Genomic DNA, 95995 nt, shown 5'->3' on the forward strand with positions numbered 1-95995 from the left:
CCGGCCGGTCGCGCCCTCGCCGGGCGCCGGCCACGGCCTGCTCGGCATGCGCGAGCGCACCGCGATGCTCGGCGGTGAACTCGCCGCCGGAGCCACCCCCGACGGCGGCTACGAAGTGATCGCCACCCTGCCCGTACTCTTCGCCGCCCCAGGCGCCCACCCCGTCGAGGACACCGCATGACCGCCATCCGCGTGCTGATCGCCGACGACCAGATGATGGTCCGTCAGGGCTTTACGGTCCTGCTCAACGCCGAACCCGGCATCGAGGTCGTCGGTCAGGCCGTGGACGGCGAGGACGCCGTCGCCAAGGTCGCCGAACTCGCCCCGGACGTCGTCCTGATGGACATCCGCATGCCCCGGCTCGGCGGCATCGACGCCACGCGCCGCATCACCGCGCCCGCAGGCGCCACCGTCAAGGTCCTGGTCCTGACCACTTTCGACCTCGACGAGTACGTCTACGAGGCGCTGCGCGCGGGCGCGTCCGGGTTCCTGCTGAAGGACGCCTCGGCCGACGAGCTCGCCCACGCCGTCCGCGTGGTGGCGGGCGGTGAAGCCCTGCTCTCCCCGAACCTCACCAAGCGCCTCATCGCCGAGTTCTCCCGCACGACCGGCGCCCCCCGCGCCCCGCTCAGGGAACGCGTCGGCGACCTGACGGAACGCGAGACCGAGGTCCTGTCCCTGATCGCCCAGGGCCTGTCCAACGCGGAGATCGCCGCACGCCTGGTGCTCGCGGAGCAGACCGTGAAGACCCACGTGAGCCGGATCCTGGTCAAACTGGGCCTGCGCGACCGGACCCAGGCCGCCGTCTTCGCCTACGAGACGGGCCTGGTGCGCCCGGCCGGATACTGACGCCTCCGCCGGGGCGGGAGTGATCATGGGGAGATGACTGATGATCCCTTTGCCGCGCCGCCGGCCGTGGTGCGGCTCGCGCAGTACACGAAGACCGACCAGAGCGAGATCCTGGGTGACGCCGCGGACCCCTTCGGAGTCGCGGACACCGGCCTGACGTGGCGCCCCAAGGACGAGCACTTCGGCATCAGGCGTGCGGGCCGGCTCGTCGCGCACACCGGCCTGGTGAGGCTGCCGCTCTCGGTCGGCGGGGCGGCCACCGAGGCGGTGGGCGTCGGCGGGGTGGCCGTCGCCGCCGACACCCGGGGCCAGGGCCTGGCCCGGCTGGTCATGGCGGCGGCCCTGGACCACGCCCGCACCATGGGCCCCCGCCACGCCCTCCTCTTCTGCCGGCCGCCCCTCGTCGCCCTCTACCGCCGGCTGGGGTGGCGGGTGCTCGAGGGGGACATCCACGTCGAACAGCCCACGGGCCCCGTGGTCATGCCGCTGTGCACCATGTGGACGCCCCTGCACGAGGACGCGCCATGGCCCGAGGGCCCGGTGAGGCTGCATTGCCTCCCCATGTGACCGCGTGGCCTGGCTAGCGCAGGCCCAGCGCCGGGGCGACCGTGCTCACCTTGGTGAAGACCGAGACCGGGTACTGGGCGTCGCAGTACTTGTTGCCCGTCGACACGATGCCGATCAGGACCCCGTCGGCGACGAGCGGACCGCCCGAGTCGCCCGGACAGATGCTGTCGCCCTTGCCCTTCGCGGAGGTGCCGCAGACCTTCAGCGTCGTGTCGGTGGTGTCGGAGTACGGCTCGCACGCCGCGAGCGGAGAGAGGGTCAGGGTGGCCTTCTTCAGGACGCGGCCCTGGGTGGCGCCGTCGGTGAGGCCCCAGCCGTAGACGGTGGCGGTGCGCCCGGTGGCGTACAGCGCGGCGTCCTTGTCCGTCGCGACGCGCAGCGGCTTGTACGGAAGCGGCTTGTCCAGGGTGAGGACGGCCGCGTCGTGCACGAGGTCGCTCGTGTACTGCGGGTCCAGCTCGACGGCGGTGACGCGCCGTTCCTGGCCCGCCGCCGAGAGCCGGTCGGTGCGCCCGCCGACCACGGTCATCGACAGGGGGCGGGGCGCGTTCGTCACGCAGTGGGCGGCCGTGAGCACCTTGTCGGGGGCGACGAGGGTGCCGCCGCACCACGCGCTGTCCGCGCCCGCCGGCGCGTCCGGGTTCTTGAGCATCACGGTGAACGGCGCCGCCTGGCTCGTGGTGGCCGAGCCGCCGCGGACGGCGGCGGCCGGAGTGGCGCCGACGCCGGCGACCGCCGTCAGGCCGGCGGCGGTCAGGAGGGCGGCGGTGAGGCGTCGGCCGTGCTGGGACATGTGGGATTCCCCGTTGTCTGTCGGTGCGGTGCCGGTCGGCCCGGCGGGTCTGGCCCCGAGCCTGGCCCGTGGGCCGTCCCCACCGCCAGAGGTGGCCGCCGATATGGGACGCCGGGACGTTGTACGGCCTCTGACCTGCGCGAACGGGCGAAGGTGGAACGGCGGGGTGGAACGGTCAGGCGGCGCGGCAGAGCTCTGCGGGGCCGGCCGGGGCCGAGGCGCGGGCCACGGTCGCGTGCACGGGGAGGGCGGTGGTCACGGCCTGCGAGCGGCCGCGCGCGAAGACGACGAGGCGCAGCACCGCGAACCGCGCGACCCCGGCGAGTGCGGAGGCGGACAGATAGACGACCTGCTCGAGCACCGCACCGGGCGCCGCCACCAGCTGCTGCAGGACGACCATCGCCCCGCAGGTCACCGCGTACGCGGCCGCCGCGGACCCGGCCGACTGCGCGTGCTGGCGCCAGGTCGCGCGTTCGCCGGCGCCGAAGGTGAAGCGGGCGTGCAGCTCGGTGGCGAGGAGCGTGGAGACCACGGTGATCAGGGCGTTGGCCAGGAACCAGGGAACCCAGGAGGCAAGGGCCACCACGGCGAAGCTGGAGGCGAGCCCCACCCCGCCGCCGCAGAGCACGAAGCGGGCGAAGGCGGCGAAGGCCCCCGGTGCCGCCTGCTGCCGGCTCTGTGCTGTCTCCATGATCCGTCCCCCTTTTGATGGCCCACCCCCGCGAGCGCGCTCGTGGTGTCATCATGGCGCATGGATGGCGCCATGGCGAGCCATTAATGGCGCCAAGCGTGGCGCCACGGTCTGCGCGGCCTGATTTGGCCCATAAAGAAGGCATTCGAAAAGAGGGCATTGCATAAAACTGCAGCCATCCGTATAGTCATGCTCGATACGGAGGAGGAACGACCGATGGCGATACGTGCCGCAGTGGCCGGGGCGAGTGGATACGCGGGCGGGGAGATACTGCGCCTGCTGCTCGGGCACCCCGAGGTGCGCATCGGCGCCGTGACCGGGAACTCCAACGCCGGTCAGCCGCTGGGCGTCCTCCAGCCGCACCTGCCGCAGCTCGCCGCGCGGGTGCTCGAGCCGACCACGGCCGAGGTGCTCGCCGGACACGACGTCGTCTTCCTCGCCCTGCCGCACGGGCAGTCCGCCGCCGTCGCGGCGGAGCTCGGCGACGAGGTGCTGGTCGTCGACTGCGGCGCGGACTTCCGGCTGCGGGACGCGGGGCAGTGGGAGCGCTTCTACGGCTCGCCCCACGCCGGCACCTGGCCGTACGGGCTGCCCGAGCTGCCCGGCGCCCGGCAGGCGCTGCGGGGGACGAAGCGGGTCGCCGTGCCCGGCTGCTTCCCCACCGCCGTCTCGCTCGCGCTCTTCCCCGCCTACGCCGCCGCCCTGGCCGGGCCCGAGGCCGTGATCGTCGCCGCCTCCGGCACGTCCGGCGCCGGCAAGGCCGCCAGGCCCCACCTGCTCGGCAGCGAGGTCATGGGCTCGATGAGCCCGTACGGCGTCGGCGGCGGGCACCGGCACACCCCCGAGATGAGCCAGAACCTCTCCGCCGTCGCGGGGGAGACGGTCAGCGTCTCCTTCACCCCCACCCTGGCGCCCATGTCGCGCGGCATCCTCGCCACGTGCAGCGCCAAGGCCGCGCCGGGCACCACCGCGCAGTCCCTGCGGGCCGCGTACGAGAAGGCGTTCCAGGACGAGCCGTTCGCCCGCCTCCTGCCCGAGGGGCAGTGGCCGGCCACGGCGTCCGTGTACGGCTCCAATACCGCGCTCGTTCAGGTCGCCCTCGACGAGGCGGCCGGCCGCATCGTCGCCGTCAGCGCCATCGACAACCTCACCAAGGGCACCGCCGGCGGCGCGGTCCAGAGCATGAACCTCGCCCTCGGGCTCCCCGAGGAGCTGGGGCTGCCGGCCACCGGGGTGGCGCCGTGAGCGTCCGCCGGATGATCGCGACCGTACTGGCACGGCTGGTGCCGTGCGACCCCCAGAACACCACGAGCACGACCGACGAGGAGATGCAGTGAGCGTCACCGCAGCAAAGGGCTTCACGGCCGCGGGCATCGCCGCCGGGATCAAGGAGAGCGGCGGGCCCGACCTGGCCCTCGTGGTCAACCAGGGCCCGCGCCTGGCCGCCGCCGGCGTGTTCACCGCCAACCGCGTCAAGGCCGCACCCGTCCTGTGGTCCCAGCAGGTCCTCAAGGGCGGTCAGGTCTCCGCCGTCGTCCTCAACTCCGGCGGCGCCAACGCCTGCACCGGCCCCGAGGGCTTCCAGGACACCCACGCCACCGCGGAGAAGGCCGCCGAGGTGCTGGGCCACAGCGCCGGTGAGATCGCCGTCGCCTCCACCGGCCTCATCGGCGTCCGGCTGCCCATGGACAAGCTGCTGCCCGGCATCGACAAGGCCGCCGCCGAACTCTCCGCGCACGGCGGCGAGAAGGCCGCCATCGCCATCAAGACCACCGACACCGTCCACAAGACCGCCGTCGCCCAGGGCGAGGGCTGGACGGTGGGCGGCATGGCCAAGGGCGCGGGCATGCTCGCCCCGGGCCTCGCCACCATGCTCGTCGTCCTCACCACCGACGCCGACGTGGACGCCGAAGGCCTCGACGCGACCCTGCGGTCCGCCACGCGGCAGACCTTCGACCGCGTCGACTCCGACGGCTGCATGTCCACCAACGACACCGTGCTGCTGCTCGCCTCCGGCGCCTCCGGCATCACCCCGGACGCGGCCGCCTTCGCCGAGGCCGTCCGCACCGTCTGCGACGACCTCGCCCGCCAGCTCATCGGCGACGCCGAGGGCGCCAGCAAGGACATCCGCATCGAGGTCGTCGGCGCGGCCACCGAGGACGACGCCGTGGAGGTGGGCCGCTCCATCGCCCGCAACAACCTCCTCAAGTGCGCCATCCACGGCGAGGACCCCAACTGGGGCCGGGTGCTCTCCGCCATCGGCACCACCTCCGTCGCCTTCGACCCCGACAAGCTCAACGTCGCCATCAACGGCGTCTGGGTCTGCCGGAACGGCTCCGTCGGCGAGGACCGCGACCTCGTCGACATGCGCTACCGGGAGGTCAGCATCACCGCCGACCTGGCCGAGGGCACCGAGACCGCCGTCATCTGGGCCAACGACCTGACCGCCGACTACGTCCACGAGAACAGCGCGTACAGCTCATGAGTACCCGCAAGCACACCGCCCTGCCCAAGGCCCGCACCCTCGTCGAGGCGCTGCCCTGGCTGACGCGCCATCACGGCAAGACCGTCGTCATCAAGTTCGGCGGCAACGCCATGATCGACGACGAGCTGAAGGCCGCCTTCGCCCAGGACGTCGTCTTCCTCCACCACGCAGGACTGCGCCCGGTCGTCGTGCACGGCGGCGGCCCGCAGATCAGCGCCCAGCTGGACCGGATGGGCCTGCAGTCGGAGTTCAAGGCCGGGCTGCGGGTCACCACGCCCGAGGCCATGGACGTCGTCCGCATGGTGCTGGCCGGCCAGGTCCAGCGCGAGCTCGTCGGGCTCCTCAACCGGCACGGCCCCCTCGCCGTCGGCCTCACCGGCGAGGACGCCCACCTGATGACGGCCACCCAGCACTTCGCCGAGATCGACGGCGAGCGGGTGGACATCGGCCGCGTCGGCGAGATCACCGACATCGACCCGAGCGCGGTGCGCGCACTGCTGGACGACGGCCGCATCCCCGTCATCTCCTCCATCGCCCGCAGCGCCGACGACGACCACGTCTACAACGTCAACGCCGACACCGCCGCCGCCGCGCTCGCCGCCGCACTGGGCGCCGAGACCCTGATGGTCCTCACCGACGTCGAGGGCCTCTACGCCGACTGGCCCCACAGCGACGACGTCATCAGCCAGCTCACCGCCAGCGAGCTGGAGCGGCTGCTGCCCGAGCTGGCCAGCGGCATGGTCCCCAAGATGGAGGGCTGCCTGCACGCCGTCCGCAACGGCGTCACCACCGCCCGCGTCATCGACGGACGGGTCCAGCACGCCATCCTGCTGGAGATCTTCACGGACGAGGGCATCGGCACGATGGTCGTCCCGGACCCCGAGGGGACGTCATGACCAACGCGGATCTCACCCGGCGCTGGCAGGGCGCCCTCATGGACAACTACGGCACCCCCCGCATCCCGCTGGTGCGCGGCGAGGGCAGCACGGTCTGGGACGCCGACGGCAACGCCTACCTGGACTTCGTCGGCGGCATCGCGGTCAACGCCCTCGGACACGCGCACCCCGCGATCGTCCGCGCGGTCTCCGACCAGATCGCCACGCTGGGCCACGTCTCCAACCTCTTCACCGCCGAGCCCACCGTCCAGTTGGCGGAGCGGCTGCTGAGTCTGGCCGGCCGGCCGGGGCGGGTGTACTTCTCCAACTCCGGCGCGGAGGCGGTCGAAGCCGCCTTCAAGATCGGCCGGCGCACGGGCCGCACCCACATGGTGGCCGCCGCCGGCGGCTTCCACGGCCGTACCATGGGGGCCCTCGCCCTCACCGGCCAGCCCACGAAGCAGGAACCGTTCCTTCCGCTGCCCGGGGACGTCACCCACGTCCCGTACGGGGACGTCGAGGCCCTGCGCGCGGCGGTCACCACCGACACCGCGCTGGTGGTGCTGGAGCCGGTCCAGGGCGAGAACGGCGTGGTCGTACCGCCCGAGGGCTATCTGGCCGCCGCCCGCGAGATCACCCGGGCCACCGGGACGCTGCTGGTACTGGACGAGATCCAGACAGGTATCGGCCGCACCGGGGACTGGTTCGCGCACACGTCCGAGGGCATCGAGCCCGACGTCGTCACCCTCGCCAAGGGCCTCGGCGGCGGCCTGCCCATCGGGGCCACCCTGGCCTTCGGACCCGCCGCCGACCTGCTGACACCCGGTCAGCACGGCTCCACCTTCGGCGGCAACCCCGTCTCCTGCGCGGCCGCCCTCGCCGTCCTCGACACCCTCGCGGCCGGGGACGCCCTCGCCCACGTCCGGCGCGCGGGCGCCCTCCTGCGTGACGGGATCGCTGCGCTGAAGCACCCGCTCGTCGGCCACGTCCGTGGTGCGGGCCTGCTCCTGGGTATTGTCCTTGACGAGCCCCTCGCACCAAAGGTGCAGCAGGCGGCCCAGGAAGCCGGTCTCCTGGTGAACGCGGTCGCACCCCACGTGGTGCGGCTGGCCCCTCCACTGATCATCACCGAGGATGAGGTGGAGACGTTCCTCCAGGCGCTGCCCGGCGTCCTGGACGCCGCCGCCGGCGGGGCACACGGGGAACGACGATCCGGAGACTGACGACAACGATGACCGAGGCGCAGGAGACCGAGCCGGGCCACGGCGGCCAGGCCGTGCCGCAGACCCGCACCGCACGCCACCGCCGGATCGTGGACATCCTCAGCCGGCAAGCCGTCAGGTCGCAGAGCCAGCTGGCCAAGCTGCTCGCGGACGACGGCCTGTCCGTCACGCAGGCGACGCTCTCCCGGGATCTCGACGAGCTGGGCGCGGTGAAGATCCGCAACACCGGCGGCGAGCTCATCTACGCGGTCCCCTCCGAGGGCGGCGACCGCACCCCCCGGGCCCCCCTCGGCGAGTCCGCCACGGAGGCCCGCATGGGCCGCCTGGCCGCCGAACTGCTGATCTCGGCCGAGGCCTCGGCCAACCTCGTGGTCCTGCGCACCCCGCCGGGCGCCGCGCAGTTCTTCGCCTCGGCCATCGACCAGGCGGGCGTCCACGAGATCATCGGCACCATCGCCGGCGACGACACCCTCCTCCTGATCAGCCGCGACCCGGCCGGCGGCCAGGCCCTGGCGGACCACCTGCTGAGGCTGGCGCAGAAGGAACGCTGAGGCCCGTCCCCGCCGCCCCCGCCGTCACGGCCGGGCGGCGGGGCAGGCCTTGGTGGGCGTGATCGAGGTACCCGCCCCCACCGGCAGGACGCGCAGTTCACGCCGGCCCTCCGCCGTGACCCACAGGCTCACCCCTTCAGACCCCGCCGCGTGGAGCTCACCGCACACGGTGGCCGACGGCGTGCGGACCTGTACGAGGCCAGCCGCCGGGCCGCCCGCCGTGGACCAGGCGGTGGCCACGGCGGCGAAGACCAGGACGACGCCCAGCACGCAGCACACGGCCGAGGCCTTCACGAACCGACTGATGCGCACCACCTCGCGCTCGGTCCACCGGCGCAGGGCCTGGCCACCGAGGATGATCTCGTCCCCGGGCCGCCCGTGCGACGCCCGCACGGCCAGCAGCGAACCCACGACGAGCACGAGGAAGGCGCTGCCGAGGAGACACGTGGCGGCCAGCCGGGCCGCCGCGGGCAGGTCCGCCAGGTTGTCCCGCCCCTTGAGCACCGCCAGCACCGTGACGAGCGCCGTCAGCCCGGTCAGTCCCGTCCGCCACCCCTCGGCCTGGCGGCGCAGCTCCGGCAGCTGGTTGAACTCCAGCTCCCGTGCCAGCTCCGCCCACCGTCGTTCCGTACGGGCACTGCTCATCGGCGGCCGCCGCCGTCCGCCGGCGCGACGGCACGCCAGCTGGCCCCGCACCCCATGAACGACACGTCGGCGGGCTGCTGCGGATGGGCGTAGCCGCACTCGCAGAAGAAGACCTCCGAGGAGAGGACTTCCGCGGCCGGATCGGGCGCACCGCCGCGGCGCTCGCGCCCGGAGAGGCGGGAGAGCACGCCCTTCGTGGCCCCGCGGCCGCCCGGGACACCACGGGGGAGCTCGGACACCGTCCGGCCCTGACAGCGGGGACAGTGCCCCTCGACGATCACCCGCCGGCCATCGGCCGAGGTACGGGCGGTGAACGGCGCGGACGCCTCCAGGGGCGGCGTCTCGACGTAGGGGACGTCGAAGTCGTGGCCGCCCACGGCCCGGTTCTCACTCGTGGGGACGTTCATCAAGCTCCAGTCCGAACAGATCTGCGTACAACTCCAGCCGCTGCCATACCCATGCTGCGCTCTCGCCCACCTCCCGTGCGGCGAAGCTCACGTGAGCCGCGGACACGCTGCCGCTGAGGGCGGGCAGGAGGCCGTCGAGATGGACGGAGAGGAGGGCGAGGTCCTGCCAGAGGGGGGTGACGTGAGGGATGTGCGGTGGGGAGAGCTGGGGGGTCGGCTGCAGGGGCAGGTAGGGCTCGATGCGCTGCCAGGTGTCGGTGACGGGTTCACCCAGACGGCCGGCCATGCTCACGAGGTCGAGCGGGGTGAGGGGTGCGCCGGGGGAGGAGACCCGGTGGTCGTCCTCCAGCGCGATGAGGTCGTGTGCGGTGGGGACGGCATCGGGGAGGCCGGCCAGTGCGTCCGGGGTGAGCTCGGGGATCAGGGCGCCGATCTCGCGGAGCGGGGCCAGACGGTCGTAGGAGCGGGCAGGGGTCAGATCCCGGTTGTGGGCGTAGCGGGCGAGGGAACCGGCGGTCAGGGGGCGCCAGCGGAGGGGTTCGAAGTACTTGCCGGAGTCGTATTCGTCGTCCAACGTTCCGCCTGACACCAGAATCCGCAGTTCCTGCCACGTGGGCGTGAAGCCTGCGAGCGCATCAGGCAGGAGAGGGGCGCTGAGCCCGAAGCGCGGGGCCTCGCGCCGGGCCACTTCCCACATGTCGCCAAGGGATTCGCCCAGTTGCATGCTCGCGGTGAAGAGTACTGCCGCAGTGGGCGCGACGGGAAAGTCGTTGCCATCCTCGCTGGGGTCGTCTCCCGAAAATGCATACCGCGTACGGGTGGGGAGGCGGTCCCACTGGTGGATGAGGTCCAGGTTGTCCGGGACGGAGATTCCCGCAGCACGGAGGTCGTCAACAGCTGCGGAGAAATCTTCCTCGTCCAGCCCGTACGGCTGCGCCAGCGCCAGGTCTTCCAGCGTGAGCCCGTCCTCGACCCGCTTTCCGCGCCGGTGAGCATCGAGCACGATGGCCGCTGTCTCTTCCGACGGAACGACCTCGCCCCGGGCATCGTCGGAGACGAAGCGCTTCTCATAGATGAACCCGAGCCGTGCCGCGCAGCCCGCCAGCCTGTCCTCGGCTTCCTGCAGAGTGGTCTCCCACCAATCCTCCCAATCGTCCGCGTCCTCCGGATCTTCTTCCTCGTCCCGCTCCGGCTTGAGCCCCTGCTCCGCGGCGGCAATGGTGGCTGCCCAGGGCAGGACCGGACGGCCATCGGGCTCGACGATGAGGTACTCCCGAAGGACTCCGAGGACCTCGATGTCGTCCCGGGTCCACGCGAGGACCTCGTGTTCGGCGGGGGGAGTCCAGCCGAGCCAGCGGAACTGCGAGAGGTGTTTCAAGACGTCCCGCGGGTCCATGGACTGTTCCCGGGCCACTGCCCAGATGTCCCAGGACCATCGTGTGCGCCGCGTCGAACGCGTATTTCCCTCCCCCTCCGTGACGTAGAGCAACGAGAGGTCCTTGCCGGTGCACACGTAGTTCTGGTGAGGTTCGGGAGCCTCGGGGACCGGCGAACGCAGCAGCGGCGCGTAGCGCACGCACGCGCGGGCCAATTCACCCAGTGTCCTGTGATGGATCTGCGATGCCCAGACCAAGGCGCCCAGGTCGTCCGGTTCCGTGGTGGCGACCTTCCGCCGCTTCTGCGTGACCAAGCCGCCGCTCAATGCCTCGGCCAACCAAGCGTCCAGTGAGTTCGGTTTCCAGTCGAGTGCTCCGTCGCGGACAGGCGGCGGTGCGACGGAGGGGTGGATGATTCTCAGCCTTCGCATGGATCGCAGCACATCGGCGACCGCGGTGCTCCGGCCGGCCGCCTGATGTACGGCGTTGCGCCAGTCCTGGCCGACCTTGTCGCAAGTGGCAGCATCTCCCGGGCCAGGTACGGGGAAGCCGGTCAATGACAGGGGAGCGGATTCCGAGGCCGGTGTATACCGCCTCCCGAGCACTGACGCACGCCACGGCCGTGCGTTCAATGTGATGCCGTGACCGCCGGCCGGCATCGCCTGATCCACCTGCTGGTCCGGCCGGAACCATCCAACCGCGTCCAAGGAGTGCTGCGATTCCCACTCGCGCGTGCGTGACGGGACCTGTATTCCTTGGCCGCGCAATACATCCCAGATCACCTGGGCAGTGGGCAGACTCTTTTCTTCCAGTGCCCAGAGCCACTCCATGGTGAGCCACGGCCACTCGGGAAGACGGCCGGCGCCCTCACGCCAGTTGTGCTTCGCCCAGCTCTCGTCGTACTCCTGCAGCTCATTGCGGTTCACGCTGAGCTTTCCGGCATGCCGGCCGGTGAGATTGAGGACGTAGCCGTAGGGCGTCTTGTTCGTCGCGATGCCGTCGCACAGGATGGCGCCCTGACCGTTCACCCACCACAGCACGCCCGGCACCGCCTCGTGCCCAGTGCGCTTCTCGCTGCTCTGGTAGAGCACCCCAGGCTCCCAGTGCTCAGCCGAAAGCGATCCGTCGTCGACCCTCAACACGAACTCGCTCACGCACACCAGATTCCGGAGCGTGTCCGCGCACGACACGGTGACCCCGCTGCGCAGATAGAGCCGTACGCGCGTGCCTCCCGCCAGCAGCCCGTCCCCGTCCTGGCTGTCGTCGTGCCGCCGGATGCGGAACAGGCTGCCGCTGCTGGGGATGTCGACCCGCAGCGCGTGGTCGGCCGGGATGCCGTCCGGGCTCACTTCCCGGGTCACGATCGACATCTCGTCGGCGAGCATGAAGTAGCTGAAGACGCCGATGCCGAACCGGCTGTTCGGGTAGAGCTGCAGGGAGGGGTCCAGCCGGAGCCAGCTCGCCTGCTCGCGCTGGAACGTCCGCGAGCGTTCGAAGCGGCTGCCGGCCCGGGTGAAGGTGTTCATGAGCTGTTCCTTGCTCATGCCGACACCGTTGTCCCGGCACTCGACGTACCGCCCGCGCTCGTCCTCGCCCTGGACGATGGTGATCTCACCGGCCCAGTCCAGCGTCTGCCGCCCCTTGAGCCGCAGGTACTTGCCGCGCATGGCGCGGTACCGGCAGGCGTCCATCGCGTTCTGGTAGAGCTCGCGCACGGCCAGCGCCCGGTCCCCGTACAGCTGGGTGCCCATCAGGAGGTCGCGTACCTCCGTCTGCGCCAGGTGGAAGCGCAGCAGCGGTATCTCGTACGCCGCACGTCCGTCCTGCAGCTGCGAGGGACGCAGGCCGCGCGCCGTGATGCGGGAGGGAACCGCGGTCAGGAGGTCTTCCTCGCTGCGGGGGAGGTCTTCGGCCGCCCTCCGTGCGAGGGAGGCGAGCCGGTCCGCTCGTTCGGCCGTCTCGGCCATGGCGGCGTGGAGCGCGTGGTGCCGGCAGGGCATGTCCATGTGCAGTTGGTCGCCGTCAGGCGTCCAGCGCAGGGAGTGCTGGGCCGCCCGGACGACGGCCTCGGGCCGCAGCGGGTCCGATACCGCCAGATGTTCGGCGACGATCTCGGGCAGGGTGCGCACGTCGGTCGCCAGGGCCGCCGCCAGCCGTAGCAGCGCGGCCAGCGGCCGGACCCGCAGCCGCTGCGGCCTTCGTCCCCCGGGAAGACGCACCATGAGGGGGGCCATGTCCTGGACGTCGTCCAGCGGCGCGTGCGCGGTGACCGCCGCCGCGAGCCCACGCAGCGCGACCGAGAGCTCGTCGCTCCGCGCCCCTTCGCTCTCGTGCGCGCCCAACACGGCGCGGGCCAAGGCATCCGCGCGCCCGGCGGGCACCGGCTGCTCGTCCGTCTCGAAGCGCTCGGCGATCCAGCGGTGCACCAGCCACAGGGAGACGGCCTGCGTGTCGTCCTCACGGTCCTGCAGCCAGCAGGAATCCAGCTTCCTCGTGGCCTGCGCGTGGTGATCCCAGACCTGCTCCAGATGCCTGCGGTGCGGACCGGCATCGGGGTCGCGTCGCATCCACGTCGGATCGATCTCCGCCGCCTGGCTCAGCCGCTCGGCCCACGCGGCCTCGTGCAGGAAGGGCGCGGCCAGGACCGCCGAGACCTCCGCGAGGGAGAGCTCGGCGCCCTCCGGCAGCAGGTCGACGAGGCCGCGCTGGAGCAGGCGTACGGGAAAGTCGTCGTCGGCCCACGGGTCCGGTAACCGCTTGCGGGCGTGGTGGACCGTACGCGCGCATTCCCCGACCAGCGAGACCAGGCACTCCTGCAGGTGGGACACGTCCTCGTGCGAGGCGACCCCCGCCGTGGCGAGCTTCCACAGCCGTTCGTCGAGTACCGCGGCTCGCCACTCCTCCAGCATGTGGCGCCCCTGGCAGATCTCCGTATCCCGTGTCTCGCGGTCGAGCTCGGTGCCGCAGCGCATCCACGCCTTCTGCGTCAGGCCCTGTCCTCTGGCGGCCTTGAAGGCGTGGGCCTTGGTGGCCGCGAACACCTCGTCCACGGTTCTCGGTGCCGACAGGGAACCGAGAGCCTCGGCCAGTCCCCGGGTGAAGAAGCTGCCGTCCGCCGTGAAACCGGAACGCTCTCCGGCCGAGCAGCCCGCCATGACGGCGAAACGTCCCGCGGGCGGGCCCTGCACGATGTGGCTGCCGAACGCCTCCCGCGTTCCGGACAGCTCGTCGCGGCAGGCATCCATGATCCACAGCACGGTTCCCGCCGCACTGGCGCGCAGGTAGGGGCTGATGTCGGCACGGAGAAGGGAGTCGAGGTAGGGCTGCTGCCAGTCGCCGTCCCGCGGTGCCCGGGCGTCCGCCGGCACCAGGTAGTCCACGCCGTTCAAGCGCACGCCGTGGCCGGTGAAGTAGAGGAGCAGCGTGCCACCGGCCGGAATCCGCAGGGCGGCCTCGTGAATGCCGGTGCCGATGGCCGCGCGCTCGGCCCCCGCCAGCGTGTCCACCTCGTACCCGGACTCCTCGAGGGCGGATCGCATGGCCGCGAGGTCCGCGTCGACCGCTTCGTCCAAGGGCTCGAACGCATCCAGCGCTCCGGGCGCCTGTCGGACACCGATCAGCAGTGCCCTTCGGGCGACGTCTTCCATTGGTCCCTCCCCAGTGCGGAGGAATCATGATGTCACCGGGGAGGCGGCCGTACGGGTGCACCAAAACAGGTCGGCCGCCCGAGGAAACCCTCGGGCGGCCGACCTTTACTTCACCGTCGGGACGGCGGGATTTGAACCCACGACCCCTTGACCCCCAGTCAAGTGCGCTACCAAGCTGCGCCACGTCCCGGTGCGACGTTCCCTCCGGGCTTTTCTTCCCGGTGAGGCGTGCAGGAAGAAAATATCCTGTTCCGCGATTTGATCCAAATCGGGGGTCCGGTGAGCGGTCAGCTGCGGAGCTTGAACGTGTGTGTGGGGATCTCGATGGTGTCGCCAGTCGCCAGCTGGAAGGTGATGGTGTCGCCGTACTTGTACTCCGCGCAGGAGGCGTACGAGTCATCGCCCGGCTCGGTGAGCAGGCTGCACTGGCCGCGGAAGGGGTCAATGATCAAGTAGATGGGTACGCGGAAGCGGGCGTACTGCTGCACCTTGATCGCGTAGTCGTTCCTGTCGTACTTCGAGGAGACGATCTCGATGGCGGCCATCAGGTCCTCGTAGGTGTACGTACCGCCGGCGCCCTCTTCGACGATCGCCACATCCGGGCATCGCGGAGGCTCTCCCGGGAACTGGATCAGCACGTCCGACAGGATGCGTTCCTCGGAGATGCCGCAGGCGTCGATGGCGTTCTGGACGCGACGGATCGTCCAGCTCTGGACGCTGCTCTGTGGCGTCATGATGATCCGGTCCCCCACCACTTCGATCTTGAAGCCCTCGATCACCGACGCTGCACGCTCGACAGCTTCTCGGATGAAGTCGTCCTGCACAGTCATGGCGAAACCTCCCCTGGTTGGGCACCCGGATAGTTGCATCGTAGAACGCTGTGCCGCCGCTTACTCGGCAACGATTCACCCCCGCGAGCTATTGACGAAACATACGGCGCACTGCATAGTTATGCCTACCAGTACATGCAGCACCGTAAGGAGGAACCGTGACCGAGCGCGTCGTACTCGCCTATTCCGGCGGCCTTGACACCTCCGTCGCCATCGGCTGGATCGCCGAGGAGACGGGCGCCGAGGTCATCGCCGTCGCCGTGGACGTCGGCCAGGGCGGCGAGGACCTGGACGTCATTCGCAAGCGCGCGCTCGCCTGCGGTGCGGTGGAGGCGGAGGTCGCCGACGCCAAGGACGAGTTCGCCGAGGAGTACTGCCTCCCGGCGATCAAGGCCAACGCCCTCTACATGGACCGGTACCCGCTGGTCTCCGCCCTCTCGCGGCCCACGATCGTCAAGCACCTCGTGGCCGCCGCCAGGAAGCACGGCGCGACCACCGTCGCCCACGGCTGCACCGGCAAGGGCAACGACCAGGTGCGGTTCGAGGCGGGCATCTCCTCGCTCGCCCCCGAGCTGAAGTGCATCGCGCCCGTCCGGGACTACGCCATGACCCGGGACAAGGCCATCGCCTTCTGCGAGGCCAAGGGCCTGCCGATCGCGACGACCAAGAAGTCGCCGTACTCCATCGACCAGAACGTCTTCGGGCGGGCCGTGGAGACCGGCTTCCTCGAGGACATCTGGAACGCGCCGATCGAGGACGTCTACGACTACACCGCCAACCCGGCCACCCCCCGGGAGGCCGACGAGGTGGTCATCACCTTCGAGCAGGGCGTCCCGGTGGCCCTCGACGGCAGGCCCGTCAGTGTCCTGCAGGCCATTCAGCAGCTCAACGAGCGGGCCGGCGCCCAGGGCGTCGGGCGGCTGGACATGGTCGAGGACCGGCTGGTCGGCATCAAGTCCCGGGAGATCTACGAGGCGCCCGGCGCCATCGCGCTGATCACCGCCCACCAGGAGCTGGAGGCCGTCACCGTCGAGCGCGAGCTCGCCCGGTACAAGCGGGGCGTCGAGCAGCGGTGGACCGAGCTGGTCTACGACGGCCTGTGGTTCTCCCCGCTCAAGCGGGCCCTGGACGGTTTCATCGCCGAGGCCAACGAGCACGTCTCCGGTGACATCCGGATGACCCTGCACGGCGGCCGGGCGGTCGTGACGGGCCGGAAGTCCGAGCAGTCGCTCTACGACTTCAACCTCGCCACCTACGACACCGGCGACACCTTCGACCAGTCCATGTCCAAGGGCTTCATCGAGATCTTCGGCCTGTCCTCGAAGATCGCCGCCAAGCGGGACCTCGCATGAGCGGGCAGCAGCAGGACGTACGCCTGTGGGGCGGCCGGTTCGCGGACGGACCCGCCGAGGCCCTCGCCAAGCTCTCGGCCTCCGTCCACTTCGACTGGCGGCTCGCCCCCTACGACATCGCCGGCTCCCGGGCCCACGCGCGCGTGCTGCACAAGGCCGGGCTGCTGACGGACGACGAGCTCACGCGCATGATCGAGGGCCTCGGGCTGCTCGAGGCCGACGTCGCGGCCGGCACGTTCACCGGCACCGTCGCCGACGAGGACGTGCACACCGCCCTCGAGCGGGGGCTGCTGGAGCGGCTCGGCCCCGACCTCGGCGGCAAGCTGCGCGCCGGGCGGTCCCGCAACGACCAGGTCGCCACGCTCTTCCGGATGTACCTGCGCGACCACGCACGGATCATCGGCGGCCTGATCGCCGACCTCCAGGAGGCGCTCGTCGGCCTCGCCGAGGCCCACCCGGACGTGGCCATGCCCGGGCGTACGCACCTGCAGCACGCCCAGCCCGTCCTCTTCGCCCACCATGTGCTCGCCCACGTCCAGGCGCTGTCCCGGGACGCGGAGCGGCTGCGGCAGTGGGACGAGCGCACGGCGGTCTCGCCGTACGGCTCGGGGGCGCTCGCCGGGTCCTCCCTGGGGCTGGACCCGGAGGCGGTCGCCGCCGACCTCGGCTTCGAGCGGGGCTCGGCGGGCAACTCCATCGACGGCACGGCCTCGCGCGACTTCGTCGCGGAGTTCGCCTTCATCACGGCGATGATCGGCGTCGACCTGTCGCGCATCGCCGAGGAGGTCATCATCTGGAACACGAAGGAGTTCTCCTTCGTGACCCTCCACGACGCCTTCTCCACCGGCTCCTCGATCATGCCGCAGAAGAAGAACCCCGACATCGCCGAGCTGGCACGCGGCAAGTCGGGCCGGCTGATCGGCAACCTCACCGGGCTGATGGCCACGCTCAAGGCCCTGCCGCTGGCGTACAACCGCGATCTGCAGGAGGACAAGGAGCCGGTCTTCGACTCCTGCGACCAGCTGGAGGTCCTGCTGCCGGCCTTCACCGGGATGATGGCGACCCTCACGGTCCACCGTGAGCGGATGGAGGAGCTGGCCCCCGCCGGCTTCTCGCTGGCCACCGACATCGCCGAGTGGCTGGTCAAGCAGGGCGTGCCCTTCCGGGTGGCGCACGAGGTCGCCGGCGAGTGCGTCAAGGAGTGCGAGACGCGGGGCATCGAGCTGGACGAGCTGACCGACGAGCAGTTCGAGGCGATCTCCGCCCATCTGACCCCCGAGGTCCGCACGGTCCTCAGCGTGCCGGGCGCGCTCGCCTCCCGTAGCGGCCGGGGCGGTACGGCCCCCTCCGCCGTGGCGGTGCAGCTGCAGGAGGTCAAGGCGGACCTGGCCCTCCAGCGGGAGTGGTCCGACCGGCGGCGCGGCTGACGACGACCCGCCGTGAGTGATACGGCGACGACCCGAATGAGACATCGACGTCTCATTCGGGTTATCGTCGTCTCATGAGCCTCGATCGTGAACGTGTCCTGAGAGCAGCCGCGGCCCTGCTCACCCGCAAGTCGACCGCCTCGATGGATGAGATCGCCAAGGCCGCCGGCATCAGCCGCGCCACCCTCCACCGCCACTTCGCCGGGCGTGACGCGCTCGTGCGCGCCCTGGAGGACCTCGGCATCGAGCTCTTCGGGCGCGCTCTGGACGCGGCGCGGGTGGACGAGGGCGACGCCTCCGAGGCCGTGCGCCGGCTGGTCGCCGAGGCCGAGCCCATCGCCGCGATGCTCGCCTTCCTCTTCTCCGAGAACCAGCTCTACGAGGGCGGGACCAACGAGGGCTGGAACCGGCTCGACGCCCGTGTCCACGCCCTGTTCCTCCGGGGCCAGGAGGAAGGCGCCTTCCGGATCGATCTGTCACCCGCCTGGCTCACCGAGGCCCTGTACGGGCTGATCGGCACCGGGGCCTGGGCCGTGCACGACGGCCGGGTGGCCGCCAAGGACATCAGCCGCATGGTCGCCGAGCTGCTGCTCGGCGGCGCACAGCGGAGGATGGAGCGGTGAGCAGCGAGATGACCGCCCCCCGGCCGGGCGAGCGGGAAGAGCTCCAGCCGCCGCGTCCGGGGCGCTGGCTCGCGCTGTCCGTGCTCGCGCTGGCCGTGCTGCTCGTCGCCGTCGACGCCACCGTGCTGGGTCTGGCGACGCCGTTCCTCAGCGAGGACCTGCAGCCGACCGGCACCCAGCTGCTGTGGATCGGCGACGTCTACTCCTTCGTCATCGCCGGTCTGCTCGTCTCCATGGGCAGCCTCGGCGACCGCATCGGCCGCAAGAAGCTGCTGCTGACCGGCGCGGTGGCGTTCGGCGCGGTCTCGGTGCTCAACGCCTATGCGACCAGCCCCGAGATGATGATCGCCGCCCGGGCGCTGCTGGGCGTGGCGGGCGCGACGCTGATGCCGTCCACCCTCGCCCTCATCCGCAACATCTTCCACGACCCCAGGGAGCGCAGCCTGGCCATCGGCATCTGGGGTGCCATGGCCTCCGCCGGTGCGGCCGTGGGCCCGGTCGTGGGCGGGTTCCTGCTGGAGAAGTTCTGGTGGGGGTCGGTCTTCCTGATCAACCTGCCGGTCATGGCCGTGCTCGTCCTCGTCGGCATCAAGCTGCTGCCCGAGTCCCGCGACCCCGCGCCGGGGCCCTGGGACCTGCTCAGCGTGGTGCTGTCGATGGTGGGCATCATCGCCGTCGTCTACGCGATCAAGGAAGGTGCCACGCACGGCCCGACCTGGCAGATCGCCCTGGTGGCCGCGGTGGGCGCGGGGGCGCTGACGTGGTTCGTGCGGCGTCAGCTCACCCTGGACTCGCCGCTGCTGAACATGCGGCTCTTCCATCACCGGGGCTTCTCGGGCGCGGTCATGGCGGACCTGCTGACCGTGCTGGGCCTGTCCGGGATGGTCTTCTTCCTGTCCCAGTTCCTCCAGCTGGTGCAGGACCGCAGCCCCCTGGAGGCGGGGCTCGCGGAGCTGCCCGCGGCGATCGGCGCGGTGACGGCCGGTCTGCTGGCGGGGCAGGCCGCCCGGCGCTGGTCGGTGCGGTCGGTGGTGGCCGGCGGGCTGGCGGCGATCGGCCTGGCGCTGGCGGTCCTCGTCGGGCTGGAGACCGACACCTCCTACCCCGTGCTCGGCACGGTGCTGCTGGTCGTCGGCGTGGGGGCGGGCTTCTCGTTCACCGTCACCGCCGACGTGATCCTCTCCAGCGTGCCCAAGGAACAGGCGGGCTCGGCCTCGGCGGTCTCCGAGACGGCCTACGAGCTCGGTGCCGCGCTCGGCATCGCACTGCTGGGCTCGATCGTCACCGGCGTCTACCGCGACTTCGCCGTTCCCCCGGGGGTCCCGGCGGAGCAGGCGGCCCAGGCCCAGGAGTCCCTGGGCGGCGCGGTCGAGTCGGCGGGCACCCTGCCGGCGGACACCGGTGGGGCGCTGCTGGCCTCGGCCCAGGACGCGTTCGTCGAGGGGATGCGGATCGCCTCCGGCGTCGGGGCCGTGGTGCTGCTGGTCACGGCGGTGGCGGCCTGGCGCCTGCTGCGCGGCCAACGGCTGGAGGAAGGGTACGGCGGCTGAGCCGGGCGCGGCTCGAATGAGCAGCAAACCGCACAGGGCCCGGGGCTGGCAAGCCCCGGGCCCTGTGAATTTTACCGGCGAGTAACTCTCTTGACGCGCTCCTGACGCACCGGAGAACATCCTGCCACCGGTCGACATTGTCGAACGTGGTTCGGACGAGGGCGTCCGTGGTCGGACGCCGTGTTCAAAGGAATCCCCACACCATGCGTCTGCGCACCACTGCACGGTTCCTGGTCGCCGCCGCGGCCACCGCCGCCCTGAGCCTCATGGGGCTCAACGCCTCCCCGGCCTCCGCCTCGCCCCTGGACATCCCGCCCAAGGGCGCCAACGACTGGTCCTGCAAGCCGGATTCGGCGCATCCGCAGCCGGTCGTGCTGGTCAACGGCACGTTCAAGCTGATGGTCGAGAACTGGGCCAAGCTCTCCCCGAAGCTCAAGGAGGAGGGCTACTGCGTCTTCGCCTTCAACTACGGGAAGATGGAGACCGCCCCCATCCCGCAGGGCGCCGCCGAACTCAAGGACTTCGTCGAGGCCGTGCGCGGCGCGACGGGCGCGGAGAAGGTCGACATCGTCGGCCACAGCCAGGGCGGCATGCTGCCGCGCTACTACGTGAAGTTCCTCGGGGGCGCGGACAAGGTCGACGACCTCGTGGGCATCGTCCCCTCCAACCACGGCACGAAGAACCCGCTCGCCATCCCGGCGGGCTGGACCTTCTGCCCCTCGTGCGTGGACCAGCAGGTCGGCTCCGACCTGCTGAAGAAGCTCAACGAGGGCGACGAGACGCCCGCCGGCCCGGACTACACGGTCGTCACCACCCGGTACGACGAGGTGGTCATCCCCTACACCAGCGCCCTGCTCACCGGACCGGCCGAGCGCCTGACCAACATCGTCCTGCAGGACAAGTGCCCGCTCGACCTCTACATGCACGACCAGGCCACCAAGGACCCGGTCGTCGCGCAGTGGGTGCTCAACGCACTGGGCCGCAAGGGCCCGGCCGACCCGGCGTTCCAGCCCCGCTGCCTCGGCGGGGCCTGAGCCTCCCGAAGCGGTGCGAGCCCTGTCAGGCCGCCTTGGCCTTGGTGGCGTACATGTCCACGTACTCCTGGCCCGACAGGCGCATCACGTCGCTCATCACCTCGTCGGTGACGGCGCGCAGCACATAGCGGTCGCGGTCCATGCCCTCGTAGCGGGAGAAGTCCAGCGGCTCACCGAAGCGCACCGTCACCGGCGCGATGCGGGGCAGGCCCTTGCCGCTCGGCTGGACCTTCTCGGTGCCGATCATGGCGAACGGCACCACCGGCGCGCCCGTCATCAGCGTCAGGCGGGCGATGCCGGTGCGGCCGCGGTAGAGCCGGCCGTCGGGGGAGCGGGTGCCCTCCGGGTAGATGCCGAAGATCTTGCCCTCCTCCAGCACCCGGCGGCCCGTCATCAGCGCGGCCACGCCGCCGTTGCCGCCGTCGCGGTCGACCGGGATCATGCCCGAGGAGCTGAAGAACCACGCCATCAGCCGGCCCTTGACGCCCTTGCCCGTGACGTACTCGTCCTTGCCGATGAAGAACACCTGCCGCTTGACGACCAGGGCCAGGAACAGCGAGTCGATGAACGTGGTGTGGTTTCCGGCCAGGATCACGGGCCCGCTGCCGGCGATGTGCTCGGCTCCCTGGACCGTCGGGCGGTACAGGACGCGCATGAGCAATCCGAGGAACGCCTTGAGCAAGATGCGGGACAACGGACCCTCCGGTCGTGGTGTTCGGTCAGGCGCGCAGGGCGCGGTCGTGACGATACTCGCGGGTACCCACCCCGTGCACATGGGGTTGACCGACTCGAAACAGAGTGTTGACGTGACTTTTCACTCCGTTCCGTTTCCGTTCTTCAACCGGGCAGTCGTACATGCATACGATCGCCCGGCCAGCGCAACACAATGCAACGAGGAGAGTTCATGCAGCAGGAGCAGCGGCCGGGCAGGCGCACGGTGCTGGGGGCCGCGGCGGCCCTCGGCGCGGGAGCGGCCGTCCTCGGCGGCGGGGCGGCACCGGCGATGGCGGCAGGGACGACGACGGAGCGCGGCGGCCGGGGAGGTTCGTACAAGGACCTGCCGGTGCCGACCGTCATAGGCCACCGCGGCTGCAGCGGCTCCCGGCCCGAGCACACCCTCGGCTCCTACCAGTTCGCCCTGGACAACGGCGCGGACGTCATCGAGCAGGACCTCGTGCCCACCAAGGACGGACACCTGGTGTGCCGTCACGAGAACGACATCACCGGCACCACCGACGTCGCCTCCCGCCCGGAGTTCGCCTCCCGCAAGACGACCAGGACCGTCGACGGCGAGGCCCACACCGGCTGGTTCACCGAGGACTTCACCCTCGCCGAGCTCAGGACGCTCCGCGCCAAGGAGCGCATCCCCGCCACCCGCCAGCACAACACCCTCTACGACGGCCGCTGGCAGGTGCCCACCTTCGAAGAGGTCCTCAAGTGGGCCGAGGAGCAGGGCCGCAAGCGCGGACGCCGCATCTGGCTGCACGTCGAGACCAAGCACCCCACCTACTTCCGCAAGGCCGGCCTCGGCCTGGAGGAGCGCCTGGCCAAGCTGCTGCGCCGCTACGGGCGCTCCGGCCGCAACGGCTACACCTTCGTACAGTCCTTCGAGCCCAGCAGCCTCCAGCGGCTGAACAAGCTCGGCGTCGACTGCCCCAAGGTCCTGCTGCTGGACGACCTCACCACCCGGCCCTGGGACTTCACCGAGGCGAAGGACCCGCGCACGGTCGCCGACCTGATCACGCCCAAGGGCCTGAAGTGGGTCTCCGGCTTCGCCCAGGGCATCGGCCCGTGGCTGAACCTGATCATCCCCCGGGACAAGAACGACAAGCTCACCAAGCCGACCGCGCTGGTGCGCGACGCGCACGCCGCCGGGCTGATCCTGCACCCGTACACGATGCGCAACGAGAACAGCTTCCTGCCGGCCGACTTCCGGCGCGGCAGCGACCCGAACGCCTACGGTGACGCGTTCGGCGCGTTCAACACGTACTTCGCGACCGGCATCGACGGCATCTTCTCGGACAACCCCGACACGGCGGCGCTCGCGCGGGACGCCTACCTCAAGCGCTGACGCACGGCGTCCTCGCTGCATGGGGCGGGCCGGCCGTGGCCCGCCCCGTACGGGTGATTGCCGGGTGAGGGGGAAACCGGCGGGGGAAGGGGCGACGTCCCCGACCTCATGACGCACAGCGATCTCCTGACGCGGCTCGGCCCCCTGCTCGAGGCCGAGTGCGCCGCCGAGGCGGCCGCGGCCGGCGGGCTCGACGCCGCCGATCTCGAACAGTCCGTCTGGCTGCGGCTGCTGAGCGACGGCCGTACCGCCGTCTCCGCCGCCCGGTTACGGGCCACCGTGCGCGCCGAGGCCCGCGCCGCCCGCCGCCGGGCGCGCCGGGAGGTGCCGTACGACCCGACCGCACAGCCGCCGGCCGGGGCCGGGCCCGGCGTCGAACAAGCGGTCCTGGACGCCGAAGCGGGCCGTGAGCTCCGCGCCGCCGTACGCCGTCTGCCGGGCCGCTGTCCGGGGCTGCTGGCCGCCCTGCTGTCCGGCAACGACCCGACCTACCGGGAAATCGCAGGGAAGTTGGGAATGTCACAAGGATCTTTGGGACCCGTACGTTCCCGTTGCCTGGGATGCCTGCGCAGAATGCTGATGGCAGAGATTGCGGCTCCTTGACCCGGGGGAAAGGAGCGATAGGCAACCCACCAGGGGAGGCAGGCGCACATGGGCATGAGCGTGACCATCTCGGCCGCGGCCGGGAACGATGCCGAGCAGATCCTCAAACTCCAGTACCTCTGCTATCAGAGCGAGGCCGAGCTCTACGGCGACTACTCCATCGACCCCCTCACCCAGACCCTCGACGACCTGCGCGCCGAACTGGGCGGCGGCTGCGTGCTCGTGGCCCGGCTCGGCGAGGAGGTCGTCGGCTCCGTGCGCGGCACGGTCGACGGTGCGGGAACCGCCGTGATCACCGGGCTCATCGTGCACCCGCGGATGCGGCGGCACGGTCTGGGCGGGCGGCTGCTCGCCGCGATCGAGGAGCAGCTGGCGGGGGAGTGGTCCGCCAAGCGGTACCGGCTCGCCACCGGCCAGCGCAGCGAGGTCAATCTGCGTCTCTACCGCAACAGGGGTTACCAGCCCACCCATACCGAGCGGATCTCGCGCACCCTGACCCTGGTCACCCTGGAAAAGGAAGCGGCGCCCGCCTTCGTGGCGAGCGCCTGAGCCTCCTGCAGTAGCCGTCCCCTCAGCGTTCCGCCCGGCGCAGCCAGATCATGGCGGTCACCGGCAGGATCACGGGGATGAACAGATAGCCCATGCCGTAGTCGGACCAGACCGTCGCGTCGGGGAAGGCGGACGGCTCGACGAGCGTCCAGGTGCCCACGATCAGGACGCCGGCCAGCTCGGCGGCGCAGCACACCAGCGCCGCCTTGCGGGCCGATTCGCCGCCGCGCACCAGGGAGTACGTGATGAAGGCGTACACCAGCGCGGCGGCGGCCGACAGTACATAGGCCAGCGGCGCCCGGCCGAAGTCCAGGATCATCTGCACGATCGAGCGCGAGGCCGCGGCGACGGTGAACACGCCGTACAGCCAGACCAGCAGGCGGCCGGGCCCCTGGCCGAGGTCGAAGGCGGCCCCGGACCCCTTCCCGGGCGTCGTGGGTTCGGACACGGTCAGCCTCCCCAGATGTCGTACAGCCGCACCTCGAGCACGGCCAGGATGACGGCGCCCGCCGCCACGGTGGCCGAGCCCCAGCGGGTCCGCTCGGCCAGTGACATGAAGCCCGCCGCCGGCACCGCCGCGGCCGCGCCGAGCAGATAGGCCACGAAGATGGCCGTGCCCTGCGCGGGCTCGTCGCCGCCGGCCAGCCGCACCACGCCGATGACCAGCTGCACCAGCACCAGCACCGTCACCACGGCCATGCCGATGAAGTGCCAGTCCTTGGTGGGCTGGTCGCGCGAGAAGGCGAAGCCGCACCAGGCGGCGAGCGCGAGGGCGGCCAGACCGGCCGCGAGCGTCAGCGCGCCGATCACCGTGACCCCCCGGCGACGCGGGCGGGCGAATGGGACGTGACAGGCATGGGACGACTTTAATCGTCCGGTGCGGGCGGGCCGCCCGCGGCCCCGCCTGTCCACCAGGTGATCATCGATGTCCGGCATTCGGACAGGCTTGGCTGATTCGCACGCACTTCTGTTTTACTTGCCCGCATGACCACGACGAGCACCCGCACCCTTGCGACCGAGGCGATGACGACGCCCGGTGCTGCTCGTTGCATGTGTCGAATGTGTGACCGCTGAGGGCCCCCGTTCTGTAGCCTCGCGCCCCGAAGCGAGACCCCGTGGACCCCGCGCCCCGGCCACCGCCGCCGGAGCCGGACCACCCGCCCCGCGTCACCAGGATTCCCCCGCACCGCGCTTTCGCGCACCCTCCGGGGGCTCCCATGCCGCGTTCCGCAATGAATGCCCGTGCCGGCACCACCACCGCCGCGCACTCGACAGTGACGGAAACCCCTGTGATCACCACTACGGGCCTGACAAAGGTCTACCGCTCAGGCGGCCGCGAGGTCACCGCCCTCGACGGCGTCGATCTGCACGTCCGTGAGGGCGAGGTGTACGGCGTCGTCGGCCAGAGCGGCGCCGGCAAGTCGACCCTCATCCGCTGCGTCAACCTCCTGGAGCGCCCCAGCTCCGGCACGGTCACCGTCGCCGGACAGGACCTGACGGCGCTGGCCGGCCGGGGTCCCCGCGCGGGCGCCGAACTGCGCCGGGCACGCAGCCGCATCGGCATGGTCTTCCAGCACTTCAACCTGCTCTCCTCGCGCACGGTGCAGAGCAACATCGAGCTGCCGCTGGAGATCCTCGGCATCTCCGGCAAGGAGCGCGAGCGCAAGGCCCTCGAGCTGCTCGACCTCGTCGGCCTCGCCGACAAGGCCAAGGCCTACCCCGCCCAGCTCTCCGGCGGCCAGAAGCAGCGCGTCGGCATCGCCCGCGCCCTGGCCGGCGACCCCAAGGTGCTGCTCTCGGACGAGTCGACCTCCGCGCTCGACCCGGAGACCACCCGCTCGATCCTCCAGCTGCTGCGCGACCTCAACCAGCAGCTCGGCCTGACCGTCCTCCTCATCACCCACGAGATGGAGGTCGTCAAGACCATCTGCGACTCCGCCGCGCTGATGAAGGGCGGCCGCGTCGTGGAGTCCGGCACCGTCTCCGAGATCCTCGCCACCCCCGGCTCCGAGCTCGCCGCCGAGCTCTTCCCCGTCGGCGGCGAGCCCTCCGGCCCCGACCGCACCGTCGTGGACGTCACCTTCCACGGCGAGGCGGCCACCCAGCCGGTGATCTCCCAGCTGTCCCGCACGTACAACATCGACATCTCGATCCTGGGCGCCGCGATGGACACCGTCGCCGGCAAGCAGGTCGGCCGGATGCGCATCGAGCTGCCCGGCCGCTTCGAGGAGAACGTCGTACCGATCGGCTTCCTGCGCGAGCAGGGCCTGCAGGTCGACGTCGCCGACTTCACCACCCCGGCACCTGCCGACGCGCTCCTGAAGGAAGGTGCCAAGTGACCTGGACCGAGATACAGCCGCTGCTGCGCGACGCCTGTCTCGACACCCTCTTCATGGTGTGGTGGTCCACCGTCTGGGCGGTCGTAGGCGGCATCCCGCTGGGCCTGCTGCTGGTCCTCACCGACCGGGGCGCCCTGCTGCAGAACGTCGTGGTGAACAAGGTCATCGGCGTGATCGTGAACCTCGGCCGGTCGCTGCCCTTCATCATCCTGCTCGTGTGGCTGATCCCCTTCAGCCGCATGATCGTCGGCACCTCCATCGGCCCCAGCGCCGCCGTCGTGGCCCTCGTCATCGGCGCCGTGCCGTTCTTCGCCCGGCTGGTGGAGACCGCGATCCGCGAGGTCGACCACGGCCTGATCGAGGCGGCCCAGTCGATGGGCGGCGGCACCTTCACCGTGATCTTCAAGGTGCTCCTCCCGCAGGCCCTGCCCTCCCTCATCGCCGGCCTGACCACCACGGTCATCGCCCTCCTCGGCTACTCCGCCATGGCCGGCGCGGTCGGCGGCGGCGGCCTGGGCAACCTCGCCATCACCTACGGCTACATGCGCCACGAGACCGGCCTGATGAACGTCACCATCGTGCTGCTCATCGCCATCGTGACGATCGTCCAGCTCGCCGGCGACCTGGCCGTACGACGCCTGACCCGGCGCAGCGGCCGCCAGGCCGCGTCCGTGGGCCTGCGCAGGCTCTGGGCCCCCGCCGTCCCCAAGCCCCGCACCGCCCCCGAGGCCGCGGAGGCCACCAAGGTCTCCTGAGCCGGGCGGCCCGCAGGGCCCCCACCCCCCACACCCACGAGCCCGGACCCTTTGCCGGGCGGCAACACCTCGTGAGAACAAGAAAGAGGCACTCTTCGTGCGTACCACCGTCAAGCTCACCGCCGCCGTCGCGGCAGCCGCCGCGCTGACCCTCGGCCTGAGCGCCTGCAGCGCCCCCTCCGACACCTCCTCCAGCAGCTCGAAGAAGGGCAAGGACGCCGACCCGGCGGCCAAGCTCGTCGTCGCCGCCAGCCCCACCCCCCACGGCGACATCCTGAACTTCGTCAGAGACAAGCTCGCCAAGGACGCCGGCCTGAACCTGGAGGTGAAGGAGTTCAACGACTACGTGCTCCCCAACACCGCCACCCAGAACGGCGACGTCGACGCGAACTTCTTCCAGCACAAGCCGTACCTCGACGACTTCAACAAGAAGAACAAGACGGATATCGTCCCCGTCGTCAACGTCGAGATCGAGCCGCTCGGCCTGTACTCCAAGAAGGGCAAGAAGGTCGGCGACCTGGGCTCCGGCTCCACCATCGCCGTCCCCAACGACGCCACCAACGAGGGCCGCGCCCTCAAGCTCCTCGCCGACAACGGCGTGATCAAGCTGAAGGACGGCGTCGGCGCCGAGGCCAAGCTCTCCGACATCGAGGACAAGAAGGGCGTGCAGTTCACCGAGCTCGAGGCCGCCCAGATCCCCTCGCGCCTGGCCGACGTGGACGCCGCCGTCATCAACGGCAACTTCGCCATCGGCGCCAAGCTCAACCCGGCCAAGGACTCCCTGGCCCTGGAGAAGGCCGAGGGCAACCCCTACGCCAACTTCCTCGCCGTGAAGAAGGGCAACGAGGGCGACCCCCGCATCGCCAAGCTCGCCAAGCTCCTCAACTCGGACGAGGTCAAGAAGTTCATCGAGGACAAGTTCAGCAACGGCGCGGTCATCCCCGCCTTCGGCGCCCCGAAGAGCTGACGGTACCTGACACTTCGTCATCAAGGCCGACCCGTACGGCCCAGGGCCCCGCGTACGCATTCGCCGTACGCGGGGCCCGGCGCTTGGCGTACCCACCCACCGATGCTGCATGCTGGTGCACCCGAGCACACCCGCAACACCCCCGAGCCCACCCGCCCCGGCGTTGGAGCAGCGCATGACTTCCACCTTTCCGGACATCTCCATCAGTACGGACCGGCTGGTGCTGCGCCCGTTCGAAGCCGGAGACATCCCCGCCCTCGCCGAGATGATGAACGACGAGCTCATCACGGCCTGGACCTCCGCCCCGTACCCCTACACCACCGCCGACGCCCGCGACTGGGCGCTGCGCCGGGCGCCCGGCGAGCGCACCTCCGGGCGCGGAATCGTCTTTGCGGTCACCGAGTTCCTCACCCACCGCCTCGTGGGCACCGTCCACCTCCGCAACACCGACTGGCGCATCCTGGCCACCGAGGCCGCCTACGCCACCGCCCCCTGGGCCCGGGGCGAGGGCTACGCCTGCGAGTCCGTCCTCGCCGTCGCCGAGTGGCTCTTCCGCGACCAGAAATTCGAACGCCTGGAACTGCGCACCGCCGCCGACAACACCGCCGCCCAGCAGGTCGCCCAGAAGACCGGCTGCGTCAGCGAGGGGGTCCTGCGCAGCGCCTGGATAGCACGCACCCGCACCGAGGACGCGGGCTGGACCGAGAACCGCACCGACCTCATCGTCTGGAGCCTGCTGCCCGAGGACCTCGACGAGGTCCGCGACTCCCCGGCCGGGGGCGGCTACGACTACGCCTCCACCTTCCCCGACTGGCGCTAGCCCCCTTCCGCCGCACAGCCCCGGCTGCGGTCCGTACCAATCGGGGTACGCTCAGCCTGCCCGTGCCGCCCCCCCGCCCGGGGGACCACCGACCCCAGACAAGCCCAGGAGACAGACGACGATGGCCGACCGGGTCACGGTGATCGGGTGGGACGGCTCACCGCTGACGGACGCGGCCCGCTCCGCCCTGGCCGCCGCCACCCTGGTGGCCGGCGCCGCCCACCACCTGGCCCTGCCCGAGGTGCCGCCCACCGCCGAGCGCATCCGGCTCGGCAGCGTCGACCTCGCCGCCCGCCGCATCGCCCAGCACCGCGGCTCGGCCGTGGTCCTCGCCGACGGCGACCCCGGCTTCTTCGGCGTCGTGCGCACCCTGCGCGCCCCCGAGCACGGACTCGAGGTCGAGGTGGTGCCCGCCGTCTCCGCCGTCGCCGCCGCCTTCGCCCGGGCCGCCATGCCCTGGGACGACGCCCAGATCGTCGTCGCCCACAGCCGCGACCTGCGACGCGCCGTCAACGTCTGCCGCGCCCACCCCAAGGTCGCCGTCCTCACCTCGCCCGGCGCCGGCCCCGCCGAACTCGCCCTCCTCCTCGGCCCCGTCCACCGCACCTTCGTCATCTGCGAGGAGCTGGGCACCGAGCGCGAACAGGTCACCGTCGTCACCTCCGACCGGGCCGCCGACCACACCTGGCGCGACCCCAACGTCGTCATCGTCATCGGCGGCTCCGGCATCCCCGCCGTGCGCACCGGCGGCTGGATCGCCGGCCGCGACCCCGGCTACCCGCCGGCCGTACGGGGCTGGGCCCTGCCCGCCGCGGCGTACGGCTCCGGGCTCGGCGAGGGCGAGTCGACCGAACTGCGCGCCGCCCAACTCGCACGGCTCGGGCCGCGCGTCGGCGACCTCGTCTGGGACATCGGCTCCGGCAGCGGCGCGGCGGCCGTGGAGGCCGCCCGCTTCGGCGCCGCCGTCATCGCCGTCGACCGCGACCCCGAGGCCTGCCGGCGCACCGCCGCGGCGGCCCGGCACCACGGCGTGCAACTCCAGGTCGTCCAGGGCACCGCACCCCAGGTCCTGGAGGACCTCCCCGAGCCCGACGTCATCCGCGTCGGCGGCGGTGGAGCCCCCGTCGTCGCCGCCTGCGCCGACCGCCGCCCCGAGCGCATCGTCGCCCACGCCGCCACCCGCGACCAGGCCGAGGCCATCGGCCGCGCCCTCGCCGAGGGCGGGTACGCCGTGGAGTGCACGCTGCTCCAGGCGGTGGAGTTGGACACAACCGCCTGGTCCGAGCGCGAGCGCGCCGTAGCCTTCTTGCTGAGTGGCCGTCGTACACACCCCTGAGGGCCGGGGGCCGGGCGGAGGGTAGGCTGGCGGATCGTTGTTGCAAGCCGCTCGGTGTCCGACACCACAGTCGTCAATGCTCCGAACGCACCCCCCGCTTGGCGCGTACAGGGCAGGGTGACACCGGACGGCACACAACGTGCCGCGAGGCATCCACGCTCGTTCTTGTCTATGGGCGTGAGCGGTTGGAAGGAGCACTACCGATGGGCGAGGGGTACGCATGACCGACACCGGCCGGTTCCCGGACGAGGGACAGCCGGAGAACGCAGGCGCACTGCCCGGCCACCCGCTTCCCGCGGACGCCGCAGCCCCTGCCGACACCGGAGTCCCGACGGCGCCCCCGGCGCCCGCCGCACCCCCTGCGCCCACCGCGCCCACCGCGCCCTCGACGTACGCCTTCCTCGAGAACGACGCCGCCGACGAGGACGACCTCCTGCTGATGCCGGGCGCCCAGGGCGCCTGGATGGAGCAGCCGGCGCCCCAGGGCGGTACGCACGAGACGGGCGGCCGCGACACGGGTTCGCTCGACTACACGGGCGTGCGCACCCCGCCGCCGGGCCAGGCCCCCGCGGCCGCCGCGCCGCCGCGCCGCCCGCTGCACATGGGCCCGCCCGTGCCCGACCCCTCCAACGGCGTCGTCCTCTCCCTCGCCGACCGCGGCCCGGCCGCCCCCCAGCAGCCCGCCGGCTCCCCGCAGGTCGCGGGCGTCGAGTACCTCGACGCACCGCCCGTCCCGGGCGCCGACGACACGGCGCCCCCCATGGCCTTCGTACCGCCGCAGAACACCGGTGTCGCCACGCAGGCGGCGCCCGCACCCGCGGTGGGGCACGACATACTCGCCGAACCCCAGACCGCGCCGGAGCCTGAGCCGGTGTCAGCGGTCGCGGTGTCCGCGGAGAGCCCTGCCGCGCAGGCCGTGCCCGGCCAGCGGGAGCCCGAGGCCGCCGCCGTCGCCGAGCCGCAGGCCGTGCCCGTGCCGGCCGCCGCGCCCCAGCCGCAGACGGCGGCCGTGGAGCCCGCCGTTCCGGCGCCCGCCGAACCGCAGCCGCAGCCGCCGGTCGGGGGCGTGGCCCCCGGCGCGGCACAGGCGTTCGTCGACCGCCTGGTGCCGAACCTCGCCGCGCAGCCCCCGGCTCAGGCACCGGCGCCCACTCCGGCCCCGGCCGCACCCGTGGACCCGCAGCCCGAGGCGCCGGTCGCCGTCGAGGAACCCCTGACGCCCGCACAGGACCCGGCCGCGGCCGTGCCCCCGGCTCCGGTCGCCGAAGAGGCGGCCGTGCCCGAGCCGCAGGCCGTCGTCGAGCAGCCCGCGCCCGAGGCGCCGGTCGCGGAGGCCGTCGAGCCCGTCGCGGTGGCGGCAGCTGACGCCCCGTCCGCACCCGAGCAGCACGACGTGGCCGTCGCGCCGGTCGCGACGCCGGCCGTGGACGCCGAGCAGCCCGCGCCCGTCCAGGCCGTCGTCGAGGCGGAACCGGCCCCGGCCGAGCCCGAGCCCGAGCCCGTCCCCGAGACCGTCCCGGCCCCGGCCGAGCCGGTGGCGGCCGCACAGCCCACGCCGGCCCCGGTCGTCGAGGCGCCCGTCGCACCGGCCCCCGACCAGCAGGTGCCCGCCCCGGCCCCCGTGGTCGAGGCCCCGATGGCCGAGGTTCCGATCGTGCCGGCCCCGGCCGTGGAGGTGCCCGCCGAGGCGCCGGTCGAGCCCGCGCCCGAGGCCCCCGTCGCCGAGGAGCAGCCCCCGGCCCCCGCCGAGGAGCCCGCGCCGCAGGCCGCCGCCCCCGAGGAGGCGGCTGCCGAGGAGACGGCTCCTGAGGAGGCGGCTCCCGAAGAGGTGGCCCCCGCCCCCGCGGTGCCCGCGCAGGGCGTCCCGGAGCAGGACCAGGTCCCCGCCCCGGTCCCCGCCGAGGAGACGCCGGCCGCCCAGGCCCCGGCGCCCGAGCCGGAGCCGGAAGCGGTCCCCGAGCCCGTACACATCCACCTGGTCCCGGCCGAGGCGGCCCCGGAGGACGAGGCGGCTCCGGCGGCCGACACCACGTCCGCCGACGAAGGCGAAGCCGCCGAGGCCGAGCCGCAGCCCGAGCCCGAGCCGCTGGGCCCCCCGGCCGTCGGCTACGACGAGGCCGAGCGGGCCGCCGTCCACCGTGTCATCAGGGAGCGGCGCGACATCCGCAAGGGGTTCCGTACCGACCCCATCCCGCACGAGGTGCTGCTGCGCGTCCTGGAGGCCGCGCACACCGCGCCCAGCGTCGGCCACTCCCAGCCCTGGGACTTCGTCGTCATCCGCTCCGAGGAGACCCGGCGGACGATGCACGAGCTGGCCGCCCGCCAGCGCGAGGCCTACGCCAAGTCCCTCCCCAAGGCCCGGGCCAAGCAGTTCAAGGAACTGAAGATCGAGGCCATCCTCGACACCCCGGTCAACATCGTCGTCACCGCCGACCCCACCCGCGGCGGCCGGCACACCCTCGGCCGGCACACCCAGCCGCAGATGGCGCCGTACTCCTCCGCGCTCGCCGTGGAGAACCTCTGGCTCGCCGCGCGCGCCGAGGGCCTCGGCGTCGGCTGGGTCAGCTTCTTCGACGAGCGCGAGATGGTCCGCGCCCTCGGCCTCCCGGAGCACCTCGAGGTCGTCGCCTACCTCTGCATCGGCTACGTCGACGAGTTCCCCGACGAGCCCGAGCTGATGCAGGCCGGCTGGTCCAAGCGCCGCCCGCTGTCCTGGGTCGTCCACGAGGAGGAGTACGGGCGCCGCGCCCTGCCCGGCGAGGACCCCCACGACCTGCTCGCCGAGACCCTGCGTGGTATCCGCCCGCTGGACGCCAAGGCGCTCGGCGAGGCGTGGGAGCGCCAGAAGCGGATGACCAAGCCGTCCGGCGCGCTCGGCATGCTGGAGATCATCTCCGCGCAGCTGTGCGGACTGTCCCGCAAGTGCCCGCCGCCGATCCCGGAGCCCGCGGCCGTCGCGATCTTCGCCGGGGACCACGGCGTGCACGCCCAGGGCGTCACGGCGTGGCCCCAGGAGGTCACCTCGCAGATGGTGGCCAACTTCCTGGGCGGCGGGGCCGTGTGCAACGCCTTCGCCAACCAGGTCGGCGCCGAGGTCTGCGTCGTGGACGTGGGCGTCGCGGCCGAGCTGCCCAGCACGCCCGGCCTGCTGCCCCGCAAGATCCGGCCCGGCACGACCGACTTCACCACCGGTCCCGCGATGACCCGTGAGGAGGCCCTGCAGGCCCTCGAGGTGGGCATCGAGACGGCCCGCGACCTGGTCACGGCCGGCAACAAGGCGCTGCTCACGGGCGAGATGGGCATCGCCAACACCACGGTGTCGGCAGCCCTCATCTCCGTCTTCACCGGAGCCGACCCGGCCGAGATCACCGGCCGCGGCACCGGCATCAACGACGAGATGCACGCCCGCAAGATCGACGTCGTACGCCGTGCGCTGGAGCTGCACAAGCCGGACCCGAAGGACCCGATCGGCGTGCTCGCCGCGATCGGCGGCCTGGAGCACGCCGCGCTCGTCGGCCTGATCCTGGGCGGCGCGTCCCTGCGTACGCCGGTGATCCTCGACGGCGTCAGCGCCGGCGCCGCGGCCCTGGTCGCCCGCGCCATCGCCCCCGAGGCGCTGGCGGCGTGCGTCGCCGGCCACCGCAGCGCCGAGCCCGGTCACGTCGCGGCCCTCACCAAGCTGGGCCTGCGCCCGCTGGTGGACCTCGACCTGCGGCTGGGCGAGGGCACGGGGGCGTTGCTGGCGCTGCCCATCGTGCAGAGCGCTGCGCGGGCGATGCATGAGGTCGCCACGTTCGACGCTGCGGGCGTGGCCGAGAAGAGCTGACGCCCGGTGGGCACGGCGGGACGACGGGCCGGTGCGGCCCGGTGGTCCCGTTGTGCCCACCCGTTCCGCCCTGCGGAACGACTGCCCACAACACGCGTCACGCCCCTTAAGGTGTCCTCACCAGCGCATTCGTACGAGGAGACCTGCCCATGGCCGAGCACGCCGAAGTCGCCGCCTACCCCGTCGGACTGCGCCTGGCCGGGCGCCGCGTCGTCGTCCTGGGTGCCGGCCAGGTCGCACAGCGCCGGCTGCCCGCCCTGATCGCCGCCGGCGCCGACGTGCTGCTCGTCTCCCCCTCCGCCACCCCCTCCGTCGAGGCCATGGCCGAGGCGGGCGAGGTCCGCTGGGAACGCCGCCGCTACCGCGACGGCGACCTGGACGGCGCCTGGTACGCCCTGATCTCCACCGACGACCCCGCCGCCAACGACGCCGCGTCCGCCGAGGCCGAGGCCCGCCGCGTCTGGGCCGTGCGCAGCGACGACGCCGCTGCCGCCTCCGCCTGGACGCCGGCCACCGGCCGCGGCGCGGGGGTGACCGTCGCCGTCCTGACCGGCCAGGACCCGCGCCGCTCCGCCGCCGTGCGCGACGCCATCGTCGAGGGGCTGCGCGACGGTTCGCTGACGGCCCCGCACTTCCGGGACCGGGCCAAGGGCGTGGCCCTGGTCGGCGGCGGCCCCGGCGACCCCGACCTGATCACCGTCCGCGGCCGCAGGCTGCTGGCCGAGGCCGACGTGGTCATCGCCGACCGCCTCGGCCCCCGCGACCTCCTGGACGAGCTGCCGCCGCACGTCGAGGTGATCGACGCGGCGAAGATCCCGTACGGCCGGTTCATGGCCCAGGAGGCCATCAACAGCGCCCTCATCGAGCACGCCAAGGCCGGCAAGGCCGTCGTCCGCCTCAAGGGCGGGGACCCGTTCGTGTTCGGACGCGGCATGGAAGAGGTCCAGGCCCTGGCGGAGCACGGCATCCCGTGCACCGTGGTGCCCGGCATCTCCAGCTCGATCAGCGTGCCGGGCGCGGCCGGAATCCCCGTCACCCACCGTGGTGTGGCCCATGAGTTCACCGTGGTCAGCGGCCATGTCGCACCGGACGACCCGCGCTCGCTCGTGGACTGGGAGGCGATCGCGCGCCTGCGCGGCACGCTCGTGCTGCTGATGTCGGTCGAGAACATCGGCGCGATCGCCGCGGCCCTCATGCGGCACGGACGCGCGGCCGACACCCCCGTGGCCGTGGTGCAGGAGGGCACCACCGCGGCCCAGCGCCGCGTGGACGCCACCCTCGCGACCGCGGGGGAGCGGGTGAAGGCGCAGGGCATACGCCCGCCGGCCGTCATCGTGATCGGCGACGTGGTGACGTCGGGCCCGGAGCCGACCGGAGAATAGTCCCCGTACCCGCACCACCGTTTCGCACAGCACGCACCACCCGCACCAGGACAAGGCAGCAGCTCCCATGGCCGAACTCATCACCATTGACGACCCCGACGACCCGCGCCTGCACGACTACACGGGCCTGACGGACGTGGAGCTGCGACGCCGCCGGGAGCCCGCGGAGGGCCTGTTCATCGCCGAGGGCGAGAAGGTGATCCGGCGGGCCCACCAGGCCGGCTACGCCATGCGGTCGATGCTGCTGACGGCCAAGTGGATCGAGGTGATGCGGGACGTCATCGAGGAGAGCCCCGCCCCCGTCTACACCGTGACGCCCGACCTGGCCGAACGGGTGACGGGCTATCACGTCCACCGCGGCGCGCTCGCGTCCATGCAGCGCAAGCCGCTGCCCGAGGCGGGCGAGGTGCTGCGGGACGCACGCCGCGTCGCCGTCCTCGAGAGCCTCGTGGACCACACCAACATCGGTGCGATCTTCCGTAGCGCGGCGGCGCTCGGCATGGACGCGGTCCTGCTCTCCCCGGACTGCGCGGACCCGCTGTACCGGCGCTCGGTGAAGGTCTCCATGGGCGCCGTCTTCTCCGTGCCGTACGCGCGCCTGGAGACCTGGCCCCAGGACCTGGAGACCGTGCGCGAGGCGGGCTTCCGGGTCCTCGCCCTCACCCCGGCCGAGCAGGCCACCTCCATGGACGAGGCGGCGCCGCACCGGCTGGAGCGGGTGGCGCTCATGCTGGGCGCGGAAGGCGACGGCCTGTCGCCCCGCGCGCTGCGGGCTGCCGACGAGTGGGTCCGCATCCCGATGGCCCACGGAGTCGACTCGCTCAACGTGGGCGCGGCGGCGGCAGTGGCGTTCTACGCGGTCACGACGGGCCGCCCGACGGCGTAACGGGGCCCGCGCTACCGCGCGGTGCCCTCGACCGCCGGCCGGGCTCCCTCGGGGAGCCCCTCCGGGGACGGAGGACCGGGGTCCGGGGCGGAGACGCGGGAAACGGTGGCCGGCAGGTCGCCCATGCTGCGGGCGGGGCCCTGGCAGCCCTGGGCGGCCGCGATGCCGAGGGCGACCAGCAGGGTCACCACCACGAAGACGATCAGGCGCTGACGCAGTAGCTTGCGGTCCGGCCCCGGGCGCCGTACCGCCGGGCGCGGTCGCCGGCCCGGGCGGGCGGGGCCCCGGTCGCCCGTGGCCTGGCCGCCGCCGCGCTGCGGCACGGGACGCCCGTCGGGCACCCGGCCACCGCCGGCCCGGGCGCCGGCCCCCTGCGGGGCATGCGCACCGGGGGAGCCGTGATGGCCGTGCGGCGCGTGCGGCCGCGGCGTGGGCGCGCCGCCGGGGCGGCGCTCGGTGCGCTGACGCTCGTACTCCGCCGCCCGCCGTGCCGAGGGACGGTCCGGCTCGCGGCGGGGGGACGGCGGCCGGCCCTCGCCGATCCCATGGGCCTCGCGCGCGGCGATCTCCTTCAGCCGCAGCGACAGCTGCAGCGTGCTCGGCCGCTCCTCCGGATCCTTGGCCAGACACGCGTGCACCAGCGGGGCGAGCGCGTCCGGTACGCCCATGAGCTGCGGTTCCTCGTGCACGACCCGGTAGAGCATGACCTCCGAACTGCCCTGCCCGAACGGAGAGTCGGCGGTCGAGGCGTAGACGAGGGTCGCGCCGAGCGCGAAGACGTCCGTGGCGGGGGTGACGGCGGCGCCCCGCACCTGCTCGGGCGCGAGGAAGCCGGGGGAGCCGACGGCCGTGCCGACGTGCGTGAGGGTGCTCGCCCCGGTGGCCCAGGCGATGCCGAAGTCGATGATGCGGGGGCCCTTGGGGGAGAGCAGGATGTTCGACGGCTTGAGGTCGCGGTGGACCACCCCCGCGTCGTGCACCGCCAGCAGGCCCTCGGCCAATGCGGCCCCGATGGAGGCCGTCTGAGCCGCCGACAGCGGCCCTTCCTCGTTCACCTTGTCGTGGAGCGAGGGCCCCGGGACGTACTGCGTGGCGAACCAGGGACGGTCCGCCTCCAGGTCCGCGGCCACCAGCCGCGCCGTACAGCCGCCGCGGATCCGCCGGGCGGCGGACACCTCGCGCGCGAAGCGGGAGCGGAACTCCTGGTCCTCGGCCAGGTCCGGCCGGATCACCTTCAGCGCGACGCGCTGGCCCCGCCGGTCGGAGCCGAGGTAGACCACGCCCATGCCGCCCGCGCCCAGCCGCCGGTGCAGCCGGAACGAGCCGACGACACGCGGGTCCTCGCGCCGGAGCCGCATCATCGTCATCTTCGTCCCCTACCTCCGGTGGGGCTGCCCCACGTAGCTTCCCGGCGTCTGACGTGGCACAGCTTACGGATTGACGGACGGTCGCGCTCAGAGGCCGCGCATGCGTCGGCGAGTGGATTGTCGGTGCCCGGCGGGGCGCCCGCGGCCCGGTCCGCGGGCGTCGGCGGCAGGTCACGGGCGCGCGGGCCGCCTCCCAAGGGGCCGCTGCCGAAGGGGGATTGACGGGGCGACGGGTGATCGGAGGGCGGCGGACGCGCGGGGGAGCGACCCGACTCGAACGTATGAAGCGGTGGTGGGCGGGGCCGCCCGGCGGGTGGAGACGGTCGCCCGCCGGAGTGGGCCGGAAGTGAGCGAAGTCACCGGTCCCCCCTCCGGGAAGACCCCAAGGCCAGGGGGGCCGGTCTCCACCCAGGGGAGTACCCCCGGGGCGCCACCCTCATCCTCCGGGAGAACCGGCAAGCGGTACGAGGGCATGACGCCCGCAAGGGGCCCCGCGCCTAGGGTTGAGGACAAGCGGCGGGCACGACACTCGTCCCCCGAGGCCAGGTGCCCGCCGCTCCACACATGGAGGGAGCGGGACGATGGCGCACATCGCGGGACGTACGGGCCACCGGGCGCACGGCCACCGGGCCACGGACGTCTTCGGCGAGCGCCCGGCCTCCACCCGCCATCCACTGGTCGCGGCCGCCATGGTGCTGCCGCTGGCCGCCTTCCTGGCGGTCGTCTTCGGCGGCTGGGACGCCGTCGTCCTCCAAGCGTCGTCCGTGGCCGGAATGCTGGGGCGCTGAGCGCCTCCCCGGCCCGGGAGAGCGGCCCGGGCCGGATGGCAGACCGGCCATAACCCCGTGGGGACGGGGGTGCGGCGGACGGCACGACGAGCCGGGTACCTGGGGAGGTACCCGGCCGTCGCGTTTGTCGGGGCAGGCCCGGACACCGGACGCGGACATACGAAAACGACCGGTGGCCGGAGCTCGAAGCCCCGGCCACCGGCCGAACAGTGTGCGCGATACTGGGATTGAACCAGTGACCTCTTCCGTGTCAGGGAAGCGCTCTCCCGCTGAGCTAATCGCGCGGGGAGGCCCGTGAGGACCTCGGTGGACGATACTGGGATTGAACCAGTGACCTCTTCCGTGTCAGGGAAGCGCTCTCCCGCTGAGCTAATCGTCCGGGACGCTGCGTGCGCGATACTGGGATTGAACCAGTGACCTCTTCCGTGTCAGGGAAGCGCTCTCCCGCTGAGCTAATCGCGCGGGAAGGTCCATGAGGACCCTGGTGGACGATACTGGGATTGAACCAGTGACCTCTTCCGTGTCAGGGAAGCGCTCTCCCGCTGAGCTAATCGTCCTTGGAGGTGGAGACGGGATTTGAACCCGTGTAGACGGCTTTGCAGGCCGTTGCCTCGCCTCTCGGCCACTCCACCAGGAGTGCGGGGGTTCGGGAAGATCCCCCAACTCGAGCGGACGACGAGACTCGAACTCGCGACATCCACCTTGGCAAGGTGGTGCTCTACCAACTGAGCTACGTCCGCATTTGTCTTTCCGGCCCGCTTCCGCGTCCCGGCGACGTGTTGAACTTTAGCGGATTCCGGCGCCAGCTCAAATTCCGTTTGCCCAGCATGCTGCGCTGATCGTTCACGGGGACGCCTCGCGGAGGACTCCCGCGCACCGCTCGCCCGTCTCCCGCACGGCTCGCAGACGATCTCCACGGGTGCCGCCATAGACTCGATGACGTGCACAGCCTCCCCCCGACGATCTCCCCGATGGCCCGCTTCGGCGGCCTCCTCGCCACCGATCTGCGCGATGTGACCAGCGACCCGGCGGCCCTGGATTCCACCGGCTGGTGGGCCGTGGTCGCGGACTTCGAGGGACACCTCACCTGTGCCCGCTTCGGCGACGTACGCCCCGCCCCGGCCCCCGCGCCCGTGCCGGACGGCTGGCGCGGCCCCGCGCCGGAGGACTGGACCAGCTCCCTGGACCGGGCCGCCTACACCGCGGGCGTACGGCGCATACGCGAGCACATAGCGGCCGGCGAGGTCTACCAGGCCAACCTCTGCCGCGTGCTCAGCGCGCCCCTGCCCGACCCGGCCGCCGCCGACGTGGACGCCCTCACCGCCCTCCTCGCCCGGGGCAACCCCGCCCCCTACGCGGGAACGGTCCGGCTGCCCGCCCACGGCGTGGAGGTGGCCACCGCCTCCCCCGAGCTCTATCTGCGCCGCGACGGGCGCACCGTGGAGTCCGGCCCCATCAAGGGCACCGGCCGGACCGCCGAGGACCTGCTGGAGAAGGACCACGCCGAGAACGTGATGATCGTGGACCTGGTCCGCAACGACCTCGGGCGCGTCTGCGCCACCGGCACCGTCACCGTCCCCGCCCTGTGCGCGCTCGAACAGCACCCGGGCCTGGTCCACCTCGTCTCCACCGTCCGCGGCGAGCTCGACGAGCGGGCCGGCTGGGCCGAGCTGTTCGCCGCCACCTTCCCGCCCGGCTCGGTGACCGGAGCCCCCAAGGCCAGCGCCCTGGGGATCATCGAGGCCCTGGAGACCGCGCCGCGCGGCCCGTACTGCGGCGGCGTCGGCTGGGTCGACGCGGACCGGGGCACCGGCGAGCTGGCCGTCGGCATCCGCACGTTCTGGATCGACCGGGCGGCCACCGGCGGCCCGGTGCTGCGCTTCGGCACCGGCGCCGGCATCACCTGGGGCTCCGACCCGGAGCGGGAGTGGGCCGAGACCGAACTGAAGGCGTCCCGGCTCCTCGCGATAGCGTCGGCGGCACAGCAGCCGCTAGGAGGGACGAAACGGTGAGAATCTGGTTCAACGGCGCACTGTGTGACGCCGACAGTGCCCAGCTCTCGGTCTTCGATCACGGGCTCACGGTCGGCGACGGTCTCTTCGAGACGCTCAAGACCACCGACGGCCGGCCCTTCGCCATGACCCGTCACCTCGCCCGCCTCACCGCCGGCGCCCGCGGCCTGGGCCTGCCCGAGCCGGACCTGGACGAGATCCGCCGGGCCTGCGCGGCGGTGCTCGACGCCAACCCCATGCCGCTCGGCCGGCTGCGCATCACCTACACAGGCGGCGTCTCCCCGCTCGGCTCGGACCGGGGCACGGCGACGCCGACCCTCGTCGTCGCCCTCGCCGAGACCTCCCGCTACGCCGACACCACCGCCGCCGTCACCGTCCCCTGGACCCGCAACGAGCGCGGCGCGCTGGCCGGCCTGAAGTCCACCTCGTACGCCGAGAACGTCGTCGCCCTCGCCCGGGCCAGGGAACAGGGCGCCACCGAGGCGCTGTTCGCCAACACCGTCGGCGCGCTCTGCGAGGGCACCGGATCCAACGTCTTCGTCGTCCTCGACGGAGAGCTGCACACCCCGCCGCTCTCCTCCGGCTGTCTGCCCGGCATCACCCGCGCCCTGGTCGTGGAGTGGACGGGCGCGAAGGAGACCGACCTGCCCCTCGACGTCCTGGACCGCGCCGAGGAGATCTTCCTGACCTCCAGCCTGCGCGACGTGCAGGCCGTCCACACCCTCGACGGCCGTCAACTGCCCGGCGCCCCGGGCCCGGTGACCGCCAAGGCCATGCGGATCTTCGACGAGCACGCCACCGCGGACCTCGATCCGTAAACAGGGTGACGCGGGGCCGCGGGGCCGGTACAACACGAACGTGACCACCACCCTGCGGCCCACCGCACCCGAACAGCGCACCGACGACGGCGGCCGGTCCCGCTCGTACGAGGTCTGCGTCAACGCCCGGCCCGTCGGCAGGATCGACCTCGCCACGGACCCGCGCTTCGGGCCCGGCTTCGGGCTGATAGCCCACCTCGCCATCGACGAGCGCGACCGGCACCGCGGCCGCGGCACGGTGGCCGCGCTCGCCGCCGAGGAGGTGCTGCGCGGCTGGGGGTGCGCGCAGATCACGGTGAGCGTCCCGGCGGGTGCGGCCACCGCCCTGGCGCTGGCGGGCGCGCTCGGCTACGTCGAACGCAACCGCAACATGAGCAAGCCGCTGGCCGCCGCGCCCGAGCTGCCGGCGGGCAGCGCCGCCCGCCCCATGACCGAGGCGGAGTTCGAGCCGTGGCAGCGGACGGCGAAGGCCAGGTACGCCGAGAGCTGGGTGGAGCGCGGCGTGACCCGCGACCGGGCCGAGGCCAAGGCCCGGGCCGACCACGCCGCGCTGCTGCCCGCCGGCGCGGCCACCCCCGGCGCGGCGCTGCGCGTCCTCGCGCACGACGGCGCCGACGTGGGCACCCTGTGGCTGTCGCTGCCCGGCGGCGAGGACGGCTTCGTCTTCGGCGTCGAGGTCGACGCCCGCCACCGCGGCCGGGGCCACGGCCGCACCCTGATGCTGCTCGCCGAGCGCGAGAGCCTGGCGGCCGGGGCCCGGGCCCTCGGACTCAACGTCTTCGCCGACAACACCCCGGCCCTGGGGCTGTACGCGTCACTGGGCTACGAGCCCACGCAGATCCACCTGTACAAGGTGCTGCACTAGCCGGTCAGGCCGGGTCGGCGCCGTCCTGGCCGGCCAGCAGCCGGTCGACGATCTCCTCGATGCGCTCCCGCAGCCCCTCCTGGCTCTTGCCGCCGTCCAGCCGCTCGCCGTCGATGACGTACGTGGGCGTGCCGGTCACCCCGATCGCCTTGCCCTCGGCCTGGTCGGCGTCGACGATCAGCATGTGGCGCCCGTCGATCAGCGCGGTGTCCACCTCTTCGGCGTCCAGGCCCAGCTCGCCGGCGATCTCCGTCAGCAGCCGCTCGCCCCGGGCGCCGAGCTCCTCGGTGCGGGCCAGCACCGCCTCGGCGTACGGCCACGCCTGCCCCTGCTCGGCGGCCTCCTCGGCGGCCTGTGCGGCGGCGTAGGCGTGCTTGTGCTTCTCCAGCGGGAAGTGCCGCAGCCGGATCTCGAGCCGGTCGCCGTAGCGGGCGCGCAGCGCGTGCAGGTCGTCCAGGGCCCGGTGGCAGTCGGGGCACTGCAGCTCGCACCAGACGTCCAGCACGGGGCGGACGGGGCGGGGGGTGTCGCTATTGCTCATGGGGCCAGTCTTCCAGCCCGTACGCACAGCGGTGAGCTCGGTCCGTGGGTGGAGGCGACCCTGAGGCGACCCGGAGTTCTCCCCGATCTCCCGGCCGGTCGTGGCACCGTCCGCCGCGGCAGGTGCAGGATGGATGCAGGAGCCACCATCGGCAGGAGGACCGGATGCTGACCTCGACCGTATGCGCCGCGGTGTCCGCGGCCGGCCTGGGCATCGCCCTGCTGACGGCCTACCGCAAGCGCTTCCGCAGTGCCGCACGGATAGCGGCCTGGTCCCTGATCCCCGTCGGCCTCGTCATGACGGGCATCGTCGACTGGGTCACGGACCTGGTGTTCAAGCCCACCGTCTGGGCCGGCTTCGGCGTGCTCGCGCTCTCCGCGCTTCTGTTCATGATCACTCGGGCCGCCGACCGCCGCACCGGCGGCACCCGCAAGCAGCGCCGGGAGGCCGCGGCCGGCGAGCGGGGCGCCGCGGTGGCCCCGGCCGCCTCCGCGCCCTCGCTCGGCCCGGCCCGTACGGCGGACCGCCCCAAGAGCAGGGGGACGCGGGGCTCGGGCGGCGGGGAAGAGGACTTCTCCGATATCGAAGCGATCCTCAAAAAACACGGAATCTGAACAACTCCCCCTCACGAGTGACACGTTGGTGAGTCCGCCCGGCGGGGCTGCGCCATGATCTGTCGGAGATGAACGACGAACCGGCCCAGATCACCGACGAGCCGCGCGGCTGTCTGTTCGCTCTCTCCCAGCCGCCGCTCATGTTTTTTCTCGCCTTCATCGCGACACTGATCCTCGTGACCGCCGTGCACGACCTCTACCGGTGGTGAGGGGCGCCCACCACCCGCCGCCCGTCAGTCCGAGGCCCCCCGGCGGCGCGCCCGGTAGGCGGCGACGTGGAGCCGGTTCCCGCAGGTGCGGCCGTCGCAGTAGCGGCGCGACCGGTTGCGGGACAGATCGACGAAGGCGCGCCCGCAATCCGGTGCCTCGCAGCGCCGCAGCCGCTCGCGCTCGCCCTCCACCAGCAGGAACGCCAGCGCCATGCCGCCGTCGGCCGCCAGGTGCTCGGCCAGCGAGGCGCCGGGCGCGAAGTAGTGCACATGCCAGTCGTAGCCGTCGTGGTCGGTGAGCCGGGGCGTGGTGCCCGCCTGGGCCACCAGCGCGTTGAGCAGCTCCGCGGCCTGCCGGGTCTCCGTGGCGTCGAACACCTGGACGATCCGGTCGCGTATGGACCGCACGGCGGCCAGGTCCGGCTCGCCGAGGGTGTCGATGCCGCTGATGTCGTGGCGCTCGACGAAGCCCTCCAGCGCGCCCAGGGCGTCGAGGTCCATGTTCAGCAGATCGACGATGGCGTCGAGCGTGCACCGGGTGTCGTGATTGATCAGCACGGAACGTTTCGCTCCCTGGCCGGATGGAGGTAGGGCGGCAAGTGTTCGACCGCGGGGAGCAGACTCTAGCGGCTCCGCAACGCGACGGCGCCGTCGCCCGCGGTGGATCCGCGGCGACGGCGCCGTCGTCGTGCCGTATGCGAGATGTCCGGATGTGGCGCGCGGCCTCCCCGAGTGGGCCGGCGCGCCCGGATCAGCTCCGGCCCGGCATTAGCTCTCCGCCAGGATGTGGGAGAGCTCGGTGTCCAGATCGAAGTGACGGTGTTCGGTGCCCGGTGGAACCGCGGCGTCGGTCCGCTTCAGGAACGACTCCAGGGCCCGGGCCGGGGCCTCCAGCAGGGCTTCGCCCTCCGGCGAGCTCAGGGCGATGCAGACGACGCCCTGGCCGTGGCTGCGGGAGGGCCAGACGCGGACGTCGCCGGTTCCGGTGGGCCGGTGCAGGCCCTCCGCGAGCAGGTCCCGGGCGAAGACCCACTCGACCGTCTCTTCGGCTCCGGTGTGGAAGGTGGCGTGCACGGCATAGGGATCGGCCGTGTCGTACCGCAGGCCTGCGGGTACAGGCAGTGAGGATTCGCTCGACACAACGAGGCGCAGGTGCAGCTCGCAGCTGACCGTGGTGTTCATAAGCGCCAGGGCCTTTCGCTCAGTGTGCGCTCGGGGATTCGCACGTCGGCGAAATCGACATGCCACCTACGGTGCCGTTGTAAACCCCTCTGACCGTTTTGAGGTCGTTCGTATACCTCGTACGGCCCAGTCGTCGCGGCGCACGTACGGCCGAACCGGTGACTTCGGGACCGTCGGGTACGTTGGGCCGTATGAACGCGGAGAGTGACGAGAAGAGACCCGCCGCTGCGGACGGTACCGACGAGCCCGAAAAGCCCCTCGGCTCCCGGGCCCCCCACTTCGTCAAGCGGTCCCGGACCCTGCACCTGAGCTGGCAGGTGGGCGTCTTCGTCGTCGGCCTGGCCGTCGTCGCCGCCGGGATCGTCATGCTGCCCCTGCCCGGCCCCGGCTGGCTGGTGATCTTCGGCGGCATGGCCATCTGGGCGACCGAGTTCGTCTGGGCCCAGCTGGTGCTCCGCTGGACCAAGCGCAAGGTCACCGAGGCTGCCCACCGCGCCCTCGACCCCAAGGTCCGGCGCCGCAACATCACGCTCACCGTGATCGGGCTCGTCATCGTCGCCGCGCTCGTCGGCGTCTACGTCGCCAAGTACGGCATCGAGATGCCCTGGAAGGTGTCCCGCTGACCACCGCCCGGCCCCTGACCAGGCACGGGTGGTTCTGGGCACCGCCTGACATGCGGTAATGTTTGCGGTGCGCCCGGGCGATTAGCTCAGCGGGAGAGCGCTTCGTTCACACCGAAGAGGTCACTGGTTCGATCCCAGTATCGCCCACATCACACCGAGGGTCCGCGAGGTACACACTTCGCGGACCCTCGGTTTTTCCGTCCCCGGAGAGGGGCTCGGGGGCCCGCCGGAAAGCACCCCCGGACGGGATTTGAACGAGACCCGCCGCGACCTGTATTGTTCAGTGCGTTCCCGGGGGAAACCCCGAGACACTCCCGGGCGATTAGCTCAGCGGGAGAGCGCTTCGTTCACACCGAAGAGGTCACTGGTTCGATCCCAGTATCGCCCACATGTCCGGAAGGCCGGCCCATCAACTGATGGGCCGGCCTTCCGCGTTGCCGTCCCTTCCTCATGCCCCGAGCCACCCCTACGCCGCGGCCGGCAGCCCCGGCCGCAGCGGCCATGCCGGATCGCACTCCTCGTCCGAGCCGTTGCGCGCGAACCATGCCTGCAGCCCCCGCGCCTGCGCCGCGTGCCACACCGCCTGCCGCGTGTGCAGCTCCGCCGGGCTCAGCCGCTCCAGACGCGAGGCGAACCGGCGCCCCACCGCCCGCACGACCTCCATCGCGGCCGTCGCGTCCGCCGCCGCGTCATGCGCCTCCGCCAGCTCCACCCCGTACTGCGCACACAGATCCGACAGCGTGCGACGGCCCTTGCGGTAGCGGTCCAGATGCTTGTCCAGCACCCACGGGTCCATCACGCACAGCGCCCCGCCCCCCAGGTACGACGCCAGCGTCGACGCCCGGTGCCGGCGCAACTCCCGGTCCAGCAGCGTCAGATCGAACGGCGCGTTCATCACGACCAGCGGTATGCCCCGTGCCGCGTGCCCCGCCAGGGCGCGCGCCACCTCCTCCATCACCGGCGCCGGCCACCGGCCGTACCGCTGCAGATGCTCATCCCCCAGCCCGTGTATGGCAGTCGCCTCCGCGGGCACGGGCACCCCCGGATTCACCAGCCAACGGGTGGCCATCGGCGAGGCCCCCGCCTGCGACTGCGTCACGAAAGCCGCCGAGACGATCCGGTCGCGCTCCACGTCGACCCCGGTCGTCTCGGTGTCGAAGGCGGCCAACGGCCCCTCGAACCAGCACTGCATGACACAACTCCTCGCGCTTGTACGGCAAATGGCGTGTTTCCCCTCCCCGCTCAGGTGATACCCGGCCACCCCGTCGCCCGAACCGCCGCTGTTTGCCGGGTAGTTCGCGTGGAGACAACACAGATGTACGACCCAAAAACCGGCGAGCCCGGAAGGTATTTCGGACATGGCGCTCGCTCAGCCCGACCCGGCCACGCCCACGAGCAGCCGGCCGCCCGGGCCGATGGCACCACCGCGCGGCACCCTCGCCACCACCGCGTGCATGGAGACCCTCCAGGTCGGCTATCTGCACGCCGTCGCGGCCGCCGCCGGCTGCTCCCTCGCCCAGCCCTTCCCCGACAACGGCATCGACTGGCACGTCAGCCACAGCGCCCCCGGCCACACCGCCGACGACGAGGTCACCATCAAGGTCCAGCTCAAGAGCACCTACCAGCTGGGACCCCTCACCCCCGCGCCCTCACCCGCCCCCCGCCCGCCGCGCCACCTGGCCGCCCACGCCCCCGCACACCCGCCGGAGCCCCGCCCTCCGCTGACGCCGGCCCCCTTCCCGCCCCCGGGGCCGACCTTCGCCTTCACCCTCGACAACGACCACCTGGCCAAGCTCGCCCGCACCCCTGTGTCGGTCCACAAGATCCTCGTCGTGATGATCGTGCCGCGCGCCCGGGACGACTGGCTGCGGGCCGGCCACGACCACCTCGCACTGCGGCACTGCTGCTACTGGACCAACCTCGCCGGCCACCCCGTCACCGGCCGGCGCAGGACCACCGTGCGGATCCCGACCTCTCGCGTCTTCGACGACCGCGCACTCTGCGAGATCATGACCCGGGTCGGGGCGGGAGGGAGACCCTGATGCACCGGCCGACCCAAGACCCCCGGCACCACCCCGACCCCGCCGTCCTCGGCGCCCTCCTGGCGCGCCACGGCTGGCGCCGGCGCGGGGGAGAGCCCGGGCGCTACAGCCGCTGGACCCCGCCCGAGGGCACCGGCACCAGCCTCCTCGTGCCGGTCGGCCGCGCCTTCCCCGACAGCGCCGACCTGCTCGCCGAGGCCCTCACCGCCCTCGAGCGCAGCGCCGCGCCCTCTGCCCGCGACATCCTCCTGGCCCTGCACCGGCCCAGCGACGAGATCCGCTGGTGGCGGGAGATCCCCGAGCCCGGGGCCCCGGCCGCCGCGTGGAGCGCCCAGGAACGCCTGCGGTCCGGCGCCCGCGCCCTCCTGCTCGCCGGAGCCCTGGCCGCCCGTGGCCGGGCCGGCTACCACGGAGCCCGCAGCCGCCGGCAGGCCGAGGCGGCCCTGGACCCCCTGCTGGTCGGGCCCGACCCCGAAGGCCGCCGGCTCACCGTCTTCGTCCCGGTCGAGCCCCCGGTCGGCGCCGTCACCGAGGGCGGCCGCCCCCTGGTGACCGCGCTGCTGCGCGCCCTGCAGGCGGCCCGGGACGCCACCGACTACCAGCGCGCCACCGGCCGCCCCGACGCCTTCGACGCCGCGGTCGAGGCCGGGGTGTCCCAGGAGCTCACCGAGGCCCTCGTCGCCCTGGTCGGCGGCGCGCAGGGGATACGCGTCGGAGTGGAGTGGGCCCCGGCCGCGGGCCCGCCCGAGGGCTTCGCCGCCCGCCCGGAACCCGTCGAGTTCTCCCCGGGCGACCTGCCCGCGCTGCGCGAGGCCGGCGCCCGGTACGTACGGGACGAGCCCTCGGTGCCCGTACGGCTGACCGCGACCGTGGTCCGCATGCGCCGCGAGGCGCCCGGCGGGCCGGGCACGGTGCGGCTGCGCGTCCTGACCGGCGCGGACGTCACCCAGGTACGGGCCACCCTCGCCGAGGACGACTACCGCATCGCCGGCCACGCCCACCTCGCCGGGCTCGCCGTCACCGTCAGCGGACGGCTGGAGAGCCGGGCCGGCTTCCGCCGGCTGGCCGACGCCGGCGGCGTGCTGCCCGTCCGGGTCGACGAGGCGGAGCGGGACCGGCTGCTGAAGTCCCTGCACGAAAACCTCGACCAGTTCGCGGAGAAGCACGACGCCGGATGACGGACCCTGGATAACCGTTTAGCGACCAGTGCGCCGGGCTCGGTACGATTCAGGCGCGCAGTGACCACTGCAGCGCCCCATACGTCAGGAGAGACCGGTGTCAGACGTCCGTGTGATCATCCAACGCGATTCCGAGCGGGAAGAGCGCGTGGTGACGACGGGCACTACGGCGGCCGACCTCTTCGCCGGTGAGCGCACCATCGTCGCCGCGCGCGTCGCGGGCGAGCTGAAGGACCTCGCGTACGTCGTCGCCGACGGCGAGGAGATCGAGCCCGTCGAGGTCTCCTCCGAGGACGGCCTCAACATCCTGCGCCACTCGACGGCCCACGTCATGGCCCAGGCCGTGCAGGAGCTCTTCCCCGAGGCCAAGCTGGGCATCGGCCCGCCGGTCAAGGACGGCTTCTACTACGACTTCGACGTCGAGAAGCCCTTCACTCCCGATGACCTCAAGCTCATCGAGAAGAAGATGCAGGAGATCCAGAAGCGCGGTCAGCGCTTCTCGCGCCGCGTCGTCACCGACGACGCCGCCCGCGAGGAGCTGGCCGACGAGCCGTACAAGCTCGAGCTGATCGGCCTCAAGGGCTCGGCCTCGCACGACGACGGCGCGGACGTCGAGGTGGGCGCGGGCGAGCTCACCATCTACGACAACCTCGACCCGAAGACCGGCGACCTGTGCTGGCGCGATCTGTGTCGCGGTCCGCACCTGCCGACGACCCGGATGATTCCGGCGTTCAAGCTGATGCGCAACGCCGCCGCGTACTGGCGCGGCAGCGAGAAAAACCCCATGTTGCAGCGCATCTACGGCACCGCCTGGCCGTCGAAGGACGAGCTGAAGGCGCACCTGGAGTTCCTGGCCGAGGCCGAGAAGCGCGACCACCGCAAGCTCGGCAACGAGCTCGACCTGTTCTCCGTTCCTGAGCAGATCGGTTCGGGCCTGGCGGTCTTCCACCCCAAGGGCGGCATCATCCGCCGTGTCATGGAGGACTACTCCCGCAGCAAGCACGAAGAGGCGGGCTACGAGTTCGTCTACACCCCGCACGCCACCAAGGGGAAGCTCTTCGAGACCTCGGGTCACCTGGACTGGTACGCCGACGGCATGTACCCGCCCATGCAGCTCGACGAGGGCGTGGACTACTACCTCAAGCCCATGAACTGCCCCATGCACAACCTGATCTTCGACGCCCGGGGACGCTCCTACCGTGAGCTGCCGCTGCGCATGTTCGAATTCGGGACCGTGTACCGGTACGAGAAGTCGGGCGTCGTGCATGGCCTGACCCGTGCCCGCGGCTTCACGCAGGACGACGCGCACATCTACTGCACCCGTGAGCAGATGGGCGAGGAGCTCGACCGGACGCTCACCTTCGTCCTGGACCTGCTGCGCGACTACGGTCTGAACGACTTCTACCTCGAGCTGTCCACGAAGGACCCCGAGAAGTTCGTCGGCTCGGACGAGGCGTGGGAGGAGGCCACCGAGACCCTGCGCAAGGTCGCGGAGAAGCAGGGCCTCGAGCTCGTCGCCGACCCGGGCGGCGCGGCCTTCTACGGCCCGAAGATCTCGGTGCAGGCGCGTGACGCCATCGGCCGCACCTGGCAGATGTCGACCATCCAGCTGGACTTCAACCTGCCGGAGCGCTTCGACCTGGAGTACACGGCCGCCGACGGCACGAAGCAGCGCCCGGTCATGATCCACCGTGCGCTGTTCGGCTCGATCGAGCGCTTCTTCGCCGTCCTGCTGGAGCACTATGCGGGTGCGTTCCCGGCGTGGCTGGCCCCGGTCCAGGCGACGGGCATCCCGATCGGCGACGCGCACGTCGAGTACCTGCAGGAGTTCGCCGCTGAGGCGAAGAAGAAGGGCCTGCGGGTCGAGGTGGATGCCTCCTCGGACCGCATGCAGAAGAAGATCCGGAACGCGCAGAAGTCCAAGGTGCCGTTCATGATCATCGCGGGTGACGAGGACGTGGCCAACGGTGCGGTGAGCTTCCGCTACCGCGACGGTTCGCAGGAGAACGGCATCCCGCGTGACCAGGCGATCGCGAAGCTCGTTGACGTGGTGGAGCGCCGCGTACAGGTGTGACGTGTTCTCCGCGTCAGCGGAGGTGACCCGGACGCCATCGGTCGGACCTGGCAGATGACGACCTGCTCCCCGCGCAGGCGGGGGTGAACCCGACCTTTGCCGTGGGCCGCACCTGCCTACGACGTTGCTCCCCGCCCACGCGGGGTTAGAGGGGCGGCCCGCCAGGGCCGCCCCTCGTCGTGTCCGCCCCGGGGAATATGCTTGCCCGCATGACGAGTGAGCCGGAGCAGCAGTTCGGAGTGGGGGCGCCGGACGCCTTCCAGCGCCTGTGGACGCCCCATCGGATGGCGTACATCCAGGGGGAGAACAAGCCCACCGGTCCGGGCGCCGACGACGGCTGCCCGTTCTGCTCGATCCCGGCGAAGAGCGATGAGGACGGGCTGATCATCGCCCGGGGCGAGCTCGTCTACGCCGTCCTCAATCTTTACCCCTACAACGGCGGCCACTGCATGATCGTGCCGTTCCGGCACGTCGCCGACTACACCGACCTGGACGAGGCGGAGACGGCCGAGCTCGCCGACTTCACCAAGCGTGCGATGCGTGCGCTGCGCGCCGCCTCCGGGGCGCACGGCTTCAACGTGGGGATGAACCAGGGGACGACCGCCGGCGCAGGCATCGCCGCCCATCTGCACCAGCACATCGTGCCGCGCTGGGGTGGCGACACCAATTTCATGCCGGTCGTCGGCCACACCAAGGTGCTGCCCCAACTCCTCGCGGACACGCGGAAGATGCTCGCGGACGTCTGGCCGACCGTCTAGTCGTGGCCGTACGCTGTCGGAATGGTGGTCGTATGACGACCGGACATGACACACCCGAGCAAAATCGGGCAAATCACACCAATTCTTTCTAAAGAAGCTCTAATGGGACGGTGACTTTCCTTCACCGTCGCACCGTGCTGCGCGCGGCCATGGGCAGCGCCATGGCCGGGGCCGCCGGGACCGCCGCCTCGGGGTGCGGCGGGGACCGGACGGCCACCGGCTCGCGGGCGCGTACGCCGACGGCCGCGGGGACGTCCGCTGCCGCGGCCGCCCGGCCGTCGATGCCGCCCGGGCCGCCGCTGCTGCTGCCCAGGCTGCCGTCGGGGCTGCCGGTGCAGATCGAGCACGGTCCCCGCAACAACCGGGCGGTGGCCCTGACCTTCCACGGCCAGGGGGACCGGAAGTCCACCACCGCGCTGCTGACGGAGGCCGAACGGGCCGGGGCCCGGATCACCGTGCTCGCCGTCGGCCAGTGGCTCGACGCCGAGCCCCAGCTCGCGCGGCGGGTGCTCGACGGCGGGCACGAGCTCGGCAATCACACGATGCGGCACTTGAGCATCTGCTCGATGCCGGCCAAGGCCGCCTACGCCGAGATCACGGAGTGCGCGGACCGGCTGCGCAGGCTCACGGGCGGCATCGGCCGCTGGTTCCGTCCCTCCCGTGCGAAGCGGGCCACCGACGAGGTGGTGCGTCTGGCACGCAAGGCGGGGTACCCGCACATCCTGTCGTACGACGTGGACTCCCTCGACTTCACCGACCCGGGGGCCGAGGCGGTCCGGCGTACCGTGCTCGGCGCGGTACGGCCCGGCTCGGTCGTGAGTCTGCACTTCGGGCACGCCGGCACGGTCGCCGCGCTGCCCGCGATCCTCGACGGCCTCCACCGCCGCGGTCTGCGTGCGGTGACGACTACGGAGCTGCTGACCCGATGATCCCGTTCTCGCATCACCGTTCCCGTCCCCGTACCCCCTCCCGCACACGTGGAGTGCGCACGGCCGCGCTCGTGACGGCGGCCTGCGCCCTGCTGGCGGCGTCCGGCTGCGGTGGCGGCAGGGACGAGGGGGCAGTGAGCCGGCCGCAACAGGGCACGCACAGTCAGGGCGCGGCGCGCGGGGTCCCGCAGGGGCTGCCGGGGATGCCGCCGCTGCTGGATCCGAACGACCTGTACGCGGCGGACCGGCCGAACGCCCTGTCGCCGGTGGTGAAGGACTTCCCGTCGCGGGTGTATGTGCCCAACACGGAGTCGGACACGGTCAGCGTCATCGATCCCAGGACGTACAAGGTCATCGAGACCATCCCGGTGGGCAACCAGCCCCAGCATGTCGTCCCCTCCTGGGACATGAAGACGCTGTGGGTCAACAACGACCGCGGGCACACGCTCACGCCCATCGACCCGGCCACCGGCAAGCCGGGCAAGACGGTCGACGTGCACGACCCGTACAACCTCTACTTCACCCCCGACGGCAAATACGCGGTGGTGATGGCGTCGATGGACCGGGAGCTGGTCTTCCGGGAGGCGCACACGATGAAGCGGATGAAGACCGAGCACGTGAACTGCCTGGGGGTCAACCACGCCGACTTCTCGCCGGACGGGCGGTACTTCATCGTCTCGTGCGAGTTCTCCGGGGAGCTGCTGAAGGTCGACACGGCCCGGATGAAGGTGATCGACAAGCAGAAGCTGCCCTTCGACGGGGCGATGCCGCAGGACGTGAAGATCTCCTCGGACGGCAGGACCTGGTACGTGGCGGACATGATGGCCGACGGCGTGTGGGTGCTGGACGGCGACAAGTTCGGCGAGCCGTGGCTGATGCCGACGGGCAAGGGCGCGCATGGGCTGTATGTGAGCCGTGATTCGAAGTCGATGTACATCTCCAACCGGGGCGAGGGCTCGATCTCGGTGCTGGACCTGCCCAGCCGCAAGCTGGTGAAGAAGTGGGAGCTGCCGGACGGCGGGAGCCCGGACATGGGCGGGGTGTCGGCGGACGGCAAGGTGCTGTGGCTGTCGGGGCGCTACGACAGCGAGGTCTATGCGATCGACACCCAGGACGGGCACCAGATCGCCCGGATCAAGGTGGGCGACGGCCCGCACGGCCTGGCGGTGTACCCGCAGCCGGGCCGGTACTCGCTGGGCCACACCGGGATCTTCCGGTAGGGCGTGGCCCAGCGGGGGCCTCAGGCGTTGTAGACGTCGGCCCGGCGCGGTGTGGGGTCCTGCACCGCGCCGCTGAGGTTGCCGGCGCGGCTGGCGAAGCGGGTGGTGTCGACGCCGTGCTCGGCCAGGACGCGCAGCGTGGCCTCGTGGACGACGCGGAGCACGGGGGTGGCGGCGCGCAGGGCGTCGTCGGCCATGAAGCGGTGGCGCCAGGGCTGGTCGGCCCAGGCGTGGCGCAGACCGAAGGGCTCGGGCAGCACGAGCTTGCCGCCCCAGTACTCCAGGAGCGGCGGGTACCAGGTGAGGGGGGCGCGGGCGGCGAGCCGGACGACCTCGCGGGGTTCGACGACGGGCAGGGTGCGGGTGTAGGTCTCCCAGAACTTCAGGCCCTTTTTGAAGGTCTTGGTGCGGCTCTTGGGCCTGCCGTTGAAGACGGCGTGGGTGGGGCCGAGGGCGTGGCCGGTGACCTCGATGCGCAGGGTCTTGTGCAGGACGGTGACGTTGATGAGCAGGTTGATGACCAGCTGGCCGTCCCAGAGGACGAACTGGACGCCGAGGTAGTGGCGGTCGCCGCTGCCGAAGTGCTGCTTGTCGCAGATGTCCTGGAGCTTGGCGCCCCTTATCTGGTACGAGGCCACGTCGCTGCCGCCGGGGCGCGAGACGGCGCCGGCGCCCTCGCCGATGGGGGAGACGACCCAGTGCTCGACGTGGGGCTGGGGGAGGCCGCCGGCGTTGATGGGGGTGCGCTCCAGCAGCTTGAGCTGGTCGTGCACGGCCCGGGCGATGTCCCAGCTGCGGAAGGGGTTGATGTCCTTGCCGGGCTCGAGGGGCACGAGGTCCTCGGCCAGCTGCCAGCTGCCCCAGCGGGTGCCCATGCCGAGTATGCCCTTGGGGCCGGCGTAGAAGACGAGGTTGCTCTGCTGCTCGGCGCTCAGCTTCGCCAGGCTCTGCCGCAGCGTCTCGGCGGCGCTCTGGCCGGGGGTCGAGGGGACTGCTTCGGGGATCTTGGCGGGGACGCCGCCGCCGTCGAGCAGTCCGGTCCAGCGCTCGCGCAGGTCCTTGGCGGTGCGCTCGCAGATGGTCTTCGCCCAGTAGCCGCCGACGAGGGGGGCGATGACCATGGCGCGGAGGTAGATGCCCAGGAGGCCGTTGAGCGGCGCCTTGACCATGAAGAGCACGACGACGGCGGCGAGGGCCACGAGCAGGGTGGTGCCCAGTGCCCCGGCGCGCTTGTTCTGGGCGCCGGCCAGGCTGCGGCGCAGCTGGAAGGCGCCGAGCCAGAGCAGGACGCCGGGCAGGAAGAGCAGTCCGCAGACCGCCATGATCATGGTGAGCCTGGTGTCGCGCTCCTTGCGGATGCGGGACGCGGCCAGGCAGTGCTCGACGATGACCTGGGGCTCGAGGCCGAAGGACTGGATGAGGGGCTTGCGTCCGCCGCCGAGCATGCGGGTCTGCACGGCGCGGGCGAAGGCCTCGCCGAGGTTGGGCTCGAAGAGCGAGATGAGCGGCTTCTTCACCTCGGACTTGGCCCAGTCGGAGTTGGCCTTGAGCAGCTCCTCGACCGGGCCGTCCCGGTAGGCCGCCGAGGCCAGGGCCTGGGTCGCCGCGGTCTGTCCCGCGCCGCCGGCGACCGGGATCTGCGCACCCGGGCTGAAGTCGTACGCGTCGCCTGTTGCCACTGATGCCCCCAATGCCGTACGCGTCCGGTGCGCCGGCCTGCTCCCGACTACCGCCCATGGACTGCGTCATGGGCCGCGTGCTCAGCGTAATGGGGCGGGGGCCGTCTGTCGTGGGAGATCGGAAAGCCGCCCGCACCAACCGAGTTGATGCGGGCGGCTTGTGAACTATGCGCCGTTCTCCGCCTGTTCGCGAATACGGTCCGCGAGCTGCGGGGGCATCGGCTCGTGCCGGGCGTAGGAGCGGCTGAACCGCCCCGTGCCGTGCGAGAGGGAGCGCAGGTCCACCGCGTAGCGGCCGATCTCGATCTCCGGGACCTCGGCGCGCACGAGGGTGCGGCCGGCTCCGGACTGCTCGGTGCCGACGACGCGGCCGCGGCGTCCGGACAGGTCGCTCATGACCGGGCCGACGTAGTCGTCGGAGACCAGGACCTGGATCTCGGCGACCGGTTCGAGGAGGTGGATGCGGGTCTCGGCGGCGGCCTCGCGCAGGGCGAGGGCGCCGGCGGTCTGGAAGGCCGCGTCCGAGGAGTCCACCGAGTGCGCCTTGCCGTCGAGGAGGGTCACGCGCACGTCGACCAGCGGATAGCCGGCGGCGACGCCGCGTGCGGCCTGGGCCCGTACGCCCTTCTCCACCGAGGGGATGAACTGGCGGGGGACGGCGCCGCCCACGACCTTGTCCACGAACTCGATGCCCGAGCCGCCGGGCAGCGGCTCCACCTCGATCTCGCAGATGGCGTACTGGCCGTGGCCGCCGGACTGCTTGACGTGCCGGCCGCGGCCGGCCGCCCGGGTGCCGAAGGTCTCGCGCAGCGACACCTTGTGCGGCACCACGTCGACCTGGACGCCGTAGCGGGTGCGCAGCCGCTCCAGGGCCACGTCCCGGTGCGCCTCGCCCAGGCACCACAGGACCACCTGGTGGGTGTGCTGGTTGTGCTCCAGCCGCATCGTGGGGTCCTCGGCGACCAGCCGGGCCAGGCCCTGGGAGAGCTTGTCCTCGTCCGGCTTGCTGTGCGCCTGGATGGCGACGGGCAGCAGCGGGTCGGGCATGAGCCAGGGTTCCATCAGCAGCGGGTCGGTGCGGCTGGAGAGGGTGTCCCCGGTCTCGGCGCGGACGAGCTTGGCCACGCAGGCGATGTCGCCGGCGACGGCCTGGTTCAGCTGGCGCTGGTGCTTGCCGAAGGGCGAGGTGAGGGCGCCGACGCGCTCGTCGACGTCGTGGCTCTCGTGGCCCCGGTCCTCCAGGCCGTGCCCGGAGACGTGGACGGTCTCGTCGGGACGCAGGGTGCCGGAGAAGACCCGCACCAGGGAGATGCGGCCGACGTAGGGGTCCGAGGCGGTCTTGACCACCTCGGCGGCCAGCGGCCCGGCCGGGTCGCAGACCAGCTCCGGGCGCGGGGCTCCGTCGGGCGTGGTGACGACGGGGGCCGCGCGCTCGGTCGGGGTGGGGAAGCCGCCGGTGACCAGCTCCAGCAGCTCCACCGTGCCCAGGCCCTGCTTGGCGCCGTCCGCGGCGGGCGCCGCGGCGAGCACGGGGTGGAAGCGGCCGCGGGCGACCGCGGTCTCCAGATCGCCGATCAACGTCTTGACGTCGATCTCCTCGCCGGCGAGATAGCGGTCCATCAGGGTCTCGTCCTCGCTCTCGGCGATGATCCCCTCGATGAGCCGGTTGCGGGCCTCCTCGATCAGCGGCAGCTGGTCGGGGCCGGGGGCGGCCTCGGTCCGGGTGCCGGAGGAGTAGTCGAACACGCGCTGGGTGAGCAGCCCGACGAGGCCGGCCACCGGACGGTGGCCGTCGGGGCCCTCCTCCCCGTGCAGGGGGAGGTAGAGCGGGAGCACGCTGTCGGGGTCGTCGTCGCCGAACGCGTCCCGGCAGGTCTCGGTCATCTCCTCGAAGTCCGCCCGGGCGGACTCCAGGTGCGTCACCACGATGGCGCGGGGCATGCCGACCGCCGCGCACTCCTCCCAGAGCATGCGGGTCGGGCCGGCGATGCCTTCGGCGCCCTCGGCCGCCGAGACGACGAAAAGGGCCGCGTCCGCGGCGCGCAGACCGGCCCTCAGCTCGCCGACGAAGTCGGCGTAGCCGGGTGTGTCCAATAGATTGATCTTGATTCCGGCCCATTCGACGGGCACGAGGGACAGCTGTACCGAGCGCTGCTGGCGGTGTTCGATCTCGTCGTAGTCGGAGAGGGCCGAGCCGTCCTCGACCCGGCCCGCCCGGTTGACCGAGCCGGTGGCCAGTGCCAGCGCCTCGACCAGCGTCGTCTTTCCGGAGCCACTGTGGCCGACCAGCACCACGTTGCGGATTTCGCCCGGCCGGTCGGCCGTCACTGCTCTGCCCGCGGCCCCTGGATGGGTACTCGTCTTCTCGCCCATGTGTCTCGCCTCCCGGTCGACACCTGCGGTCCTTCGAGCTTTCCACCGTGGTCACGCTGCGTCCATACGTCGCACACGCGCACGCAACCGCCCGCCCCCGGAGTGAGCCCGCCGGGGCGGACGGCCGTGACCGGCGTGACCTGCGCCATGGGCCGCGGGAGCGACGTCGGCGCGGTCGGCCCCCGCGGCCTGGCTACGATGGGCCAGCCGGTGGCCTTCCGACCACCCGGCCCGATACGACCCTCCGGGAAGGCCATGCTGAACAAGTACGCGCGTGCTTTCTTCACGCGTGTTCTCACGCCGTTCGCCGCTTTGCTCATTCGCCTGGGCGTCAGCCCCGACGCGGTGACTCTCATCGGTACCGGTGGCGTGGTGGCGGGTGCGCTGGTCTTCTACCCCCAGGGCGAGTTCTTCTGGGGCACGATCGTCATCACCCTGTTCGTCTTCTCGGACCTGGTCGACGGCAACATGGCGCGCCAGCTCGGCCGCTCGAGCCGCTGGGGAGCCTTCCTCGACTCGACGCTGGACCGGGTCGCCGACTCGGCGATCTTCGGCGGCCTGGCCCTGTGGTACGCCGGGGGCGGCGACAGCCTGGCCCTGTGCGCGGTGGCGATCTTCTGCCTCGCCAGCGGCCAGGTCGTCTCGTACACCAAGGCCCGCGGCGAGAGCATCGGCCTGCCGGTGAACGTCAACGGCCTGGTCGAGCGTGCCGAGCGCCTGGTGATCTCGCTGGTGGCCTGCGGCTTCTCCGGTCTGCACGCCTTCGGCGTGCCGCACATCCAGATCCTCCTGCCGATCGCCCTGTGGATCGTGGCCGTGGGCAGCCTGGTCACGCTGGTCCAGCGGATGGTCACCGTGCGCCGCGAGTCCGCCGAGGCGGACGCCGCCGCGGCGGCCGCCGGGGGCGAGGCCGGGTGAAGGACCGGCTGACCGACGCGCTGTACGGGCTGGGCTGGAGCACGGTCAAGAAGCTTCCCGAGCCCGTGGCCACCGGGTTGGGACGGCGCATCGCCGACGCGGCCTGGAAGCGGCGCGGCCAGGGCGTGCTGCGCCTGGAGGCCAACCTGGCCCGGGTCGTCCCCGACGCCGGCCCGGCCCGCCTCGCCGAGCTGTCCCGGGCGGGCATGCGCTCCTACATGCGCTACTGGATGGAGTCCTTCCGGCTGCCGACCTGGAGCGAGGAGCGCATCCGCGGCGGCTTCCAGGCCGAGGAGCTGCACCGCCTGAAGGAGGCGCTGGCGAGCGGCCGCGGCGTCGTCCTGGCCCTGCCCCACATGGGCAACTACGACCTGGCCGGCGCCTGGCTCACCACCGAGCTCGAGACGCCCTTCACCACCGTCGCCGAGCGGCTCAAGCCCGAGACGCTCTACGACCGCTTCGTCGCCTACCGCGAGGGCCTGGGCATGGAGGTCCTGCCGCACGCCGGCGGCAGCGCCTTCGGCACCCTCGCCCGGCGGCTGCGCTCCGGCGGCGTGGTCTGCCTGGTGGCCGACCGCGACCTGTCCTCCTCCGGCATAGAGGTCTCCTTCTTCGGCGAGGCGGCCAAGATGCCCGCCGGCCCCGCCATGCTGGCCGTGCAGACCGGCGCCCTGCTGCTGCCCGTCACCCTCTGGTACGACCGCTCCCCGGTGCTGCGCGGGCGCATCCACGCCCCCATCGAGGCGCCGGAGAGCGGAACCCGGGCGCAGAAGGCCGCGGCGATGACCCAGCAACTGGCCGACGCCTTCGCCTCGGGCATCGCCGCACACCCGCAGGACTGGCACATGCTGCAGCGGCTGTGGCTCGCCGACCTCGACCGGCGCCCGCCCCGGCCCCGCCCCGACGAGAGCTCCGGAACGGAGAAGCCTTGAGGATCGGGATCGTCTGCCCGTATTCGTGGGACGTCCCCGGAGGCGTCCAGTTCCACATCCGTGACCTGGCCGAGCATCTGATCCGGCTGGGGCACGAGGTGTCGGTGCTGGCGCCGGCCGACGACGAGACGCCTCTGCCGCCCTTCGTCGTCTCCGCCGGCCGGGCGGTTCCCGTGCCGTACAACGGCTCGGTGGCCCGCCTGAACTTCGGTTTCCTCTCCGCCGCCCGGGTGCGCCGCTGGCTGCACGAGGGCGACTTCGACGTCATCCACATCCACGAGCCCACCTCCCCCTCGCTGGGCCTGCTGTCCTGCTGGGCCGCCCAGGGCCCCATCGTGGCCACCTTCCACACCTCCAACCCGCGCTCCCGCGCGATGATCGCGGCCTATCCGATCCTCCAGCCCGCGCTGGAGAAGATCAGCGCCCGCATCGCGGTGAGCGAGTACGCCCGCCGCACCCTGGTCGAGCATCTGGGGGGCGACGCGGTCGTCATCCCCAACGGCGTCGACGTCGGCTTCTTCGCCGATGCCGAGCCCAGGCCCGAGTGGCAGGGCGGGACCATCGGCTTCATGGGCCGGATCGACGAGCCCCGCAAGGGCCTGCCCGTCCTCATGCGCGCCCTGCCGAAGATCCTCGCCGAGCGCCCGGAGACCAGGCTCCTGGTCGCCGGCCGGGGCGACGAGGAGGAGGCCGTCGCCGCGCTGCCCCCCGAGATGCGCGCCAACGTCGAGTTCCTCGGCATGATCAGCGACGAGGACAAGGCCCGCCTGCTGCGTAGCGTCGACGTCTACGTCGCGCCCAATACCGGCGGCGAGTCCTTCGGCATCATCCTCGTCGAGGCCCTGTCGGCGGGCGCCCCCGTCCTCGCCAGCGACCTGGACGCCTTCGCGCAGGTCCTGGACCAGGGCGCGGCCGGCGAGCTGTTCGCCAACGAGGACGCCGACGCCCTCGCCGCCGCGGCCGTCCGGCTGCTGGGCGACCCCGGGCGCCGGTCGGAGCTGAGCGAGCGCGGCAGCAGGCACGTACGCCGCTTCGACTGGTCCGTGGTCGGCGCCGACATCCTGGCCGTCTACGAGACGGTCACGGCCGGCGCGGCCTCGGTCGCCGCCGACGAACGCACCAGCCTGCGCGCCCGCTTCGGCCTCGCCCGGGACTGAGCCCCGCCCACGACCGACCCCGGCCGCACTCCGTGCCGGGGTCAGCCGGCGGCGGTCCGGGCCCCGAACAGGGCTATGCCGTGCCGGGCCCGGAACCGGCGGCTGCGCCGCACCGTGATCACTGCGACCGCGGCCAGCAGGCCGTACGACAGGAACCTGCCCGTCACGGGCACCACGTCGATGGGCAGCACCAGCGCCGCGACCGTGCTCAGGAAGGCGTCGAGCAGCTGGAAGCAGCCCCACAGCACCGTCAGCCCGCGCAGTGCTTCGCGGAACTCCGGCCGGTCGCGCCAGGCGCGCTCGGCCTCCTCCGCCGCGGCCGGCCCGCGCAGCCGGCCGCCGAAGTGGAATGTGAACGGCCGCGAGAAGAACAGCGTGGCCAATATCCACACCCCCAGCAGCGCCGGGAGCCCGGCGTCCTTCAGCAGCAGCACCCGGGGGTTCCCGCTGATCAGCGACGTCACCGCCGAGACGGCGAGCAGCGCCACCACGAACAGGTCGAAGAACTCGGCCCGTCGCCGCACGACCGCGGCGGCCAGCGCATGCGCCGCCGGTATGGCGCCGCTGAGCAACAGCGCCTGCCACTGGGCGACGCCCTGCGCCCGCAGCGCGTAGTAGAGCACCATCGGCAGGACGATGGTGACGGTCAGGGGGATCAGGAGCGCCCGCGCGGGGCGCGATCCGTGCGCCGCCGCGGGCGTGTCCGGCGGGGGCGTATCCGTGTGCGGGGCCGAGGTGTCCATGAGGTGCCTCCAGCAGTGCCCGTTCGGGCGGTCCGACATCCTGCATCGACATTAGGAACCGGGCGGGTGGAGACGGATCGGAGCCAGGGTAGAAATTCCCGGCGGCCATGCTCCACCTCCTCTCCACCCCCGGGTGGAGCCCGCGGCGCCGAGCGGGCCCCCGCCGAGCGGTAACGTGACCCGGCGTGACCACTTTGATCTGGATCGCGGCCGCCCTGGTCGTCATCGGCGTCTACCTGAGCTGGACCGCGGGCCGTCTGGACCGGCTGCACAGCCGCATCGACGCCGCCCGTGCCGCCCTGGACGCCCAGCTGCTGCGGCGGGCCTCGGTGGCCCAGGAGCTCGCCACCGCCGGGATCCTCGATCCGGCCGCCTCGATCGTGCTCTACCAGGCCGCGCACGCCGCACGCCAGGCGGAGGAGGAGCACCGGGAGGTCGCCGAGAGCGAGCTGAGCCAGGCCCTGCGGGCGGTCTTCGGCGAGGCGCCGCAGGTCGAGGCCGTACGGCAGGCGCCCGGTGGCGAGGAGTCACTGGGGGAGCTGACCCAGGCCGTGCGCAGGGTGCCGATGGCGCGGCGGTTCCACAACGACGCGGTCCGGGCGGCCCGGGCGCTGCGCCGCCACCGTAAGGTGCGCTGGTTCCGGCTGGCCGGTCACGCGCCCTTCCCCATGGCCTTCGAGATGGACGACGAGCCGCCGGCGGTGCTCGGCGACCGCAGCGGCCACTGACCCCGGGGCCGCTACCGGGCGGCGATGCGGCCCTTCCCGGTGCCCCGACAAGCCACTGACCTCGAATTGGCCCTTTTTCGGGTCCACCGGCTCTGGGTTTGATGACGATGCAGCATCACCGCCCTTGATAGTGAGGTCACATCGTGTCCAGCCCCACCACGCAGAACCCCGAGACCGGCACGGCGCGCGTCAAGCGCGGCATGGCCGAGCAGCTCAAGGGCGGCGTGATCATGGACGTCGTCAACGCCGAGCAGGCGAAGATCGCCGAGGACGCGGGCGCCGTGGCGGTCATGGCTCTGGAGCGGGTCCCGGCCGACATCCGCAAGGACGGCGGCGTGGCCCGGATGTCCGACCCGAACATGATCGAAGAGATCATCGGCGCCGTCTCCATCCCGGTCATGGCCAAGTCCCGCATCGGCCACTTCGTCGAGGCCCAGGTCCTGCAGTCCCTCGGCGTCGACTACATCGACGAGTCCGAGGTCCTCACCCCGGCCGACGAGATCAACCACTCCGACAAGTGGGCGTTCACCACCCCCTTCGTCTGCGGTGCCACCAACCTGGGCGAGGCCCTGCGCCGCATCGCCGAGGGCGCGGCCATGATCCGCTCCAAGGGCGAGGCCGGCACCGGCAACGTCGTCGAGGCCGTCCGCCACCTGCGCCAGATCAAGAACGAGATCGCCAAGCTGCGCGGCTTCGACAACAACGAGCTCTTCGCCGCCGCCAAGGAGCTGCGCGCCCCCTACGAGCTCGTCAAGGAGGTCGCCGAGCTCGGCAAGCTGCCCGTCGTCCTCTTCTCCGCCGGTGGCGTCGCCACCCCCGCGGACGCCGCGCTGATGCGCCAGCTCGGTGCCGAGGGCGTCTTCGTCGGCTCCGGCATCTTCAAGTCCGGCGACCCGGCCAAGCGCGCCGCGGCCATCGTGAAGGCCACCACCTTCTACGACGACCCGAAGATCATCGCGGACGCCTCCCGCAACCTCGGCGAGGCCATGGTCGGCATCAACTGCGACACCCTCCCCGAGGCCGAGCGCTACGCCAACCGCGGCTGGTAACACACGCTCCTCCCGGGTGGGCGGTCCGCGATTCCCCGCGGACCGCCCACCCGTCGTCACAGATCCGAAAGGCAGCACCCCGTGGCCCCCGCTTCCCGTCCCACGCCCACCATCGGCGTCCTCGCCCTCCAGGGCGACGTCCGCGAGCACCTCGTGGCCCTCGCCGCGGCCGACGCGCTGGCCCGCCCGGTGCGCCGCCCCGAGGAGCTCGCCGAGGTCGACGGCCTGGTCATACCCGGCGGCGAGTCGACCACCATGTCCAAGCTCGCGGTCATTTTCGGGATGCTGGAGCCGCTGCGCGAGCGCGTACGCGCCGGCATGCCCGTCTACGGCACCTGCGCCGGCATGATCATGCTGGCCGACAAGCTCCTGGACGGCCGCGAGGACCAGGAGACGCTCGGCGGCATCGACATGATCGTGCGGCGCAACGCCTTCGGGCGGCAGAACGAGTCCTTCGAGGCGGCCGTCGAGATGGCCGGCATCGAGGGCGGACCCGTCGAGGGCGTCTTCATCCGCGCCCCCTGGGTCGAGTCCGTCGGCGCGGCCGCCGACGTGATCGCCACCTACGACGGCCACACGGTCGCCGTGCGGCAGGGCAACGTGCTGGCCACGTCCTTCCACCCGGAGCTCACCGGCGACCACCGGGTGCACGCCCTGTTCGTGGAGATGGTGCGCGCAGCGCAGTAGCGGGATCCCGGTAGGATCTCTGTCGTTCGTTACGAATTGGGTTACGCGAAGGAGACAGGCGGATGTCCGGCCACTCTAAATGGGCTACGACGAAGCACAAGAAGGCCGTGATCGACGCCAAGCGCGGCAAGCTCTTCGCGAAGCTCATCAAGAACATCGAGGTCGCGGCCCGCATGGGCGGCGTCGACATCGAGGGCAACCCGACCCTCTACGACGCCATCCAGAAGGCCAAGAAGCAGTCGGTCCCGAACAAGAACATCGACTCCGCGGTCAAGCGCGGCGGCGGTCTCGAGGCCGGCGGCGCCGACTACGAGACGATCATGTACGAGGGCTACGGCCCGAACGGCGTGGCCGTGCTCATCGAGTGCCTCACCGACAACCGCAACCGCGCCGCCTCCGACGTGCGCGTCGCCATGACCCGCAACGGCGGCTCCATGGCCGACCCGGGCTCGGTGTCCTACCTGTTCAACCGCAAGGGCGTCATCATCGTCCCCAAGGGCGAGCTCACCGAGGACGACGTGCTCGGCGCCGTCCTGGACGCCGGTGCCGAGGAGGTCAACGACCTCGGCGAGTCCTTCGAGGTCATCTCCGAGGCCACCGACCTGGTCGCGGTCCGCACCGCGCTCCAGAAGGAAGGCATCGACTACGACTCGGCCGAGGCCAACTTCGTCCCCACCATGCAGGTGGAGCTCGACGAGGAGGCCGCGCGCAAGATCTTCAAGCTGATCGACGCCCTCGAGGACAGCGACGACGTGCAGAACGTCTTCGCCAACTTCGACGTCTCCGACGACGTCATGGCCAAGGTCGACGCGTAAGACTTCCGACTGTGGTCGGCCGACGGGCCGGCGGGGAACACACCCCGCCGGCCCGTCGGCGTGAGCGGCCGTTGTCAGTGGCAGCCGATAGCCTTCCGGGCAGATGATCGAAGGGAGGGGCGCGATGCGGGTACTGGGCGTGGACCCGGGACTGACGCGGTGCGGCGTCGGCGTGGTGGAAGGCGTCGCGGGCCGTCCGCTGCGCATGGTCGGCGTCGGCGTCGTCCGCACCCCGGCGGAGGCGGAGGTCGCCGAGCGCCTCGTCCTCATAGAGCGCGGCATCGAGGAGTGGCTCGACGCCCACCGGCCCGAATACGTCGCCGTGGAGCGGGTGTTCAGCCAGCACAACGTCAGCACGGTCATGGGCACCGCCCAGGCCAGCGCCGTCGCGATGCTCTGCGCCGCCCGCCGCGGACTTCCCGTGGCCCTGCACACCCCCAGCGAGGTCAAGGCCGCCGTCACCGGCTCCGGCCGGGCCGACAAGGCCCAGGTCGGATCGATGGTCACCCGGCTGCTGCGGCTCGACGCCCCGCCGAAGCCCGCCGACGCCGCCGACGCCCTCGCCCTGGCCATCTGCCACATCTGGCGCGCCCCCGCGGCCAACCGCCTGCAGCGGCTCGCCGACGCCCAGCGCCGTTCCCCCGCTTCCGTACGACTCCCGAAGGGCACCCGATGATCGCCTTCGTCTCCGGCCCGGTCGCGGCCCTCGCCCCGGACACCGCCGTCGTCGAGGTCGGTGGCATCGGCATGGCCGTGCAGTGCACGCCGAACACCCTCTCCGGGCTCCGCGTCGGCCAACAGGCCAGACTCGCCACGTCCCTTGTGGTCCGCGAGGACTCGCTCACCCTCTACGGCTTCGCCGACGACGACGAGCGCCAGACCTTCGAACTGCTGCAGACCGCCAGCGGCGTCGGCCCCCGCCTGGCCCAGGCCATGCTCGCCGTCCACACGCCCGACGCCCTGCGCCGCGCCTTCGCCTCCGGCGACGAGAAGGCCCTCACCGCCGTGCCCGGCATCGGCAAGAAGGGCGCCCAGAAGCTGCTGCTGGAGCTGAGGGACCGGCTGGGCGAGCCCGTCGGCTCGGCCCCCGCCGCCGCGGCGACCCCGGCCGCCGCCGGCTGGCGCGACCAACTGCACGCCGCGCTCGTGGGCCTGGGCTACGCGGGCCGCGAGGCGGACGAGGCGGTGGCGGCGGTGACGCCCCAGGCGGAGGCCGTGGCCGCCGAGGGCGGCAGCCCGCAGGTGGGGCAGTTGCTGCGTGCGGCCCTCCAGACCCTGAACCGAACCCGCTGACCGCCCCTCCCGTAACCCGGGGCTCCGCCCCGGACCCCGGACCGCGCTGCGCGCGGTGTCCTCAATCGCCGGACGGGCTGGATTTTCCGCCGGCCCGGCGCAGATCAAGCCCGGTTCCGGGCAACAATCGAGCCCGTCCGGCGATTGAGGACCGGGGTCCGGGGCGAGCCCCGGGCAACAGCACCGCACCACCCACCGAACCGTGAGGCAACCCGTGAACTGGGACGACGAGTCCGTACCCGCGAGCACACCCTCCGCAGGCGACCGCCTCGTCGCCACCGACGCCGACGGCGAGGACCGGGCCGTCGAGGCCGCGCTGCGCCCCAAGGACCTCGGCGAGTTCGTCGGCCAGGAGCGCGTCCGCCAGCAGCTCGACCTCGTCCTGAAGGCCGCCCGCGCCCGCGGCGCCACCGCCGACCACGTCCTGCTGTCCGGCGCCCCCGGCCTCGGCAAGACCACCCTCTCGATGATCATCGCGGCCGAGATGGGCGCCCCCATCCGCATCACCTCCGGCCCCGCCATCCAGCACGCCGGCGACCTCGCCGCCATCCTCTCCTCCCTCACCGAGGGCGAGGTGCTCTTCCTCGACGAGATCCACCGCATGTCCCGGCCCGCCGAGGAGATGCTCTACATGGCCATGGAGGACTTCCGCGTCGACGTCATCGTCGGCAAGGGCCCCGGCGCCACCGCCATCCCGCTGGAGCTGCCGCCCTTCACCCTCGTCGGCGCCACCACCCGGGCCGGCCTGCTGCCGCCCCCGCTGCGCGACCGCTTCGGCTTCACCGGGCACATGGAGTTCTACGCCCCCGCCGAGCTCCAGCGCGTCGTCCACCGCTCGGCCCGGCTGCTGGACGTGGAGATAGAGGAGGAAGGCGCGGGCGAGATCGCCGGCCGCTCGCGCGGCACCCCCCGCATCGCCAACCGCCTGCTGCGCCGGGTGCGCGACTACGCCCAGGTCAAGGCCGACGGAGTGATCACCCGGGAGATCGCCGAGCAGGCCCTGGAGGTGTACGAGGTCGACGCCCGGGGCCTGGACCGGCTGGACCGCGCGGTGCTGACGGCCCTGCTCACGCTGTTCGGCGGCGGCCCCGTCGGGCTGTCCACGCTGGCCGTCGCCGTGGGCGAGGAGCGCGAGACGGTCGAGGAGGTCGCCGAGCCGTTCCTGGTGCGGGAGGGCCTGCTGGCCCGTACGCCCAGGGGCCGGATCGCCACCCCGGCGGCGTGGGCGCACCTCGGGCTCACCCCGCCCCAGCAGCAGGGCCTCTTCGGGCAGTGACCGGTGTGTGGGCTGGTCGCCTCAGGAACCACGGTGCCATGCTGGGCGTTGTTCCATAGGTGCGGACTCGCTTAGACTCCGCCGATGCCGTCCGTATTTGTGCGGCATACCACCCCCGTAGACCAGGCCGCGCCCCAGCGGTCGTGTGAAGGAAACCCCGTCCCGTGAATATCGTGACTCTCCTGCCGTTCATCGTGCTTATCGGGGCCATGTTCCTGATGACCCGGTCGGCCAAGAACAAGCAGCGCCAGGCCATCCAGATGCGCGACCAGATGCAGCCGGGTACCGGTGTCCGGACGATCGGCGGCATGTACGCCACCGTCAAGGAGATCAACGAGGACACGGTCCTCCTGGAGGTCGCCCCGGGCGTGCACGCGATCTACGCGAAGAACGCCATCGGCGCCGTCCTGGAGGACGCCGAGTACAACCGCATCGTCCACGGTCTGGAGCCGGAGGAGACCCCGGTCGTTCCCGACGACGCCTCGTCGCTGACCGACGCCGACGCTCCGGCCGAGAAGAAGATCGACCTCGGCAAGGACACCGCCGCGGCCGCCGATGACGAGGACGTGAAGTCCGACAAGTCCGGCGATGTGACCGACGCGCAGGCAAAGGACGTCAAGCGGGACGGCGACACCGACGCGAAGTAGCCCCTTTACGGAACCGCGGAGCACCCACCGAGCGGTGCACCGCGGTTCCGTTACGGTCTAGGCTCCGGCGGGGGGGCAGGTCCCCACAACACTTCGTGGCCGTCCGGCGAACACCCGACGCCGGACGGTTGGACAGGGAGAAACGACAAGGTGGCAGCACCGAAGAAGGGCCGCAGGTCCCCGGGCGGCCAGGGCAGGCCGGGCCGAGTCCTGGCCCTGATCCTGATCGCCATGGCGGCGCTCACCGGGGGGATGTTCGCCTCCGGGCACACCACGCCCAGGCTGGGCATCGACCTCGCGGGTGGCACCAGCTTCACGCTGGAGGCCAAGAACCAGCCCGGCAGGCCCAACGCGATCAACCCCACCAACATGAACACGGCCGTCGGCATCATCGACCGTCGTGTCAACGGTCTCGGCGTGTCCGAGGCCGAGGTGCAGACGCAGGGCGAGAAGCACATCATCGTGAACATCCCCAAGGGGACGAACGCGAAGCAGGCCCGCCAGCAGGTCGGTACGACCGCTCAGCTCGCCTTCCGGCCCGTCCTGACGGGGGCCCCCGGTGTGAAGACCCCGGAGCCCGCGCCCAACGCCTCCGCGGACAAGGACAAGAGCAAGCAGGACGACAAGAGCAAGCAGGACGACAAGAACAAGTCGTCCGGCTCGCCCTCGCCGTCGGCCAGTGCCAGCACCCAGGGCCGGCCCGTGACCGACGCCCTGAAGGCGGACAAGGCCGACGCGACGCCGAGCGCCGCGCCGTCCGCCAAGAAGGACGACAAGAAGGCGCCCACGCCCACGCCGACCCCGGCCACCGGGGACATGGCGGCTCTGCAGAAGAAGCTCGACGCCCTGGACTGCTCCACCAAGGAGAGCCGCGCCAACGCGAACGAGGCCGCTGCCGCCGCCAAGCCCAGCGACCCCGTCGTCGCGTGCCGCAAGGACGGCCAGGTCAAGGAGATCCTCGGCCCGGTGGCCGTGGAGGGCACCGGTGTCAAGGACGCCGACGCCGTCTTCGACACCCAGGGCGGCAAGGGCTGGATCGTCCAGCTGAAGTTCAACTCCTCGGGCGCGAAGAAGTTCGCCGACGTCACCGGCCAGCTGGCCACCAAGCCGGCCCCGCAGAACCAGTTCGCGATCGTCCTGGACGGCGAGGTCGTCTCCGACCCCTCCGTCTCCACCTCGATCGGCGGCGGCCAGGCGGAGATCTCCGGCGGCTTCACCCAGCAGAGCGCCACGGACCTGGCCAACGTGCTGTCCTTCGGTGCCCTGCCGCTCTCCTTCGACGTGGTCACCGAGACCACGGTGACCGCCGCGCTCGGCGGTGAGCAGCTGCGGGCCGGTCTGATCGCCGGTGCCATCGGCCTCGGCCTCGTCATCATCTACCTGGTGGCGTACTACCGCGGTCTCGCGCTCGTCGCCCTCGCCAGCCTCGCGGTCTCCGCGATCCTCACCTACACGATCATGGTCCTGCTCGGCCCGGCCATCAGCTTCGCGCTGAACCTGCCGGCCGTCTGCGGTGCCATCGTGGCGATCGGCATCACCGCCGACTCGTTCATCGTGTACTTCGAGCGCATCCGGGACGAGATCCGTGAGGGCCGCAGCCTGCGCCCGTCGGTCGAGCGCGGCTGGCCGCGTGCCCGTCGCACCATCCTCGTCTCCGACTTCGTCTCCTTCCTCGCCGCCGCGGTGCTCTTCGCCGTCACCGTCGGCAAGGTGCAGGGCTTCGCCTTCACCCTCGGTCTGACCACGCTGCTCGACGTCGTCGTGGTCTTCTTCTTCACCAAGCCGCTCATGACGCTTCTCGCCCGTCGCAAGTTCTTCGCCGACGGCCACCCCTGGTCCGGTCTGGACCCCACGCGGCTCGGCGTCAAGCCGCCGCTGCGGGCCTCCCGCCGCCGCCCCTCCGCCCCCGTCGACCCGAAGGAGGCGTGAGATGTCGCGACTCGGCACCCTCGGCGCCCGGCTCTACCGCGGTGAGGTCGGCTACGACTTCGTCGGCAAGCGGAAGATCTGGTACGGCATCTCGATCCTCATCACCGTCACCGCCATCGTCGGCCTGGCGGTGCGTGGCCTGAACATGGGCATCGAGTTCTCCGGCGGCGCGGTCTTCACCACGCCCAAGACCTCCGTCTCCGCCACCCAGGCCCGGCAGACGGCGGAGGACGCCTCCGGCCACACCGCCGTCGTCCAGAAGCTCGGCGACCGCACGCTGCGCGTCCAGGTCAGCGAGCTGACCCCCGAGCAGTCGCGCAAGACCCAGGAGGCGCTGGCCAAGAAGCTCGACGTCTCCCTGGACAAGGTCAACACCGACATCGTCGGTCCCAGCTGGGGCGACCAGATCGCCGACAAGGCCTGGACGGGTCTGGGGATCTTCATGATCCTCGTGGTGATCTATCTGGCGATCGCCTTCGAGTGGCGCATGGCCCTCGCCGCCCTGATCGCACTGATCCACGACCTCACCATCACCGTCGGCGTGTACGCGCTGGTCGGCTTCGAGGTCACGCCGGGCACGGTGATCGGTCTGCTGACCATCCTCGGTTACTCCCTCTACGACACCGTCGTCGTCTTCGACGGTCTGAAGGAGGGCGCGAAGGACATCACCAAGCAGACCCGCTTCACCTACAGCGAGATCGCCAACCGCAGCCTCAACAGCACCCTGGTGCGCTCGATCAACACCACGGTCGTCGCACTGCTGCCGGTCGCCGGCCTGCTGTTCATCGGCGGCGGCTTCCTCGGCGCGGGCATGCTCAACGACATCTCCCTCGCCCTCTTCGTCGGTCTCGCGGCCGGCGCCTACTCCTCGATCTTCATCGCCACCCCGCTGGTCGCCGACCTCAAGGAGCGCGACCCGCAGATGAAGGCCCTGGCCAAGCGGGTGCGCGCACGGCGCGCGGCCGACGCCGCCAAGGGCGAGGCGGGCGACGCCGCCACCGTCGAGAACGCCATGGACGAGGACGGCGACGTCCAGGACGCGGCGGCGGGCGTGGTCGGCCAGCGCGGCCAGAGCGACGGCCGCAACCGCGGTGGCCGCGGCCGCCCCTCGGGCAAGCGCCGATGACCGCCGCACGCGCCGAGAGCGCCGACCAGAAGCTGCGGGAGCTGCTGCTCAGCCGCATCCACGACGTGCCGGACTACCCCAAGCCGGGCGTGATGTTCAAGGACATCACCCCGCTGCTCGCCGACGCCGAGGCCTTCGGCGCGCTCACCGACGCCCTCGCGGGCCTGTGCGAGCGCTACGGCGCCACCAAGGTCGTCGGCCTGGAGGCGCGGGGCTTCATCCTGGCCGCCCCGGTCGCCGTCCGCGCCGGGATCGGCTTCGTGCCCGTACGCAAGGCGGGCAAGCTGCCCGGCGCCACCCTGGCGCAGTCCTACGAGCTCGAGTACGGCACCGCCGAGATCGAGATGCACGCCGACGCGCTGGACAGCGCCGACCGCGTGCTCGTCATCGACGACGTCCTGGCCACCGGTGGCACGGCCGAGGCATCGCTGCAGCTCATCCGGCGCGCCGGCGCCGAGGTGGCGGGCGTCGCCGTCCTGATGGAGCTGGGCTTCCTGCCCGGCCGTGAGCGTCTGGAGGGCGCCCTGGACGGCGCACCTCTGGAGGCGCTGATCATCGTCTGAGACACGGACGCGACCGCAGACGGGCACCGGGGAAGCTCCCGGTGCCCGTCGCGCGTTGTGGGAGGTGTGGCGCCCGTGGTGCGCCGGGCGCGCGGCGGTCCGGCGGCCGGGATCGATACCATGGGCAGTCCGGACCTGAACGGGGGGCCGGAACGCATGAGGAGTGCTCTTGCCAGACGAGGTCCAGCCGCTCACCGCCGCTCAACAGGACAAGCCGTCTCCCGAGGCCGCGGCGGCCACGGGCACGCCCACGGGCCGCCCGGGCAACGCCCCCGAGCCCGCCACCGGCGGCCGGAGCGAGCACAGGAGCGGGGACGGACCGCCGCCCCACAAGGCCGCGGCGCAGCCCCAGCCGGCCCGTCCGCAGCCCCCCGCCTCCACGGCCCCCGCCCGCCCCACGCCCCCGCCGGGCACCACCTCCCGCCCCGGCTCCTCCAGCCGCGTCCGGGCCCGCCTCGCCCGCCTGGGCGTACAGCGCTCCAGCCCGTACAACCCCGTGCTCGAGCCGCTGCTGCGCATCGTGCGCGGAAACGATCCCAAGGCCGACACCACGACGCTGCGCCAGATCGAGCGCGCCTACCAGGTCGCCGAGCGCTGGCACCGCGGCCAGAAGCGCAAGAGCGGCGACCCGTACATCACCCACCCGCTCGCCGTCACCACGATCCTCGCCGAGCTGGGCATGGATCCGGCCACCCTGATGGCGGGCCTGCTGCACGACACCGTCGAGGACACCGAGTACGGCCTGGACGACCTGCGCCGTGACTTCGGCGACCAGGTCGCCCTGCTCGTCGACGGCGTCACCAAGCTCGACCGGGTGCAGTTCGGCGAGGCCGCGCAGGCCGAGACGGTGCGCAAGATGGTCGTGGCCATGGCCAAGGACCCGCGCGTCCTGGTCATCAAGCTCGCCGACCGCCTGCACAACATGCGCACCATGCGGTACCTCAAGCGGGAGAAGCAGGAGAAGAAGGCCCGCGAGACCCTCGAGATCTACGCCCCGCTGGCGCACCGGCTGGGCATGAACACCATCAAGTGGGAGCTGGAGGACCTCGCCTTCGCGATCCTCTACCCCAAGATGTACGACGAGATCGTCCGCCTTGTCGCCGAGCGGGCCCCCAAGCGCGACGAGTACCTGGCCATCGTCACCGACGAGGTCCAGGCCGACCTGCGCGCCGCCCGTATCAAGGCCACCGTCACCGGCCGCCCGAAGCACTACTACAGCGTCTACCAGAAGATGATCGTGCGGGGCCGCGACTTCGCCGAGATCTACGACCTGGTGGGCATCCGCGTCCTCGTCGACACCGTCCGCGACTGCTACGCGGCGCTCGGCACCGTCCACGCCCGGTGGAACCCGGTCCCGGGGCGGTTCAAGGACTACATCGCGATGCCCAAGTTCAACATGTACCAGTCGCTGCACACGACGGTCATAGGGCCCAGCGGCAAGCCGGTCGAGCTGCAGATCCGCACCTTCGACATGCACCGCCGCGCCGAGTACGGCATCGCCGCGCACTGGAAGTACAAGCAGGAGGCCGTCGCCGGAGCCTCCAAGATCCGCACCGACGTGCCCAAGAACGCCGGCAAGAACCAGGACACCGTCAACGACATGGCCTGGCTCCGGCAGCTGCTGGACTGGCAGAAGGAGACCGAGGACCCGGGCGAGTTCCTGGAGTCCCTGCGCTTCGACCTCTCGCGCAACGAGGTCTTCGTCTTCACGCCCAAGGGCGACGTCATAGCGCTCCCCGCGGGCGCCACCCCCGTCGACTTCGCCTACGCGGTGCACACCGAGGTCGGCCACCGCACGATAGGCGCGCGGGTCAACGGACGGCTCGTGCCGCTGGAGTCGACCCTCGACAACGGCGACCTGGTCGAGGTCTTCACCTCCAAGGCCTCCGGCGCCGGCCCCTCCCGCGACTGGCTGGGCTTCGTCAAGTCCCCCCGCGCCCGCAACAAGATCCGCGCCTGGTTCTCCAAGGAGCGCCGCGACGAGGCCATCGAGCAGGGCAAGGACGCCATCGCGCGCGCCATGCGCAAGCAGAACCTGCCGATCCAGCGCATCCTCACCGGCGACTCGCTGGTCACCCTCGCGCACGAGATGCGCTACCCCGACATCTCCTCCCTCTACGCCGCCATCGGCGAGGGCCATGTCGCGGCCCAGGGCGTGGTGCAGAAGCTCGTCCAGGCCCTGGGCGGCGAGGACGCGGCCACCGAGGACATCGAGGAGGCCACCCCGATCCGCGGCCGCTCCAAGCGCCGCTCCAGCGCCGACCCGGGCGTGGTCGTCAAGGGCGTCGACGACGTCTGGGTCAAACTGGCCCGCTGCTGCACCCCGGTGCCGGGCGACCCGATCATCGGCTTCGTCACCCGCGGCAACGGCATCTCGGTGCACCGCGCCGACTGCGTCAACGTCGACTCGCTCTCGCAGCAGCCCGAGCGGATCCTCGAGGTCGAGTGGGCGCCCACCCAGTCGTCCGTCTTCCTGGTCGCCATCCAGGTGGAGGCCCTCGACCGGTCCCGGCTGCTGTCGGACGTCACCAGGGTCCTGTCGGACCAGCACGTCAACATCCTCTCGGCCGCCGTGCAGACCTCCCGCGACCGGGTGGCCACCTCGCGCTTCACCTTCGAGATGGGCGACCCCAAGCACCTCGGGCACGTCCTGAAGGCGGTGCGCGGCGTCGAGGGCGTCTACGACGTCTACCGCGTGACCTCGGCCCGCAGGCCGTAAGCAGACACGAGTAGCAGACACGAGTAAGGGGCTCCGGCAGTAGCCGGAGCCCCTTACGTCGTATCTGCGTCGTGCGTCAGCCGCCGAACTCCTCAAGACCCTTCAGGGCCTGGTCCAGCAGCGCCTTGCGGCCCTCGAGCTCCTTGGCGAGCTTGTCGGCCTTGGCGTCATTGCCCGCCGCACGGGCCTTGTCGACCTGCTCCTGCAGCTTGTCCACGGCCGACTGCAGCTGACCCGTCAGACCGGCCGCACGGGCGCGCGCCTCGGGGTTCGTACGCCGCCACTCGGCCTCCTCGGCCTCCTGGATGGCGCGCTCGACCGCGTGCATCCGGCCCTCGATCTTCGGCCGGGCGTCGCGCGGCACGTGGCCGATGGCCTCCCAGCGCTCGTTCACCGACCGGAACGCCGCCCGAGCACCCTTCAGGTCCGTGATCGGAAGCAGCTTCTCGGCCTCGATGACCAGCTCTTCCTTGAGCGTGAGGTTGCCCTGCTGCTCGGCGTCGCGCTCGGCGAACACCTCGCTGCGCGCCTGGAAGAACACGTCCTGGGCGCCCCGGAAGCGGGCCCACAGCTCGTCCTCCGCCTCGCGCTGCGCGCGCCCGGCGGCCTTCCACTCGGTCATCAGGTCGCGGTAGCGCGCGGCCGTCGGGCCCCAGTCCGTGGACCCGGAGAGCGCCTCGGCCTCGGCGACCAGCTTCTCCTTGGCCTTACGGGCATCCTCGCGCTGCGCGTCCAGCGAGGCGAAGTGCGCCTTGCGGCGCTTGGAGAACGCCGAGCGGGCGTGCGAGAAGCGGTGCCACAGCTCGTCGTCCGTCTTGCGGTCCAGCCGGGGCAGACCCTTCCAGGTGTCGACCAGGGAACGCAGCCGCTCGCCGGCCGACCGCCACTGCTCGCTCGCCGCCAGCTCCTCGGCCTCGGCGACCAGCGCCTCCTTGGCCGTACGGGCCTCCTCGGACTGCTTGGCCTTGGCCGCCTTGCGCTCCTCGCGGCGCGACTCGACGGTGGAGACCAGCTTGTCCAGCCGCTCCCGCAGCGCGGCCAGGTCGCCCACGGCGTGGTGCTCGTCGACCTGGGTGCGCAGGTGATCGATCGCGGTCATCGCGTCCTTGGCCGACAGATCGGTGGTCCTGACCCGCCGCTCGAGGAGGCCGATCTCCACGACCAGGCCCTCGTACTTGCGCTCGAAGTAGGCCAGGGCCTCCTCGGGAGTCCCCGCCTGCCACGAGCCGACGACCTGCTCTCCGTCGGCGGTACGCACGTACACGGTCCCCGTCTCATCGACGCGGCCCCACGGGTCGCTGCACACAGCGCCTCCTCCACATGATGCCGGGCCGGTGTGCGGCCCGCGCATCGTCCACAGTTGTTCCGGGCAGGGCCGCGCCCTGGCCGGTCCGACGGCTTGATCATCCGGGTGCTTACAGCCGTCGGAGCAGGCACCCTACCAACGCCAACATAGGCGAACGGCGGCCCGGCTGTCCGTATCCCGCGCGACCGAAATTTCGCCGTCCGGGCGTCAGTTTTTGGTCACCGCCGCCTTGTCGATCACGACGGTCGCGTTCGGGGCTCCGTCGCCGGCGCCCGACTGCTCGCCGGTGTCGGCGATCTTCTTCAGCACCTTCAGGCCCTCGGCGCCGATGGTGCCGAAGGGGCTGTACTGCGGCGGCAGCTGGCTGTCCTGGTACACGAGGAAGAACTGGCTGCCCCCGGTGTGCGGCTGACCGGTGTTGGCCATCGCGATCGTGCCCGCCGGGTAGACGTTCCCCTTGAGCCGGGAGTCCTTGAGGTTCTCGTCCGGCAGCGTGTAACCGGGGCCGCCCTGGCCGGTGCCCTTGGGGTCGCCGCACTGCAGGACGTAGATCCCCGCGGTGGTCAGCCGGTGGCACTTGCTGTGGTCGAAGAACCCTTCCTTCGCCAGGAACTCGAAGGAGTTGACCGTGTGCGGAGCGTTCGCCGCGTCCAGCTTGACGTCGATCGAGCCGCACGTGGTCTTGAGGTCCATCGAGTACGACGCCGACTTGTCGACGCTCATCTCCGGCTCCGACTTCCACGTCTTCGCCGAGGGGGAGCCCGGCGCCGGCTTGGCGCAGGGGTCCGGCTTCTTGGGGCTCGGGGCGCTGTCGGCCGCGGTGTCGACCTTGTCCTTGTCGTCGCCGGAGAGCACGCCCGTGGCGTACGCGGTCGCGCCCGCGGCCAGGACCACGGCGAGACCGGCGGCGATCACCGCGTTCCGGCGGCGGGCCTTGCGCCGCGCCACCTCCCGGCGCTGCTGCTGCCGCTCGAACTTCTCCCGGGCGAGCTGCCGCCGCCGCTGCTCGTTACTGACCACCGGGTCCTCTTCTCCTGCCGTTCGTCGCATGTCATGAGCGGTATATCGCGATTGTGCCCGTACCGTATACGGGTTCGCGGCGGCAGGAGTGCCGCCGGTAGGCTCTGAGGCGGTCGGGTGTCCTCCGCCGGGGGCTCTCCGCAGGACTCCCGCCGACCGATTGCCGACCGATCTTTAAGGACGAACGTGCTGATTGCCGGGTTCCCCGCCGGGGCCTGGGGGACCAACTGCTACCTGGTCGCCCCTGCCGCAGGCGAGGAGTGCGTGATCATCGACCCGGGCCACGAGGCGGCCCAGGGCGTCGAGGAAGCACTGAAGAAGCATCGGCTCAAGCCCGTCGCCGTCGTCCTCACCCACGGCCACATCGACCACGTCGCCTCGGTCGTCCCGGTGTGCGGCGCCCATGACGTCCCGGCCTGGATCCACCCCGCCGACCGCTACATGATGAGCGACCCGGAGAAGGCGCTCGGCCGCTCCATCGGTCAGCAGCTCATGGGGCAGCTGACGGTGGGGGAGCCGGACGACGTCAAGGAGCTGTCCGACGGCAGCCGCCTCGACCTCGCGGGGATGCAGTTCACCGTCGCGCACGCGCCCGGCCATACCAAGGGGTCGGTGACCTTCCGGATGCCCGAGAGCTCCGACGTCCCGTCGGTGTTCTTCTCGGGCGACCTGTTGTTCGCCGGCTCCATCGGACGCACCGACCTGCCCGGCGGTGACCACGCCGAGATGCTCCAGTCGCTGGCCCGAGTGTGCCTGCCCCTGGACGACTCGACCGTGGTGCTGTCCGGCCACGGCCCCCAGACGACCATCGGCCACGAGCGCGCCACCAACCCGTACCTGCGGGAAGTGGCCGCCGGCCTTGGAGCCGACACCCCGGCTCCGCGACGAGGAATGTGACGAGTTTCGTGAGCACCTTCAAGGCCCCCAAGGGCACCTACGACCTGACCCCGCCCGACTCGGCGGTCTACCTCGCCGTGCGCGAGGCCATCTCCGCGCCCCTCAAGCGCGCCGGCTACGGCTACATCGAGACGCCCGGCTTCGAGCAGGTCGAGCTGTTCTCCCGCGGCGTCGGTGAGTCCACCGACATCGTGACCAAGGAGATGTACACCCTCACGCAGCGCGGCAAGGAGCAGCTCGCGCTGCGCCCCGAGGGCACCGCCTCCGTGCTGCGCGCCGCGCTGGAGGCCAACCTCCACAAGGCCGGCAACCTCCCCGTCAAGCTCTGGTACTCCGGCTCGTACTACCGCTACGAGCGCCCGCAGGCCGGCCGCTACCGCCACTTCTCGCAGGTCGGCGCCGAGGCCATCGGCGCCGAGGATCCGGCGCTGGACGCCGAGCTGATCATCCTGGCCGTCGACGCGTACAAGTCGCTGGGCCTGAAGAACTTCCGCCTGCTGCTGAACTCGCTCGGCGACAAGGAGTGCCGCCCCGCCTACCGGGACGCCCTCCAGGGCTTCCTGCGCGGCCTGGACCTCGACGAGGACACCCGCCGTCGCATCGAGATCAACCCGCTGCGCGTCCTGGACGACAAGCGCGAGGACGTGCAGAAGCAGCTCGTCGGCGCGCCCATGCTCCGCGACCACCTGTGCGAGGCGTGCAAGGAGTACCACGAGCAGGTGCGCGAGCTGCTGACCGCGGCCGGCGTCGCCTTCGTGGACGACGAGAAGCTGGTGCGCGGCCTGGACTACTACACCCGCACCACCTTCGAGTTCGTCCATGACGGCCTCGGCTCGCAGTCCGCGGTGGGCGGCGGCGGCCGCTACGACGGCCTGTCCGAGATGATCGGCGGCCCCGCGCTGCCGTCCGTCGGCTGGGCGCTGGGCGTCGACCGCACGGTGCTGGCGCTGAAGGCCGAGGGCATCGAGCTCGAACTGCCCGCCGCCACCCAGGTCTTCGCCGTGCCGCTGGGCGAGGAGGCCCGCCGGGTGCTCTTCGGTCTGGTGACCGAGTTGCGCCGGGCCGGCGTCGCGACGGACTTCGCGTTCGGCGGCAAGGGCCTGAAGAACGCCATGAAGTCGGCCAACCGTTCCGGTGCGCGCTTCGCGCTCGTCGCCGGCGAGCGGGACCTGGCCGAGGGCGTGGTGCAGCTCAAGGACCTGGAGAGCGGTGAGCAGAAGGCCGTGGCGTTCGACACCGTGGTGAGTGAAGTCCTTTCGGCCCAAGGCTGATTGCCGGGCCCTTGGTGCAGAATGGGCGACAACGACCTACTGATGGGATCGACGGCGCTATGACGACTTCGGCACTCGACCGCTCCGCCACCGACGGCGCGGGGCGGGACGGCCCGGCCACCGGCGCGGTGGGCGCCGGCCGTGGGTTCGCCCTGCTGCTGGTGATCACCGGAGCGATGGGGCTGCTGGCGTCCTGGGTCATCACCCTCGACAAGTTCAAGCTGCTCGAGGACCCGAACTTCGTGCCGGGCTGCAGCCTGAACCCCATCGTCTCCTGCGGCAACATCATGTCGAGCGACCAGGCCAAGGCCTTCGGGTTCCCCAACCCGATGCTGGGCCTGGTCGCCTACGGCATGATCATCGCGATCGGTCTCGCCCTGCTCACGGGGTCCCGCCTCCCGCGCTGGTACTGGCTCGGCATGGAGGCCGGCTGCCTGTTCGGCGTCGGCTTCGTCACGTGGCTGCAGTACGAGTCGCTGTACGTGATCGGGTCGCTGTGCCTGTGGTGCTGCCTGGCCTGGGTCGCCACCATCGTGATGTTCTGCTACGTCACCGTGCAGAACCTCCGCCACGGCTTCATCCCGGCCCCGGAGGGCCTGAAGAAGGCGGTTCTGGAGTTCCACTGGGTGGTTCCGGTGCTGTGGATCGGCATCATCGGGATGCTCATCCTCACCAAGTGGTGGTGGTTCTGGACCGGCGGCACGGCCTGATCGTTCCGCTTCCGCTCACCTTCGACGCCGTCGGACCTCCGGTCCGGCGGCGTTGTCAGTGGGGTGGAATAGGGTTTCGAGCGTGGAGCCCGACCTGTTCACCGCAGCCGCAGAGGACCGCCAGGAGAAAGACCCGGCAGGCAGTCCGCTGGCCGTCCGCATGCGCCCCCGCACTCTCGACGAGGTCGTCGGGCAGGGCCATCTGCTCAAGCCGGGCTCGCCCCTGCGCCGGCTGGTGGGGGAGGGGAGCGGCGGTCCCGCCGGACCGTCCTCGGTGATCCTCTGGGGCCCGCCCGGCATCGGCAAGACGACGCTCGCCTATGTGGTCAGCCAGGCCACCCACAAGCGCTTCGTCGAGCTGTCGGCGATCACCGCGGGCGTCAAGGAGGTACGGGCCGTCATCGACGGCGCCCGCCGTGCCTCCGGCGGGTACGGCAAGGAGACCGTCCTCTTCCTGGACGAGATCCACCGCTTCAGCAAGGCCCAGCAGGACTCCCTGCTGCCCGCCGTCGAGAACCGCTGGGTCACCCTCATCGCGGCCACGACGGAGAACCCCTACTTCTCGATCATCTCCCCGCTGCTGTCCCGTTCCCTGCTGCTGACCCTGCAGGCGCTGACCGACGACGACCTGCGCGCCCTGATCCGCCGGGCGCTGACCGACGAGCGGGGGCTCGGCGGCGCGGTGACCCTGCCCGAGGACGCGGAGGCGCATCTGCTGCGCATCGCGGGCGGCGACGCCCGGCGCGCGCTGACGGCGCTGGAGGCGGGGGCGGGCTCGGCCATCGCCAAGGGCGAGGACGAGATCACCCTGGAGACGCTGGAGGGCGCCGTCGACCGGGCGGCGGTGAAGTACGACCGCGACGGCGACCAGCACTACGACGTCGCCAGCGCCCTCATCAAGTCCATCCGCGGCTCCGACGTCGACGCGACGCTGCACTACCTGGCCCGGATGATCGAGGCGGGGGAGGACCCGCGCTTCATCGCCCGCCGACTGATGATCTCGGCGAGCGAGGACATCGGCCTGGCCGACCCCACGGCCCTGCAGACGGCGGTGGCCGGGGCGCAGGCCGTGGCGATGATCGGCTTCCCCGAGGCGCGGATCACGCTGAGCCAGGTCGCGGTGGCGCTGGCGCTGGCGCCGAAGTCCAATGCCGCGTATCTGGCGATCGACGCCGCCCTGGCGGACGTCCGCGCGGGCCTGGCCGGCCCGGTGCCGGCGCATCTGCGGGACAGCCACTACAAGGGCGCCCAGAAGCTGGGGCACGGTCAGGGGTACGTCTATCCGCACGATGTGCCGGGCGGCATCGCGGCGCAGCAGTACGCACCGGACTCCGTCCATGGCAAGCGGTACTACGAGCCGACGCGCTACGGGGCGGAGGCGCGGTACGCGGACGTGGCGGAGCGGGTGCGGTCGCGTCTGAAGGGGGAGCAGCCGGAGGGCTGAGGATCCACAGCCCGTCCGGCGCCCGGGGACCGGGGTGCGGGGCGCAGGCCCCGGTCAGTGGCCCGCTGCCTCGAAGAGGCGGTGCATCTCGGCGCGCAGCTCCATGACGTCCCGCACCGGCTCGGGGAATTCGAAGCGCGCGTCGAAGGAGCGGTCCGCCGGCGTGCCGCCGCCGTGGCGGCGGGTGAAGCGCACCCGCAGTCCGAAGCGGTCCAGGGCCACCGGCACCGCCGAGGAGTAGGCGTCCCACGCGGCGCTCTCGCGGTCGCCGAGCAGGGTGCACAGGCCGCGCACCTGGTCGCCGTGGCCGGAGGCCAGGTGCTGCAGCAGCTCCGCCTCGTGCGTCACCAGGGGGTCGGCGAGGGCGCTGGTGAACTGTTCCGGCTCGACGGTCTCGGCGCCCCACAGGTCGTCCACGCTCAGCTCGCCCAGCTCCAGGCGCAGCAGCATCCGGCCCGGCTCGGCCACCCCGGGTACGCAGGTGAGCCAGCCCGACAGCCAGGCGCGGCCCCGGATACGGTTGGGTACGGAGACCGGTGCCACGTCGGTGAGCTCCAGCACGGCCGACAGCTCGTCGTCCTGGGCGTGCGTGGCGGCCCGTACGGCCGGGGAATCGGCGGGCAGCACCAGGAACACCTCGCCGTCGGGGCCCACGGTCCGGGCGTCCGGCATCAGCTGGTCGGGATAGGTCCCGCTCAGCCCGGGAATCAGCAGTACCGCGGAGCATGTACTCTGTACGAGAGTTCGTGTGCGCTCGGCTGCTGACGGCATCCGTGCGATTTCAAGTCCGCTGGGACGCGGCTGACCACGATCTGATCGGACCTCCGTCACGTCGACGCCCTCGAGAGCGTCGGATCCCTTTGGGGATCCCTTCGTGCTGTCCGTGATGTGACTGGTGTTCCCCGGGCGAGACATGCGATCTCCTTGAGTAAGGTAAGCCTAACCTAACTTACAACGGAGGTCTGGAGAACGTGCCTAACCAGTCGCGTCCCAAGGTCAAGAAGTCTCGTGCGCTCGGCATCGCGCTGACGCCGAAGGCCGTCAAGTACTTCGAGGCCCGCCCCTACCCGCCGGGCGAGCACGGCCGTGGCCGCAAGCAGAACTCGGACTACAAGGTCCGTCTGCTCGAGAAGCAGCGTCTGCGCGCCCAGTACGACATCAGCGAGCGCCAGATGGCGCGTGCCTACGACCGCGCCAAGAAGGCCGAGGGCAAGACGGGCGAGGCGCTGGTCGTCGAGCTCGAGCGTCGCCTCGACGCCCTGGTCCTGCGTTCGGGCATCGCCCGCACCATCTACCAGGCCCGCCAGATGGTCGTCCACGGCCACATCGAGGTCAACGGTGGCAAGGTCGACAAGCCGTCCTTCCGCGTCCGTCCGAACGACGTCGTGATGGTCCGCGAGCGCAGCCGTGCCAAGCACCCCTTCCAGGTCGCCATGGCCGGTGGCTACGACACCGAGGGCGAGACCCCGCGCTACCTGCAGGTCAACCTGCCGGCGCTGGCCTTCCGCCTGGACCGGGACCCGAACCGCAAGGAGATCCCCGTGATCTGCGACGAGCAGCTCGTCGTCGAGTACTACGCCCGCTGACCCGGACGCGGAACTCTCCTTCTGCCCAGCCCGTCGTCTCTCCGGCCCATGCGGTCGGCGAGCCGGCGGGCTGGCGCGTTTCCCCCCTCCGTACGCTCGTACATCCGTGCCGTACGGACCGGTAATGCGGTACGGGCGCGCAGGCCCGGCGCGATAAGGTCGGTACCTGTACCTGGGAAGGTACGGACAAGCGACGAGAACCAGCTAGGGAGCGGTGCAGCGTGTCCGGTGGAGAGGTGGCCGGGATCCTCGTGGCCGTCTTCTGGGCGATCCTCGTGTCCTTCATCGCCCTGGTCCTGGTGCGGCTGGCGCAGACGCTGAAAGCGGCCACCAAACTGGTCGCCGACGTCTCCGAGCAGGCCGTACCGCTCCTCGCCGACGCCTCCGCGACCGTCCGCTCCGCGAACACCCAGCTCGCCCGCGTCGACTCGATCACCGCGGACGTCCAGGAAGTCACCGCGAACGCCTCCGCGCTGTCCTCGACCGTCTCCACCGCCTTCGGCGGGCCCCTGGTCAAGGTCGCCGCGTTCGGCTACGGCGTGCGGCGCGCCATGGGCCGCAAGACCGAGCCCGAGCGGCAGAGCACCGGCACCGTTTTCGTCGGCCGAGCCGTCGGCAAGGACCTCCCGTCCGCCCGGCGCGCCGGCAGCCGCATCCGCAAGAAGGGTTGACCCCAGAAATGTTCCGCCGCACGTTCTGGTTCACCACCGGTGTCGCAGCCGGTGTCTGGGCCACGACCAAGGTCAACCGCAAGCTCGCCAAGCTCACCCCCGAGAGCCTGGCCCTGCAGGCGGCCGACCGTGCCGTCATCGCGGGCCGCAAGGTCAAGCTCTTCGCCCTGGACGTGCGCGAGGGCATGGCGCACCGTGAGGCGGCGCTCAAGGACGCGCTCGGCCTGAGCGCGGCACCCCTCGCACCCGACCACCGTGCGCTCCCCGAGCAGCGCCGCCTCGTCGCTCTCGAGCAGCAGCACACCTACAACTCGTACACCCGGAAAGAGGACCACTGATGGAGTCGGCTGAAATCCGCAGGCGCTGGCTGCGCTTCTTCGAGGAGCGTGGGCACACCGTCGTGCCGTCGGCGTCGCTCATCGCGGACGACCCGACGCTGCTGCTGGTCCCCGCGGGCATGGTCCCGTTCAAGCCCTACTTCCTCGGCGAGGTCAAGCCGCCCTTCCCGCGCGCCACCAGCGTGCAGAAGTGCGTCCGCACCCCGGACATCGAAGAGGTCGGCAAGACCACCCGCCACGGCACGTTCTTCCAGATGTGCGGCAACTTCTCCTTCGGCGATTACTTCAAGGAAGGCGCCATCAAGTACGCCTGGGAGCTGCTGACGACTCCCGTGGCGGACGGCGGCTACGGCCTGGAGCCGGAGAAGCTCTGGATCACCGTCTACCTCGACGACGACGAGGCCGAGCGCATCTGGCGCGACGTGATCGGCGTGCCCGCCCAGCGCATCCAGCGCCTGGGCAAGAAGGAGAACTACTGGTCCATGGGCGTCCCCGGCCCGTGCGGACCGTGCTCCGAGATCAACTACGACCGTGGCCCCGAGTTCGGCATCGAGGGCGGCCCGGCCGTCAACGACGAGCGCTACGTGGAGATCTGGAACCTGGTCTTCATGCAGTACGAGCGCGGCGCGGGCGACGGGAAGGAAGACTTCCCGATCCTCGGCGACCTGCCCAGCCAGAACATCGACACCGGCCTCGGTCTCGAGCGCCTGGCGATGATCCTGCAGGGCGTGCAGAACATGTACGAGACCGACACCCTGCGCGTCGTCATCGACAAGGCCACCGAGCTGACCGGCGTCCGCTACGGCGCCGCCAAGAACACCGACGTCGCGCTGCGCGTGGTCGCCGACCACATGCGCACCTCCACGATGCTCATCGGCGACGGCGTCACCCCCGGCAACGAGGGCCGCGGCTACGTCCTGCGCCGCATCATGCGCCGCGCCATCCGCAACATGCGCCTGCTCGGCGCCACCGGCCCGGTCGTGGCCGAGCTGCTCGACGTGGTCATCCGCACGATGGGCCAGCAGTACCCCGAGCTGCTGAGCGACCGGGGGCGCATCGAGACCGTCGCGCTCGCCGAGGAGGCCGCCTTCCTCAAGGCCCTCAAGGGCGGCACCAACATCCTCGACACCGCCGTCGCCGAGACCAAGTCCTCCGGCGGCACCGTCCTGGCCGGCGACAAGGCGTTCCTGCTCCACGACACCTGGGGCTTCCCGATCGACCTCACCCTGGAGATGGCCGCCGAACAGGGCCTGTCCGTGGACGAGGACGGCTTCCGCCGCCTGATGAAGGAGCAGCGGGAGCGCGCCAAGGCCGACGCCAAGGCCAAGAAGACCGGCCACGCCGACCTGTCCGCCTACCGCGAGGTCGCCGACACCGCCGGCGAGACCGACTTCACCGGCTACTCGCTGACCGAGAACGAGGCCACGATCGTCGGCCTGCTCGTCGACGGCGTGTCCTCCCCGGCCGCCTCCGAGGGCGACGAGGTCGAGGTCGTCCTCGACCGCACCCCCTTCTACGCCGAGGGCGGCGGCCAGCTCGCCGACCAGGGCCGCATCCGGCTCGACAACGGCGCGGTCATCGAGGTCCGCGACGTGCAGAAGCCCGTCCCGGGCGTCAACGTCCACAAGGGCGTCGTCCAGGTCGGCGAGGTCACCGTGGGCGCCTCCGCGCACGCCTCCATCGACATCACGCGCCGCCGGGCCATCGCCCGCGCCCACAGCGCCACCCACCTCACCCACCAGGCGCTGCGCGACGCGCTGGGCCCGACGGCCGCCCAGGCCGGTTCGGAGAACTCGCCCGGCCGCTTCCGCTTCGACTTCGGTTCGCCGGCCGCCGTGCCGGGCTCGGTCCTCACGGACGTCGAGCAGCGGATCAACGAGGTCCTCTCCCGGGAACTCGAGGTCCAGGCCGAGGTCATGAGCCTGGACGAGGCCAAGAAGGCCGGCGCCATCGCCGAGTTCGGCGAGAAGTACGGCGAGCGCGTGCGCGTCGTGACCATCGGCGACTTCTCCAAGGAGCTGTGCGGCGGTACGCACGTCGCCAACACCGCCCAGCTGGGTCTGGTGAAGCTGCTCGGCGAGTCCTCGATCGGCTCCGGCGTGCGCCGCGTCGAGGCCCTGGTCGGCGCCGACGCCTACAACTTCCTGGCCAAGGAGCACACGGTCGTCGCCCAGCTCACCGAGCTGGTCAAGGGCCGTCCGGAGGAGCTCCCGGAGAAGATCTCCGGCATGCTCGCCAAGCTCAAGGACGCCGAGAAGGAGATCGAGCGCTACCGCGCCGAGAAGGTGCTGCAGGCCGCGGCCGGCCTCGCCGAGGGCGCCAAGGACGTCCACGGCATCGCCCTGGCCATCGGCCGGGTGCCGGACGGCACCGGCGCCGACGACCTGCGCAAGCTGGTCCTGGACGTCCGTGGCCGCATCCAGGGCGGCCGTGCGGCCGTCGTGGCGCTGTTCACCGTTGTCAACGGTCGTCCGCTGACTGTCATCGCCACCAACGAGGCCGCCCGCGAGCGGGGTCTGAAGGCCGGCGACCTGGTGCGCACGGCCGCCAAGACCCTCGGCGGCGGTGGCGGCGGCAAGCCGGACGTCGCCCAGGGCGGCGGTCAGAACCCCGAGGCCGTCGACGAGGCCATGGCCGCCGTCGAGCGCCTCGTGGCGGAAGCGGCCTGACCGTGCGACGAGGCAGGCGTATTGCCGTGGACGTCGGGGACGCCCGGATCGGGGTCGCGTCGTGCGACCCCGACGGGATCCTCGCCACCCCGGTCGAGACCGTCCCCGGACGCGACATCCCGCAGGCCCACAAGCGGCTCGCGGCGATCGTCGCGGAGTACGAGCCGGTCGAGGTCGTCGTCGGTCTGCCCCGCTCCCTCAAGGGGGGAGAGGGGCCGGCCGCGGCCAAGGTGCGCACCTTCGCCAAGGAGATGGCCCGGCGGATCGCTCCGGTGCCCGTGCGGCTGGTCGACGAGCGGATGACGACCGTCACGGCCACGCAGGGGCTGCGCGCCTCCGGCGTCAGCTCCAAGAAGGGGCGCTCGGTCGTCGACCAGGCGGCCGCCGTGGTGATCCTGCAGAACGCCCTGGAGATCGAGAAGATCTCCGGCCGGCCGCCGGGCGAGGCCGTCGAAGTGGTCATCTGATCGCAATACGGTAACGTTCCGCGCGACATGGCAGCTGTTCGAATGTCTACAGGGCAGGACCAGACGTCGGACGTTCGCGCTGCACCTGGCGCACTGGCTGCCGCTGTGCGGCTCTAGGGGATAGATGACTGAGTACGGCCGGGGTTCCGGCTCCCAACCGTGGCATCCCGAGGACCCTCTCTACGGGGACCAGGGGTACACCGGGCAGCAGTACGCGCAGCAGCAGCCGCAGCAGTCGCAGCCCCCCTACGGCCAGCAGCAGCACTATCCCGAGCAGCAGCAGTACGGCTGGGATCCCTCGCAGGGCGCGGGGGGTCCCGGTCCGTACGCGCCGGCCGGCCAGGGCGGCACGTACGGCGGGCAGCCCGGGCAGTACACGGGCGGTCCGTCGGAGTACTACGAGTACGACACGGGCACCACCGGCTACCCGCAGCAGCAGGCCCCGTACGTGGGCGAGCAGCACACGGGGCAGCACGAGCAGATCCGGCAGCAGCAGGCCCATGCCCAGCAGCAGGCCCAGGCGCAGCAGCAGGCGCAGGCTCAGCGGCAGGCCCCCGCCCGGCAGGAGCCGCCGGAGGAGTGGCATCCGGATCCCGTCGAGGACAAGATCTCCCTCTTCGACGACCAGGAGGACGCCCCGCCCGCCCCGGTCGACGACGAGCCCGAGCCCCGCGAGGAGCGCGGCCGCGGCCGTGAGCGGCGCGGCAAGGGCAAGGGCGGCCGGGAGAAGACGAAGAAGCGCCGCAGCGGCACCGCCTGTCTGCTGGTCGCCGTCGTCCTCGTCGGCGTCGTGGGCGGAGGCGGCTACCTCGCCTACGACTACTGGCAGACCCACTTCGGCGCCGCGCCCGACTTCTCGGGCGAGGGCAGCGGCGAGGTACAGGTCGAGATCCCCAAGAACTCCAGCCTCACCACCATGGGCCAGGCGCTGCAGAAGGCCGGCGTGGTCAAGAGCGTCGGCGCCTTCACCGAGGCCGCGGGCAAGAACCCCAAGGGCAAGTCCATCCAGGCCGGCACCTACACCCTGCGCAAGGAGATGTCGGGCGCGGCGGCCGTCGAGATGATGACCAACGCCGCGAACTTCCTGACGATCGCCGAGGGCCGCCGCGCCGTCCAGATCTACGGCGCCATCGACGAGAAGCTCGGGCTCCCGGCGGGCACGACCAAGGACATCGCCAAGAACCAGGCCAAGAGCCTCGGGCTGCCCGAGTGGGCGAACTCCGACCCGAAGATCAAGGACCCGCTGGAGGGCTTCCTCTACCCCTCGCAGTACAGCGCGGGCAAGGGCACCAAGCCCGAGGCGATCCTGAGGCAGATGGTCGCGCGGGCCAAGGAGAACTACGCCAAGCAGGACCTGGAGGGCAAGGCCAAGGAGCTGGGCCTGAAGTCCCCGCTGCAGCTCATCACCGTGGCCAGCCTGGTCAACGCCGAGGGCATGACGCACGACGACTTCCGCAAGATGTCGCGGGTCGTCTACAACCGCCTCAAGCCCACCAACACCGAGACGAACGGCAAGCTGGAGTTCGACTCGACGTACAACTACCTGAAGAACCAGAGCAAGCTGGATCTCAGCCCCAAGCAGATCCGGGCCTTCGACGACCCGTACAACACGTACTTCTACAAGGGCTTGCCCCCCGGCCCCATCGGCAACCCGGGCGAACAGGCGCTCAAGGCGGCCATGGATCCGGAGCCGGGCGACTGGTACTACTTCGTCTCCATCAACGAGAAGACGACGTTCACCAAGAACCTGCAGGAGCACCAGAAGCTCGTGGACGAGTTCAACAAGAGCCGGAAGACGCAATGAGCCAGGTGAGGGAAGGCCGCCACCGCGCGGCCGTGCTCGGATCGCCGATCGCCCACTCGCTCTCCCCGGTGCTGCACCGGGCCGCCTACGCGGAGCTGGGCCTGGGGGAGTGGACGTACGACCGGTTCGAGGTCGACGAGGCGGCCCTGCCCGGCTTCCTCGACGGACTCGACGGCAGCTGGGCCGGGCTCTCCCTCACCATGCCCCTCAAGCGGGCCGTGATCCCGCTGCTGGACTCCGTCAGCGCCACGGCCCGGTCCGTGGAGGCCGTCAACACCGTCGTCCTGACGGAGGACGGCCGCCGCCTCGGCGACAACACCGACATCCCCGGCATCGCGGCCGCCCTGCGCGAGCGCGGCGTCGAGAAGGTGGAGAGCGCCGCCGTCCTGGGCGCCGGAGCCACCGCCTCCTCGGCGCTCGCCGCCCTCGCCAGGATCTGCACCGGCGAGGTCACCGCGTACGTGCGCAGCGCCGGGCGCGCGGCCGAGATGCGGGAGTGGGGCGAGCGGCTGGGCGTGGCCGTGCGCACCGCCGACTGGTCGCGGGCCGCCGAGGCCCTCTCCTCGCCGCTGGTCGTCGCCACCACCCCGGCGGGGGCCACCGACGAACTGGCGGGCGCCGTGCCCGAGCGGCCCGGCACGCTCTTCGACGTCCTCTACGAGCCCTGGCCGACCCCGCTGGCCGCCGCCTGGACGCGGCACGGCGGCACGGTCCTGGGCGGCCTGGACCTGCTGGTGCACCAAGCGGTGCTCCAGGTCGAGCAGATGACCGGCCGCGCCCCCGCCCCACTGGCCGCCATGCGCGCCGCGGGCGAGGCGGCGCTGGCGGCCCGTTCGCACTGAGCGCTGTCCGTACCCTGACGCGTCCGGTCCACAACCTGGACCGGCGGCCGGGAATGCCCGCGGGACATGGGAGGATCGGAGGTGGCGGGCCGGGGCCGCGCTCCCCCAGCCGACGCTGGGAGATGCCCCAGGCCGCGCCCGCTGCATGATCTTGAGCGCGCGAGCAGAGGAGTCCCGTTGAGCAGGTTGCGCTGGCTGACGGCCGGAGAGTCGCATGGTCCGGCACTGGTGGCGACGCTGGAGGGTCTTCCCGCCGGCGTTCCCATCACCACCGACATGGTGGCGGACCACCTGGCCCGGCGGCGCCTCGGCTATGGACGCGGCGCGCGCATGAAGTTCGAGCGCGACGAGGTCACCTTCCTCGGCGGCGTCCGGCACGGCCTGACCATGGGTTCCCCGGTCGCGGTCATGGTGGGCAACACCGAGTGGCCCAAGTGGGAGCAGGTCATGGCGGCCGACCCGGTCGACCCCGACGAGCTCGCCTCGCTGGCCCGCAACGCCCCCCTGACCCGCCCCCGCCCCGGCCACGCGGACCTGGCCGGCATGCAGAAGTACGGTTTCGACGAGGCCCGGCCCATCCTCGAGCGTGCCTCCGCCCGTGAGACCGCCGCCCGGGTCGCCCTCGGCGCCGTCGCCCGTTCCTTCCTCAAGGAGACGGCCGGCATCGAGATCGTCTCGCACGTGGTGGAGCTGGCCTCGGCCAAGGCCCCCTACGGCGTCCTGCCCAAGCCCTCCGACGTCGAGAAGCTCGACGCCGACCCGGTGCGCTGCCTGGACGCCGAGGCGAGCAAGGCGATGGTCGCGGAGATCGACCAGGCCCACAAGGACGGCGACACCCTCGGCGGCGTCGTCGAGGTCCTGGCCTACGGCGTGCCGGTGGGCCTCGGCTCGCACGTCCACTGGGACCGCCGTCTGGACGCCCGCCTGGCCGCCGCCCTGATGGGCATTCAGGCCATCAAGGGCGTCGAGCTCGGCGACGGCTTCGACCTCGCCCGGGTGCCCGGCTCCAAGGCGCACGACGAGATCGTGGCCACCGAGGACGGCATCCGCCGCACCTCCGGCCGCTCCGGCGGCACCGAGGGCGGCCTGACCACCGGTGAGCTGCTGCGCGTGCGGGCCGCGATGAAGCCCATCGCCACCGTGCCCCGCGCGCTGGCCACCGTGGACGTCACCACCGGCGAGGCGGCGCAGGCGCACCACCAGCGCTCCGACGTGTGCGCGGTCCCGGCCGCCGGCATCGTGGCCGAGGCCATGGTGGCCCTCGTCCTCGCGGACGCGGTCGTGGAGAAGTTCGGCGGCGACAGCGTCGCCGAGACCCGCCGCAACGTCCGCGGCTACCTCGAGAACCTGGCCATCAAGTGACACCCCCCGTAGCCGTCCTGGTGGGCCCGCCCGGAGCGGGCAAGTCCACCATCGGTGCCCTGCTCGCGGAGCGGCTGGGCACCGGCTACCGGGACACCGACGCCGACATCGAGCGGACGGCCGGCAAGCCCATCCCGGAGATCTTCATCGACGAGGGCGAGCCGCACTTCCGCGATCTGGAGCGGCAGGCCGTGGCCGCCGCCGTGGCCGAGCACCCCGGGGTGCTCTCCCTCGGCGGCGGCGCCGTCATGGACCCGTCCACCCGGGCCCTGCTCACGGGCCTGCCCGTGGTCTTCCTCGACGTCGAGCTCGCCGACGCCGTCCACCGCGTGGGACTGGACGCCCCGCGCCCGCTGCTCGCCGTCAACCCCCGCAAGCGGTGGCGCGAGCTGATGGAAGCGCGCCGCCCGCTCTACACCGAGGTCGCCCGCGCCGTCGTCGCGACCGGCGGCCGCACCCCGGCCCAGGTAGCCGACGCCGTGATGGAGGCGCTCCGGCTGCCCCGGGCCCACACACCGGACACCACGCAGTGAGGAACGCATGACCGACGCCCCCACCCGCATCCAGGTCGCCGGCAGCGCGGGCACCGCGCCGTACGAGGTCCTGGTCGGGCGACAGTTGCTGGGCGAGCTGCCCGGCCTGATCGGCACCAAGGCCAAGCGCGTGGCCGTGCTGCACCCCGAGGCCCTCGCCGAGACCGGCGAGGCGATCCGCGAGGACCTGGCCTCCCAGGGCTACGAGGCCATCGCGATCCAGCTCCCGAACGCCGAGGAGGCCAAGACCGTCGAGGTCGCCGCCTACTGCTGGAAGGCGCTCGGGCAGACCAACTTCACCCGCACCGACGTCATCGTCGGCGTCGGCGGCGGCGCCACCACGGACGTCGCCGGGTTCGTGGCGGCCACGTGGCTGCGCGGGGTGCGCTGGATCGCCGTGCCCACCACCGTCCTCGGCATGGTCGACGCGGCCGTCGGCGGCAAGACCGGCATCAACACCGCCGAGGGCAAGAACCTCGTCGGCGCCTTCCACCCGCCGGCCGGGGTGCTGTGCGACCTGGCCGCGCTGGAGTCGCTGCCGGTCCACGACTACGTCAGCGGACTCGCCGAGATCATCAAGGCCGGCTTCATCGCCGACCCGGTGATCCTCGACCTCATCGAGGCCGACCCCGAGGCCGCCCGCACGCCGTCCGGCCCGCACACCGCCGAGCTGATCGAGCGCTCGATCCGGGTCAAGGCCGACGTCGTCTCCTCCGACCTCAAGGAGTCGGGCCTGCGCGAGATCCTCAACTACGGTCACACGCTCGCCCACGCCATCGAGAAGAACGAGCGCTACAACTGGCGGCACGGCGCCGCCGTGGCCGTCGGCATGGTCTTCGCCGCCGAGCTGGGCCGCATCGCCGGCCGGCTGGACGACGCCACCGCCGACCGGCACCGCGAGGTCCTCAAGTCCGTGGGCCTGCCGGTGACCTACCGGGGCGACCAGTGGCCCAAGCTGCTGGAGACCATGAAGGTCGACAAGAAGACGCGCGGCGACCGGCTGCGCTTCATCGTCCTGGACGGCCTGGCCAAGCCGACGGTTCTCGAGGGCCCGGACCCGGCGATGCTGCTCGCCGCACACGCGGAGATCGCGGCGTGAGCGGCGCGGGCGCCCGGCGCGTCCTGGTGCTGAACGGCCCCAACCTGGGCCGGCTGGGCTCCCGCGAGCCCGACGTCTACGGCTCGACCTCCTACAAGGGGTTGGTCGAGGCGTGCACGGCGCTCGGCGAGGAGCTCGGCTTCGCCGTCGAGGTCCGCGAGACCAACGACGAGGGCGAGCTGGTGCGGTGGCTGCACGAGGCCGCCGACGGCTCGGTGCCCGTGGTCATCAACCCCGGTGCGTTCACGCACTACTCGTACGCCATGCGGGACGCGGCGTCCCAGCGGACCGCGCCGCTGATCGAGGTGCACATCTCCAATCCGTACGCGCGGGAGGAGTTCCGGCACACGTCCGTGATCGCGGCCGTCGCGAGCGGGACCGTGGCGGGGTTCGGCATCGGGTCGTACCGGCTGGCGTTGCGGGCGCTGGCGGAGGAACTGACGGGCTGACGGGGCCGTTCCCGTGGTGGGGAGCGGAGAGCTTACTCTTTCCCCTGACCCGCCCCTTCCCGTAACCGGGGCTTGGCCGAAATTCAGCCCGTCCGGCGATTGAGGACACCGCGGCGAAGGGGCGGGTCGGGGGAAGAACACCGCCCCTACCAGCCGCCCGTACGAGACGGAGTGCCACCGGATGCAGTACCCCGTGGGGCCGCCAACGCCAACGCACCCCCCGATGCCGGCAGTGCCGCCGCCCCCGCCCGGCCAGGACGGCCCCACCGGCCACTTCCCGCTGGCGGGAGCGGCCCAGACGGCCGCCGTCGCGGTGCTCCTCATCGGCCCGGCCGGGGCCGGCAAGACGACGGTCGCCCGGTACTGGGCGGACACCCGACGGGTGCCCACCGCCCATGTCAGCCTCGACGACGTGCGCGAGTGGGTGCGCTCCGGCTTCGCCGACCCGCAGTCCGGCTGGAACGACCACTCCGAGGCGCAGTACCGGCTGGCCCGCCGCACCTGCGGCTTCGCCGCCCGCAACTTCCTCGCCAACGGCATCTCCTGCATCCTCGACGACGCCGTCTTCCCCGACCGACCGGTCGTGGGCCTTGGCGGCTGGAAGCGGCACGTGGGCCCCGGGCTGCTGCCCGTGGTGCTCCTGCCGGGCCTGGAGGTCGTCCTGGAGCGCAACGCCGAGCGCTCCGGCAACCGCCGCCTCAGCGACGAGGAGGTCGCCCGCATCCACGGCCGCATGGCGGGCTGGTACGGCTCGGGGCTGCCCATCATCGACAACACCCAGCAGGACGTCGCCACCACGGCCCGGCTCCTGGACGAGGTCGTCGCCCGTTCCCTCACCGCCCGTTAGCGGCCCCGGGCCGCCCGGCGCGCCGCCCGGTCGGAGGCGCTGGAAAGGCCGGAACCCGCCGCCGAACGTACGCTCGGAAGCATGTCCGAGGTGTACGCGGCACGGCGCTCGCGGCTGCGCGAGCGGTGCGAGGCGGGCGGCAGCGACGCCGCCCTGGTCTCCGGCGGAGCCAATGTGCGCTATCTGTCGGGCGGGGCCCCGGCGGGCGCGGTGCTGCTCCTGGGGCCGGGCCGGGACGTGCTGGTGTGCACCACCGATCCCTTCGCGGACACCACGGGTGCCAGCCGGCCCGCCGACGACCTGTGCGTGGAGGTGCTGCCCACGCCCGAGGGCGACCCGGCCGTCGCGGGCGCCGAGCGGGCCGCCGAGGCCGGGGCGCGCTCGCTGGCGTTGGAGGAGCACCATCTGACCGTGGCCCGGCACCGGGCCGTGGGCTCGGTGGTGCCCCGGATGCTGCTGAACGACCTGGGGACGGCCGTGGAGCAGCAGCGGATCGTCAAGGACGACGAGGAGATCTCGTCGCTGCGGATCGCCGCGGAGATCGCCGACCAGGCCCTGGGCGAGCTGCTGGAGTCGATCCTGGTGGGGCGGACCGAGCGGCATCTGGCGCTGGAGCTGGAGCGCCGGCTGATCGACCACGGGGCGGACGGCGCGGCCTTCCCCACCTGTGTGGGCGCCGGGCCGAATTCGGGCCTGGCGGGCCACGTGCCCACCGACCGCCGGGTCGAGGAGGGAGATTTCCTCAGCGTCTGCCTGGGCGCGGACTATCGCGGGTACCGCAGTGAGATCGCCCGTACGTTCGTGATCGGGACCTCTCCCGCGGAGTGGCAGATCGAGCTCTACGAGCAGGTATTCGCCGCTCAGCGGGCGGGTCGTGAGGCCCTCGCGCCGGGTGCGGCCTACCGTGACGTGGACCGTGCGGCACGGGTCGTGCTGGAGGCCGCGGGCCACGGCGAACGGGTGGGACCGCGCATCGGACACGGCGTCGGACTCGAAAACGACGAGGACCCGAGGCTGGCGCCCTCGGCAATGGGTAAACTGGACGCTTGCGTGCCGGTCACCGTAGATCCGGGAGTCCACCTCCCGGGGCGGGGCGGCGTCCGGATCGATGACACGCTCGTCGTCCGCCCCGAGGCGGACGGCGGACCCGAGCTACTCACCATCACGACCAAAGAGCTGCTCGCGCTCTAGCCGGCGCACCGCACTTTCTGGTTCCACCAGTCGCAGTCTCAGGAGATACCGCAACCGTGGCATCCACGAACGACCTCAAGAACGGCATGGTGCTCAAGCTCGAAGGCGGCCAGCTCTGGTCCGTCGTCGAGTTCCAGCACGTCAAGCCCGGCAAGGGCCCCGCCTTCGTCCGTACGAAGCTGAAGAACGTGCTCTCGGGCAAGGTCGTCGACAAGACCTTCAACGCGGGCGTGAAGGTCGAGACGGCCACCGTCGACAAGCGGACGATGCAGTTCTCGTACATGGACGGCGAGTACTTCGTGTTCATGGACATGGACACGTACGACCAGCTCATGGTCGACCGCAAGGCCGTCGGCGACGCCGCCAACTTCCTGATCGAGGGCTTCGAGGCCACCGTCGCGCAGCACGAGGGCTCCGTGCTCTACGTCGAGCTGCCCGCCGCGGTCGAGCTGACCATCGAGCACACCGAGCCGGGTGTCCAGGGCGACCGTTCCACCGGTGGCTCCAAGCCCGCGAAGCTGGAGACCGGCTACGAGATCCAGGTCCCGCTCTTCATCACCACGGGTGAGAAGATCAAGGTCGACACTCGCGACGGTGGTTACCTCGGCCGGGTGAACAGCTAACCGTGTCCGCCCGTAGCAAGGCCCGTAAGCGCGCCTTCCAGATCCTCTTCGAGGCCGACCAGCGCGAGAGCTCGGTGCGCGACGTCCTCGCGGACTGGATCCGGCACGCCCGGACGGACGAGCGCCAGCCGCCGGTCAACCCGTACACGATGCAGCTGGTCGAGGGCTTCGCCGCGCGCGCCGCCCGGATCGACGAGCTGATCGCCACCTATGCGATCGACTGGGACCTGGACCGCATGCCGGCCGCGGACCGGAGCATCGTGCGGCTCGGCGCCTACGAGCTGATCTGGGAGGACGAGACCCCGGACGCCGTGGCGATCGACGAGGCGGTGCAGCTCGCCAAGGAGTTCTCCACCGACGACTCGCCGGCCTTTGTCAACGGCCTCCTCGGTCGTTTCAAGGAGCTCAAGCCGAGCCTTCGGCGCGAGAGCCACTAAGACGAGAAAACCGCCGGGGGCGGGGGGGAACCAATTGGGTTACACCCCCCCCCGGGGGGTTTTAGAGGGGCGGGGGAGGCGGGGCAGCGGGCGCCGGCGGGCGCCGGCGCGCGGGG

Annotated in this window: 91 protein-coding genes and 9 tRNA genes (1 of these 100 only partly in view); 73 read left to right on the forward strand and 27 right to left on the reverse strand. The window is 71.8% G+C overall.

Annotated features, from left to right (window positions below):
• The 3 genes in view from AB0G59_RS15435 to AB0G59_RS15445 are tightly spaced (at most 33 nt apart) and all read left to right on the forward strand, a layout consistent with a single transcriptional unit that may run on beyond the window.
• Nucleotides 1-181, forward strand: the end of a protein-coding gene (locus tag AB0G59_RS15435) for a sensor histidine kinase (protein ID WP_360911729.1). It extends 1112 nt beyond the left edge of the window; 181 of the gene's 1293 nt are visible here — the last part of the coding sequence; its start codon lies beyond the left edge, outside the window; it ends in the stop codon at nucleotides 179-181.
• Complete coding sequence (locus AB0G59_RS15440; RefSeq protein WP_360911731.1) at nucleotides 178-849, forward strand: response regulator transcription factor; 672 nt, start codon at nucleotides 178-180, stop codon at nucleotides 847-849. Before AB0G59_RS15435 ends, AB0G59_RS15440 begins: the two co-directional genes overlap by 4 nt.
• A gap of 33 nt (nucleotides 850-882) precedes the next feature.
• Complete coding sequence (locus tag AB0G59_RS15445) at nucleotides 883-1416, forward strand: GNAT family N-acetyltransferase (RefSeq protein WP_360911733.1); 534 nt, start codon at nucleotides 883-885, stop codon at nucleotides 1414-1416.
• A gap of 13 nt (nucleotides 1417-1429) precedes the next feature.
• Here the strand turns inward: AB0G59_RS15445 and AB0G59_RS15450 are convergent, their stop codons facing one another.
• Together AB0G59_RS15450 and AB0G59_RS15455 are read right to left on the reverse strand one after the other, a co-directional pair.
• Nucleotides 1430-2209, reverse strand: a complete 780-nt coding sequence (locus AB0G59_RS15450; protein WP_360911735.1) for a serine protease — start codon at nucleotides 2207-2209, stop codon at nucleotides 1430-1432.
• 175 nt (nucleotides 2210-2384) lie between these two features.
• The gene (locus AB0G59_RS15455; protein WP_360911737.1) at nucleotides 2385-2900 is read right to left on the reverse strand and encodes a GtrA family protein; all 516 of its coding nucleotides are present in this window, start codon (nucleotides 2898-2900) and stop codon (nucleotides 2385-2387) included.
• Between the two features lie 216 nt (nucleotides 2901-3116).
• Between AB0G59_RS15455 and argC the strand changes: the two genes are divergently transcribed.
• The 5 genes from argC to AB0G59_RS15480 all read left to right on the forward strand — a co-directional run bounded on the left by argC (nucleotide 3117) and on the right by AB0G59_RS15480 (nucleotide 8034).
• A complete protein-coding gene (argC, locus tag AB0G59_RS15460; protein ID WP_071964688.1) occupies nucleotides 3117-4145 on the forward strand; it encodes an N-acetyl-gamma-glutamyl-phosphate reductase in 1029 nt (342 codons plus the stop codon).
• Nucleotides 4146-4233: 88 nt separating this feature from the next.
• Nucleotides 4234-5385 (forward strand): bifunctional glutamate N-acetyltransferase/amino-acid acetyltransferase ArgJ, encoded by a 1152-nt coding sequence (gene argJ / locus AB0G59_RS15465; RefSeq protein ID WP_360911739.1) that lies wholly within the window; start codon nucleotides 4234-4236, stop codon nucleotides 5383-5385.
• Complete coding sequence (argB, locus tag AB0G59_RS15470) at nucleotides 5382-6281, forward strand: acetylglutamate kinase (protein WP_360911741.1); 900 nt, start codon at nucleotides 5382-5384, stop codon at nucleotides 6279-6281. The genes argJ and argB overlap by 4 nt, the downstream gene beginning before the upstream one ends.
• On the forward strand, nucleotides 6278-7483 hold the full coding sequence (locus tag AB0G59_RS15475) for an acetylornithine transaminase (protein ID WP_360911743.1): 1206 nt from the start codon (nucleotides 6278-6280) through the stop codon (nucleotides 7481-7483). Before argB ends, AB0G59_RS15475 begins: the two co-directional genes overlap by 4 nt.
• Before the next feature lie 8 nt (nucleotides 7484-7491).
• Entirely contained in the window at nucleotides 7492-8034 is a 543-nt protein-coding gene (locus AB0G59_RS15480) for an arginine repressor (protein WP_360911745.1), read from the forward strand.
• 24 nt (nucleotides 8035-8058) lie between these two features.
• On the opposite strand, the gene AB0G59_RS15485 is transcribed toward AB0G59_RS15480, so the two are convergent.
• The 5 genes from AB0G59_RS15485 to AB0G59_RS15505 all read right to left on the reverse strand — a co-directional run bounded on the left by AB0G59_RS15485 (nucleotide 8059) and on the right by AB0G59_RS15505 (nucleotide 14939).
• Nucleotides 8059-8679: a hypothetical protein gene (locus AB0G59_RS15485; protein WP_360911747.1), complete on the reverse strand. Its 621-nt coding sequence runs from the start codon at nucleotides 8677-8679 to the stop codon at nucleotides 8059-8061.
• The gene (locus tag AB0G59_RS15490; RefSeq protein ID WP_360911749.1) at nucleotides 8676-9086 is read right to left on the reverse strand and encodes a hypothetical protein; all 411 of its coding nucleotides are present in this window, start codon (nucleotides 9084-9086) and stop codon (nucleotides 8676-8678) included. The genes AB0G59_RS15485 and AB0G59_RS15490 overlap by 4 nt, the downstream gene beginning before the upstream one ends.
• On the reverse strand, nucleotides 9067-14109 hold the full coding sequence (locus tag AB0G59_RS15495) for a caspase family protein (protein ID WP_360911751.1): 5043 nt from the start codon (nucleotides 14107-14109) through the stop codon (nucleotides 9067-9069). Before AB0G59_RS15495 ends, AB0G59_RS15490 begins: the two co-directional genes overlap by 20 nt.
• Nucleotides 14110-14225: 116 nt before the next feature.
• Nucleotides 14226-14299: transfer RNA gene (locus tag AB0G59_RS15500), tRNA-Pro, on the reverse strand.
• Nucleotides 14300-14396: 97 nt separating this feature from the next.
• On the reverse strand, nucleotides 14397-14939 hold the full coding sequence (locus AB0G59_RS15505) for a Uma2 family endonuclease (protein ID WP_360911753.1): 543 nt from the start codon (nucleotides 14937-14939) through the stop codon (nucleotides 14397-14399).
• Between the two features lie 158 nt (nucleotides 14940-15097).
• Here AB0G59_RS15505 and AB0G59_RS15510 point away from each other — a divergent pair, with 158 nt between their 5' ends.
• From AB0G59_RS15510 to AB0G59_RS15530, 5 genes are all read left to right on the forward strand, one after another.
• The gene (locus AB0G59_RS15510) at nucleotides 15098-16291 is read left to right on the forward strand and encodes an argininosuccinate synthase (RefSeq protein ID WP_360911755.1); all 1194 of its coding nucleotides are present in this window, start codon (nucleotides 15098-15100) and stop codon (nucleotides 16289-16291) included.
• Nucleotides 16288-17718, forward strand: a complete 1431-nt coding sequence (gene argH / locus AB0G59_RS15515; protein ID WP_360911757.1) for an argininosuccinate lyase — start codon at nucleotides 16288-16290, stop codon at nucleotides 17716-17718. Before AB0G59_RS15510 ends, argH begins: the two co-directional genes overlap by 4 nt.
• A gap of 74 nt (nucleotides 17719-17792) precedes the next feature.
• A complete protein-coding gene (locus AB0G59_RS15520; protein ID WP_360911759.1) occupies nucleotides 17793-18341 on the forward strand; it encodes a helix-turn-helix domain-containing protein in 549 nt (182 codons plus the stop codon).
• 8 nt (nucleotides 18342-18349) lie between these two features.
• A complete protein-coding gene (locus AB0G59_RS15525) occupies nucleotides 18350-19891 on the forward strand; it encodes an MFS transporter (protein ID WP_360911891.1) in 1542 nt (513 codons plus the stop codon).
• Nucleotides 19892-20094: 203 nt separating this feature from the next.
• Nucleotides 20095-20925 carry an alpha/beta fold hydrolase gene (locus AB0G59_RS15530; RefSeq protein ID WP_360911761.1) on the forward strand — a complete coding sequence of 277 codons (831 nt, stop codon included), beginning with the start codon at nucleotides 20095-20097 and terminating at the stop codon, nucleotides 20923-20925.
• A gap of 25 nt (nucleotides 20926-20950) precedes the next feature.
• On the opposite strand, the gene AB0G59_RS15535 is transcribed toward AB0G59_RS15530, so the two are convergent.
• The gene (locus AB0G59_RS15535) at nucleotides 20951-21619 is read right to left on the reverse strand and encodes a lysophospholipid acyltransferase family protein (RefSeq protein WP_360911763.1); all 669 of its coding nucleotides are present in this window, start codon (nucleotides 21617-21619) and stop codon (nucleotides 20951-20953) included.
• A gap of 210 nt (nucleotides 21620-21829) precedes the next feature.
• On the opposite strand from AB0G59_RS15535, the gene AB0G59_RS15540 reads away from it, so the two are divergent.
• From AB0G59_RS15540 to AB0G59_RS15550, 3 genes are all read left to right on the forward strand, one after another.
• The gene (locus AB0G59_RS15540; protein WP_360911765.1) at nucleotides 21830-22996 is read left to right on the forward strand and encodes a glycerophosphodiester phosphodiesterase; all 1167 of its coding nucleotides are present in this window, start codon (nucleotides 21830-21832) and stop codon (nucleotides 22994-22996) included.
• A 108-nt stretch (nucleotides 22997-23104) separates the two neighbouring features.
• Nucleotides 23105-23599: a sigma-70 family RNA polymerase sigma factor gene (locus tag AB0G59_RS15545; RefSeq protein ID WP_360911768.1), complete on the forward strand. Its 495-nt coding sequence runs from the start codon at nucleotides 23105-23107 to the stop codon at nucleotides 23597-23599.
• Between the two features lie 48 nt (nucleotides 23600-23647).
• Nucleotides 23648-24148 carry a GNAT family N-acetyltransferase gene (locus AB0G59_RS15550; RefSeq protein ID WP_360911770.1) on the forward strand — a complete coding sequence of 167 codons (501 nt, stop codon included), beginning with the start codon at nucleotides 23648-23650 and terminating at the stop codon, nucleotides 24146-24148.
• Between the two features lie 22 nt (nucleotides 24149-24170).
• On the opposite strand, the gene AB0G59_RS15555 is transcribed toward AB0G59_RS15550, so the two are convergent.
• Both AB0G59_RS15555 and AB0G59_RS15560 read right to left on the reverse strand, forming a co-directional pair.
• On the reverse strand, nucleotides 24171-24596 hold the full coding sequence (locus AB0G59_RS15555) for a hypothetical protein (RefSeq protein ID WP_360911772.1): 426 nt from the start codon (nucleotides 24594-24596) through the stop codon (nucleotides 24171-24173).
• A 2-nt stretch (nucleotides 24597-24598) separates the two neighbouring features.
• Nucleotides 24599-24958 carry a hypothetical protein gene (locus AB0G59_RS15560; RefSeq protein ID WP_071965247.1) on the reverse strand — a complete coding sequence of 120 codons (360 nt, stop codon included), beginning with the start codon at nucleotides 24956-24958 and terminating at the stop codon, nucleotides 24599-24601.
• Nucleotides 24959-25437: 479 nt separating this feature from the next.
• Here AB0G59_RS15560 and AB0G59_RS15565 point away from each other — a divergent pair, with 479 nt between their 5' ends.
• The 8 genes from AB0G59_RS15565 to AB0G59_RS15600 all read left to right on the forward strand — a co-directional run bounded on the left by AB0G59_RS15565 (nucleotide 25438) and on the right by AB0G59_RS15600 (nucleotide 36459).
• Complete coding sequence (locus AB0G59_RS15565) at nucleotides 25438-26487, forward strand: ATP-binding cassette domain-containing protein (protein ID WP_071965248.1); 1050 nt, start codon at nucleotides 25438-25440, stop codon at nucleotides 26485-26487.
• Complete coding sequence (locus tag AB0G59_RS15570) at nucleotides 26484-27242, forward strand: methionine ABC transporter permease (protein ID WP_360911774.1); 759 nt, start codon at nucleotides 26484-26486, stop codon at nucleotides 27240-27242. The genes AB0G59_RS15565 and AB0G59_RS15570 overlap by 4 nt, the downstream gene beginning before the upstream one ends.
• A gap of 97 nt (nucleotides 27243-27339) precedes the next feature.
• On the forward strand, nucleotides 27340-28209 hold the full coding sequence (locus AB0G59_RS15575) for a MetQ/NlpA family ABC transporter substrate-binding protein (RefSeq protein ID WP_360911776.1): 870 nt from the start codon (nucleotides 27340-27342) through the stop codon (nucleotides 28207-28209).
• Nucleotides 28210-28384: 175 nt separating this feature from the next.
• A complete protein-coding gene (locus AB0G59_RS15580; RefSeq protein ID WP_360911778.1) occupies nucleotides 28385-29029 on the forward strand; it encodes a GNAT family N-acetyltransferase in 645 nt (214 codons plus the stop codon).
• 121 nt (nucleotides 29030-29150) lie between these two features.
• Nucleotides 29151-30365: a precorrin-6y C5,15-methyltransferase (decarboxylating) subunit CbiE gene (gene cbiE, locus AB0G59_RS15585; RefSeq protein ID WP_360911780.1), complete on the forward strand. Its 1215-nt coding sequence runs from the start codon at nucleotides 29151-29153 to the stop codon at nucleotides 30363-30365.
• Between the two features lie 220 nt (nucleotides 30366-30585).
• Nucleotides 30586-34191: a nicotinate-nucleotide--dimethylbenzimidazole phosphoribosyltransferase gene (gene cobT, locus AB0G59_RS15590; RefSeq protein ID WP_360911782.1), complete on the forward strand. Its 3606-nt coding sequence runs from the start codon at nucleotides 30586-30588 to the stop codon at nucleotides 34189-34191.
• Between the two features lie 149 nt (nucleotides 34192-34340).
• Nucleotides 34341-35573, forward strand: coding sequence for a uroporphyrinogen-III C-methyltransferase (gene cobA, locus AB0G59_RS15595; RefSeq protein WP_360911784.1), 1233 nt, complete (start codon nucleotides 34341-34343; stop codon nucleotides 35571-35573).
• Between the two features lie 67 nt (nucleotides 35574-35640).
• Complete coding sequence (locus tag AB0G59_RS15600; protein WP_071966246.1) at nucleotides 35641-36459, forward strand: RNA methyltransferase; 819 nt, start codon at nucleotides 35641-35643, stop codon at nucleotides 36457-36459.
• An 11-nt stretch (nucleotides 36460-36470) separates the two neighbouring features.
• Here the strand turns inward: AB0G59_RS15600 and AB0G59_RS15605 are convergent, their stop codons facing one another.
• Nucleotides 36471-37826 (reverse strand): serine/threonine-protein kinase, encoded by a 1356-nt coding sequence (locus tag AB0G59_RS15605; RefSeq protein WP_360911786.1) that lies wholly within the window; start codon nucleotides 37824-37826, stop codon nucleotides 36471-36473.
• A gap of 581 nt (nucleotides 37827-38407) precedes the next feature.
• On the opposite strand from AB0G59_RS15605, the gene AB0G59_RS15610 reads away from it, so the two are divergent.
• Complete coding sequence (locus tag AB0G59_RS15610) at nucleotides 38408-38614, forward strand: hypothetical protein (RefSeq protein WP_360911788.1); 207 nt, start codon at nucleotides 38408-38410, stop codon at nucleotides 38612-38614.
• Nucleotides 38615-38826: 212 nt separating this feature from the next.
• Here AB0G59_RS15610 and AB0G59_RS15615 read toward each other — a convergent pair.
• From AB0G59_RS15615 to AB0G59_RS15640, 6 genes are all read right to left on the reverse strand, one after another.
• Nucleotides 38827-38898: transfer RNA gene (locus AB0G59_RS15615), tRNA-Val, on the reverse strand.
• 23 nt (nucleotides 38899-38921) lie between these two features.
• Nucleotides 38922-38993 (reverse strand) — tRNA-Val (locus AB0G59_RS15620).
• 11 nt (nucleotides 38994-39004) lie between these two features.
• Nucleotides 39005-39076, reverse strand: a tRNA-Val gene (locus tag AB0G59_RS15625).
• A gap of 20 nt (nucleotides 39077-39096) precedes the next feature.
• Nucleotides 39097-39171, reverse strand: a tRNA-Val gene (locus AB0G59_RS15630).
• 1 nt (nucleotide 39172) lies between these two features.
• A tRNA-Cys gene (locus AB0G59_RS15635) sits at nucleotides 39173-39246 on the reverse strand.
• A gap of 35 nt (nucleotides 39247-39281) precedes the next feature.
• Nucleotides 39282-39354, reverse strand: a tRNA-Gly gene (locus AB0G59_RS15640).
• Between the two features lie 231 nt (nucleotides 39355-39585).
• Between AB0G59_RS15640 and AB0G59_RS15645 the strand changes: the two genes are divergently transcribed.
• Genes AB0G59_RS15645 through AB0G59_RS15655 form a run of 3 tightly spaced genes read left to right on the forward strand, consistent with a single transcriptional unit; the run spans nucleotide 39586 to nucleotide 42309 of the window.
• Nucleotides 39586-40626, forward strand: a complete 1041-nt coding sequence (locus AB0G59_RS15645; RefSeq protein ID WP_360911894.1) for a chorismate-binding protein — start codon at nucleotides 39586-39588, stop codon at nucleotides 40624-40626.
• Nucleotides 40623-41444, forward strand: a complete 822-nt coding sequence (locus tag AB0G59_RS15650) for an aminodeoxychorismate lyase (RefSeq protein ID WP_360911790.1) — start codon at nucleotides 40623-40625, stop codon at nucleotides 41442-41444. The genes AB0G59_RS15645 and AB0G59_RS15650 overlap by 4 nt, the downstream gene beginning before the upstream one ends.
• A gap of 40 nt (nucleotides 41445-41484) precedes the next feature.
• A complete protein-coding gene (locus AB0G59_RS15655) occupies nucleotides 41485-42309 on the forward strand; it encodes a GNAT family N-acetyltransferase (protein WP_360911792.1) in 825 nt (274 codons plus the stop codon).
• A 4-nt stretch (nucleotides 42310-42313) separates the two neighbouring features.
• On the opposite strand, the gene AB0G59_RS15660 is transcribed toward AB0G59_RS15655, so the two are convergent.
• A complete protein-coding gene (locus AB0G59_RS15660) occupies nucleotides 42314-42850 on the reverse strand; it encodes a DsbA family protein (protein ID WP_360911794.1) in 537 nt (178 codons plus the stop codon).
• A 164-nt stretch (nucleotides 42851-43014) separates the two neighbouring features.
• On the opposite strand from AB0G59_RS15660, the gene AB0G59_RS15665 reads away from it, so the two are divergent.
• Both AB0G59_RS15665 and AB0G59_RS15670 read left to right on the forward strand, forming a co-directional pair.
• Entirely contained in the window at nucleotides 43015-43464 is a 450-nt protein-coding gene (locus AB0G59_RS15665; RefSeq protein WP_071966239.1) for a hypothetical protein, read from the forward strand.
• A 68-nt stretch (nucleotides 43465-43532) separates the two neighbouring features.
• Complete coding sequence (locus AB0G59_RS15670) at nucleotides 43533-43673, forward strand: hypothetical protein (protein ID WP_177338528.1); 141 nt, start codon at nucleotides 43533-43535, stop codon at nucleotides 43671-43673.
• A 24-nt stretch (nucleotides 43674-43697) separates the two neighbouring features.
• On the opposite strand, the gene AB0G59_RS15675 is transcribed toward AB0G59_RS15670, so the two are convergent.
• Both AB0G59_RS15675 and AB0G59_RS15680 read right to left on the reverse strand, forming a co-directional pair.
• Nucleotides 43698-44231, reverse strand: coding sequence for a CGNR zinc finger domain-containing protein (locus AB0G59_RS15675; RefSeq protein WP_360911797.1), 534 nt, complete (start codon nucleotides 44229-44231; stop codon nucleotides 43698-43700).
• A gap of 210 nt (nucleotides 44232-44441) precedes the next feature.
• The gene (locus AB0G59_RS15680; protein WP_003959770.1) at nucleotides 44442-44855 is read right to left on the reverse strand and encodes an SsgA family sporulation/cell division regulator; all 414 of its coding nucleotides are present in this window, start codon (nucleotides 44853-44855) and stop codon (nucleotides 44442-44444) included.
• 191 nt (nucleotides 44856-45046) lie between these two features.
• On the opposite strand from AB0G59_RS15680, the gene AB0G59_RS15685 reads away from it, so the two are divergent.
• The 3 genes from AB0G59_RS15685 (at nucleotide 45047) to AB0G59_RS15695 (ending at nucleotide 45866) form a co-directional block, all read left to right on the forward strand.
• Nucleotides 45047-45478 (forward strand): TIGR02611 family protein, encoded by a 432-nt coding sequence (locus tag AB0G59_RS15685; protein ID WP_360911799.1) that lies wholly within the window; start codon nucleotides 45047-45049, stop codon nucleotides 45476-45478.
• Between the two features lie 75 nt (nucleotides 45479-45553).
• A tRNA-Val gene (locus AB0G59_RS15690) sits at nucleotides 45554-45625 on the forward strand.
• Between the two features lie 169 nt (nucleotides 45626-45794).
• Nucleotides 45795-45866 (forward strand) — tRNA-Val (locus tag AB0G59_RS15695).
• A gap of 78 nt (nucleotides 45867-45944) precedes the next feature.
• On the opposite strand, the gene AB0G59_RS15700 is transcribed toward AB0G59_RS15695, so the two are convergent.
• Nucleotides 45945-46670, reverse strand: a complete 726-nt coding sequence (locus AB0G59_RS15700) for a 3'-5' exonuclease (protein ID WP_360911801.1) — start codon at nucleotides 46668-46670, stop codon at nucleotides 45945-45947.
• Nucleotides 46671-46836: 166 nt separating this feature from the next.
• On the opposite strand from AB0G59_RS15700, the gene AB0G59_RS15705 reads away from it, so the two are divergent.
• The 6 genes from AB0G59_RS15705 to AB0G59_RS15730 all read left to right on the forward strand — a co-directional run bounded on the left by AB0G59_RS15705 (nucleotide 46837) and on the right by AB0G59_RS15730 (nucleotide 53679).
• Complete coding sequence (locus AB0G59_RS15705; RefSeq protein ID WP_360911803.1) at nucleotides 46837-47520, forward strand: DUF4365 domain-containing protein; 684 nt, start codon at nucleotides 46837-46839, stop codon at nucleotides 47518-47520.
• Nucleotides 47520-48698 (forward strand): hypothetical protein, encoded by a 1179-nt coding sequence (locus AB0G59_RS15710; protein ID WP_360911805.1) that lies wholly within the window; start codon nucleotides 47520-47522, stop codon nucleotides 48696-48698. The genes AB0G59_RS15705 and AB0G59_RS15710 overlap by 1 nt, the downstream gene beginning before the upstream one ends.
• Nucleotides 48699-48795: 97 nt before the next feature.
• The gene (thrS, locus tag AB0G59_RS15715) at nucleotides 48796-50772 is read left to right on the forward strand and encodes a threonine--tRNA ligase (RefSeq protein ID WP_360911807.1); all 1977 of its coding nucleotides are present in this window, start codon (nucleotides 48796-48798) and stop codon (nucleotides 50770-50772) included.
• A 197-nt stretch (nucleotides 50773-50969) separates the two neighbouring features.
• Nucleotides 50970-51530: an HIT domain-containing protein gene (locus AB0G59_RS15720; protein WP_071966232.1), complete on the forward strand. Its 561-nt coding sequence runs from the start codon at nucleotides 50970-50972 to the stop codon at nucleotides 51528-51530.
• Nucleotides 51531-51640: 110 nt separating this feature from the next.
• Nucleotides 51641-52459, forward strand: coding sequence for a polysaccharide deacetylase family protein (locus AB0G59_RS15725; protein ID WP_360911809.1), 819 nt, complete (start codon nucleotides 51641-51643; stop codon nucleotides 52457-52459).
• On the forward strand, nucleotides 52456-53679 hold the full coding sequence (locus AB0G59_RS15730; protein WP_360911811.1) for a YncE family protein: 1224 nt from the start codon (nucleotides 52456-52458) through the stop codon (nucleotides 53677-53679). Before AB0G59_RS15725 ends, AB0G59_RS15730 begins: the two co-directional genes overlap by 4 nt.
• A 20-nt stretch (nucleotides 53680-53699) precedes the next feature.
• On the opposite strand, the gene AB0G59_RS15735 is transcribed toward AB0G59_RS15730, so the two are convergent.
• Nucleotides 53700-55358 carry a hypothetical protein gene (locus AB0G59_RS15735; protein WP_360911813.1) on the reverse strand — a complete coding sequence of 553 codons (1659 nt, stop codon included), beginning with the start codon at nucleotides 55356-55358 and terminating at the stop codon, nucleotides 53700-53702.
• Nucleotides 55359-55523: 165 nt separating this feature from the next.
• Entirely contained in the window at nucleotides 55524-57731 is a 2208-nt protein-coding gene (locus tag AB0G59_RS15740; protein ID WP_360911815.1) for an elongation factor G-like protein EF-G2, read from the reverse strand.
• 255 nt (nucleotides 57732-57986) lie between these two features.
• On the opposite strand from AB0G59_RS15740, the gene pgsA reads away from it, so the two are divergent.
• From pgsA to AB0G59_RS15755, 3 genes are read left to right on the forward strand one after another with little or no spacing between them, the layout of a single operon-like run.
• The gene (pgsA, locus tag AB0G59_RS15745; RefSeq protein ID WP_360911817.1) at nucleotides 57987-58649 is read left to right on the forward strand and encodes a phosphatidylinositol phosphate synthase; all 663 of its coding nucleotides are present in this window, start codon (nucleotides 57987-57989) and stop codon (nucleotides 58647-58649) included.
• Nucleotides 58646-59581, forward strand: coding sequence for a phosphatidylinositol mannoside acyltransferase (locus tag AB0G59_RS15750; protein WP_360911819.1), 936 nt, complete (start codon nucleotides 58646-58648; stop codon nucleotides 59579-59581). The genes pgsA and AB0G59_RS15750 overlap by 4 nt, the downstream gene beginning before the upstream one ends.
• Nucleotides 59578-60738, forward strand: coding sequence for a glycosyltransferase family 4 protein (locus AB0G59_RS15755; protein WP_360911821.1), 1161 nt, complete (start codon nucleotides 59578-59580; stop codon nucleotides 60736-60738). The genes AB0G59_RS15750 and AB0G59_RS15755 overlap by 4 nt, the downstream gene beginning before the upstream one ends.
• A 41-nt stretch (nucleotides 60739-60779) precedes the next feature.
• On the opposite strand, the gene AB0G59_RS15760 is transcribed toward AB0G59_RS15755, so the two are convergent.
• Nucleotides 60780-61481: a VC0807 family protein gene (locus tag AB0G59_RS15760; RefSeq protein WP_360911823.1), complete on the reverse strand. Its 702-nt coding sequence runs from the start codon at nucleotides 61479-61481 to the stop codon at nucleotides 60780-60782.
• A 185-nt stretch (nucleotides 61482-61666) separates the two neighbouring features.
• Between AB0G59_RS15760 and AB0G59_RS15765 the strand changes: the two genes are divergently transcribed.
• The 12 genes from AB0G59_RS15765 to AB0G59_RS15820 all read left to right on the forward strand — a co-directional run bounded on the left by AB0G59_RS15765 (nucleotide 61667) and on the right by AB0G59_RS15820 (nucleotide 74313).
• Nucleotides 61667-62209 (forward strand): hypothetical protein, encoded by a 543-nt coding sequence (locus AB0G59_RS15765; RefSeq protein ID WP_360911825.1) that lies wholly within the window; start codon nucleotides 61667-61669, stop codon nucleotides 62207-62209.
• A 140-nt stretch (nucleotides 62210-62349) separates the two neighbouring features.
• A complete protein-coding gene (gene pdxS / locus AB0G59_RS15770; protein WP_177338532.1) occupies nucleotides 62350-63258 on the forward strand; it encodes a pyridoxal 5'-phosphate synthase lyase subunit PdxS in 909 nt (302 codons plus the stop codon).
• An 81-nt stretch (nucleotides 63259-63339) separates the two neighbouring features.
• A complete protein-coding gene (gene pdxT / locus AB0G59_RS15775; RefSeq protein WP_360911827.1) occupies nucleotides 63340-63945 on the forward strand; it encodes a pyridoxal 5'-phosphate synthase glutaminase subunit PdxT in 606 nt (201 codons plus the stop codon).
• A 62-nt stretch (nucleotides 63946-64007) separates the two neighbouring features.
• Complete coding sequence (locus tag AB0G59_RS15780) at nucleotides 64008-64760, forward strand: YebC/PmpR family DNA-binding transcriptional regulator (RefSeq protein WP_071966221.1); 753 nt, start codon at nucleotides 64008-64010, stop codon at nucleotides 64758-64760.
• A gap of 124 nt (nucleotides 64761-64884) precedes the next feature.
• A complete protein-coding gene (gene ruvC / locus AB0G59_RS15785; protein ID WP_360911896.1) occupies nucleotides 64885-65436 on the forward strand; it encodes a crossover junction endodeoxyribonuclease RuvC in 552 nt (183 codons plus the stop codon).
• On the forward strand, nucleotides 65433-66053 hold the full coding sequence (gene ruvA / locus AB0G59_RS15790; RefSeq protein ID WP_360911829.1) for a Holliday junction branch migration protein RuvA: 621 nt from the start codon (nucleotides 65433-65435) through the stop codon (nucleotides 66051-66053). The genes ruvC and ruvA overlap by 4 nt, the downstream gene beginning before the upstream one ends.
• A gap of 214 nt (nucleotides 66054-66267) precedes the next feature.
• Nucleotides 66268-67329, forward strand: a complete 1062-nt coding sequence (gene ruvB, locus AB0G59_RS15795; RefSeq protein WP_071966218.1) for a Holliday junction branch migration DNA helicase RuvB — start codon at nucleotides 66268-66270, stop codon at nucleotides 67327-67329.
• 164 nt (nucleotides 67330-67493) lie between these two features.
• Nucleotides 67494-67976: a preprotein translocase subunit YajC gene (gene yajC, locus AB0G59_RS15800; RefSeq protein ID WP_360911831.1), complete on the forward strand. Its 483-nt coding sequence runs from the start codon at nucleotides 67494-67496 to the stop codon at nucleotides 67974-67976.
• A 150-nt stretch (nucleotides 67977-68126) separates the two neighbouring features.
• Nucleotides 68127-69905: a protein translocase subunit SecD gene (secD, locus tag AB0G59_RS15805; protein ID WP_360911833.1), complete on the forward strand. Its 1779-nt coding sequence runs from the start codon at nucleotides 68127-68129 to the stop codon at nucleotides 69903-69905.
• 1 nt (nucleotide 69906) lies between these two features.
• Entirely contained in the window at nucleotides 69907-71031 is a 1125-nt protein-coding gene (secF, locus tag AB0G59_RS15810) for a protein translocase subunit SecF (RefSeq protein ID WP_360911835.1), read from the forward strand.
• The gene (locus AB0G59_RS15815) at nucleotides 71028-71594 is read left to right on the forward strand and encodes an adenine phosphoribosyltransferase (protein ID WP_360911837.1); all 567 of its coding nucleotides are present in this window, start codon (nucleotides 71028-71030) and stop codon (nucleotides 71592-71594) included. The genes secF and AB0G59_RS15815 overlap by 4 nt, the downstream gene beginning before the upstream one ends.
• 169 nt (nucleotides 71595-71763) lie before the next feature.
• Nucleotides 71764-74313, forward strand: coding sequence for a bifunctional (p)ppGpp synthetase/guanosine-3',5'-bis(diphosphate) 3'-pyrophosphohydrolase (locus tag AB0G59_RS15820; RefSeq protein WP_360911839.1), 2550 nt, complete (start codon nucleotides 71764-71766; stop codon nucleotides 74311-74313).
• A 76-nt stretch (nucleotides 74314-74389) separates the two neighbouring features.
• On the opposite strand, the gene AB0G59_RS15825 is transcribed toward AB0G59_RS15820, so the two are convergent.
• Together AB0G59_RS15825 and AB0G59_RS15830 are read right to left on the reverse strand one after the other, a co-directional pair.
• Entirely contained in the window at nucleotides 74390-75619 is a 1230-nt protein-coding gene (locus tag AB0G59_RS15825) for a DUF349 domain-containing protein (RefSeq protein WP_360911842.1), read from the reverse strand.
• A 207-nt stretch (nucleotides 75620-75826) separates the two neighbouring features.
• Nucleotides 75827-76639, reverse strand: coding sequence for a peptidylprolyl isomerase (locus AB0G59_RS15830; RefSeq protein WP_360911899.1), 813 nt, complete (start codon nucleotides 76637-76639; stop codon nucleotides 75827-75829).
• A gap of 186 nt (nucleotides 76640-76825) precedes the next feature.
• On the opposite strand from AB0G59_RS15830, the gene AB0G59_RS15835 reads away from it, so the two are divergent.
• The 4 genes from AB0G59_RS15835 to AB0G59_RS15850 all read left to right on the forward strand — a co-directional run bounded on the left by AB0G59_RS15835 (nucleotide 76826) and on the right by AB0G59_RS15850 (nucleotide 80961).
• Complete coding sequence (locus tag AB0G59_RS15835; protein WP_071966205.1) at nucleotides 76826-77536, forward strand: MBL fold metallo-hydrolase; 711 nt, start codon at nucleotides 76826-76828, stop codon at nucleotides 77534-77536.
• 8 nt (nucleotides 77537-77544) lie between these two features.
• Complete coding sequence (gene hisS, locus AB0G59_RS15840) at nucleotides 77545-78807, forward strand: histidine--tRNA ligase (RefSeq protein ID WP_360911844.1); 1263 nt, start codon at nucleotides 77545-77547, stop codon at nucleotides 78805-78807.
• 59 nt (nucleotides 78808-78866) lie between these two features.
• The gene (locus tag AB0G59_RS15845; RefSeq protein WP_071966209.1) at nucleotides 78867-79517 is read left to right on the forward strand and encodes a vitamin K epoxide reductase family protein; all 651 of its coding nucleotides are present in this window, start codon (nucleotides 78867-78869) and stop codon (nucleotides 79515-79517) included.
• Nucleotides 79518-79599: 82 nt separating this feature from the next.
• A complete protein-coding gene (locus AB0G59_RS15850; protein WP_360911846.1) occupies nucleotides 79600-80961 on the forward strand; it encodes a replication-associated recombination protein A in 1362 nt (453 codons plus the stop codon).
• 54 nt (nucleotides 80962-81015) lie between these two features.
• On the opposite strand, the gene AB0G59_RS15855 is transcribed toward AB0G59_RS15850, so the two are convergent.
• The gene (locus AB0G59_RS15855) at nucleotides 81016-81732 is read right to left on the reverse strand and encodes a DUF2470 domain-containing protein (RefSeq protein ID WP_360911848.1); all 717 of its coding nucleotides are present in this window, start codon (nucleotides 81730-81732) and stop codon (nucleotides 81016-81018) included.
• A 200-nt stretch (nucleotides 81733-81932) separates the two neighbouring features.
• On the opposite strand from AB0G59_RS15855, the gene rpsD reads away from it, so the two are divergent.
• The 15 genes from rpsD (at nucleotide 81933) to nusB (ending at nucleotide 95879) form a co-directional block, all read left to right on the forward strand.
• Nucleotides 81933-82547 (forward strand): 30S ribosomal protein S4, encoded by a 615-nt coding sequence (rpsD, locus tag AB0G59_RS15860; protein WP_360911850.1) that lies wholly within the window; start codon nucleotides 81933-81935, stop codon nucleotides 82545-82547.
• A 221-nt stretch (nucleotides 82548-82768) separates the two neighbouring features.
• Nucleotides 82769-83218: a DUF948 domain-containing protein gene (locus AB0G59_RS15865; RefSeq protein ID WP_071966203.1), complete on the forward strand. Its 450-nt coding sequence runs from the start codon at nucleotides 82769-82771 to the stop codon at nucleotides 83216-83218.
• An 8-nt stretch (nucleotides 83219-83226) separates the two neighbouring features.
• Nucleotides 83227-83556, forward strand: coding sequence for a DUF6167 family protein (locus tag AB0G59_RS15870; protein ID WP_071966202.1), 330 nt, complete (start codon nucleotides 83227-83229; stop codon nucleotides 83554-83556).
• A complete protein-coding gene (alaS, locus tag AB0G59_RS15875; RefSeq protein ID WP_360911853.1) occupies nucleotides 83556-86225 on the forward strand; it encodes an alanine--tRNA ligase in 2670 nt (889 codons plus the stop codon). The genes AB0G59_RS15870 and alaS overlap by 1 nt, the downstream gene beginning before the upstream one ends.
• Before the next feature lie 2 nt (nucleotides 86226-86227).
• Nucleotides 86228-86692, forward strand: a complete 465-nt coding sequence (gene ruvX, locus AB0G59_RS15880; RefSeq protein WP_360911855.1) for a Holliday junction resolvase RuvX — start codon at nucleotides 86228-86230, stop codon at nucleotides 86690-86692.
• A 124-nt stretch (nucleotides 86693-86816) separates the two neighbouring features.
• Nucleotides 86817-88496, forward strand: coding sequence for an endolytic transglycosylase MltG (mltG, locus tag AB0G59_RS15885; protein ID WP_360911857.1), 1680 nt, complete (start codon nucleotides 86817-86819; stop codon nucleotides 88494-88496).
• A complete protein-coding gene (locus AB0G59_RS15890; protein WP_360911860.1) occupies nucleotides 88493-89338 on the forward strand; it encodes a shikimate dehydrogenase in 846 nt (281 codons plus the stop codon). The genes mltG and AB0G59_RS15890 overlap by 4 nt, the downstream gene beginning before the upstream one ends.
• A 177-nt stretch (nucleotides 89339-89515) precedes the next feature.
• Nucleotides 89516-90700, forward strand: coding sequence for a chorismate synthase (aroC, locus tag AB0G59_RS15895; protein WP_071966198.1), 1185 nt, complete (start codon nucleotides 89516-89518; stop codon nucleotides 90698-90700).
• Complete coding sequence (locus AB0G59_RS15900; RefSeq protein WP_360911862.1) at nucleotides 90697-91233, forward strand: shikimate kinase; 537 nt, start codon at nucleotides 90697-90699, stop codon at nucleotides 91231-91233. The genes aroC and AB0G59_RS15900 overlap by 4 nt, the downstream gene beginning before the upstream one ends.
• A gap of 7 nt (nucleotides 91234-91240) precedes the next feature.
• The gene (gene aroB, locus AB0G59_RS15905; RefSeq protein ID WP_360911864.1) at nucleotides 91241-92332 is read left to right on the forward strand and encodes a 3-dehydroquinate synthase; all 1092 of its coding nucleotides are present in this window, start codon (nucleotides 91241-91243) and stop codon (nucleotides 92330-92332) included.
• Nucleotides 92329-92781 carry a type II 3-dehydroquinate dehydratase gene (aroQ, locus tag AB0G59_RS15910; protein ID WP_360911866.1) on the forward strand — a complete coding sequence of 151 codons (453 nt, stop codon included), beginning with the start codon at nucleotides 92329-92331 and terminating at the stop codon, nucleotides 92779-92781. Before aroB ends, aroQ begins: the two co-directional genes overlap by 4 nt.
• 181 nt (nucleotides 92782-92962) lie before the next feature.
• Nucleotides 92963-93628: an AAA family ATPase gene (locus tag AB0G59_RS15915; protein WP_360911868.1), complete on the forward strand. Its 666-nt coding sequence runs from the start codon at nucleotides 92963-92965 to the stop codon at nucleotides 93626-93628.
• A gap of 81 nt (nucleotides 93629-93709) precedes the next feature.
• On the forward strand, nucleotides 93710-94819 hold the full coding sequence (locus tag AB0G59_RS15920) for an aminopeptidase P family protein (protein ID WP_360911870.1): 1110 nt from the start codon (nucleotides 93710-93712) through the stop codon (nucleotides 94817-94819).
• Between the two features lie 56 nt (nucleotides 94820-94875).
• Entirely contained in the window at nucleotides 94876-95442 is a 567-nt protein-coding gene (gene efp / locus AB0G59_RS15925; RefSeq protein ID WP_360911872.1) for an elongation factor P, read from the forward strand.
• Between the two features lie 2 nt (nucleotides 95443-95444).
• Nucleotides 95445-95879, forward strand: coding sequence for a transcription antitermination factor NusB (gene nusB / locus AB0G59_RS15930; RefSeq protein WP_071966191.1), 435 nt, complete (start codon nucleotides 95445-95447; stop codon nucleotides 95877-95879).
• Nucleotides 95880-95995: the final 116 nt, after the last annotated feature.

The organism is Streptomyces sp. NPDC021096 (assembly GCF_040641275.1).
GTDB lineage: Bacteria > Actinomycetota > Actinomycetes > Streptomycetales > Streptomycetaceae > Streptomyces.

Bases quoted from the DNA above. Each gene is read 5' to 3' on its own strand.
- AB0G59_RS15440 (WP_360911731.1), top strand. From the start codon at position 178: ATGACCGCCATCCGCGTGCTGATCGCCGACGACCAGATGATGGTCCGT.
- AB0G59_RS15445 (WP_360911733.1), top strand. From the start codon at position 883: ATGACTGATGATCCCTTTGCCGCGCCGCCGGCCGTGGTGCGGCTCGCG.
- AB0G59_RS15450 (WP_360911735.1), bottom strand. From the start codon at position 2,209: ATGTCCCAGCACGGCCGACGCCTCACCGCCGCCCTCCTGACCGCCGCC.
- AB0G59_RS15455 (WP_360911737.1), bottom strand. From the start codon at position 2,900: ATGGAGACAGCACAGAGCCGGCAGCAGGCGGCACCGGGGGCCTTCGCC.
- argC (WP_071964688.1), top strand. From the start codon at position 3,117: ATGGCGATACGTGCCGCAGTGGCCGGGGCGAGTGGATACGCGGGCGGG.
- argB (WP_360911741.1), top strand. From the start codon at position 5,382: ATGAGTACCCGCAAGCACACCGCCCTGCCCAAGGCCCGCACCCTCGTC.
- AB0G59_RS15475 (WP_360911743.1), top strand. From the start codon at position 6,278: ATGACCAACGCGGATCTCACCCGGCGCTGGCAGGGCGCCCTCATGGAC.
- AB0G59_RS15480 (WP_360911745.1), top strand. From the start codon at position 7,492: ATGACCGAGGCGCAGGAGACCGAGCCGGGCCACGGCGGCCAGGCCGTG.
- AB0G59_RS15485 (WP_360911747.1), bottom strand. From the start codon at position 8,679: ATGAGCAGTGCCCGTACGGAACGACGGTGGGCGGAGCTGGCACGGGAG.
- AB0G59_RS15490 (WP_360911749.1), bottom strand. From the start codon at position 9,086: ATGAACGTCCCCACGAGTGAGAACCGGGCCGTGGGCGGCCACGACTTC.
- AB0G59_RS15495 (WP_360911751.1), bottom strand. From the start codon at position 14,109: ATGGAAGACGTCGCCCGAAGGGCACTGCTGATCGGTGTCCGACAGGCG.
- AB0G59_RS15505 (WP_360911753.1), bottom strand. From the start codon at position 14,939: ATGACTGTGCAGGACGACTTCATCCGAGAAGCTGTCGAGCGTGCAGCG.
- argH (WP_360911757.1), top strand. From the start codon at position 16,288: ATGAGCGGGCAGCAGCAGGACGTACGCCTGTGGGGCGGCCGGTTCGCG.
- AB0G59_RS15520 (WP_360911759.1), top strand. From the start codon at position 17,793: ATGAGCCTCGATCGTGAACGTGTCCTGAGAGCAGCCGCGGCCCTGCTC.
- AB0G59_RS15525 (WP_360911891.1), top strand. From the start codon at position 18,350: ATGACCGCCCCCCGGCCGGGCGAGCGGGAAGAGCTCCAGCCGCCGCGT.
- AB0G59_RS15530 (WP_360911761.1), top strand. From the start codon at position 20,095: ATGCGTCTGCGCACCACTGCACGGTTCCTGGTCGCCGCCGCGGCCACC.
- AB0G59_RS15540 (WP_360911765.1), top strand. From the start codon at position 21,830: ATGCAGCAGGAGCAGCGGCCGGGCAGGCGCACGGTGCTGGGGGCCGCG.
- AB0G59_RS15545 (WP_360911768.1), top strand. From the start codon at position 23,105: ATGACGCACAGCGATCTCCTGACGCGGCTCGGCCCCCTGCTCGAGGCC.
- AB0G59_RS15550 (WP_360911770.1), top strand. From the start codon at position 23,648: ATGGGCATGAGCGTGACCATCTCGGCCGCGGCCGGGAACGATGCCGAG.
- AB0G59_RS15580 (WP_360911778.1), top strand. From the start codon at position 28,385: ATGACTTCCACCTTTCCGGACATCTCCATCAGTACGGACCGGCTGGTG.
- cbiE (WP_360911780.1), top strand. From the start codon at position 29,151: ATGGCCGACCGGGTCACGGTGATCGGGTGGGACGGCTCACCGCTGACG.
- cobT (WP_360911782.1), top strand. From the start codon at position 30,586: ATGACCGACACCGGCCGGTTCCCGGACGAGGGACAGCCGGAGAACGCA.
- cobA (WP_360911784.1), top strand. From the start codon at position 34,341: ATGGCCGAGCACGCCGAAGTCGCCGCCTACCCCGTCGGACTGCGCCTG.
- AB0G59_RS15600 (WP_071966246.1), top strand. From the start codon at position 35,641: ATGGCCGAACTCATCACCATTGACGACCCCGACGACCCGCGCCTGCAC.
- AB0G59_RS15605 (WP_360911786.1), bottom strand. From the start codon at position 37,826: ATGACGATGATGCGGCTCCGGCGCGAGGACCCGCGTGTCGTCGGCTCG.
- AB0G59_RS15610 (WP_360911788.1), top strand. From the start codon at position 38,408: ATGGCGCACATCGCGGGACGTACGGGCCACCGGGCGCACGGCCACCGG.
- AB0G59_RS15645 (WP_360911894.1), top strand. From the start codon at position 39,586: ATGGCCCGCTTCGGCGGCCTCCTCGCCACCGATCTGCGCGATGTGACC.
- AB0G59_RS15660 (WP_360911794.1), bottom strand. From the start codon at position 42,850: ATGAGCAATAGCGACACCCCCCGCCCCGTCCGCCCCGTGCTGGACGTC.
- AB0G59_RS15665 (WP_071966239.1), top strand. From the start codon at position 43,015: ATGCTGACCTCGACCGTATGCGCCGCGGTGTCCGCGGCCGGCCTGGGC.
- AB0G59_RS15670 (WP_177338528.1), top strand. From the start codon at position 43,533: ATGAACGACGAACCGGCCCAGATCACCGACGAGCCGCGCGGCTGTCTG.
- AB0G59_RS15680 (WP_003959770.1), bottom strand. From the start codon at position 44,855: ATGAACACCACGGTCAGCTGCGAGCTGCACCTGCGCCTCGTTGTGTCG.
- AB0G59_RS15685 (WP_360911799.1), top strand. From the start codon at position 45,047: ATGAACGCGGAGAGTGACGAGAAGAGACCCGCCGCTGCGGACGGTACC.
- AB0G59_RS15700 (WP_360911801.1), bottom strand. From the start codon at position 46,670: ATGCAGTGCTGGTTCGAGGGGCCGTTGGCCGCCTTCGACACCGAGACG.
- AB0G59_RS15705 (WP_360911803.1), top strand. From the start codon at position 46,837: ATGGCGCTCGCTCAGCCCGACCCGGCCACGCCCACGAGCAGCCGGCCG.
- AB0G59_RS15710 (WP_360911805.1), top strand. From the start codon at position 47,520: ATGCACCGGCCGACCCAAGACCCCCGGCACCACCCCGACCCCGCCGTC.
- AB0G59_RS15720 (WP_071966232.1), top strand. From the start codon at position 50,970: ATGCTTGCCCGCATGACGAGTGAGCCGGAGCAGCAGTTCGGAGTGGGG.
- AB0G59_RS15730 (WP_360911811.1), top strand. From the start codon at position 52,456: ATGATCCCGTTCTCGCATCACCGTTCCCGTCCCCGTACCCCCTCCCGC.
- AB0G59_RS15740 (WP_360911815.1), bottom strand. From the start codon at position 57,731: ATGGGCGAGAAGACGAGTACCCATCCAGGGGCCGCGGGCAGAGCAGTG.
- pgsA (WP_360911817.1), top strand. From the start codon at position 57,987: ATGCTGAACAAGTACGCGCGTGCTTTCTTCACGCGTGTTCTCACGCCG.
- AB0G59_RS15760 (WP_360911823.1), bottom strand. From the start codon at position 61,481: ATGGACACCTCGGCCCCGCACACGGATACGCCCCCGCCGGACACGCCC.
- AB0G59_RS15780 (WP_071966221.1), top strand. From the start codon at position 64,008: ATGTCCGGCCACTCTAAATGGGCTACGACGAAGCACAAGAAGGCCGTG.
- ruvC (WP_360911896.1), top strand. From the start codon at position 64,885: ATGCGGGTACTGGGCGTGGACCCGGGACTGACGCGGTGCGGCGTCGGC.
- ruvA (WP_360911829.1), top strand. From the start codon at position 65,433: ATGATCGCCTTCGTCTCCGGCCCGGTCGCGGCCCTCGCCCCGGACACC.
- secF (WP_360911835.1), top strand. From the start codon at position 69,907: ATGTCGCGACTCGGCACCCTCGGCGCCCGGCTCTACCGCGGTGAGGTC.
- AB0G59_RS15815 (WP_360911837.1), top strand. From the start codon at position 71,028: ATGACCGCCGCACGCGCCGAGAGCGCCGACCAGAAGCTGCGGGAGCTG.
- AB0G59_RS15845 (WP_071966209.1), top strand. From the start codon at position 78,867: ATGACGACTTCGGCACTCGACCGCTCCGCCACCGACGGCGCGGGGCGG.
- AB0G59_RS15855 (WP_360911848.1), bottom strand. From the start codon at position 81,732: ATGCCGTCAGCAGCCGAGCGCACACGAACTCTCGTACAGAGTACATGC.
- AB0G59_RS15870 (WP_071966202.1), top strand. From the start codon at position 83,227: ATGTTCCGCCGCACGTTCTGGTTCACCACCGGTGTCGCAGCCGGTGTC.
- alaS (WP_360911853.1), top strand. From the start codon at position 83,556: ATGGAGTCGGCTGAAATCCGCAGGCGCTGGCTGCGCTTCTTCGAGGAG.
- mltG (WP_360911857.1), top strand. From the start codon at position 86,817: ATGACTGAGTACGGCCGGGGTTCCGGCTCCCAACCGTGGCATCCCGAG.
- AB0G59_RS15890 (WP_360911860.1), top strand. From the start codon at position 88,493: ATGAGCCAGGTGAGGGAAGGCCGCCACCGCGCGGCCGTGCTCGGATCG.
- aroB (WP_360911864.1), top strand. From the start codon at position 91,241: ATGACCGACGCCCCCACCCGCATCCAGGTCGCCGGCAGCGCGGGCACC.
- AB0G59_RS15915 (WP_360911868.1), top strand. From the start codon at position 92,963: ATGCAGTACCCCGTGGGGCCGCCAACGCCAACGCACCCCCCGATGCCG.
- AB0G59_RS15920 (WP_360911870.1), top strand. From the start codon at position 93,710: ATGTCCGAGGTGTACGCGGCACGGCGCTCGCGGCTGCGCGAGCGGTGC.